Here is a 115343-nt window from a genome sequence, read left to right on the forward strand (position 1 = left end):
GCCTGTTGGTACTGATCGAGCTTGGCTTACTGCATGCCACTGAACTGGAATCTGGAGAAATTGAACTTGAACCGGCACTGCTGTTGACCTATCAAGGCAAGAATCTGTCACTGCAATCGATGAGTAAAGGGGTAAGGCTGCTCTATTACCGTTTCAGTCCCACTGGCAATGAGCTGTGTAAGCTACTGGGTAATAAACCGAATATGCAGTACTACGATCAGATGTTGGCGGTGCTTAGCCAGAAATTCACTGTCCACACCGAAGTTGCCAGCAGCTCTTTTCATCACGCCGTCTAGCCTCAAAAAAATAAAGGGCTCAAGCTGATGAGCCCTCTTCTACATTAGGCGATAATCGCTTGTACTTGCAGCGCTGTTAGGCAAATTTCCACCAGCTCATCAATGTTTTTTTCGCCAGCCGCAAGATCGATCTCAGGGTTTTGCGGCGACTCATACTCAGAGTCAATGCCCGTAAAATTACTGATTTCACCAGCGCGCGCTTTTTTATACAGCCCCTTCGGGTCGCGCTGCTCGCACACGTCCAACTTGGTATTGACAAACACTTCGATGAATTCACCTTGTGGCAGCATATCGCGCACTAATTGACGCTCAGCGCGATGCGGTGAAATGAATGCTGATAACACGATTAACCCAGCATCGGCCATCAGCTTCGCGAGTTCACCAATACGGCGAATATTTTCTCGCCGATCTTGCTCTGAGAACCCAAGGTCGCTGCACAAGCCGTGGCGTACATTATCCCCATCGAGTAAATAGGTGTGATACCCGAGTTGAGCTAAACGCTGTTCCAACGCACCAGCAATGGTTGATTTTCCCGCCCCTGACAACCCCGTAAACCACAATACTGCTGGCTGTTGTTGTTTTAAATTGGCGCGGAACGACTTATTCACCGTATGCTGATGCCAAACAACATTTTCATCTTTATTAGCCAAATTCGTACCCATTACTCAATCCTTTGCTGTCTCAAACTAGCCAATAGAGGGACGCTATAAGCGGCAATCCCTCACACCGAATCACCACAGTTAAACCTTGAGTAACTGACGAAGATCTTTGGCTTCCCAGTGTGGAAAGTGCTTGCGGATCAAGGCATTCAATTCCACTTCAAATGCAGAATGGGCGCTTTGAGCATGAGCGATGTTTTGCAAACTATCTCGAACTAAGCCCGCCCCCACCGTCACATTCGTCAGGCGATCGATGATGATAAAACCACCAGTATTTGCACTGTCTAAGTATTTATCCAGCGCGATCGACTCTGTTAGCGACCATTCACACAAGCCAATGCCATTGAGCGGCAACTCTTCACTGTGATAAGTCGATAAATTATTAATATCGTACTGGTGACGCACCGCTTGCAACTGGCCGACGATTTTCTTACCTGCAATTTTGATGTTGTATTCACGCCCGGCTTTGAGCGGTTGTTCTGTCATCCAGACCACATCGGCTAATAGATGGTTAGTTGATTCAACCTGCGCTCCTTGCAGCACAATAAGATCACCACGGCTGATGTCAATTTCATCGCTGAGCGTTAACGTCACCGCTTGGCCTGCTTGCGCTTGCGGCAAATCTCCATCGAAAGTAACAATACGTGCCACGGTGGATGTTTTTCCAGACGGAAGTGCAGTGATTGCATCTCCAACGCTGATACTGCCTGCTGCAATCGTGCCTGCAAAACCGCGAAAATCGAGATTCGGTCGGTTCACATACTGCACAGGAAAACGAAACTCACTGGCTCCTTTTTGCTGATCAACGTCCACCGTTTCAAGCAGCTCCAGCAGTGATGGGCCTTGATACCAACGCATATGTTGGCTTGCTTCGACCACGTTGTCCCCTTCCAGAGCAGAAAGCGGGATGATCTGAATATCAGTATCACCTTGCAGATGCTTTGAAAATTCCACGTAGTCTTGACGGATCTGCTCAAAACGATCTTGTGAGTAATCGACCAGATCCATCTTATTCACCGCCACCACAAAATGCTTCAAACCTAACAGATTAGCAATGAATGAGTGGCGACGCGTTTGATCCAAAATGCCTTTACGGGCATCGATCAAAATCACCGCGAGATCGCAAGTGGATGCGCCCGTCGCCATATTGCGCGTGTACTGCTCATGCCCCGGAGTATCGGCAATGATGAATTTGCGCTTTTGAGTAGAGAAATAGCGATACGCCACGTCAATGGTGATCCCTTGCTCACGTTCCGCTTGCAGGCCATCAACTAACAGAGCTAAATCGGGGCGCTCGCCCGTCGTGCCAACACGCTGGCTATCGGAATGGACGGCGGCCAGTTGATCTTCATAAATCTGTTTTGTGTCATGAAGCAAACGACCAATCAAGGTACTTTTTCCATCATCAACTGAGCCACAAGTCAGAAATCTCAGTAACGATTTGTGCTGGTGTTGCGTGAGATAAGCTTCAATACCGATCTCAGAAAGCTGAGCCTGAACTGCACTATTCATAATCTTTCCTTAGAGGCTTAGAAATAACCTTGGCGTTTTTTCAATTCCATCGATCCTGATTGATCGTGGTCGATCGCGCGGCCTTGTCGTTCACTGGAAGTGGCCACCAGCATCTCTTCAATGATGCCCGTTAGCGTATTGGCCTCTGATTCAATTGCGCCAGTAAGTGGATAACAACCTAACGTGCGAAAACGCACACTCTTGTGCTGTACTTCTTCTCCAGGTTGCAGCTTCATCCGCTCATCATCAACCATGATCAGCATCCCATCGCGTTCGACAACTGGGCGAATGTCCGATAAATACAGCGGTACGATCTCGATGTTTTCCAAATAGATGTATTGCCAAATATCCAATTCAGTCCAGTTCGACAACGGGAAAACACGAATGCTCTCACCTTTATTGATTTGGCCGTTGTAGGTTTTCCATAGCTCCGGACGCTGGTTCTTCGGATCCCACGTGTGGTTCTTGTCACGAAAAGAATAAACACGCTCTTTCGCGCGTGATTTCTCTTCATCACGACGCGCACCACCAAAAGCAGCATCAAAACCATATTGGTTCAACGCTTGTTTTAAACCTTGGGTTTTCATGATGTCGGTATGCTTTGAAGAACCATGCTCAAAAGGGCTGATCCCCATCGCGATCCCTTCTGGGTTTTTGTGTACCAAAAGCTCAAAACCATACTTGTGCGCCATACGATCACGAAATTCGATCATTTCACGAAATTTCCAATCGGTGTCCACATGCAGTAGTGGGAAGGGAATTTTCCCCGGATAAAAAGCCTTGCGCGCTAAATGCAGCATCACCGAAGAGTCTTTACCAATCGAATACATCATTACTGGGTTATCAAATTCAGCGGCCACTTCACGTAAAATATGAATACTTTCGGCTTCGAGCTGTTGTAAATGGGTTAAGCGTTGTTGATCCATCTGCATGCTTCCTTTTCGCTCGCATTGCGAGCCTTGTGCAATGAGAAATTGGTTTGAGTATTGAGTTGGAAATAACTGACTTGCCTTGCAATCAGGCGTAATTCACTTGGTTTTGCTGCGCGGGTTGTTCACCAAACCAATGCAGTTTTTCCGACAGCGCCACCACTTCGCCCACCACAATCAAGGCCGGAGCCTGTGCCTGCGCCGCCAGTTGTGATAAGTCACTGAGCTGCCCTTTGAAGACTTTTTGCGAACGCTGAGTACCGCGTTCAATAATCGCGATTGGTGTGTTGGCTTGGCGTCCATGTTCAATCAACTGCTGCTGGATATAACTCGACTTCATCAAGCCCATGTAAATGACTAAGGTTTGATTACCACGCGCCAATGTTGACCAATCCATGTCATCGTTTTCCGCTTTAAGGTGACCGGTGACAAACAGAGCGGATTGCGCATAATCACGATGAGTCAGTGGAATTCCCGCATAGGCCGTTGCGCCTGCCGCCGCTGTAATACCGGGGATCACCTGGAATTTCACCCCCGCATCAAACAGCACTTCCAACTCTTCACCACCGCGGCCAAACATAAACGGATCGCCGCCTTTAATACGCACGACTTTGTAACCTTGCTGCGCAAAATCGATCAGCAATTGATTGGTTTTTTCTTGAGGAACACTGTGGTGTCCAGCGCGCTTACCCACGCAGACTAAGATGGTATCGCTCGGCACCAGCGCCATAATTTCATCAGACACTAGGTAGTCGTACAACACCACGTCGGCTTGTTGTAGAAAGCTCAACGCTTTGAGCGTCAGCAGTTCTGGGTCACCCGGCCCTGCACCAATCAAAGCCACTTCACCGCAGGTCAATTGGCTTTTGACGTACGATGGAGCGCTACTTGCCAAAGCATCATTGTTGACCGCAACTAAGCGCGGCCCTTTGATTGGCAACTGAGAAATGGTTTCCGTCGTACTCATTGTTGTTATCCATAACTTAATTCATGGATGCATTATGGCGGGCTCTTCATATTACCTGAAATTCTAAAATTTCATTTTTTATATCAAAAGCTGATAAGGGAATGGATAATTCCGAATAAGAAGTGACTATCTCTCTGATTAAAAGCCAATCAATGATGAGATCTTGTCGACAGAATGCCGGTGAGTTAACGCGTAACATCACAAATTGATATTCATTGAAATCATCGTTTCATAAGATTTTGTTACATTAGACGAGTTATTTGTTCCCTACCCCTAACTGGAGTACACAATGAAAGTGGCAGTGAAACCTCTCTCCATCGCGATTTTGAGCGGTATGTTAGCAATGGCTGGCCCAGCAATGGCGGACACCATTAAACTGCGTATCGTCGAAACGACCGATATTCACACCAATGTGATGGATTACGATTACTACAAAGACAAGCCATCGAACCAGATTGGTTTATCTCGTGCGGCGACGTTAGTGAAGCAAGCGCGCAGCGAAGTCGAAAACAGCATTTTGGTCGATAACGGTGATTTACTCCAAGGTAGCCCAATGGGTGACTATATGGCCGCCAAAGGCATCAAAGTTGGTGAGGTTCACCCAGTTTACAAAGCGATGAATCAGCTCGGCTACGATGTAGGTAACATTGGTAACCATGAATTTAACTACGGTTTGTCCTTTTTAAAGGAGAGTATTAACGACGCCGCATTCCCGTATGTCAATGCCAACGTCTATGACCAACAAACGGGCAAACACCTCTTCAATCCCTATCTCATTAAAACGCACACGTTCAAAGATACCGATGGCAAAGAGCACCAAATTAAAGTGGGTTACATTGGTTTTGTCCCACCACAAATCATGGTGTGGGATAAGAAAAACCTGGATGGCAAAGCGTTTGCCAAAGACATCAAGCAAACAGCCGAGGAGCTGATCCCGCAGATGAAGAAAGAGGGTGCCGATGTGATCGTGGCAATCCCGCACTCTGGTGTCTCAGCTAACCCATATTCCGTTGGTGCAGAAAACTCGGTTTACTACCTCACCCAAGTAGAAGGCATTGACGCGATTGCTTTTGGTCACTCTCACGCGGTATTCCCTAGCCAAGATTTTGCCAAACTGCCAGGAGCAGATGTGACTAAAGGCACCATTAATGGCGTAACCGCTGTCATGCCGGGGCGCTGGGGTAGCCATGTTGGTGTGATGGATCTGACTTTGCAAAGCAAAGATGGCCAATGGTCAGTCGTGAATGGTCAATCCCAAGCTCGCCCAATCTTCGATAAAGCCAATAAGAAATCACTGGCAGCAGCCGATACAGGCATAGTGAAAGCCTTAGAGTCGGACCATAAAGGCACGCGAGATTTCGTGAATCAACCGATTGGCCAAGCGAATGATGTGATGTACAGCTTTTTAGCCTTGGTACAAGATGACCCAACCGTGCAAATCGTTAACCTTGCACAAAAAGATTATGTGGAACGCTTTATTCAAGGCGACCCAGATCTTGATGGTTTGCCGGTGTTATCGGCCGCAGCCCCTTTCAAAGTTGGTGGCCGTAAAGATGATCCTGCCGGTTTCACCGAAGTCGAAGCTGGCCAACTGACATTTCGTAACGCAGCAGATCTCTATCTTTACCCTAATACATTAGTCGCGCTGAAAATGACGGGTAAAGAAGTGAAGGAATGGTTGGAATGCAGCGCGGGGCAGTTTAATCAGATTGATCCGCACAGCACTCAACCACAATCCTTGATCAATTGGGCTGATTTCCGCACGTATAACTTTGATGTGATGGATGGGGTGAATTACCAAATCGATGTGACTCAACCCGCCAAATACGATGGTGATTGTAAAGTGGCGCATAAAGATGCTGAGCGCATTGTAGGCTTAACTTATCAAGGTAAACCTATCGATGTAAAACAGACCTTTATTGTCGCCACCAATAACTACCGCGCTTACAGCAATAAATTTGCAGGCACGGGCGCACAATTTGTTGCCTTTGACTCACCCGACGAAAACCGCACGGCCGTCGCCAACTACATTTCGCGCGTGAGTAAAGAAAAAGGTCAAGTTACGCCAAGTGCTGATAACAACTGGTCGTTTGCTCCGATTAAAACCAATACTGCATTAGATATTCGTTTTGAAACCTCTCCAAGTGAGAAAGCAGCACAGTTCATCAAAGAGAAAGGCCAATACCCAATGACTTTGGTGGAAAACGATGAGGTTGGTTTTGCGGTTTACAGGATTGACCTTACCCAATAACCCCCCACTCAAATCGATTGAAAGAGGCCAATGAATTAAGGCGCTTTCACCCCACAAACGCAGCCTTTCGCTGCGTTTTTTATTTCCCGCTCGACAACCTAACTCTGATCTTGATGGTTCTTGACTATCCACGCTTCATTTAAGGTTCGTTACAACCTCTGTTTAATTTTCAAACATTAGTTTGATTAAATTTAATTATAAAAAATCATCAAATATGCAATTTTTCTATTCTTTGGCAGGTCTTTGTCCTCGTAATGAGAATAAAAGCGCAATCAGCGCCTTATTCTATACTTGATCATAATTTGCTAAGGAGGAAGTGTGGGGCTTGCTATCGACATTCAAACCTTTCTAACAGCCGGAAGTCATTCACTGACTTTACTATTCATCGGCGTAATTTTGCTTTCCTATTTGTTAGAGGATGTCGCTATTGTCACCGCCGCCACACTGGCTTTACAAAATCTCATGCCACCTGGCTTGGCGTTGTTGGCTATTTTTGTCGGCATTGTTAGTGGCGATCTCGGTTTGTATTACTTAGGCCAAGTGGCACAACGCGTTCGTCCGCTCCGCTATCAAGCGCTGACCAATAAACATTTTCGAACCGTCCGTCGCAAGCTGCACCATCATACTTTTTTAAATCTGTTTATTATTCGCTTTGTCCCCGGCCTAAGAACGGTGGGCTTTACTTTGAGCGGTTTTTTTTCTATTCCGTTGGCGCTATTTCTGTGCTCCGTACTGACGGCCACAGCGCTGTGGACACTGATCGTTTTTTCAACGCTTTATTACCTAGGGAGTCAGGTTTGGCAACAGTCCTCTCCTTATCAATGGATCATTATTCCTATCGCGGTTGGGCTATTAATGCTCACCAATCGTCTTCTCAACAAATCATTTTCTAAAGGATTGTCATGAACGCCAAATTAGAAATGCCTTGCATTGCACATGGCAAAATCAACGCGGGTATGCCGCTTTTAGAGCAAGACACCAAACGCAGCATTTCTCCTTATGAATTTCTGCCCAGTTGGTTTTTCTACACTCCTGTAGTGATTCAAAGCCTGCTGCAAGGGCTGCGTTATGGCAACTGGGGCTTACCCTTAATTGCAAACCCCGGCATCAAGCTCAGCGGCATGGTTGGAGAGTCAAAACACGACATTCTTAATCTAGCCGGTGAATACGCTCAGCAGTGGATATCGCCCTTTATCACCCGAACGAAAAGCCATCAAACCGCTCAGCAGCAAACAGCACAGGCTCTGTCTGCAATGCAACAAGCATCGTTGGATTTCCCTCTTGTCGCTAAACCAGATTTAGGCTGCCGCGGCGTTGGCGTCAAACTGCTGCAAAATGAACAACAACTGAGTGACTACATCCAATCATTCCCGATTAACGCCCGTTTTTTACTGCAACAAAAAGCGCCGTATCAAGCTGAAGCTGGCGTGTTTTATGTGCGCTATCCCGGTGAGGCTCAAGGCAACATTATTTCCATCACGCTCAAGTACGCCCCGTTTGTCACTGGGGATGGCATTCACACTTTAAAGCAGTTAATTGAACGCTGCCCACGCGCGGGGCAACTCCCTCACCTCTATTTTCCTCGCCACCTTGAGAAGCTCGATTGGGTTCTTGAAGCAGGGCAGGAGTTTCAACTCGCCTTTGCGGGCAGCCATAGTCGCGGATCGATTTTCCGCAATGGTAACCGTTACATTACTCGCGCTCTCACCAACAAGCTGGATGAGATTTTTAACAATGTTGACGGGTTTCATTATGGGCGGCTCGATATCAAGTTTGCCAATATTCACCAATTGATGGCTGGAGAACAGTTCACGATTTTGGAAATCAATGGCGCAAGCAGTGAAGCCGCTCATATTTGGGATAGAGAAACACCGCTGCGTGAGATCTTCTCAACCTTACTTAGGCAGTACCGAATCTTATTCGACATTGGCGCGCAGCAGCGAAAGTTAGGCCATCAAACACCCAAAATGGCTGAACTGCTGAACGCTTGGCGCAAAGAAAAGGCCTTAACCGAACACTACCCAAGCACGGATTAACCTTATCCATAAGAACAATCATAGGGATAGAAATATGTTTGCAATCATCACAAGTTCACAACAAAGCGCATCGCAGCCTAATCATGCCCCCGTGATCCAAGGCGGCATTGAAACACTGGAACAAGCGCACCAGTTTCTCGAACAGTTAGAAGATAGGCACTACACCCACTTAGCCACGCCAATTGTCGCCAGTTCAGTGGGGCAACATTTTCGTCATTGGTTGGATCTGTTTCATGCGCTGGCTAACTCAACTAGCACTATTGATTACAACCAACGCCGCCGGGGCCACCTCGTTGAGACGTCCCGCGCTGCGGCCTTGGCCGAAATTGAGTATTTAATTCAATGGTTAACGCAGTGCTCGGCCTCACTCCAAAAATCCGTTACGGTACTTGTTGAAACCTCATTGCAGGAAACGCAAGTGTGCTCTCTCTCATCAACATGGGAGCGAGAGTTAAGCTTCGCCACTTTGCATGCACAGCACCATTTTGCGATGGCTAAAGTGGTCGCTCATTTGCTGCATGTAGAAACCGATGCCGCTTTCGGCTTAGCGCCAGCCACGGCCTCCTTCATTCGGGGGCAATAACATGTGCTCAGTTTCTTGGTTACTCGACAAACACGGCTATCATCTGTTTTTTAACCGTGATGAACAAAAAAACCGCCCATTAGCGTTGCCACCTAAACAATACACGCAAGCTGGTGTTGAAGTGTTGATGCCGATTGATCCTGCCGGTGGAGGCAGTTGGATCAGCCTTAATGAATGCGGTTTGGCTTTGTGCTTGCTCAATAATTACCAAGGTAATATCCCCCAAGGAGCCGATGCCGAACGCTTAGTGAGCCGCGGTCAATTGCTTAAGCATTTATCCAGTCAAATCAGTGTTGAGAAGGTTATCCAAGCGTTTGCACAGCTCAACCTTCAGCAATTTGCACCATTCACTTTGCTTGCTTTCGACCCTGATTTAACTGATGTACAAGGCAATGTAATGGCTCTGGCGTGGAATGGTGAACAGAGCCAAATCGCAATGACGCAATCGCCTCTATTTTCATCCAGTGTCGATTTAGAACAGGTGCAACACTACCGCTCGCAGCTCTATCAAGCTTTAATCGCCGAGGAAGATAGTGTGCAACAGCGCCTAAAGTTTCACGCCCACCACCATGTCGCCCATCCACATTGGGCACCCTGTATGCATCGTCAAGATGCGCACACCGTTAGCTTTACCTATTTACGCGTCACACAACAGCAGCAGTATATGACCTATATCTCAGGTTCACCTTGCTTACAGCTCAGTGAGACATCACTCCACCAGCAGCGTGATGAGATCGACAAAACCACACCTTGGGTCGCCAATTTATGAGGAATCAACAATGAAACGTTTACTAGGACTATTACTGCTGTTTGTCAGCAGCGTGAGCCTCGCTGAGGATGAAATTTACACCAGCTTTCTGAGCAATAAAGCGCTGAGTGGCTACGACACCGTCGCCTACTTCACCAAAGGAGAGCCAGTAAAAGGCTCCTCCGATTTTTCGACCCTTTATAAAAATGCTCAGTGGTATTTTTCTTCAAAAGAGAACCTTGAACTGTTTCTGAATAACCCTAACCAATATGCGCCGCAGTATGGCGGCTACTGCGCTTGGGCCGTCTCTGAAAAGAACGATTTTGCTCCGGGAGATCCCAATCAATGGGCGATTGTCGACGACAAGCTCTATCTCAATTACGACAAAAAGATCAAAACATTATGGGATGCCAACCAAGCGGTGCACATCCAACAGGCCGATAAAAATTGGCCCAATTTAATTAAGTAGGAGCTACACCATGACGTTTAAAGCTAGCCAACATCTTCCCTCACTCTTGATTGCGTTTGTTTTTATTCAATCGCTTGTCTTTAAATTTTCCGGCTCTTACGAAACCAACTATATTTTTGGCACCTTAGGTGCGTGGTCTGGCCTCGGTTGGTTTGCTGTGTATGGCGGGTATTTAATCGGAACGGCTGAACTGATAGCCTCTATTTTGCTGTTTAGCCGCTGGCATGGCCTTGGTGCACTGATGAGCGTCGGCATTATGAGTGGTGCGATTTTCTTTCATTTATTTACGCCTCTTGGCATTGTGATGCCAGAGTTTAACCAAGTAGGAGAAGTGGTCGGCAATGATAGCGGCCTGCTATTTGCGATGGCTTGTCTTGTTTGGTTGTGTGCGGCTTTTTTGGTGCGACGAGATCTCAAAAACGGTGATGGTTTATTGCACCAGTGGCTGAATAAAGGAGTGTAATTATGCTAGCCAGTCCTTTTCGTTTACCACGACACACTCCATTTGGCGTCGCAGAATCAATTGTTGAATGGGCCTCTGGGCTTGCAATACTGGATAAACTGTATCAGCAGCGTCCTGCCAAACCCTCTTGCTTTGAGTTTATGCGCTACACGCTAGCGGCACTCAATATCGAATATCGCCTTGCTTTGGGCAGCATCGATAACATTCCACAAACAGGCCCAGTGGTGATCGTCGCTAACCACCCGCTGGGCGCAATTGAAGGGGTGATATTAGCCGATTTAATTGGTTCAGTACGCACCGATATTAAAGTGCTGGCGAATCAATTGCTAAAGCGCCTGCCTGAAATTAGTGAACTCTTTATCGGTGTCGATGTGTTCAATAGCAAAAGTGCTCGCAGCACCAATGCGCAAGCTATTCGAGATGCGAACCTTCATTTGGCTCAAGGTGGCTTATTGATTATCTTCCCCGCTGGTGAGGTATCTACTTACCCCAAAGGATCGCAAACACTGTCGGATATCGAATGGAGTCAATCCGTCGCCAAATTTGTTAAACGCGCCCAAGCCACCACCGTCCCGATCTTTATTAATGGTAAAAATAGCACTCTGTTTTATCAAGCGGGGCGAATTCATCCACTACTGCGAACGGCATTGCTCGGCCGCGAGCTACTGAATAAGCAGGCGCACAACATTGAAATTTCCATCGGCAATCCCATCCCCTATTCCGAAATAAAAGCATTTGAACAAGAACGGGACATTGTTCATTATCTGCGTCTCAATACCTATTTAATGAGTGCAACACCTTCCGCAACGCCATCCTCACCAGAATTAGTGACATCGCCCCTTCCTATTATTGATGCGCTTATTGTAGAGAAGCTTGAGCAAGATCTCGCCGCGCTGCCAAGCGAAAGCAAGCTCTTAGAGCAAGGTGATTGGATTGTCTATTGCGCCGCAAGCGAGCAGTTGCCCCACATACTGCAAGAGATTGGTCGAATTCGTGAAGAGAGTTTTCGCGCCGTAGGTGAAGGAAGCGGCTTAGCTTGTGATCTTGATGAGTATGATCGCCATTACTACCAACTCTTTGTTTGGCACAAGAAAGACCGTCAAATTGTTGGAGCTTATCGATTGGGGTTAGTGGATGAACTGATAGCGAAGCAAGGGTTAGCAGGGCTCTATTCCCGTAGCTTATTTCAGTATGATGAAGCCTTCATCAACACACTAGATACCAGTATTGAGCTAGGCCGCTCGGTGGTTTCCTCGAAATACCAGCGCAACCTCAACTCACTGTTAATGCTGTGGAAAGGTATTGCTGCGTTTGTCGCGCGTCATCCACAATATACGCACTTGTTTGGCCCAGTAAGCATTAGCAACGATTACAGCCACACCGCGCGACAATTAATGGCCGCCACACTCTCTATTCATCATTATGATCATGAAAAGGCAACCTTGGTTTCACCTTCCACTCCACTACGGTGCAATGGGAACACATTTTGGCAAACCAACTTGCTCTCCTCTTTGGCAAGCATTTCTCTGCTGTCGAAAGTGTTAGCAAAAATGGAAAATGGCAAGGGCCTTCCTGTATTGCTGCGCCAATATTTAGGGATGAATGGCAAGCTCGTCTGTTTTAATGTCGACCCCGCGTTTAACAATGCGTTAGATGGCTTAATTGTGGTGAACTTGAAACAAGTTCCACTGCATACACTGGCAAAATACATGGGTAAAGAGCAGGCCAGCGCTTATTTGGATTCGACACCTTTCAGTTCAAAGCCCTCATAAACGCAAAAGCCAGCAAGTTGTTCGCTGGCTTTAATTCTAAATGAAGGGGCTTATTTTAGAAGGCGTGCTCTAAATTGGCGTCCTTTCATCTTACCGCTTTCCATTTTCTTCAGTGCTTTTTTCGCCACCGATTTATGGACTGCAACGTAGCTGCGCATCGGTAACATGTTAATTTTACCGACATATTGACCGTCAATACCGTCGTTACTGGTCAACGCCCCTAGAATATCTCCCGGGCGCACTTTCTGCTTTTTACCGCCATCAATCTGGATAGTGACCATATTGGCTTGATAAGGCGCGTTGTTTAGCGCACTGGCATCAGGCAATTTAGCAGGTTCGATGGGCATATCCATATATTCATCAATCATCGCCACTCGGTGCATTTCACTGTCACTGAAGAAGCTAAAGGCTAAACCTTTACTGCCCGCTCGGCCAGTACGCCCAATGCGGTGCACGTGCACTTCAGGATCACGTGATAACTCAAAGTTAAATACCGCATCTAAGTTATCGACATCAAGGCCACGTGCCGCCACATCGGTTGCAACTAAAATGGAGATACTTTTATTAGCAAACTGCACCAAAGCTTGGTCACGGTCACGCTGCTCTAAATCACCATGCAGTTCCACCACACTAAAGCCCTTGTGATGTAGATCTTCAGCAACACTTTGTACTTCTTTCTTTGTATTACAGAACACCACGGCAGATTCAGGCTGATGGTGTAAAAGCAGTAGTTCTAACGCGCGATCACGCGCCTCTGTACCCTCTACTTTATAAAAATATTGCTGAATGCTGGACGTATCATGGGTGGATTCAACTTTGACCATTTCAGGCTCACGCATAATCCGCTGCGCAATTTGTTTGATTTGATTTGGGAACGTAGCACTAAACAGCAATGTTTGACGGCTGGTTGGCGTTTCATTGATGATCGCATCCAGCGCTTCTTGGAAACCCATTTCGAGCATTCGGTCCGCTTCATCAAGCACTAACGTATTGAGTTCAGAGAGATCGATACGACCTTTGTCTAAATGGTCAAGAATACGCCCCGGAGTACCAACCAAAATATGTGCACCGTGCTCTAACGAACCAATTTGTGGACCCATTGGCATGCCGCCACACAAGGTGAGCACTTTAATATTATGAATGGCGCGGCCGAGTGTACGAATATCCGTTGCGACTTGATCAGCTAACTCCCGCGTTGGGCATAGCACCAAAGCTTGAACGCGAAAACGCTTAACGTTGAGGTTAGATAATACGCCTAAACCAAACGCTGCTGTTTTTCCTGAGCCTGTTTTTCCTTGGCCAATCACATCCTTACCCGCCAAAATGGTTGGCAAGCTTAACGCCTGAATCGGCGTCATCTTGGTGTATCCCAAAGTATCGAGGTTAGAAAGAAGTTCTGGTTGTAGATTTACCGTTGAAAAAGAGAGATTACTCAAGAGACCGTCCTTTCGTTAGACGAAAATTAAACGCCTATTATCGTTATTTAACCTCGTGTGGCTAGTGAATCTTTATTTATCATTCATCAAGTTTGTAGCTCACTCTTAACCTTTGTTAATGAATCATGCACTTAAGCTTGATAGAGTAACAACATCCATTTTTAAAGGGGCACTACGATGATTACTTGGCACTGTCTTTCATTCTCACAATTAACCACTCACCAACTTTATGCGCTACTTAAACTGCGCGTCGATGTCTTTGTGGTCGAACAAACCTGTCCTTACCCTGAATTGGATAATAAGGATATTCAGCCAGGTGTTTTTCATTTAATTGGTGAACAGGATCAGCAGATTGTTGCCTGCGCGCGCTTACTCCCTGCGGGGATTAGCTACCCAAGTGTCAGCATTGGTCGCATTGCAACCCAAAAAGAAGCGAGAGGAAATGGCCTTGGACACCAATTAATGCAGCAAGCATTAGCCGAATGCCAGAAGCTGTGGCCCAATCAAGATATTGAAATTGGTGCACAGCACTATCTTGCTAGCTTCTATCAAAGTTATGGTTTTCAACAAACGTCGGCGATGTATCTAGAAGATGATATCCCGCATATCGACATGCAGCTCAGCAAGTAAATAGCCCCCTTGATCAAAGCGTGTTATTTACTGCGGCCAAATCCGCCATCTGAGCGCCTGAAAAACATCACTGATTGATCGTTTTTCTCAAGTTGCAGGATATCGAGTTGCCCATCAGCCGCGAGTTTGAAGCGAACTAATTGGCCTTGGGTAATTTGGCTGAGCGGTTTGTCACTGCCTTCAATTTTGACTAAGGCATTAAGATCAGACATCGGTAAATCATTTGCCCGAAAAACCTGCGACAAAGTGTCCCCGTTTTTAACCGTGTACTCTCGCCAGAACTCAGATTTACGATCGGTTTGTTGAGGCGTTTTTTGTTCACTCAACCCAACCGTATTAATGCTGATTTCCACACGCTCACTACTTTTCGGTAGAGCGGCCTGCTCTGTTCGCTCAGGAAAAGGAATAATAATGAGCAAACACACTACTGGAACGATCGCTAATAAAGCGCGCTGGTGAAGCTTAGGCAGCGCCAGCCAAACTGTGCGAACACGTAAAATAGGGCCACGCCAATCGAATGCATGCCACTTCTGTTGGATAAACGCTAAATAATCAGTTTGCGGTTTCTTCTTGTGACGACGATTCATCTTAACCCGTCTCCTTTTCTGTCGAGCTACAGTATAAAAACTCAAGAGGGATCAGTATAGAGCCAAGGTGGCGATAACGTAAACGTTGACACAATCTTGAACATTTTTCTTTGGGATCTGCGATTTGTCACAACCTGAAGGTTCAATATTGGATATTTCCCATTAGCATTTCATCCCATGCTTGAAACTGATATCCTTTGGCACTTGTTTATTTACATAAAAAGAGTGACTGTTTATGTCTGAAGTAAAATTTGACACGGTAGAGCAAAAAGCAAGCTACGGTATCGGTCTACAAATGGGACAACAACTTGCGGGTAGTGGTCTAGAAGGACTTAACGTTGACGCCATCGCCGCAGGTATCGCAACCGCATTAGTAGGCGACATGCCATCAATTGAAATTGATGAAATCAATAATGCACTGCAAGAGTTGCACATGCGTGCAGAATCTCTACGCCAAGAAGCTGCCAAAGCAGCCGCCGCCGACGGTGAAGTATTCTTAACAGATAACGCACTACGCCCTGAAGTGACCGTTCTTGAATCTGGTCTACAGTACGAAATTCTTACAGAAGGTACGGGGGATATCCCGACATCTGACAAGCAAGTACGTGTTCATTACCACGGTGAATTGACTGACGGTACAGTATTTGATAGCTCTGTATCTCGCGGTCAACCAGCTGAATTCCCAGTAACAGGTGTAATCAAAGGTTGGGTAGAAGCACTACAACTGATGCCTGTGGGTTCAAAATGGAAACTCTATATTCCACAAGATCTTGCCTATGGTGAGCGTGGCGCTGGCGCTGCAATTCCTCCTTTTGCAGCTCTAGTATTTGAAGTAGAGCTACTCGATATTCTATAAATAGAATTGATAGTGAGAAGGTTGGCATTCGCTGACCTTTTTTTATTAGTATTTCTTACTTAGCATCTATCAAAAACGACACTACGCATACTTATCTGGTTAGCCCGTGTTCAAAGATAAAATCTACGCATACAAAAAAGCCGAGTATTACTACTCGGCTTTTTTAATTATACGAACTGATTACTCAGCAGCAGCTTCTACAGCTACTTCTGGGCGATCGACAAGCTCAATGTATGCCATTGGAGCTTTATCACCAGTACGGAAACCGCACTTTAGGATACGTGTGTAGCCGCCTTGGCGAGCTGCAAAACGTGGACCTAGTTCGTTAAATAGTTTTGCCACAACTTCGTTATCACGAGTGCGAGCAAATGCTAGACGACGGTTTGCAACACTGTCAGTCTTAGCTAGTGTAATCAAAGGCTCAACGACGCGACGTAGCTCTTTTGCTTTTGGCAAAGTAGTCTTGATAACTTCATGACGTACTAGAGAGCTAGCCATGTTGCTGAACATCGCTTTGCGATGACTGCTGTTGCGGTTGAGTTGACGACCACTCTTACGATGGCGCATGACCTAATCCTTCTAACTAGTATCGATTAATCTTCAGCGATAGACGCTGGCGGCCAGTTCTCTAGGCGCATACCCAAAGATAGACCACGTGATGCAAGCACGTCTTTAATCTCTGTAAGAGATTTCTTACCAAGGTTTGGCGTTTTAAGTAGCTCAACCTCAGTGCGCTGTACTAGATCACCGATGTAGTGAATCGCTTCTGCTTTCAAACAGTTAGCAGAGCGAACTGTTAGTTCAAGATCGTCTACAGGACGCAGTAGGATTGGATCGAATTCTGGCTTCTCTTCCTTCTCCTCAGGTACACGTACATCACGAAGATCTACGAACGCATCCAATTGTTCAGCAAGAATAGTTGCTGCACGACGGATTGCTTCCTCAGGTTCTAGAGTACCGTTCGTTTCCATATCGATAACGAGCTTATCTAAATCAGTACGTTGTTCTACGCGAGCGGCTTCCACAGAGTAGGCAATTTTGTCTACTGGGCTGTAAGTAGCATCTACAAGTAGACGACCGATTGGACGCTCATCTTCTTCAGTATGGATACGAGCTGAAGCTGGAACATAACCACGACCACGTTCTACTTTGATACGCATAGCGATCTCAGCGTTGTCATCCGTTAGATGACAAATCACGTGCTCAGGGTTAGTGATCTCTACATCACCATCATGGGTGATGTCACCTGCAACAACAGGGCCCGAGCCTGATTTGTTCAGCGTAATGAACACTTCATCTTTGCCTTCGGCAACGCGAACAGCCAAACCTTTTAGGTTCAGAAGGATCTCAAGGATATCTTCTTGAATGCCTTCTTTGGTGCTGTACTCGTGTAGTACGCCTTCAATCTCCACTTCAGTTACAGCACAACCTGGCATTGAAGATAGAAGAATACGGCGAAGTGCATTACCCAGAGTATGGCCGAAACCACGCTCTAACGGCTCAAGAGTTACTTTTGCGTGTGTCGTGCTAATCTGTTCGATATCAACAAGACGTGGCTTAAGAAATTCTGTTACAGAACCCTGCATTGTGTCCTCTCTTTAGTTTAACCTTACTTAGAGTAAAGCTCGACGATCAATTGTTCGTTGATGTCAGCTGACAGGTCAGAACGCTCAGGCATACGCTTGAATGTACCTTCCATTTGGCCGCCATCTACTTCAATCCAAGTTGGTTTTTCGCGTTGTTCAGCAACTTCTAGAGCTGCTTTAATGCGAGATTGCTTTTTAGCTTTCTCACGGATTGCAACAACGTCGTTAACCGCAACATTGAAAGAAGGAACGTTTACAACTTTACCGTTAACTAGGATAGCTTTGTGGCTTACTAGCTGACGTGCTTCTGCGCGAGTAGCGCCAAAGCCCATGCGGTAAACTACGTTATCAAGACGACCTTCAAGAAGCTGAAGTAGGTTTTCACCAGTATTGCCTTTAAGACGTGCAGCTTCTTTGTAGTAGTTACGGAATTGTTTTTCTAGAACGCCATAAATACGACGAACTTTTTGCTTCTCACGAAGCTGAACACCGTACTCAGATAGACGACCGCGACGAGCGCCGTGTACACCTGGTGCGTTGTCAATTTTACACTTGGTATCAATCGCACGAATGCCTGACTTAAGGAACAAGTCAGTACCTTCGCGGCGGCTAAGCTTCAGCTTAGGACCCAAATATCTTGCCATGATCTTTCTCCAATCTTCCTAGAAACGTTATACGCGGCGTTTCTTAGGTGGACGACAACCGTTATGAGGGATTGGTGTCGCATCAACAATGTTAGTGATACGGAAACCAGCAGCGTTCAGTGCGCGAACAGTTGATTCACGACCTGGACCTGGACCCTTAACCATAACCTCTAGGTTCTTAAGGCCGTATTCTTTAGCCATTTCAGCACAACGCTCAGCAGCAACCTGTGCAGCGAACGGAGTAGACTTACGAGAACCGCGGAAACCAGAACCACCAGCAGTTGCCCAAGCTAGAGCATTACCTTGACGGTCTGTGATAGTTACGATTGTGTTATTGAAAGATGCATGGATGTGCGCTACGCCATCAGCAACTTGCTTGCGTACACGCTTACGTGCGCGAGTTGGTTGTTTTGCCATTGTACTCTATACCCTTCCGACTATTTCTTGATCGGTTTACGCGGACCCTTACGGGTACGAGCGTTGGTTTTAGTACGCTGTCCACGTAGTGGTAGACTGCGACGATGACGAAGACCACGGTAACAGCCAAGGTCCATAAGACGCTTGATGTTCATGGAAACTTCACGACGAAGATCACCCTCTACAGTGTATTTAGCTACACCATCACGCAGTAGATCGATCTGCTCTTCAGTTAGTTCACTGATCTTAACACTTTCAGCAATACCCAAATCAGCTAAGATAGCTTTCGAACGGGTCTTACCGATGCCGTAGATTGCAGTTAATGCAATTACAGCATGCTTCTGATCAGGAATGTTAATGCCTGCTATACGGGCCACTATTCACTCCTAGTACTTATATAAGAAATTATCCGCAGCAAAGCCCGTCGAGGATACGCTGCGGCATACTACTTCTTTTGCACACAAAAGGTAGGCCGAGGAATATACTCGACCGACCTTTATATTTCAAGTAAAAATTTCTGCTAATTAGCCTTGGCGCTGCTTGTGCTTTGGCTCACTGCAAATCACGCGAACGACGCCGTTACGCTTGATTACTTTACAGTTACGACAGATTTTTTTAACGGAAGCACGAACTTTCATTGCTAAACTCCGTAAGTGAAATCTGAATTAACGGCCGTAGCCCTTCAGATTTGCTTTTTTCAACACAGAATCATACTGTTGGGACATCATATGAGTCTGTACCTGTGCCATAAAGTCCATAATCACAACCACTACGATAAGTAGTGATGTGCCGCCGAAGTAGAAACGTACGTTCCACGCGACCATCATGAACTCGGGAATCAGACAGATAAAGGTAATGTAGAGAGCACCTGCTAAGGTTAGTCTGGTCATTACTTTATCAATGTATCTCGCTGTCTGCTCACCTGGGCGGATGCCGGGTACGAACGCACCGGACTTCTTCAAGTTATCCGCTGTTTCACGAGGGTTAAACACCAACGCTGTGTAAAAGAAACAGAAGAAAATAATCGCTGCTGCATAAAGCATAACGTACAGAGGTTGACCAGGGCTAAGAGCCAAAGACACATCAGTTAACCAACCGAATGTGCTGCTCTCACCATTTTGACCAAACCACTGAGCTAATGTTCCTGGGAACAAAATAATACTCGATGCAAAAATTGCAGGTATTACACCCGCCATATTAATTTTCAATGGCAAGTGAGTACTTTGCGCTGCAAACACTTTACGACCTTGTTGACGCTTTGCATAGTTAACGACAATACGACGCTGACCACGCTCCATGAAAACAACGAAATAAATTACAGCAAAAGAAAGTACCGCAATTAACAACAGAAGAAGCACATGCAATTCACCTTGACGCGCTTGCTCAATCGTTTGTCCGATTGCCGAAGGCAATCCAGCAACAATACCTGCAAAAATCAAAATGGAAATACCATTTCCTATTCCACGCTCAGTAATTTGTTCACCTAACCACATTAAGAACATGGTGCCAGTTACTAAACTCACGGTAGCAATCAGGGTAAACATGGTTTGGTCGATAACAACCAGATTGTTGACCATGTTTGGTAAGCCTGTTGCGATACCAATAGCTTGGAATATTGCAAGTACAAGCGTGCCATAACGCGTATATTGGCTAATCTTACGACGCCCTGCCTCACCCTCTTTCTTGAGTTCGGCTAACGCTGGATGAACTACAGTTAGCAATTGGACAACAATTGACGCCGAAATATACGGCATGATGCCCAATGCTAAGATAGATGCACGCGAAAGAGCACCACCGGAGAACATGTTAAACATTTCAACGATGGTACCTTTTTGCTGTTCGAACAAATCGGCAAGTACAGCTGCGTCAATACCAGGAATCGGCACAAAAGAACCGGCTCGGAATACTAAAAGTGCACCAATTACGAATAATAAGCGCGACTTTAGCTCACTTAAGCCGCTCTGAGCACTACGAAAATCTTGTCCTGGTTTCTTAGCCATCTGTACCTCGTTCCTCGAGATTATTCCTCGATTTTACCGCCTGCAGCTTCGATTGCAGCTTTAGCGCCTTTAGTCACGCGAAGACCTTTCACAGTCACTGCTTTGCTAATCTCACCAGAAAGAACAACTTTAACATTTTCGATGTTCTTAGTGATTAGGTTAGCTGCTTTCAAGCTGTTTAGATCGACCACGTCACCCGTAACTTTCGCTAGCTCAGCTAGACGAATTTCAGCAGACACTAGGCTCTTACGAGAAGTGAAACCGAATTTAGGTAGACGTTGTTTTAGAGGCATTTGACCGCCTTCAAAACCTGGACGAACTGTACCGCCAGAACGTGACTTTTGACCTTTGTGACCGCGGCCACCTGTTTTACCAAGGCCAGAACCGATACCACGGCCTAGACGCTTAGGAGCGTGCTTAGAACCAGCAGCCGGTGATAGAGTATTCAAACGCATTCTGATTACTCCTCAACTTTAACCATGTAGTAAACCTTGTTGATCATACCGCGTACACACGGTGTATCTTCAAGTTCTACTGTATGGTTGATACGACGAAGGCCTAGACCACGCAAAGTAGCTTTGTGCTTTGGTAGACGACCAATTGAGCTTTTAGTTTGAGTTACTTTAATAGTTGCCATGGTGCTTACTCCGAAATCGCTTCAACAGTGAGACCACGTTTAGCTGCAACCATTTCTGGTGACTTCACATCTACTAGACCAGCAACTGTTGCACGAACAACGTTGATTGGGTTAGTAGAACCGTACGCTTTCGCAAGTACGTTATGTACACCGGCAACTTCTAGTACAGCACGCATCGCACCACCGGCGATAACACCTGTACCTTCTGCAGCTGGCTGCATGTAAACTTTAGAGCCCGAGTGACGACCTTTCACCGCGTGGTGAAGAGTGCCTTCGTTAAGAGCGATAGTAACCATGTTACGACGCGCTTTTTCCATTGCTTTTTGAATCGCTGCAGGTACTTCACGAGCTTTGCCGTATCCGAAACCTACGCGACCATTACCGTCACCAACTACAGTTAGTGCAGTAAAGCTCATGATTCGACCACCTTTAACCGTTTTAGAAACACGGTTAACTGCGATTAATTTTTCTTGCAAATCACTAGCTTGTTGTTGTTCTTTAGCCATCTTCCAACCCTACCTTAGAATTTCAGACCAGCTTCGCGAGCAGATTCTGCTAGCGCCGCTACTCGACCGTGGTATTGGAAACCAGAACGATCAAACGCAACAGCTGATACGCCTTTTTCAAGAGCGCGTTCTGCAATAGCTTTACCTACCGCTTTAGCTGCGTCTACGTTACCGGTGTTCTTAACTAGCTCACGGATCGCTTTTTCTACAGTAGAAGCTGCTGCGATAACCTCAGAGCCGTTTGATGCGATAACCTGAGCGTACACGTGACGAGGAGTACGGTGTACTACTAGGCGAGTTGCACCCAGTTCAGCAATCTTACGACGTGCGCGTGTAGCACGACGGATGCGAGATGCTTTCTTATCCATAGTGTTACCTTACTTCTTCTTAGCTTCTTTACTACGCACATTTTCATCTGCGTAACGGACGCCTTTACCTTTATAAGGTTCTGGCTCACGGTAAGAACGGATGTCAGCCGCAACTTGACCCACTACTTGCTTATCGCAACCAGTTAGGACAATTTCAGTTTGGCTAGGACATTCAGCATTGATACCCGCTGGTAGTTCATGCTCTACAGGGTGTGAGAAGCCTAAAGTAAGACTTACTGAGTTGCCTTTAATAGCAGCACGGTAACCAACACCTTTAAGAACAAGCTTCTTAGTAAAGCCTGCAGTAACACCAACAACCATGTTGTTTACTAGTGCACGAGCAGTACCTGCTTGTGCCCAAGCGTTAGCAACACCTTCACGAGGACCGAAAGTAAGGTTGTTTTCTTCCTGTGCAATAACTACGCCTTTATTCAGGACGCGAGTCAGCTCACCTTTACCACCTTTTACAGTGATTTCTTGGCCGTTTAGTTTCACCTCTACGCCAGCTGGAATAGCGACAGGTGCTTTAGCAACACGAGACATATCCTACTCCTTACGCTACGTAGCAAATGATTTCACCGCCAAGACCTGCTTTGCGAGCAGCACGGTCAGACATCAGACCCTTGGAAGTGGACACCACAGCAACACCCATACCGCCCATCACTGTTGGTAACGCGTCTTTTTTCTTATAAACGCGTAGACCAGGACGTGAAACACGTTGGATTTGCTCGATTACTGGTTTAGCTTGGAAGTACTTAAGAGTAACTTCTAGCTCAGGTTTTACTTCGCCTTCAACAGCGAAATCTGCGATATAACCTTCAGCTTTTAGCAGTGCAGCAATTGCAACTTTAAGCTTTGAAGAAGGCATTTTTACAGCAACTTTATTTGCTGCCTGACCGTTACGAATGCGGGTCAGCATATCCGAAATCGGATCTTGCATGCTCATAAGATTTACTCCAAATGATTAAGTGGCAATTACCAGCTAGCCTTACGAAGTCCAGGAATCTCGCCTTTCATGCAAGCTTCGCGAACTTTGATGCGGCTTAGACCGAACTTACGTAGGAAACCGTGTGGACGACCAGTTTGGTTGCAACGGTTGCGCTGACGTGAAGCACTTGAATCACGTGGAAGAGCTTGCAGTTTAAGAACTGCGTTCCAACGATCTTCTTCAGATGCGTTTACATCGCTGATGGTAGCTTTTAGCATCGCACGCTTTTCTGCGAACTTAGCTACTAGCTTTGCACGTTTTACTTCACGTGCTTTCATTGATTGTTTAGCCATAACAGTAACCCTTCACCTTACTTACGGAATGGGAAGTTAAAGGCAGCCAGCAGAGCACGGCCTTCCTCATCGGTACCAGCAGAAGTCGTGATAGTGATATCAAGACCGCGTACACGATCGACTTTATCGTAGTCGATTTCTGGGAAGATGATTTGCTCGCGAACGCCCATGCTGTAGTTACCGCGTCCGTCAAAAGACTTAGCGCTAACACCACGGAAGTCACGTACACGTGGAAGTGCAATAGAGATTAAACGCTCTAAAAAATCCCACATACGTTCGCCACGCAAGGTTACTTTACAACCAATTGGGTAGCCTTCACGAATTTTGAAACCTGCAACAGATTTACGAGCTTTAGTGATCAGTGGTTTTTGACCAGAGATCGTAGCCATATCAGCTGCTGCATTTTCTAATAGTTTCTTATCGTTGATAGCTTCACCAACGCCCATGTTTAGGGTGATTTTATCAATCCTAGGGACTTGCATGACGCTTGTGTAACCGAACTGTTTGGTCAGTTCAGTCACTACAGACGACTTGTAGTAATCATGCAGTTTCGCCATAGTAGAACTCCAAATTACTTCTAATTAGTTAGAAACGATTTCACCGTTAGATTTGAAGAAACGAACTTTTTTGCCGTCTTCAAAACGGAAACCGATACGGTCCGCTTTACCAGTTGCTGCGTTAAAGATTGCAACGTTAGAAGCATCAATAGCTGCTTCTTGTTCAACGATGCCACCTTGTTGACCTAGAGCCGGAACCGGCTTTTGGTGTTTCTTAACAAGGTTGATACCTTCAACGATAACTTTACCAGTTACGAGAACCTTAGTTACTTTACCTTTCTTGCCTTTATCTTTACCAGCAAGAACGATTACTTCGTCATTACGACGGATTTTAGCTGCCATGTGTGCCGCTCCTTACAGAACTTCAGGTGCTAGTGACACGATTTTCATAAATTTCGCATTGCGAAGTTCACGAGTCACTGGACCAAAGATACGTGTACCGATAGGTTGCTCTGTATTATTGTTCAACAATACGCAAGCATTACGGTCGAAGCGAATGACAGAACCGTCTGGACGACGTACGCCTTTACGGGTGCGAACTACCACCGCCTTCAGTACATCACCTTTTTTAACTTTACCGCGAGGAATTGCTTCCTTCACTGTAACTTTGATGATGTCACCGATATGTGCATAACGGCGGTGAGAGCCACCCAGAACCTTAATACACATTACCTTGCGCGCGCCTGAGTTATCAGCTGCATCAAGTGTACTTTGCATTTGGATCATTGTTAGTGCTCCGCTAAATATTAAAACTAGACCCTCTCGGGTCGGGCTGCCTCTTTAAAAGGGACGCGAATTGTACCACCCTTTCCTAAGATTGGGTAGACAAAAAATAAACGGCTCCAAAAAAACTTTGGAGCCGTTTAAAATCATAGAATAACGATGATTACATCTTCGCTTTTTCTATAACTTTAACCAATGTCCAAGACTTAGTCTTAGACAGAGGACGACACTCACGAATCTCAACGGTATCGCCTAGGCCACACTCGTTGTTTTCGTCATGTGCGTGTACTTTAGTCGTACGCTTTACGAATTTACCGTAAATTGGGTGTTTCACCATGCGCTCGATAGCAACAGTGATAGATTTATCCATCTTGTCACTAATAACACGACCTAGTTGAGTACGAATTTTGTCGCTCATTATTCGCCTGCCTTCTCAGTCAAAACAGTTTTAACGCGTGCGATATCACGGCGTACAGCTTTCAAAGTATGAGTTTGCTGTAGTTGACCAGTTGCAGCTTGCATGCGCAAGTTGAACTGTTCACGTAGCAAATTCAGTAGCTCAGCGTTAAGCTCTTCAGCGCTTTTTGCGCGTAGATCTAGTGCTTTCATCACATCACCTGTTTAATTACGAATGTAGTTTTGAATGGCAGTTTACGAGCCGCTAGGCGGAACGCTTCACGTGCCAATTCTTCAGGTACACCGTCCATTTCGTACATAACCTTACCAGGTTGGATTTGGGCTACCCAGTACTCAACGTTACCTTTACCCTTACCTTGACGAACTTCTAGTGGTTTTTCAGTGATTGGCTTATCTGGGAACACACGGATCCAGATTTTACCTTGACGCTTAACATGACGTGTCATTGCACGACGTGCCGCTTCGATCTGACGAGCAGTTAGACGACCACGTCCAACGGCTTTAAGACCAAATGTACCGAAGCTTACGTCAGTACCTTTAGCTAGACCGCGGTTGCGACCAGTATGAACCTTACGGAACTTAGTGCGTTTAGGTTGTAGCATCAGTCGACTCCTTACTTACGGCCTTTACGCTGCTTCTTAGGCTTGTCAGCCTTTGGCTCAACAGCGTTTGCAGCTGGCATACCACCAAGGATTTCACCCTTGAAGATCCAAACTTTAACGCCGATCACACCGTATTGAGTGTGAGCCGAAGAAGTTGCGTAATCAATGTCAGCACGTAGAGTGTGTAGAGGCACACGGCCTTCACGGTACCACTCAGAACGTGCAATTTCAGCGCCGCCAAGACGACCGCTTACTTCCACTTTGATACCTTTAGCGCCTAGACGCATAGCATTTTGTACCGCACGCTTCATAGCACGACGGAACATAACGCGACGCTCTAGTTGAGACGCGATGCTATCAGCCACTAATTGGCCGTCTAGCTCAGGCTTACGTACTTCAGCGATGTTAATTTGCGCTGGTACACCTGCAATTTTAGCTACAGCTGCGCGTAGCTTCTCAACGTCTTCACCTTTCTTACCGATAACAACGCCTGGGCGAGCAGTGTGGATAGTCACACGAATGCTCTTAGCAGGACGCTCGATAACGATGCGTGATAGAGACGCTTTTGAAAGTTCCTTAGTAAGGAACTGACGTACCTTGAAGTCGCCGTCTAGGTTGTCAGCGAAATCTTTGGTGTTAGCAAACCATGTAGCATTCCAAGGCTTAACGATGCCAAGACGAATACCATTAGGATGTACTTTCTGACCCATTGCTTACTCTCCTAGTCTCTTAGCGGTCTGCTACAACAACAGTGATGTGGCTTGAACGCTTCAAGATACGATCCGCACGGCCTTTTGCACGAGGCATAATACGCTTCATGACCGGGCCCTCATCTACGAAGATTTTAGCGACATTAAGATCGTCGATATCTGCACCTTCGTTGTGTTCTGCGTTAGCGATAGCTGACTCTAGAACTTTCTTAACTAATACAGCCGCTTTTTTGTTGCTGAAAGTTAGGATTTCAAGAGCCTGATCCACAGATTTACCACGGATTAGATCTGCAACTAAGCGAGCTTTCTGAGGAGAAATGCGAGCAAAGTTATGTTTAGCAATAGCTTCCATCATTTACTCCTTAGCGCTTCTTAGCTTTCTTATCCGCAGCGTGACCACGGTAAGTACGAGTTGGTGCGAATTCGCCCAGTTTGTGACCGATCATTTCATCAGTGACAAATACTGGAACGTGCTGACGACCATTATGGACAGCGATGGTCAAACCAATCATTGATGGAATGATCATTGAACGACGGGACCAAGTCTTAATAGGCTTTTTGTCTCCGCTTTCCACCGCTTTCTCTACCTTCTTCAGCAAGTGTAGGTCAATAAATGGACCTTTCTTGAGAGAACGTGGCATGGCTTATCCTCTTATATAGATTACTTATTACGACGACGTACGATGTACTTGTCGGTGCGTTTGTTGCTACGAGTCTTGAAGCCCTTAGTAGGCATACCCCAAGGAGATACTGGGTGACGACCACCAGATGTGCGGCCTTCACCACCACCGTGTGGGTGGTCAACCGGGTTCATTACTACACCACGTACAGTTGGACGTACGCCGCGCCAGCGTGAAGCACCAGCTTTACCTAGTTCACGTAGCATGTGCTCAGAGTTACCAACTTCACCGATTGTTGCACGGCCTTCAGAAAGTACTTTGCGCATTTCACCAGAACGTAGGCGGATAGTTGCATAAGTACCGTCGCGAGCGACAAGTTGAGCATATGCACCAGCCGAACGAGCTAGCTGTGCACCTTTACCAGGCTTAAGTTCAACACAGTGAATAGTAGAACCCACTGGGATGTTGCGCATTGGCAGAGTGTTACCTGCTTTAATTGGCGCATCAACACCAGACTGGATTGTATCACCAGCTTGAACACCTTTAGGTGCGATAATGTAACGACGCTCGCCGTCTGCGTACAGAACTAGAGCGATATTTGCGCTACGGTTTGGATCGTATTCTAGACGCTCAACTTTCGCTGGGATGCCATCTTTAGTACGTTTGAAGTCAACCAAACGATAGTGTTGCTTATGACCACCACCGATATGACGTACTGTGATACGACCGTTGTTGTTACGACCACCATTCTTAGAGTTTTTCTCTAGAAGAGGTGCGTATGGCTTACCCTTGTGTAGGTCAGCGTTAACAACTTTAACGACGTGACGACGACCAGGGGAAGTCGGCTTACATTTAACAATAGCCATTATTCAACTACTCCTGTTATTCCGCGCCGCCAACAAAGTCAAGATCTTGACCTTCTTTCAAAGTCACATACGCTTTTTTAACGTCGCTGCGGCGACCTTGGCGTAGACCTTGACGTTTGGTCTTACCCTTAGTGATAAGAGTATTTACAGACTTAACTTCAACTTCAAATAGCTTTTCTACAGCTGCTTTGATCTCTTTCTTAGTTGCATCTTTTGCTACTTTGAAAACGATAGTGTTCGCTTTCTCAGCAGTCATAGTTGCTTTTTCAGAGATGTGCGGTGCACGTAGAACTTTTAGTAGACGCTCTTCACTGATCATGCCAGCATCTCCTCAACTTGCTTAACTGCTTCTGCAGTCATTAGAACCTTGTCAAACGCAATTAGGCTAACTGGGTCAAGACCCGCTACGTCACGTGCGTCAACTTTATATAGGTTGCGAGCAGCTAAGAATAGATTCTCGTCTACTTCGCCAGTAACGATGAGTACATCGTTAAGCTCAAGTTCTTTAAGCTTAGCTAATAGCTCTTTAGTTTTTGGTGCTTCTACTGAGAAGTTATCAACAACGATTAAACGCTCTTGACGAACTAGTTCAGAAAGAATGCTCTTCATAGCACCGCGGTACATTTTTTTGTTTACTTTTTGGCTGTGATCTTGTGGTTTCGCAGCAAAAGTAACACCACCTGTACGCCAGATTGGGCTACGAATTGTACCAGCACGTGCACGGCCAGTACCTTTTTGACGCCATGGCTTAGCGCCACCGCCAGAAACTTCTGAACGTGTCTTTTGAGCACGAGTACCTTGACGAGCACCTGCTGCATACGCAACAACTACTTGATGTACAAGGGCTTCGTTGAACTCACGTCCGAAAGTAGTTTCGGAAACAGTTAGTGCGTTAGCACCTTTAACCATCAATTCCATTACTTACTCCTAGACGTTATGCTTTAATAGCTGGTTTGACGATCACGTTAGCGCCAGTTGCACCTGGTACTGCACCTTTAATAAGAAGCAGATTGCGCTCAGCGTCAACACGTACGATCTCTAGGTTTTGAGTCGTTACACGCTCAGCACCCATGTGACCTGCCATTTTTTTGCCTTTGAACACGCGACCTGGAGTTTGACATTGGCCAATTGAACCCGGTGCACGGTGAGACAAAGAGTTACCGTGAGTCATATCTTGGGTACGGAAATTCCAGCGCTTAACAGCACCTTGGAAACCTTTACCTTTAGATGTACCAGTAACGTCTACTTTTTTAACTTCGTTGAAAAGTTCTACATTTAGCTCAGTGCCAACTTCAAACTCTTCGCCGTTTTCTAAACGGAATTCCCAAAGACCGCGACCAGCTTCTACACCTGCTTTCGCAAAGTGACCAGCTTCTGGTTTAGTTACACGGTTGGCTTTCTTAGTACCAGTAGTTACCTGGATTGCTGCATAGCCGTCAGTCTCAAGAGTTTTCACTTGAGAAATACGGTTTGCTTCAACCTCAACAACAGTTACTGGGATAGAAACGCCTTCTTCAGTAAATACGCGGGTCATACCCACTTTACGTCCGACTAGACCAATCATTCTTCTAATCTCCCTTAACCTAGGCTGATTTGTACGTCAACGCCAGCAGCTAGATCTAGGCGCATCAGTGCATCAACAGTTTTATCTGTTGGCTCAACGATGTCGATTAGACGTTTGTGAGTACGAATTTCGTACTGATCACGAGCATCTTTGTTGACGTGTGGAGAGATAAGAACAGTGAAACGCTCTTTACGAGTAGGAAGTGGAATAGGACCACGAACCTGTGCGCCGGTACGCTTAGCTGTTTCAACGATTTCCGCTGTAGAAGCATCGATTAGTTTGTAATCGAACGCTTTTAGGCGGATACGGATACGTTGGTTCTGCATGAGACAGAGCTCCAATAATTAAAAATTACACAAACAATATCGCCACTCAAACTCGTTAAAACGAGAGAATGCCGATTGATTTATGTGAAACCGTAGTGCCAAAATTAGGCACATTGTCAGTTAATTTTCGATTAACTTTAATCTATTACTAAACGCAACAGAGCTAATTGTATTAACTGCGAACATAAGCTGAGTATACGTTACTAAACTAACAGCTAGGTCAGTTTACTCCTCACTGCTCATTGGTTCACAACTGGATTTAACCAGTGCGGTGCATTATACAGATCACCATTACACATGCAAGCGCTGTGTAGAAATTAAACTTATAAACTATCTATTTCTTCTTTCACTGAGGAAGTAATAGAAGGGATAGAAAGATGAGGTGAGCACTCACGACCCTATCCTTTTATCCCTGTTGCACAATTATACAGCTTGGCGCTGTCTCACTGCTTCAAACAGACAGATCCCAGCCGCTACTGATACGTTTAGGCTAGAAACGGTGCCCGCCATCGGTATTTTAATCAGATCATCGCAGGTTTCGCGCGTTAAACGGCGCATACCATCCCCTTCAGCGCCCATAACAATCGCAAGGGGCCCTGTCAGTTTGGCTTGGTAAATGTCATGCGTCGCCTCACCGGCAGTGCCAACAAACCATACGCCTTGTTCTTGAAGGGCGCGCATGGTACGTGCAAGATTCGTCACTCGTACTAAAGGCACAGTTTCAGCAGCGCCACAAGCGACTTTGCTGACCGTTGCCGTCATTGGTGCTGACTTATCTTTTGGTACGATCACTGCAGCGACCCCGGCAGCATCGGCGTTACGTAAGCATGCGCCGAGATTATGCGGATCGGTAACACCATCCAAAACAAGTAATAGCGGTTGTTCATGCTGTGCGATGATTGCTTCTAAATCATGCTCATTAAGCTGTTTTGCTGGTTTTACACGAGCAATGATGCCCTGATGATTCGCCCCTTGAGCCTTGTCATCCAATGTTTTACGTCCCATCTCTTGAATAGAGACACCGCAATGTTGCAGTTCATTTAACAGTGGAAGCAGGCGATCATCTTGTCGCCCTTTTAGTACAAACGCTTCTATCAATCGCGCTGGATCTTTTTCAAGTACAGCGCTGACCGCGTGAATACCATAAATACATTCGTTACTCATGATTTACCCATTGATCGTTATTTACTAGCACGCGCTTTATTTGCTTTGGCCGCGGGTTTCTTTTTGCGTGCTTTTGTTGTTTTGCTTTTTTTTCGTTCAGGTTTTGAGCCTTCACTACTTTTTTCATCTGGGCGTTTAGTCGCTTCAACTAAAGGAGTTGCCTTTCCTTTACTTGACGTCACCTTCTTGCCACGTGCTTTCTCTCGTGCATCCGTTGCACGTTTCTTCGCTGTCTTGCCTTCTCCGCGCAGCTTACGGCTAGTGCCCACGATTTCAAAGTCAATTTGACGATCATCCAAGTTGACGGATAACACTTTGACTTTAACGGCGTCACCTAAGCGATAGATGTTGCCAAAACTTTCGCCGATCAATCGTTGTCCCACTGGATCAAATTGATAGTAGTCATTCGCTAGCGTTGAAATATGGACCAATCCATCAATGTGCAACTCAGTTAACCGAACGAAGAAACCGAAACCTGTCACGTTGGCTATGACTCCATCAAGCTCTTCGCCTACATGATCTTGCATGTATTCACACTTGAGCCAATCAGATACTTCGCGCGTCGCATCATCAGCACGGCGTTCTGTCATTGAACATTGCTGACCATAGAAGTCCATGTCATCAAAATAGTAGTGATAACCACCTGTGGTTGTCCAACGGTCGGTGTGATTGCCCGATTCTTTGGCAATCAAATATTTAATTGCGCGGTGCAATAGGAGATCAGGGTAGCGACGAATAGGTGAAGTAAAGTGCGCATAGCGTTTGAGCGCTAAACCAAAGTGACCACAGTTATCCGCGTTATACACAGCCTGCTTCATGGAACGCAGTAACATGGTTTGGATCAACTCTTTGTCTTGGCGCTCACCAATCTGTTTCATTAAGTTAGCGTAATCGGTTGGCGAAGGCTCTAGCCCACCCGCTAAGTTCAAACCAAGCTCGCCTAAGAAATCCCTAAAACCGGTCAAACGCTCTTCTCCCGGTGATTCATGGATACGGTACAGAGCGGGCTCTTTCGCTTTTTCCACCAGCGATGCTGAAGCAATATTAGCGAGGATCATGCACTCTTCGATTATTTTGTGCGCATCATTACGGACAACAGGTTCAATGCTGTCGATTTTACGCTCAGCATTAAAAATAAACTTAGTTTCAATCGTTTCAAATTCGATACCGCCACGCTCATCACGCGCTGCTTTTAGCACCTTATACATCGAATAGAGTTCTTCAAGATGAGGAACCACGGCTTGATAACGTTCGCGTAGCTCTTCATCCCCTTCAAGAATGGCGTGTACTTTGTTGTAAGTTAAACGGGCATGAGAGTTCATCACGGCTTCGTAATGTTTGTAACCCGAAATTTTGCCCGTTGCAGAGACTGTCATCTCGCACACCATGCATAGACGGTCGACTTGTGGATTAAGTGAACAAAGACCGTTCGACAGTACTTCCGGTAGCATAGGAACGACTTGCGATGGGAAGTAAACTGAGTTACCACGGTTGATCGCTTCTTTATCAAGAGCCGTGTCGGGGCGCACATAATAACTTACGTCAGCAATCGCAACCCAGAGACGCCAGCCACCACCTTTTTTGGCTTCGCAATACACCGCATCATCAAAGTCACGCGCGTCTTCACCATCAATAGTCACTAAAGGTAATTGACGCAAATCCACGCGCCCTTGCTTCGCCTCTTCTGGAACTTCTTCTCTCAGGTTTTCGACTTGCTTTAATACTTCTTGCGGCCACTCATGAGGGATCTGGTGAGTGCGAATCGCTATTTGTGTCTCCATACCGGGAGCCATATTTTCCCCAAGTACTTCAACAACCCTGCCTGTCATTCCTCTTGCTCTGGCACCACGATCGGTAATTTCAATCACCACCACGTTCCCCATGCGAGCTCCGCCTTTGTGCTCATTAGGGATCAAAATGTCTTGAGTGATGCGTGAATCATCGGGCACGACATAAGAGTAGCCATTTTCGAGGAAGAAACGCCCAACAAGTTGGGTTTTACGTTCTTCCAACACTCGGACCAAACGCCCTTCTTTACGGCCTCTTTTATCCGTGCCTGTCGGTTGTACCAGCACGTAGTCGCCATGAATAATGGTACGCATTTGGTGATGAGGTAGCAAAACATCGTTATCTTTGCCAACGCTGCCATCAGGACGAACCCACCCATGACCATCTTTATGTCCGATTACGTGACCTTTGATCATTTCCAGTTTTTCTGGCAATGCATAGCATTGGCGACGAGTAAATACCAATTGGCCATCTCGCTCCATCGCACGCAAACGACGGCGTAGCCCTTCGTATTGCTCTTCACCAGATAAACCCAATGCCTCAAAAAGATCATTACGATTCATCGGTACATTGGCTTCGGTTAGAAATTCGAGGATGAATTCTCGGCTTGGAATTGGATTTTCGTAATTGCTAGATTCTCGATCCGCAAAAGGATCGTTATTGATAATTTCAGACATAGGCAGACCTGCTAAAGCAAGGAGAGATAGCCAGAGTATAACTGACTCACGGCAGAAGCTACAGCAGCGTATTGATTATTATAGGCTAATGCGTTAGACGAAAAGCGCAGAAATGACTTCGCCCAACCGTGTGGGCGAAATAAGAAAAGCAATAATGAAGGCTACCAAAACGTATCTCTGCGCTTGGCTCGCGCAACCACATTTTGTGGCATTCGCTGCTCTAACCCCTGCCGGAGCATAGAGATCCGAGAATGTATTCTTTGATCGATAGTCACCGAATTATAGAGCCAGCGATAAGCATCTTCATAATCAAGCGGGCTGCCATAATCACGCAGCAAAAGCTCAGCTAGATGGATACGAGCATTAATATTGCCCATCGCAGCGGCTTCACGCAGATAGGGAATAGCTCGCTCTTTATCCTGCTGTACTAAAGTACCACGCGAATAATAACGCCCAAGCTGCTCTAACGCAGCGGGTAAACCTTGATGAGCTGCATTTTCCATATAGTACAAGCCAAGTTCGACATCTTGATCTACACAGACCCCCCACGCTAGCATATCTCCATACAAAAACTCGTAGGAAGGCAGGCTGATGCGAGTAGCACGCGCAACAATATCTTCTACCAATTGGCAGTTGTCGGCCTTGACTTGCTCTAAATGTTTATTTTGCTCAATTAACTTGATTAGTTCAGCTTCGGTGTAAATAGGGACTGGTTCACCCACTTCCGCCACGTTGGCATGACTCAAGGATGAGGTCAGCGCTAAAAACAATGAAGCTGCTACCGTTCGTAGCTTCATACCTGCACTCTTTATGTCTATCGATAGCCTTAAAATTATAGCCTCAGTTTCATCTAGGGCTGGGCTTGATAACTTTATCGACCAGTGCGGCAAACTCTTTAGACAAAATTTGCCGTTATTCGGCCATTTATTGCCACACCAAGGACAAAATATCATCAATACAGGTATAAAAAAACCGGCTCTGAAAGCCGGTTTTAAAAACGTTTATCAATCAACCATTAAACTGAAAATGGGTGAACCTTGATAATGGTTTCGTTACGATCTGGACCTGTAGAAACGATGTCAACAGGTACACCAGTCAACTCTTCAATACGTTTGATGTAATCAAGCGCCGCTTGTGGCAGGGCATCAATTGATTTAGCACCGAAGGTATTTTCAGACCAACCAGGCATAGTTTCGTAAATAGGTGTTACCGCTTCAAAAGCGTCAGCTGCCATTGGTGATACTTGAGCAATTGAGCCATCTGGCATTTGGTAACCCGTACAGATTTTTAGCTCTTCTAGACCATCAAGTACGTCAAGTTTAGTCAAGCAGAAGCCTGTGACTGAGTTAATTTGAATGGCGCGACGCATCGCTACCGCATCAAACCAACCACAACGGCGCTTACGGCCTGTTGTAGCACCAAACTCATGGCCTTTCGTGCCTAGGTGATTACCGATTTCATCATCCAATTCGGTTGGGAATGGACCTGCACCAACGCGAGTACAGTAAGCTTTCGCGATACCTAGAATATAACCTAGATGACGAGGGCCGAAACCAGAACCTGCAGCAACACCACCAGCAGTCGTGTTAGAAGACGTTACGTATGGGTATGTACCGTGGTCAATATCAAGCATAGTACCTTGCGCACCTTCGAACATGATTTTGTCGCCACGCTTACGCGCTGCATCAAGTTCATCGGTCACGTCGATCACCATCGAAGTCAGCAAATCAGCATAGCCTTGTGCTTGCTCAAGTACGGATTCGTAGCTTACTGGTTCAGCTTTGTAGAAATGCTCAAGTTGGAAGTTATGGAACTCCATCACTTCTTTTAGCTTTTCTGCAAATGAAGCCATATCGAACAAGTCACCAACGCGTAAACCACGACGAGCCACTTTGTCTTCATAAGCAGGACCGATACCACGACCTGTCGTACCAATTGCTTTTTTACCACGAGCCGTTTCACGAGCTTGGTCAAGCGCAATGTGGTAAGGAAGAATAAGTGGGCAAGCTTCAGAAATGAAAAGACGTTCGCGGACTGGAATACCACGCTCTTCTAGAGGCTTCATTTCATTGATTAGTGCGTCAGGTGAAAGCACAACACCGTTACCGATGATGCATTTCACTTTATTGCGAAGAATGCCGGATGGAATTAAATGAAGAACGGTTTTTTCACCGTCAATGACCAAAGTGTGGCCTGCATTATGGCCGCCTTGGTAGCGAACCACGTATTTTGCATCTTCAGTTAAAAGGTCTACGATTTTACCTTTGCCTTCGTCACCCCATTGGGTGCCTAGAACGACTACGTTATTTCCCATCTTTCCAAGTCTGATTGCTAGTTAAAAAAGGATTCTAGCACCGAATCCTTTTCCTTGCAGTCCTTTTTTAAACACGAAAATGTCATAAAAATATAACTTAATAAATGATTCAGTTATTAGGCACGTAAGTTACTCATCCGAATATATTTTTACGATTAGCTCTCCTTGACGATCAACACATGCACGGTACATACCGGAACTGTTCATTGCAAAATGAATGTCGCCTTGCGCATCAATGGCGATCAATCCACCCTCACCACCGAGCGTTTTAAGTTCACCCTGAATAATGGTTTCACATGCGGTATGAACATCTTCTTTTAAATAACGCATGCGAGCGGCAACGTCACTGGCAACCATTTTACGAATGAAATATTCCCCCATGCCCGTTGTCGATACCGCCACATTACCATTTTCAGCCACCGTTCCTGCACCTATGATGGGAGAATCGCCGACGCGACCAAATTTTTTATTCGTGATGCCACCGGTACTAGTAGCAGACGCAAGGTTGCCTTGTTTATCCAATGCAACTGCGCCAACAGTGCCAAATTTCTTGTCATCTGGGAATTTTGATTCCGACAAAGCAAATTGATTGTTGCTTTTCATCGCTAGCAACTGTTCATAACGACGCTCAGTAAAAAAGTAATCTTGTTCTGTATATTGATGCCCTTGAGTAAAAGCAAACGCTTCTGCGCCCTCACCAATCAACAACACATGATCACTGTGCTTCATTACATCACGCGCGAGCTGCACCGGATTTTTAATGTGCCGAACTCCAGCGACCGCGCCTGCGTCCATCATTTTGCCATGCATGACAGAGGCGTCCATCTCCACCATCTCTTGATGCGTTAACACCGAACCTTTTCCTGCGTTAAACAACGGAGAGTCCTCAAGTATTTTCACAGCCTCAACCACCGCATCCAGTGCATCACCACCTTGTGCCAGTACTTGATGCCCCGCTCGGACAGCACTTTCTAGCGTGTTCAAAATATCGCGCTTTAATGATTCGCTCATTTGTTGACGAATGATGGTTCCAGCGCCGCCATGAATTGCTATAGCAAAAGGTTGTGACATGAGAATTCCTTAACTTAATAAATTGAGAGGCAATACACTTCTGTTCTACACATTAACTATACCCAAATAACTTGAAGTTGCAGGTAGGCGGCAAGTGAGTACTGTAATAATTAACAAGCAACAAAAAAGCGCTAATCGCATGACGATTAACGCTTTCCATTTCATTGTATCAGTCGGTTATTACTGCCTACTTTGGCACTACCAACCAAAAAATGATTAATGTGAACCGCAGCTGCCGCCACCGCAACAACCTTCTTTTTTCTCACCATGGTCATGGCCTTCACCACCACAGCAACCACCTTCATGATCATGATCGTGGTCGTGGCCATGTCCACAGCCACCAGCTTGGTGAATGTGACCATGTTGGATCTCTTCTTCAGTTGCAGCGCGAATCGCAACGACTTCTACATCAAACGTTAATGTTTGGCCAGCCAACATGTGGTTACCATCAACTACCACTTCGTCACCATCCACTTCCGTGATTTCAACTGGAATTTGGCCTTGGTCAGTATCCGCTAGAAAACGCATACCCACTTCAATTTCATCAACGCCTTGGAAAACTTCAGCAGGTACACGTTGTACAAGCTCATCGTTGTATTCACCGTACGCTTCTTCAGGAGCGATAGTTGCTGTGAACTTATCGCCCACAACTTTTCCTTCTAACTCATTTTCAAGGCCAGTGATTAGATTGTTGTGACCGTGAAGGTAATCTAGTGGTGCATCAACTGTTGATTGGTCTACGACTGCACCATCTTCCAATACTAATTGGTAGGCTAGGCTTACAACCACGTTCTTTTCAATTTTCATAACAACTCCAAGGAGGTTTGTTCCTAGGTTGTCATCTTCAAACCTAAGAAATCGATCGGTATGAGGCGTATTATGAAGATCTATTCCAGAAACTCAATTATTCTGGTTTAAAAATCCCGATCATCTCTTGCCGAGCATGTTCACTTTTTTCTACAGATTTGGGCTTTCGCTGTTCATGGTAGTCGCACTCGACACACTCAACGAGCTCTATGTTGTTTTCAACCCACCAGCGCAGAGTATCTTGTGACTGACAACTTGGGCACTTTGCACCGGCAATAAAGCGTTTTTTCTGTTTCACGTTACATCCTACAACTGAATATTGATTGGCGTTATTTTTCCCAATAATGACGAGATTGGCGATCATTATCCATTTCACGCCCAAATATTTCTTCCAGCTCTTTACGTGCCTCTTTGGCGCGCAGTGCGAGTTGTTTGTCTTGGTTATGTTGCGGTAGCAGCTCTTTGAGCATCGCATTATCGAGTTTTCTAAAATGTGCTTCGGCGCGCTTGGCTTGGTAAGGGTGCATGCCCAATTCGACCAGTACTTGTCGGCCGAGGTCCAAAGCGCCTAAGAAAGTTTCCCGCGAGTATTTATCGACCCCATGGCTGAGTAACTGATACGCCTCTACCCGGCTACGAGCGCGAGCTAAGATCTTTAACTGCGGGAAATGGTGCTGACAAAGCTCGACAATTTTCATCACTTCATCGGGCGCATCAGTACAGATGACAATCGCCTCAGCTTCTTCTGCACCCGCGGCGCGCAACAGTTCAAGTTGAGTCGCATCACCATAAAAAACGTTATAACCGTACTCTCTCAATAATTTAATTTGACTGGCATCGCTTTCTAATACGGTAATTTTAATCTTATTGGCGTACATCAAACGCCCTACAATTTGCCCAAAACGGCCAAAACCCGCAATGATAATTTGCGGCTGTTTATTGACGACATCGGAATGCATCTCATCGTCACTGCTGAGGTTCAATTTTCGCGCAAACCATTTGTCCTGAATCGTCAGTAATAAAGGTGTGGTGACCATCGACAAGCTGACCACAACGAGCAAAAAGGCCACTTGATCCGGTGATAGCACACCCTGTGCGCTTGCCGCAGTGAAAATCACGAACGCGAACTCGCCGCCTTGGCTGAGGATCGCCGCCATTTTGCTGCGTGCTTTAGAACGCGTACCCGATAAACGTGCGAGGAGATAAAGGATTCCTCCTTTCAGCACCACTAGACCTAATACAGCCGCCAACACTTGCAGCGGCGCTTGCGCCAATAAGCCCAAATTAACCGCCATTCCAACGGCAATAAAAAATAGCCCGAGCAATAACCCTTTAAACGGTTCAATCGCGATCTCAAGTTCATGGCGAAATTCACTTTCTGCCAGCAACACACCAGCAAGGAAAGTACCGAGCGCCATTGACAAGCCAAGCTGCTGCATTAACAGTGCAATCCCAATCACCAACAATAAGGCGGCAACGGTAAAAAGTTCACGCACACCACTGGTCACAATATAACGAAACAGCGGGCTCAATAGAAAATGCCCCCCGACCAGCAAAGCGGTAATGCCACCCAACATCCAAGTCACATCTAACCAGCTTCCACCGGCGTTGCCTGCCAGTAAAGGCAAAAAGGCCAACATTGGGATGACAGCGATATCTTGAAAAAGCAGTACCGCAAAACCAGACTGGCCAGCTTCACTGCGTGTTAGCCCTTGCTCTTCAATTACGCGTAATGCGATTGCTGTCGAAGAGAGCGCAAGGCCCATACCAATCACTAAACTACTCTGCCAGTTAACGCCTAATAGATAAGCAATACTGGCAATGACTAAGGTACTTACCACCACCTGCGCGCCACCCAAACCAAGGATCGGCCCACGCATCTGCCACAATTTTTTGGGGTTTAATTCCAGCCCAATCAGAAACAACAGCAGCACCACGCCAAATTCAGCAAAGTGTAATATGGCTTGCACATCACTGATTAAACCCAGCCCCCAAGGGCCTATGGCTACACCCGCTAACAAATAGCCGAGCACCGAACCCAACCCTGCACGCTGAGCAATCGGTACGGCCACCACAGCCGCGGTTAAAAACACCACGCTGCTTTGTAAAAAATCACCGCTTAACGCCATCAAGCTCTCCTTGTGTGGCCAGTGGGTGTTGCAACCAGTGTCGATAATGCTCAGCGTGTTGATAGCGCTCCATATCACTCACATTACGTGACCAGTAGAGGACTAACGGTTCCATCCAGTTCATACAACACAGAGCCGCGGTTAATTCAAATGGTTGGAGAATTTGATCCAGTGGGTATTTGTTGTAGCCCCGCTCATCAAACGCTTCTTTTTTTCCGCCCGTGGTGATGACGCTACGCCAGTATTTACCATGCAACGCCGTCTGTCCGCCGAAGGCAAACCCTTTGGCAAGCACGCGATCAAACCACTCTTTGAGTAGCGCTGGGCAGGAATACATATAAAGAGGGTGTTGAAACACAATCACATCATGCTCAAGTAGTTTTTGCTGCTCTGCGTGCACATCGATAAAAAAATCGGGATAGGTTGCATACAAGTCATGCACAGTGACGTGAGAAAGTGACGCAATATTGTGCAGCATAGTTTGATTGGCGATGGAGTTTAATGGCTCAGGATGCGCATAAATCACCAATATTTTAGGTGTAATTTGGTCAGGCATGACGGTGGTGGACATTTTTGTCTGCGCTCCCAATAGTTATCAATATGTTATTAAGCATAATAACGCAATTTGCATAATGATCGACATTTATCCTTATTGCCCCTACTATTCCACGCGATAACGTCTCGATATGAAAAATAGATTTTTATGATTACCTTCTCTGATATTCAATTACTGCGCGGCGGTAAACCGCTCCTTGAAAAGGCCTCTGCAACTATCCAGCCGGGCGATAAAGTTGGCCTAGTAGGCAAAAATGGCTGTGGCAAATCAACGCTCTTTGCCCTACTCAAAGATGAGCTATCTATTGACGCTGGCTCCTTCAGTAAACCAGCTCACTGGGAACTGGCTTGGGTTGCCCAAGAAACTCCGGCTCTTGATCGCGATGCGATTGAATATGTCATCGATGGCGATCGTGAATATCGTGAATTAGAACGACGCCTCAGCGTTGCTGAAGAGGCAGACCAAGGAACCTTGGTTGCAGAGCTGCATGGAAAGATTGAAACCATCGGCGGATACAGTATTCGCGCCCGTGCTTCTGAACTGCTTGATGGTTTGGGGTTTAGCCAAGAACAGATGGGATGGAGTTTAACGCAATTTTCGGGTGGTTGGCGGATGCGCTTAAACTTAGCGCAAGCGCTGTTGTGCCGCTCGGATTTACTGCTGCTTGATGAACCAACCAACCACTTGGATTTGGACGCCGTCATGTGGCTTGAACGTTGGTTACAAAACTATCCCGGCACCTTGATCTTGATTTCCCATGACCGCGATTTTCTTGATCCGATCGTCGGACGCATCATCCATATCGAAAATCAAACCATGAATGAATACACCGGAAACTACTCATCGTTTGAAAATCAACGAGCGCAAAAACTGATCTTGCAGCAAGCCATGTACCAGAAGCAGCAAAAGCAGATGGTGCACATGCAAAGCTACATCGACCGTTTCCGCTACAAGGCCTCCAAAGCTCGCCAAGCACAAAGTCGTATCAAAGCGTTGGAACGAATGGAAAAAGTGCTGCCAGCTCAATTTGATAACCCATTTAATTTCGAATTTCGAGAGCCTTCAGCACTGCCTAACCCAATCATGATGATGGACGAAGTCTACGCCGGGTATGGTGAACGTTTAATTTTAGAAAAAATTCGCCTCAACCTTGTACCGGGAAGCCGTATTGGATTACTCGGGCGTAACGGTGCGGGTAAATCAACATTAATTAAATTGCTCTCCGGTGAGTTAAAACCGCAAGGCGGCGATCTCACTTATTCGCAAGGTGTAAAAATTGGTTACTTTGCCCAGCATCAGTTAGAAACACTGCATCCAGAAGAGACCCCTCTGCAGCACATGATGCAAATCGCCCCAGATAAAAACGAACTTGAGCTGCGTAATTATCTGGGTAGTTTTGGTTTCCAAGGCGACAAAGCGCTAGAGAAAATCGCTCCGTTTTCCGGGGGTGAAAAGGCTCGCTTAGTGCTTGCGCTAATTGTGTGGCAAAAACCGAACTTGCTGCTGCTTGATGAACCCACCAACCACTTAGACTTGGATATGCGTCAAGCCCTAACGTTTGCCCTGCAAACCTTTGAAGGTGCGATGGTCATCGTCAGCCATGATCGCTATCTACTGCGCGCAACCACCGATGACTTGTACTTGGTGCACGATCGTCAAGTCGCGCCTTTCGATGGGGATTTGACCGACTACTACAAGTGGCTGACAGAACAACAGAAAGCGGAACGTAGAGAAGTTCAATCTCAGCAACCTGCCAAAGACAGCAGCAACAGTGCCGCAGCCAAAAAAGATCAAAAGCGCCGAGAAGCGGAATTTCGCATCCAAACCGCACCAATTCGCAAAAAACTGACACAACTCGAAGCGAAAATGGACACATTGAACGCGGCACTGGCGCAAACTGAAGAGCAATTGTCTGATACTTCGCTGTATGAAGCCGAAAACAAAGCTAAACTTACCGAAGTGATTGCGCTTCAAGCTCGCAGTAAATCGGCACTTGAAGCGATCGAAATGGAATGGATGTCGGAACAAGAGACACTCGAACAACTAGAGCAGGAATTCAGTCGCTAAGATGAGCCAAGAGCACGTACGATTATCACTGACCTTAGAACGCTTATGGCAATTCAGTTTGCAATACTACAGCGTGCGAGAAGTGAAAGAGGCGTGCTTAAGTTTACAAAATAACTTCCACGGCAACGTCAACTTATTGCTGCTACTCAAATGGCTTGATGAGCAACAAGTGACGGTTGCCGATGCTGACTGGCAAAATGTCACTCAATGTATCGGCCGTTCAGAAGCGCTGCTGCACAGTTACCGAGAGTTAAGACGACGTTTGAAAAGCATGGTGCCAGATACGCTGTACCGCGAGGCGCTGCAATTTGAGCTGCAGCTTGAAAAGCAGCAGCAAGCTGACCTCGTGGAATGTATCAACGCATTGGCATTGCAGAATAACCATGGTGAACAATTAACGCTGCGTTACTGTCGCCAGCTTGGCTGTGAGCATTTGCATCTCGCTTTTAAAACCCCGGCGCCTCATTCTCAAAAACCGTAACTACATCAATTGCTCGCTCGGTGTATACTGGTCGCAATTCATAAAAATAATACGCTATGGTTATGACTTCATTTATCGCTGCTACTGGACTAACAAATCCACACCTTCAGACTCTGCTTCCTCGTTTGTTGCGCAAACGCGCACGTTTTGAGCCGCTGTGGCAAACGCTGTTTACACCTGATGGTGATTTTTTAGACCTTGCTTGGAGTGATGATTGGCGCTCAGAGCGAGTACAAAATAAACCCCTATTTATCTTGTTTCATGGCTTAGAAGGCAGTTTTCATAGCCCGTATGCCAATGGCTTAATGTACGCCTTCGCACAGCAGGGATGGTTATCGGTCATGATGCATTTTCGCGGCTGTAGCGGCAAACCGAACCATCTGGCACGTGCTTACCATTCTGGTGAAGTTGAAGATGCACGCTTTGTGCTCGAATACATACGCAAGCAATGCCCAAATCGACCTATCGTGGCGGTGGGCATTTCTCTTGGCGGCAATATGTTGGTTAATTACTTAGCGCAATATAATCACGACCCGATCGTTAGCGCGGCAACCGTTGTCTCCGCTCCACTCGATCTGGCAGCGTGTTCCACACGCATTGAACAGGGATTTTCAAAGGTTTATCGCGCTTACTTACTGACATCATTGAAAAAAAATGCACTAAAGAAACAGCATCTTTTACATAATGAGTTAGGTATTTCTAACCATCAAATTAAACACATCAAAAAACTTTACGAATTTGACGATCTCATCACCGCACCCTTGCATGGTTTTCAAGATGCGCAGGATTACTACCAGCAGTGCTCAGGCCTTTCAAAGCTGACACAAATTCGCGTGCCGCTACAAATCATTCAAGCGCAAGATGATCCCTTTATGACGGATGCCGTGATCCCCAAATTTTCTTTACCAGAGAATATCCATTACCGCTTATTTACCCAAGGTGGCCATGTCGGTTTTCTCAGCGGTAGCGCGCTTAAGCCTAAATTTTGGCTCGAAGAAGCACTTCCAACCTATTACGAAAACCTGCGTCACGGCAACCCTATTGACCATCAATGCAACGCATGATTAATCACATATCGCTTTAAATCGATACCCTTTTCTCCATGACAGTTTAAGAGGTCGTCATGCTTATTCCTTGGCAGCACATTGCGCCTGAAACACTGGATAATTTGATTGAAACGTTTGTATTACGCGAAGGTACTGATTACGGAGAGCAGGAAGTACCATTGCAGCAAAAAATCGAGCAAATAAAGAAACAGCTCGCAACAGGGGAAGCGATCATCGTCTATTCTGAGTTGCATGAAAGTGTGGATATTCAATTGCGTAAATAATTTCAGCTCAAAACAATCTACTCTTTTCGTGCTATATTGCAGCCATCGATAACAAGTACGTTACATACAGACAGGGTTTGTCATGTCAGCAAAACATCCAATTATCGCTGTCACCGGCTCGTCCGGTGCCGGTACAACTACGACCTCAGAAGCCTTTCGCAAAATGTTCAATATGATGAACATTAAACCAGCATGGGTTGAAGGGGATAGCTTCCATCGCTTTACACGGCCAGAAATGGATGTGGAAATTCGTAAAGCGCGCGAACAAGGGAAGCACATCAGTTACTTTGGTCCACAAGCCAATGATTTTCCTGCATTGGAAGAATTTTTCCGCCAATATGGGAAATTAGGCACAGGCCAAGTTCGCCGCTATCTACACTCTTTTGACGAAGCTGTGCCCTACAATCAAATGCCCGGCACCTTTACTCCTTGGCAAGATTTACCGGAAAACTCGGATGTGATGTTTTACGAAGGTCTTCATGGCGGTGTAGTCGATGGTGATGTAAACGTCGCGCAGCATGTCGATTTTTTGATAGGCATGGTGCCAATCGTTAACCTTGAGTGGATACAAAAGTACGTGCGTGATACTCGTGATCGAGGCCATTCACGTGAAGCGGTGATGGATTCCATCGTCCGTTCGATGGATGATTACCTCAATTACATCACCCCCCAATTCTCACGAACTCACATCAACTTCCAACGGGTACCGACGGTTGATACTTCAAACCCACTTAACGCCAAGGGCATCCCTAGTTTGGATGAAAGCTTCGTCGTGATCCGCCTGCGCGGCATAAAGAATGTTGATTTCCCCTATCTGCTCGCCATGATTGATGGCTCTTTTATGTCGCGCCACAACACCATTGTGGTACCGGGTGGCAAGATGAGTTTTGCGATGGAATTGATCGTCAGACCGATCCTGCAGCAATTGATTGAAACAGGTAAAATTGGCTAAGTGATCGGACAAGTTGACGGTTACTTTTCATACCGTGATCATGTGCACAGTTTTGCGTAAAAAATCATGCCACTGACACGATTAAAATCAAGAAATCGTTTCTGAAAAAGGATACTATCCTTAACCGAAACACAAGTTAGCTTGCAGCATTTGGAAAGTGCTCTTATCCTAGTAAGCTTATTTTAGGCTTAGCTACAATATGGAAAGCGGCAAGCGTACCCTGCAGAGGAAGTGAGATATTATGGTTCTAGGTAAACCTCAAACCGATCCAACACTAGAGTGGTTTCTTTCACACTGTCATATTCATAAATACCCATCGAAAAGCACGTTGATTCATGCGGGCGAAAAAGCAGAGACGCTGTACTACATCGTCAAAGGCTCGGTAGCGGTATTGATTAAAGACGAAGAAGGTAAAGAGATGATCCTCTCTTACCTAAACCAAGGTGACTTTATCGGTGAACTTGGTCTATTCGAAGAAGACCAAGAGCGTACTGCTTGGGTTCGTGCAAAATCTCCTTGTGAAGTTGCGGAAATTTCATTTAAGAAATTCCGTCAGCTTATCCAAGTGAACCCAGACATCTTAATGCGTCTGTCTGCACAAATTTCTCGACGTCTACAAGTCACCAGTCAAAAAGTGGGTGATTTAGCCTTCCTAGACGTGACGGGTCGTATTGCACAAACGCTACTCAACCTAGCGAAACAACCTGATGCAATGACGCACCCAGATGGCATGCAAATCAAAATCACCCGTCAAGAGATCGGCCAAATTGTAGGCTGTTCTCGTGAAACTGTGGGACGTATTTTGAAGATGCTCGAAGAGCAGAATTTAATTTCTGCCCACGGTAAAACTATCGTGGTGTACGGAACTCGTTAATCTCAATCAAAATGATTGAGATTGAATGCATAAAGCCACCTTGGGGAACTCAGGTGGCTTTTTCTTTGGTGATATTTCGATACGAAAGTAAAAAGATGAGAGGCTATTGCATGTCAGTGCTTTCAAATATCTTATCTGCAGAGGCCGCCACAAAACCGCTATAGAGTTCACCGTTGGCCATTGGATAGCGTTTGGCAAATTCATAGAATCCACCGGGAATCACCTCCACCCCTTCCGTAAATTGCACCGGTACTTTATCGGCCATGGTCGACGACTGCTCAAGCAGCACATCAGGTGTACCTTTCACTTCTCCACCATTTTCATTGATGGTAAAACCCGCTTGGCGTAGATGATCATTGACCGCTTTCACTTCATTAAACGCCTGCAGTTGATTAACACTAACAGTGAAATGGTTTGCGCCATAGCCATGCGCCGCCAACCAAGCGGCGTATTCACTTTCGTTGGCAAGCTGCAAATAATCGCTGTAGCTTAGTTGCCACAAGCGACCGCCATATAAAAAGTCACTGCTGTTTAATTTATTGCTATCGACTTGATGTACCAGCTTCTCCACAATGGCTTGGAGTGCAGGTGAGCACTCTTCCACTTTCAGCTCGCTTATGAATACTTTAGGCTGGGTCAGATCAGGGTGTTCATAGTGCTTCGCTACCAGCTTCTTACTTTCAAACACATAATCACCACAGGCAACGTAGCCTAAGGCAAGAAAAGGCTTAGCCAGCGTTTCAATACCTAATGGCGCAACATTGAAGGTTCGCAACGCAATATGGTCATTAATCAAGGCTTCCTCTTCTTGAAGCAAGTGATGGACTTTGTCGGCAGAAGGGCAAAGGCGCTGAATGTAGTCATTCCATAATGATTGAAATAAAACGGTTGGCGTCATAACGCCTCCTTGTCTGTGCTCGGTTTAAACCATGCTAGTAGGCATGGGGTTTTAGATAAAGTTTACTGCTATAGCTCAACCCCGGGGCTGAGCGTGGCAGGCAGTTCTGTCGAACGGCCTTCCATTGATGCCATTGGGTATGCGCAGTAATCGGCCGCGTAATAGGCGCTTGGTCTTAAATTTCCCGACGCTCCCGGCCCCCCAAACGGTGCATCACCACTGGCTCCGGTTAATTGTCGATTACGATTTACAATGCCAGCGCGGATATGATCGACAAAGTAGTCCCATTCGGCATCATTGGTCGACACTAAGCCTGCCGATAAACCAAAGCGAGTCTCATTTGCCAGTTGTACCGCTTGCTCTAAGCTTTGGTAACGCACGACTTGTAACAATGGTCCGAAATACTCTTCATCAGGCAATTGGCTAACTGCGGTGACATCAATAATGCCCGGAGTGACAAACGCCGCCTGCAAAGGTGTCGCGGCCAGCAAGCTGACGCCACCCAAGGCGCGTAAATTGTCCTGAGCAGCAAGAATGAACTGCGCCGCCGCTTGTGATATTTGTGGCCCCATAAAAGGTGCTGGCTCAGAAAAGGGGTGATCAATACGCAATTTTTGAGTGGCACTGACCAGCTTTTCAAGCAATCGATCGCCTTCATTTCCCTCTGGAACATAAAGACGCCGCGCACAGGTACACCGCTGGCCTGCACTTAAAAATGCGGATTGAATAATGGTATACACCGCCGCATCAAGCTCGCCATACTGCTTAGAGATAACCATTGGGTTGTTGCCGCCCATTTCTAAAGCCAGCATTTTGCCCGGCTGCCCAGCAAACTGGCGATGGAGTAAATGACCGGTATTGGCGCTACCAGTAAAGAGAAGGCCATCAATGCCTTTGGCCTGAGCAAGCGCAATACCCGTTTCCTTCGCGCCCTGCACTAGGTTAAGTACACCCGCAGGTAGGCCTGCTTCTTGCCACAACTTCATCACAAACTCACCAGTCCACGGAGTCTGCTCTGAAGGTTTAAACACAACCGTATTACCCGCTAAAAGTGCAGGCACAATATGACCATTCGGCAGGTGGGCAGGAAAATTATACGGACCAAAAACCGCAAGAACACCCAATGGACGATGACGTAATACCAGTTGATTACCCGCCGCTTCGCGTGTGTTTTCACCAGTGCGATCATGATAAGCTCGAATGGATATAGCAATTTTACCCGCCACCGCCGCCGCTTCAGTACGCGTTTCCCAGAGTGGCTTTCCTGTCTCTTTGGCGATGATCTGCGCAAGCTCTTCACTGCGCTGTTTCACTTTTTCAGCGAAGGCTAATACATATTGCTCACGCTCAACAAAAGGACGTTTTTTCCATTCTATAAATGCGACTCTTGCCGCCGTTACCGCAGCTTCTACTTGCGCGGGTGTGGCGCTATCGCCCTGCCAAATCGTCTCATTGTTATAGGGACTAAGCGAAAGCATTGCCTCGCCTTGTCCAGCTAACCATTCACCTGCAATCCACTGAGTCATCTGTTAATCCTTACCTTCCAATGTACCTATTTTACTGCGCCAAAATTCGAACAAAATCACCACTATCAACCAATAGAGCTTGCGCCACTTTAGGTGAGATGATCACCGTTTCCGTTTCGCGGTTATAAGCACCTTTTGCAGCAGTAGCACGAAAGTTTTCAAACGAGCTATTGCAGATAAGATAATCTTGCGAGCTTGAATGCTCGGCCACTTCCACTTTAGCTCGCACCGAGTGACGTACGGATTCGATATTGCGCAAATCGCACTCAACCGTTGGACCTGCATCAAAAATGTCTACATAGTTACGGCAGGTGAATCCTTCACGCTCGAGTAGCGTTAACGCTGGACGGGTATTGTCATGCACTTGACCAATCACCGCCTGCGCCTCTTTGCTCAATAAGTTGACGTAAATCGGCAGTTTGGGCATCAGATCAGCAATAAACCCTTTTTTACCAATGCCGGTTAAATAATCAGCCATAGTGAAATCAATCGAGAAAAAATGCTCTTGCAGCCATTGCCAAAAGGGCGAGTTGCCTTCGGCATCAGACACACCACGCATTTCAGCAAAGATGGTTTTAGAAAAACGATGTGGGTGTTCCGCCATCATCAGAAAACGGCATTTCGACATCAAACGCCCATTCAACCCTTGACGAAAATCTGGGCGTAAAAAAAGCGTACAAATTTCACTGCATCCAGTGTAGTTATTGCCAAAAGTAAGCAACTTGACGGTATTGTTGACCTTCAGCTTAGGCGACGAATGCACGATCGTGCTGATGTGATAAGAATAGAACGGCACGTCATGGCCAATCGATGCTTCAACGCCAGTCGTCCCTGCTACCTCACCGGTTTCAGAATCAAAACCGACCATCAGGTAACCTTCATCTCCCGGCTCTGAGACGTCGGGTTTAGCGAAGCTGTATTCAGAATGAGTAATACGGTTGGTTAAGAGCTTTTCATTCACGGGTAGTGATGTAAACCCGTGACCGGATTCAATAGCGCATGTGTGTAGCGCATCGTAGTCCGACATTGCGATAGGGCGAACAACTAGCATCAATACTTCCCTCCAGATGCTTGAAGTGGCCCAAGGCATCCTACCTTGGGCTGCTAGGCTTTTTCACTACATGAGTGATGCAATAGCTTTATCTAATCTTGCTAAGCCTTCTTCTATTTCTTGTTTGGTGATCACTAATGAAGGCGTCATACGAACCACGTTCATACCCGCAACCAACACCAGTAAACCTTGCTTGCCCGCGGCTTGTAGGATATCGCGAGCGCGACCTTGCCACTGCTCATTTAATGCCGCGCCAAGCAGTAGACCTTTACCACGGATTTCACTAAAAATGTGGTACTTCTCATTAATGTTAGCCAATCCTTCACGAAAGAGCGCTTCACGCTCTTTCACGCCAGCCAAGGTTTCTGGCTGGCTAACCACATTAACTACCGCTTCTGCTACCGCGCAAGCCAGTGGGTTGCCACCATAAGTCGAACCGTGAGTGCCCACTTTAAAATGCGCGGCTAATTCGTTTGTGGTGAGCATAGCGCCAATAGGGAAGCCGCCACCGAGTGATTTCGCGGTACTTAAAATATCCGGCGTGACGCCCAATCCTTGATAAGCATAGAACTCACCAGTGCGGCCATTACCGGTTTGCACTTCATCAAAGATCAACAGGGCGTTGTGCTTATTGCACAATTCACGCACGGCTTGGACAAACTCAGCCGAAGGGGACACAATGCCACCCTCGCCTTGCAAGGGTTCCATCATTACCGCACAAGTGCGATCAGAGATGTGCGCTTGCAACGCTTCAATATCGTTATACGGTAGGTGGGTAACATCCGCAGGTTTAGGACCAAATCCATCGGAATAAGTCGCTTGCCCCCCGACCGTCACTGTAAAGAAAGTGCGGCCGTGGAAGCCTTGGTTAAAGGCGATGATTTCTGATTTTTGTTCACCATGGACATCTGCTGCCCAGCGACGCGCCAGTTTGAGCGCCGCTTCATTAGCTTCCGCGCCGGAGTTAGCAAAAAACACCTTTTCAGCAAAACTGACTTGCGTTAATTTTTTCGCCAAGCGTAAAGCAGGCTCATTAGTCATCACGTTACTGAGATGCCACAACTTATTGGCTTGCTTGGTAATCGCATCAACCATCGCCGGATGGCAATGGCCCAAACAACTCACTGCAATACCGCCAGCAAAGTCGATGTATTCATGACCCTGTTGATCCCACACTCGAGAGCCCTGCCCTTTAACTGGAATCATTTCCATCGGGTTATAACAAGGGACCATCACCTCATCAAACAGACTGCGATCTACACTATTTTCCACTGTCATTACACATTCCCTCTTGATACCGCATGCCAAGCAGATTGCGATCTTCCTATTAAACGCTTGAGTGGAAGATATTGTTTTGCTTTTTAGCTAATGCAGCATTGTATTTACAAATTATTAACCATTTCAATAGTGATTTATTCTTTTAGATCGGCAGAAGTACCGATAATCGTCACTACTTATGATTATTTATGCATTAAGTCACCTCTTTTATGAAGCACTTTTTTATAAATAATATAAATAAGCACAACAAGGCCTTGAGGCGACAAGCCACCCCTCATTCCAACAGGATGTATGGTGCATAATATTGCAAAGATAAAAAACAGCAGAAATGATGAAGAAAATGTTAAGAAAGGTGATCGCAGTCCGGTTGAGAATGGTTCAACGGCGCAAAAAATTTGCGAGCAGTTGATGGCCCTGTTCTGTTTTAATTGATTCAGGATGAAACTGCACGGCATCAATTGGCAGTGTTTTATGTTGGTAACCCATGATTTCGTCCATCGAACCATCGGCCTGTTGAGTCCAAGCGGTGAGCTCAAAACAGTCCGCAAGAGAATCGGCTTTGACCACCAGCGAGTGGTAGCGAGTAACGGTTAACGGGTTATTGAGCCCCAGAAAGAGGCCACGGTTGGTGTGTTGGATCGGTGAGGTTTTACCATGCATCACCTTTTTGGCTCGCACCACTTGCCCGCCAAACACTTGCGCAATTGCTTGATGCCCAAGGCAGACTCCTAAGATAGGTAGTTTACCCGCAAAATGTTCAATCGCGGCCAGTGAAATTCCCGCCTCATTCGGCGTGCAAGGCCCAGGGGAAATCACCAGATGCGTTGGGCTGAGCGCTTCAATGCCAGCGATATCGATTTCATCATTACGCACCACCGTCACTTGAACTCCCAGCTCACAGAAGTATTGGTACAAGTTGTAGGTAAACGAATCGTAGTTATCGATGATAAGTAGCATGTGAATTAAAACGCTCTGGGTAAAAGTCAGCGAGAGGCGCTATTGTGCAATACTGGTTTGGAAAGGCAAGAAGTTATCGATTCTGTGCTAAATACACTATTTGCACATTCGTTCATTATGTAACCAGTTCGGTTGTGATCATTATTTTACTTGCTCTCATTTGAAAGTAACCCTTCTCATTGTATGGTCGAATAAGAGAGCGGAAACAACGATAAAATAAATCTATCCCATAGTTAATGATCGATAAAAATAAAGCCAAGTAATCCGCTTACTTGGCTCTTCATGCTTATTTCCTAAAAATGTCGTTTATTTAAGCTGGGCTTTCTTGTAAATGCTCACTACTTGGTTGGTTGTTATGAGGCTGCCAAGGGGAATTTACCGAATAAGGCTGACGCACCGCTAATTCTGTTTCGGATAACACGCCATAACGAAGTACGGTGTGGTTATTCACCAGTAATATATCGCCAAGTTGTAAATCAAACACATGCTGTACTTGTGAACGTTCAAGAATAGGAGTTAAAACATTGGCTACTTGATTGATATTGTCAATTTCAGTCGACGACGATATATGCTTCGCCAATGATGGGCTCCAGCGTAAATTCATTCCCCAATCCCCCGACATAATCACAGGGTAAGTAGCCGTATCATCGTACTGCACAATGGTATTTTTCAGCCAACCACTTGCTTGACCATTAAGACACAACGCAGCCAGTGAGGCATCCAGTAAGTTAACCTTCAGCGGAGCAGATGAACAGTAAATCGCCCATTCATCAGGAGTCATGTCAGTATAAGAATAGCGACGCGATATGCTCGTTGACGGTGTTTTGAGCCCGTACCAACTGGGCTCCGCTAATGTACTACTCCGAACATATTCTTCCGGAAGCAGAGCATGATTTCCGGCAAACCACGAAGACCAAAATGAAGCTTGAGGCAACGGGCCAAAGCCTTTTAAACAGACAGCAGAGAACGCCTTTACTAATTGGCTCACTTGAGCCTGCGGTAGCGCGGTCAGTGAGCATCCATGGTGTGACTCTAACGTCAGGCCAAACTGCTCTGTTTGTAGAGTGGCTTTTACCTCACGCATCAACTGTGCCTCGTTAGCGTCTTCGATATTGAAACGCAGTAAACACCACAGCGTTCCTTGATGCATTACGGGAATAATCACGCCTTCACGTTGTTTGTGATTGGCCTGCGTATCAATAATAAATTCTCCGCGGCAAGCATCAAATAAGACACAAGTATGCCAAGGTGTCTTAAACGATCGCTCATCAAAAAGAAACAGCGAATATTTTTTGCCTTGCATTGGGTGTTCATGAATGCTGAGACGAATAGCGTGGCTCAAATGAGTATTGAGGAAATTATCGAGTGCACGTCCTTGCACCATCATTCCCTTAGCCATAAGGGCTAGACGCTCACGTCGTTTCTTATAACTCAGCGGAGCAAGCGCATATTTCTGATCTTGATGCATGAATTTTTTCAAGCCCAGATAGGTATGATGCATTGCATTATCATGCTGTTTAAGACGTGCAAAATCACGCTCATATTCCGCATCACCAAAGCGCTGCTTTAATCCATTGAAATATTGATATTCATTTAAGTCATCAAACGCAGAGAAGTGCTCAAAGTTGATAATTTTTAGACAATCACTGGCGTTCATATTTCCCACCATATTCCGTAATTCATCAGAATAAGTGTAGTGATGTTCTAAATCGACATTAATATAATCAGAAAATGTATGATAATCAGAAAAAATGTAAAACATCACTCCTGGAGAATATACAGATTGAATATCACGAATGGCATTAACAAATTTTTGTAAAACTCGATATTCACCCAAGTCAGGCTTATAACCTAATACCTTATCTAGGTTATTCGTTTTACATGGAAAGGCGGGTAGTAATAATGTAATGACTTTGTTTTCAATGACACACTGAGCTATCTGCGTTTTTAACTTCTGATACCCAGTAAAAGTGGCGTCTGTTTGTGCTAATAATTGGTCTAATAAAATAAAAGCAATATTATCCACACATTGCTGCTGTTGATGATCAAGCATAGTGTTTCCTTATTAAAAGCGAAGACCATTGACGGAATGATGCAGAACCCTCGGCCTTCACTCTCGGTTAAAAAGTTTATAGGCCAGCTAACAGTTCAGCCGCGTGCGCAAGCGACGCGAAAGCCGCAATATAACCATCAGGGCGGATCAGTAAAGCCTGCCCCTGGTAGAATGAACTCTCACTCCAATACTGCCCAGGCTTCGCTTGATCGTACAGATGAAGGCAACGCACAAACGGAGGAATTTCGGATGGTAACTCCGCATCGCCAGTCAACAGAAGCGTAAAGGAGCGGTAATCTAGCCATTGATAAAAGCGGCAACTCTGCTGATCGCTATGCATCTCAAAGTCATACACTCGAGAACCGTTTAAGCCACCATTGCCATACCCAATGCCCATACCTGTGATGTTACCAGCTCGCTGTTCAACGATTTGTACATAGTCCTCCGCATGGGTTCCTCGTTCTGAGTATTTAGTTGCACGCACCAATGCACCAGAGCTTTCAATCACGCTGCGAGCCACTGGTTGGCGCTCAGCCTGATAACTGTCCAGCAGCGTAGGTGATGCCTGACCACGCAACACCATATTGAGCTTCCAGATCAAATTGAACGCGTCAGCAACTCCGGTATTGAGCCCTTGGCCGCCATTGACCGAATGTATATGGCAGGCATCTCCTGCTAGAAAGACCCGTTGCTGGTGGTCATACCGTTCTGCAACAGACTCCTTAACCGAGAAATAAGAAAACCACTCAACCTGCTTAAACGTCAGTGAATGCGGCGACATTGCTCGGTTAATGCGCTCGATAACCTCTTGCTGAGTAAACTCTTCGGTGTCCATACGGATATAAAAACGATCCAAATCACCTTCACGTGGAATCCAGGCAACATCTGACGTCTCAGCCTGAAATACGATGATTTCTGGCACTTTCGGAAAATCTGACTCAATAACACCATCAATCACCGCCCAGATAATTTCTGGTCTCTCGATTTCAAATGGAATCGAAAAATGCTGACGTACAAAAGAGCGCCCACCGTCTGCACCAATCACGTAACGTGAACGAACTCGCTCGCCACTGCTCAGTTCCGTCACGCAGCCTTGCTCATCAACAGTGATATCGACCACTGATAAACCACGGCGCACGGCCGCGTTCTGCGCTTTGACTGCGCTATCTAACGCTTTTTCAATATGTGCTTGTCCCAACATCAAAAAGTGAGGATAGAAGCAGCCTTGCAGCGCTGTCCACCAATGAGACTGGCGTGACAAAAATTGACCATCAGCCCATACCGAACTGGTATTACAGGGTTTGCCTTGTACGTAAAGTGGCTCAAATAAGTCAACTATATCAAGTAACTGCAGAGTTCTAGCATTAAGCGCATCGGCCCGTCCGACCACCAGTGGTCCATTAGATTTATCAATAATTTGTGAGTTCAGACCGCAGCGCTGCGCTAAATAGTGGCACATAAGCCCAACAGGGCCTGCCCCAACGATCATAATATCAGTATGGTAATCACTCATCGGTAAGACTCCAAACTTGGGTTATCAAACGGTGGATCGCTTAGCACCTGAACTCGACGGATATGACGTGGGGTATGCGATAAAAAGCTTTCTCGACCATGCAGTAAGTTAAAGTTATCCGTAATGACCACATCATCATTTTGCCACTCGTGAGCATAAAAATGACGAGGGTCATACAGTGCGTCACGTAAGCTACGGTGGAACTCAGCTATTTGCTCACTATCAATACCACTAAAGGTCACATTTGGTGGGTTTAGCAGATCGCCACGTTCAGCGAAATGTGGTTCGGCGTAACGAATGACCTCGTGTGAGAGATAGGGATGTTGAGCAATAATCGGGGAAATGGTGTGACTGCAATAGAACTCCATCTCTCGCTGGTAGTGCCCCGTGACTTTTCGCCACAATGAGCGCTGCTGTTCGGTTGCGTTCTGTAGCACCTTAGTAGTATGAGTGAAGGTCGTCCGGCCGCCTTGTGCTGGCAATGGCGCTTGAACACATTGAAATATCTGATATTCAGGTACTTGAGGGCGGAACATGCCATCCCAATGCAGCGGCATATAGCTACTATCAAAAATATGGTCCTTTGGCTGATCTTTTTGAATTAAATCTAACACTTTGCCAAATGGCCAAATACTGATCTCTCCCCATTGCTCGCAATATTCCGCAAATTGCTCGGCCTGTTCAAAGGCTTTAAATCCACGTATCAATACCAACTGATGCTCAATAAATAGTTTACGCAGTAGTGCTGTTGGTACTTCGCTAATGGGAATTTTTAATCCATTTGCTTCTATTTTTACTCCAAAAGGATGGAGCTTCGTGACCTGATAATTCATCACCCGTTCCTTTAAATTAATTTTTAATAAAACGTTAGAAATAAAACAACATTGCATCCATCATTTTCGAAAATTCGGTTGGATAATATTAAAAATATTTACACAATATTGATATTTATAAGATTGACATTGCTAATTTAATTATTAATCCCAGTTTATTTAGGAATAGATATCTCAATAGTGCCATCATTCAGAAGAAATTTATTATTTGCCCGTATTTAAAGGAAACCAAAATGGTTTATATCTCTCTAATTAGAGCTGTCATTATTTGATGAATGACAAAGGTTGACTAGATAACAAAACAAGAACGAAAGGTTACCAATAAGGGAACAATTATGTTGAGTGAGTTAAAACGTATTGCCATTTTTAATAAAGTGGTTGAATACGGTTCGTTTACCTCGGCTGGTGAATCGTTAGGCATAGCAAAATCGAAAGTGAGCGAGCAAGTTAGCTTGCTAGAATCACATCTTAACGTACGTTTACTGCATCGCTCTACCCGTAAAGTTAGCCTAACGACTGAAGGGCACGCATTTTATCAACATACCAATGGCCTCTTACCGCTGGCAGAAGACGCGCTACGGGCCGTCCAGCATTTTTCTACCGATGTGGCAGGCGTGATTAGGATCGGTACAACCATTGATGTCGGCAGCTATATTTTAAGTCCGCTGATTTCAACATTTTCTGAGAGTTACCCCAATGTGCTGTTTGATATTCAACTCGAAGATGGTTTACAAGATCCAGTAGCCACACAATTAGATGTGCTGATCAGAATGGGTGAACTGACATCTTGCTCAATGGTTGGCCGCGAATTGATGCCTTTTAAAATGGGGATATACGCCAGTAAAAAATACTTAGCTAGTGCACCTTTATTAAAGAAACTACGAGATTTAGAGCAGCACCCATGGGTTGCGTTAACTTTATTGAATCTTCCTCAAGATAAAGTCACGCTAATCAATCCAAAGGGAGTGAGATGCGACATCAAAACCCGCCCTAAACATATCTGCAATGCGCCGCTTGGTGCGATGTCAATGGTACAACAAGGCATGGGGATCGGCTTGATTGCCAATTTTCTCGCTGACGAAATCAATGATCCTAACCTCGTCAGGCTTTTTCCAGATTATTATCTATCAGATAACACCATGAACATTCTTTACCCGAGCCGTCACCACCTTGCGCCACGAGTAAGGCTATTTATTGATTATTTAATTGAAAAAATCCGAGCGTGAGCAAAACAAAAACGCCCCGTCAGTTAACGGGGCGCACTTTAAGCCTTAACGACGACGTCGCCACATACCAAAGCCGAGTAATGAGAAGAGTGCTCCTAGGCCGAATGAACCGCCATAGATGTTCAGTTCTAACACGGCAGGATCATGATCAGATGCGCGGAAATGATCTTGATATTTAGGTAAATCACCTTTGAATTCACTGTTGTAATCAAACAGTGTCGATTCACCGCCGTTGATATGCCAATCGGTCGCATCCACCACTTTGCCTTTCAAACTTTTGCTGACCAGCAAATGATCCAGTGCGCCAACTTCATCATTAAATGAGTAACTCCAGCTCTCTGGGTGTTTTATGGCCACAGCGTTAAGGTACCCATAATTGTGAGTAATCAACGCGCCATCATCACCAAATTGAGGAGTACCTGCAATGTAAGTATTACGTGCCGCACGAATGGTTTTGCCATACTTCTCTGGGCTGTAGTCCGTCAATACGAGCATCGGGTCTTCCATACCGTAAGAGTTCATATCACCCAAAATGACTTTATGCCCTTTTGTTTTTTGTAACGCTTCACCTAAAGCAACTGCAGCTGCGACACGGAATTGTTCACATGCACCTTGAAAATCAAGATCTTTGCCGCCTTGCCCACCTTGTTCAACTGGTGCAGCATCTTCCCAACATGCCGAACCCTTGGATTTTAGATGGTTAACCGCGACGGTAATTTTCTCATTGCCACCTTTAACTTTGAAGGTCGGTGCAAGCGTGTCACGCTGGTAATTTTTACCATCTTCAATCACTTTGCCTTTGTCATCCAACACTTCAGGTGCTTGTTGGCTTGGCATTGGAATTACACGATTTTCTGTCAACTTCACCACTTTTTCACGATAAATCACTCCTGTGGTGATCACATCCGTGCCAATAGAATCAAGTTCATCGGTCACACCATCATTATTTGAGTCAATCGCGACAAAACGGTAATGCTTTTTCTTATCCGAGATCTGGCTGTTGATCTGATTGACCAATTGCGCAATCGCCGACCCTGCACCGAAACCGTTATTCTCAATTTCCATCAAACCGACAATATCGGCATCCAAACGTACAATCGCATTAACGATCTTCGCTTGCTGCAATTCAAATTCTGCAAGGTTATTAGCACCACGATTATCACCATGCTGATTTGCATCACCGCCAAACGGCGAGTTGAAATAGTTAAGCACGTTGAATGTGGCAATGCGCAGATCGCCTTCATCAATATCCGGTTTCTCGCTGCGAGGATCATTGCGTACGAAATTCTCTTGGCTGAGCGAATTGGTCACAATCAGACGATATTCGTTGTAACCGAATGAGAGCACACCTTCTAAACCTATGATGCTGTCATCAATGCGGATGTAATCTTCCGTCGAACCATTTTGATCAATATCACTGCGACCAAACTCTGGGTAGTACGGAATTTGGCCATCGGCGGCTTTCGCATCTGATTCAATAAACAAGCGGCGCTGCGCGTTTTCGATGCTCTGCTGTTTGGCTTGCTCAGAGCCCGCAGCGAATAGCTGGTTCGGCTGCATGTTAATACGACCTTGCGCTAACACCATGTTATTGCGACGAGAAGCATAGTCATAACCAAAGGTGCGCGTCACACGCATATCCAGCTCTGGTGTGGTTTTTACCAACATGCCTTCATAACGCTCTAATGTGTGCTCAAAGTTCTCATCGGTGGGCAAAATCTCTATCGCGGTCGCTTGTGGAGCCTCTTGCTCACCTTGCTTTAGCCATTGGTTGTTTTCGACTTTAAGCTGTGTGAGGTTGTAATATTCCTGTACTTTACCTTTCACACAAACCACATCTCCCGGTTTTAAACTTGAGCTTGATTGATCGGTAAAAACAAACAAACCTTCAGAGGTATTTAAGTTGTAATCATCTTCCAACGCTTGCAGATAAAAACCCTTAGTTAACCCTGTGGTAACGGCACTCACGACACCTTTGACAAAATATTCTTGGTCGGTGATGTAAGGGTAGCCACTAATAAAAGGAGAGGTTTGCCCTTCGCCTTGGATCGCTTGAATAGAAGTAAAGGCGGGCTCAGATCCCTCTTGAGTACAGGTAAATTCAGCCGGTGGCTCAACGGCATCGAGTGCGCCTAACCCTTCAATATTATCCTTGCCTAACGCGCTCCACTGCGCAGCTTGATAAGCCGCTGAGGGCGTGAGGCTATCGCTATTACGCACTAAAGTGGTGTCCTTGCCCCAGTTAATGCCGCCCATCACTCCCAACACATCATGTACGCTACCATCACTGTTTAGCAGCGCCACCGGATCATCACCGTTAAAATTAATCACCGAGCCATCATTTTCATCACTCACCGCTTGGATAGCACTATTGGCGCTGGCATGAGAAATCACTAACACATCGTTCGCGGCAATTACTCGCCCAGTCAGGGGCAACTGTGTATCCCAGTTCCCACTGCCATTGCTTGATTTCGCTAAAATGAAATTGTCTAAACTGACGGATGCATTGCTAGTGTTAGCAATTTCGATGGCCTTATTGAAGCTGCTGCCTTCTACATACTGAGAAATAATAATCTCAGCTTGAGCTGATACAGCCAATGTGGAGCTTATCGCCGCAGCGAGTAATGTTCGGCCAAAGGGTTTAATTCGTGTCGATTCCATTGTTCACCTCTTTCCCTGCTCTGTAACCGAAGTGGTAAGCAAGGTGTTGTAAATCACGTTTATAAAGGGGATTGATTCCATTTGCGCGTACAGTGTTGTGTTTTTAAATGAAAGATAAAAACATTCACCATTCATATCGAGATCAACATCGCATAGCTAGAGCAAATACTTGAACTAAGCGCAAACTTTCAACAAAGAAGGTAAAGGGGGTTTTCGACAGTGATATTGCAGTGAGGTGAACAGTCTTATTTTTCTAAAAAGAAAAGCAAACAAGGTGCTCCGTACACGACAAACACCTTAGTTTGATTATTGTGGCTGGCTAAAAGAGAGGTAGCGATCAAAGACCGCCTGCGCGCGACCAGTTTGCTGCGCATCGAGAAAATAGTCATTAAGCTGATTTAACAGCGGCATCGAATTTTCTAAGCTACGGCGAACTTGCACGTGGTACGGCTTGTTTCTAGCAAGAAAATGATGAACGATTGGCCGATCAATTTTATATAGACCCAACTGAATTCCACCATAAATGGGTTCAATTTCACTCACAAACCAATCACACCGCTCTTTTTGCAGCATATTCAGCGCTTGCTGTACGGAATTTAAATAGAGAGAGGGTTCTCTAGACAGCGCAAAATTCTCATAATTAAAGCCATTAACTCCGCATAATACGCCATCAACGGATGGGTCTTTTAAATCTTCATGGTTGTCTGGCAGCGTAAAATAACCGAGTTGGATCGTATAAAGCGGGACCGAAAAATAGCTGTACTCAGCCCTTTCTGCGCGATAACTTGCATCCCATGTCAAATCGCAGCGACCGCGCTCTTGCGTCAGTTCATGTTGGACTCGCGCCCAAGGCATAAAATAAAACTGGTAATCGATGTTGTGAGATTTTAATGCGTCCAACACCAGCGTTGTAGCTGAGCCAGTCAAGGAATCGGCTTTTTCTTGATACGAGCTCCCCTGCCAATAGGTGAACGGGGGCCAAACATTCACATCACCAACACAAATACGAACTGGCTCTGCGGCGGCGGCACTACAGATGAACATCAATCCTAATAACAGCAGTCGTCTCATGTTCAAAACTCATCATCATGGTTATGATTTAAAGTGTAGACCTAAGCCTACAATACAAAGAGAAAGATCAAATTTTATTAAGCAGAAGTAAAAAATAAAGCTAGGAAAACCTAGCTTTATTTAATGCGAAAAGAGTTAGATTGTCGCAGGAAAAACTAAGGACGCTCGACAAACCCTACCGCTTTAAATGCTTTTTTCAAAGTGATCGCAGCGCGGGCCGAGGCTTTTTCTGCACCCGCTTTCATTACTGAATCAAGATACGCGCGATCTTCTCGAATGCGCGCGTATTCAGCTTGAACAGGCTCCAGCATGGCAACCAGCGCTTCGCCAACATCTTTCTTGAAAGGGCCGTACATCTCAACACCTTGATATTGCGCTTCAATCTCAGCAAAGCTTTTGCCTGTCGCCGCAGAGTACAAACTCATCAAGTTGGAGATGCCCGCTTTGTTTTCGGTATCAAAAGCGATACGCGGTGGCGTTTCAGTATCTGTCTGAGCCTTATTAACCTTCTTGATAATCGACTTTGGATCTTCCAGCAAAGTGATGACATTCTTACGGTTATCATCTGACTTAGACATCTTTTTCGTCGCATCTTGCAGGCTCATTACTCGCGCGTTCACTTGAGGAATGTAAGGCTCTGGAATGGTGAAGATCGGCTTTTCAGGACTATAGATGTTGTTAAAACGAGTCGCGATATCTCGCGCAAGTTCTAAGTGCTGCTTTTGGTCACTGCCCACGGGTACTTGGTGCGCGCCATAAAGTAGAATATCGGCCGCCATCAACACAGGATAACCGAATAAGCCCGCATTCACATCGTTCGCATAACGTGCTGATTTGTCTTTGAACTGAGTCATGCGGCTCAATTCACCCATCTGCGTGTAGCAGTTGAGAAGCCAACCCAATTGAGCATGCTCTGGTACGTGTGACTGAACAAATAGCGTGCTCTTTTTAGGGTCAACACCAACTGCAAGACAGATTGACAATGCATCTAACGTGGCTTCATGCAGTGCTTTCGGATCTTGACGAACCGTGATCGCATGCAGGTCAACCACGCAGTATTGACAATCATAGTCATCTTGCATCTGTTGCCATTGACGTAGAGCACCCAAATAGTTACCGATACTTAGTTCACCTGACGGTTGAACACCACTCAATACAATGGGTTTGCTCATAGGGATGATTTCCTTGCTACTTAAAATGAGATAAGACTGAAAATGTCTGTGAAAAAAAACCGCGCTTATTCGCTAAGTGATACTTGATTTAGCGATAACGCGGTTTATGCAGTGTACTCATTGACGAGTATTTTACTAGCGCATTGTGTGAACTTTTATGCTGAAACTCGCAACACATCAAGCAATTGGTCGATACAGTCCGCCACGTAATCAGGGTTGGAAGCTGAAATGGGCTCACCGTGATTGTAGCCATAAGTCAAACCAAACGAATAACAACCCGCATTTTTAGCCGCTAAAATATCGTTTTTCGAATCCCCAACCATCAACATTTCCTTGGCCGTTAGTTGATGTTTATCCAATAGCCAGTTAAGCGCCATTGGATCAGGTTTTTTGATCGGGAAGGTATCACCACCAATCACATCACTAAAAAAGTGCTCAATACCATGTTGTACCAATACGTCAGGTACAAACTTAGACGGTTTATTGGTCACCAAAGCTAATGTGAATCCAGCACTGTGTAGCTGCGCTAAGGTTTCTTTCACTTGGGGATATAAATGGCTCAGTTTATGGCCCGTTTGGGCATAAAATTCATCAAAACGCTCACGAGCGGTGGCTTTGATCTCATCGCTAAGATCAGGGTTGATGGTTAAACTTTGGCTAAGTGAGCGAGCGATCAGCACATCTGCACCATTGCCGACGTAATCACGCACTTGCATTTCTGATACTGATGAATAGCCTAACGATTGTACCGCTTGGTCGGCGGCTACAGCTAAATCTGGCACGCTGTCGAGCAAGGTACCATCGAGATCAAAGGCGATTAATTTAATTGAGCTTAAAGACATCTTAACTTCCGAATAATAGACAAGGGGCACAAAGCCCCTTGTTGCGTTATAAGTATGTTGCGTAGTGATTATTGAGGTGTAGTCAGTATTATGACTTAGCGCGCCACTTTGGCTAATTCTGCGCGCATCTCATCAATCACCGTTTGGTAATTAGGTTGACCAAAAATAGCCGAGCCTGCGACAAACATATCTGCGCCCGCTTGTGCAATTTCACGAATGTTATCGACTTTGACTCCACCATCAATTTCAAGGCGGATATGACGACCCGATTGCTCAATCAATTGACGCACCGCGCGCAGTTTATCCAACGTATGCGGAATAAAAGATTGGCCACCAAAACCAGGGTTAACCGACATCAGTAAAATGAGGTCCACTTTATCCATAATAAATTCGAGATGCGCAAGTGGCGTAGCTGGGTTGAGCACTACACCCGCTTGGCATCCGTGCTCTTTGATCAATTGCAATGTGCGATCAACGTGATCAGAAGCTTCCACATGAAAAGTGATCATCGAAGCCCCTGCTTTGGCAAAATCAGGAATGATACGATCAACTGGTTTCACCATCAGGTGAACATCAATCGGTGCCGTAACACCATAGTCACGCAGCGCCTTACAAATCGGAGCACCAAAGGTCAAGTTGGGAACGTAGTGGTTATCCATTACATCAAAATGGACAACGTCTGCCCCAGCGGCAAGCACTTTCTCAACATCTTCGCCAAGACGAGCAAAATCTGCTGAGAGTATAGATGGGGCAATTAGGAAATCTTTCATACCTGACCTCTTAGGCTAGTGGGCGCAAATGCGTGATGAGCAAAATTCGCCCGCAATTCTACCTAAGCTGGCCAAGATATCCTAGCGCGACACCCGATTTAACTGCGAAATGTTAACCTTCGCATTCCGCTGTATTGAACAGTGCCAACAACTCATCTACTTTGTTGCGCCCTGCTCCATTACGGCTAATGGTGCGCTTAACCTTGACCACGTTAAGTTCTGCACCATGATATAAACGGCGCGTTAACTTAGTGTCATGATTGGAAATCAGTACCGGTATGCCACGATCATTGGCGGCTTTTTCGGCAACATCGGCCAATGAGGCTTGATCATCCAATGAAAAGCCATTACCAGAATAAGAAGTAAAATTGGCGGTGGTAGAGAGTGGCGCGTATGGCGGATCGCAATAGACAACACAGCCCTTGCGAGCACGACGAAACGTCTCTTCGTATCCTTCGCAAATAAAGGTCGCTTTCTTGGCTTTCTCGGCAAAAAACTCCAATTCTGCTTGCGGGAAATAAGGCTTTTTGTAAGAACCAAAAGGCACATTGAAACCGCCTTTTTTGTTATAGCGACATAACCCATTAAAACCAAAACGGTTCATGTATAAAAACGCCAACGAACGATACAGTACGTCATCGGTTTTATTGAACTCTTTGCGAATATCGAGATACGCTTCTTTACGGTTGTTATCGGCCGTGAACCAACGCTTAGATTCGGTGATGTACAGTTCAGGTTGATCTTTGATCAGGTTGTACAAGTTGATGAGATCAGGATTGATATCGGCCAACAAATACTGTTCAAAATCAGTATTGAGGAACACAGAGCCAGCACCAACAAAGGGTTCAACCAATTTACGCGCTGGCGGCAGGTGACGTTGAATCTCTTCGACTAGGCCATACTTACCACCAGCCCATTTAAGAAAGGCACGCTGCTTCTTCATTTACTGCTCTATCTTTCAACCACGAAATAAGGCTGCGGAATGTAACATATTTTTGCGTCAAGCTCAGCGTTATTTCGCACGATCAATCTCTCGCTGTACTTGGCTGAGCGATTTGGCCCAAGGGCCTTGCAATTGCAACGCTTTCGGTAAGGTTTCAACGGCATCACGCGCAAACTGGATGGTTGGATAATTACCATAGGTGATGATGTACCACTCCACATCATTGCGTGCTGTCGGATAAATACGCACCTTTTCTTGCAGCGCGTAGGTGTTAATAAAGTTTTGTGCTTCAGCAAGCGAACTGACTGCCGCTAATTGCAAAGTATAACTGCGTGGCGAGAAGGCTTTGAGTTCTTCTCTCGCAAAGGAGAAGGTGATTTTCGTTGGCGCAGCAGCAGTGGCAGTCTCACTTACTGGCACAGTTTGCGCCGTGCGGTTTTGTGCATCAGCAAGTGCATTATTAATCACTGACGTATCGGCTTTGGTCGAATTGCCTTCCAAAAGAGCATCCACAACATCAGACTCAATCACCACTCGTTGCTGATCGCTGTCAATTATGCCCACGCTCTCTGAATTCTCCATCACATCGGGTGGTAACGAACTGGAATCATCTTCAGCATCTAAATAACTCGGGTCACTTTTCGCAAGCTCCTTCCCATTATTGGTGGCGTCAGTTGCTGAATCATCGTTAAGCGTATTGACTGTTGGTGCAGCAGCATCCCCTAGCGTCGGAATCACCGTCTGCTCGAGTGTGCCTGTAATTTGCGACGCTTGCTCATCGGGTGAGGGCTGGGTGAATAGCCACCAGTAACCACCACCGATGATGAGCAGAAGCAGTAAAACCAAGGCAGCGATCTGCACAGGAGAACCGATAATCGAACGGATGATGATCCTTTTTTCCATTTTCTGCTCTCCTAATGCCATGATTTCCCCAGGCACGCGTTTCACCTTTTTGTAAGCGTTGCGTACGCGGCGCTCCATCTCATCGGGTACATAACGCATGACCAGATTTTCAAAAAAGCGATCCGCTTCTTCATTGCTTAGGGCTTCAATCTCAAGCTCTACGGGTTTATGCTCTTGTCCGTAGCTTAAACGAGTCAGCAAAGCATCAAGACTATTGGCTTGTACAAATAATACGACATTGATGGTCCACAATGGATTGGCTTGTGCTTCTAACACCAGCATCCATAGCTCAGACACTAAGGTTTCAGAGAGTAGATGAGCGTCATCGACAACAATCACCACATCACAACCGCCACCATCAAGCAGGCGAGCTAAGCTGTCAGAAAGTGTATCGTGAGGATTAAATAACGGGCCTGAAACGATTTGGGTAAGAATGGTCGCTCGACGCTGCTGGTCATCTTGATTGGGATGACACAGCAACAGCGATTGGTTTTTATCTTCGGCCCACGCTTCTAAATAACGCTGCGCTAACCAAGATTTACCAAAACCTAATCCACCACCAACGGTAATGACATTTGAGCCAAAATTGGTCAATAATTGCAAACGCTCAAGTAGCTCGACTTGCGAATCTAATTCCAATATACGTAATTCATTCGCCAAACTCATTAGGCCGTCCTACTGACAGACAACTGTCAAATTAGTATCAATGAAGATTTACAGGGTGCGGCAGAAGTCAATCGCTTGTTCAATGACCGCTTCGGGTACACCTTTCACTACTTGTGATGTACCAATACTGGTTGGTAGCACCAAACGTAGTTCGCCTGAAAGCACTTTTTTATCACGCATCATGTGTTGCATAAAGTCAGAAAACGACATGCTTTCGGGCGTATGAATCGGTAAATTTGCTCTTTTGAGTATAGAAACAATCCGCTCAACTTGCTGATCGTTAATTAAACCTTGTAACTGCGCCGTTTTAGCGGCCATCACAGTTCCGGCAGAAACCGCTTCACCGTGTAGCCAATTACCATACCCGAGCTGCGCTTCAATCGCATGACCAAATGTATGACCTAGGTTCAACAACGCGCGAATTCCCGACTCTTTTTCATCTTGAGCGACCACATCGGCTTTAATTTGACAGCAGCGAGCGATGGCATAACTTAGCGCTTGCTCATCTAAGGCGTAGAGTTTATCGAGATTCTCTTCCAACCAGACAAAGAAATCATGATCGTAAATGATGCCATATTTGATCACTTCCGCCATACCAGCGGCAAATTCTCGCGCAGGTAAAGTCGCCAAACATTCAGTATCAATGATGACGGCTTTCGGCTGATAAAATGCACCAATCATGTTTTTACCTAAAGCATGATTGACCGCGGTTTTACCGCCAACGGAGGAGTCCACTTGCGAAAGCAGCGTGGTCGGTATTTGGATAAAATCGACTCCGCGCTGATAACAGGCTGCGGCGAATCCAACTAAATCACCAATCACGCCACCACCTAAAGCGATGATCACCACATCACGGCTGTAATTACCTTCCAGCAGGTAACTCATCACCGTGTTAAATGTATCTAAAGTTTTGTACTGCTCGCCATCTGGCAGTTCAAGCAAGGAGACGTTACAAGCATGCGGTGCAAGAAGGGCGAAGATTTTATCCGCGTACAAAGGCGCGACCGTCACATTACTGATGACAACGACTTTTTGTTTGGCCGATAAGAAAGAAAGGAGGGCCGGATCATTAAATAATCCGGCGCCAATTGAGATTGGGTAGCTACGCTCATCTAAACTGACCGTAATCCGTTCCATGGTTTGCACTCCAAAATAAAGAACTTAGGAATGTTCTTCTAGCATTTTTACGATCTCGTTGGCTACCACTTTTGCACCTTGATCGTCAGTACGAACCGTAAAGTCAGCGATCTCAGCGTAAAGATCGTTACGTTCATCAGCCAAGCATTCTAAGACTTCACGTGGATTGTCTGTTTGAAGCAATGGCCGTTTTTTGTCACGGTTCGTGCGTGCAAGTTGTTTTTCAATCGTCGTTTCAAGGTAGACCACAATACCACGAGCAGATAAACGATTACGGTTTTCTTTACTCTTAACAGAACCACCGCCTGTTGCGAGTACAATACCTTGTTTCTCGGTTAGGTCATTAATTACAGCTTCCTCACGTTTACGGAAGCCCTCTTCACCTTCGACGTCAAATACCCATGCGATATCTGCGCCTGTACGCTCTTCAATGACTGTATCTGAGTCTAAAAACTCCATATGCAGTTGTTGAGCAAGATGTCTACCAATTGTACTTTTGCCGGCGCCCATTGGGCCAACAAGGAAAATATTGCGTTTCTCAGCCATGTTTAGCAGTAATTTACAACGTTAATTCAATGACATCGCCACAAGATTAGCCAGTATAATACTGACCGTTAAGACGCTCGTGGCACCTATTCCTCACAGATGATTCGTGATAAGACCCGAAATTATCTAGATATGGTGCCACTAATGCAACTTTATTTTTTAACCAATCGCAATATCAGCCGTAAGTTATTGAATGACGACTTTCGGTGTCACGAAAATCAGCAGCTCACTTTTGCCCACTTGCTCATAGGAACGGCGGAACAATGCACCAAGTAATGGCAAATCACCAAGTAATGGCACCTTATCTACCGTATTGTTGACGCTATGTTGGAATATTCCACCAAGGACCACGGTTTCTCCATTATTGACCAATACTTGAGTGCCAATACGCTGAGTATTAATTGCAACCGCTTCTCCCGTCCCTGTTTTTACAATATCCCCAGGCCGGTCTTGAGTGACACTGAGATCTAACACTAAACGATTATCCGGCGTTATCTGCGGCGTTACTTTTAAACTCAGCACCGCTTTTTTGAAGGCGACTGTCGTTGCCCCGCTGGAAGAAGACTCCAGATAAGGGATCTCCGTACCCTGCTCGATATAAGCGGGTTTCTTGTTGGTCGTAATCAAACGAGGGCTGGAAATGATCTCCGCTTTCGACTCACGTTGCAGCGCTGAAAGCTCTAAATCCAACAACATATCCGACCCCAACTTAGCCACTTGGAAGGCAATACTTGAGGCGTTAGCAGAGGTCGCCGCTAAGTTTACGTTAAGGAAGTCATCAACGGGCAATGTGCTTTCCCCCAATTTGCCCACTTGGAATAAATTACTTTCAATACTTCCGCCTGCGGTGTTGTTGCCATTGGTCGAAGTAAAGCCCCAGCGTACGCCAAGTTCATCCAAATTACCTTCGTTGACCGTAACAATGCGCGCTTCAATCTGTACCTGTTTGACCGGGATATCGAGCGATTCAACAATTTGGCGTATCACCACAATATTCTCAGCCAATTCACGGATCAGCAGTGAGTTGGTTCGCTCGTCGATACTGATGGAACCTCGCTCAGACAACATGCTGACCGCCCCTTCACCGCCAATCATCTGCGCAATATCAGACGCCTTAGCAAAATTAATTTTGATAATTTCAGAACGTAGATCGCCCAACTCTTCAGCCAAACGTGCCTTTTCAAGCTGCTGCTTTTCACGTAAATCCAACTCTTCTTTAGGTGCAACTAAAATCACATTGCCGTCAACACGCTTATCTAATCCCTTGACTTGCAAAATGATATCGAGCACTTGCTGCCAAGGCACGCCATCAAGCCGTAGCGTCAGGTTACCAGTGACCGAATCTGAGACGACTAGGTTAAACGCGTTATAATCTGCGATAAGCTGCAAAACATTTCGCACAGGAATATCTTGAAAGTTAATCGAGATAAGCTTGCCCTCTTTCTCAAGAATGCTCTTCGGCTTAGGTTTTTCTTGTTCTTTCAGTTTGCCAATTACCACCTCAAGGTATTTCCCTTTTAAGCTGTAATCATACTTAAACTCGCCATGAATGGTCGCCAGTAACTGTGTACTTGGCTCTTTGCGCAATACCTCGATACTCTCAACAACGGTTGCAAAATCTTTGACGTCTAAGACATACAGTTTCTCATTGGAGACATCCGTCTTAAGCAGTTCAATTTGTAAACCGTCAGCCACTTTCTGCACATTAACTACCGTCGAAGGTGATGCGAGTTCAACAATCAATACAGCGTCTTTGTTTTTATTGACTCGAAAATCAATGCCTTTAAGCTCGTTGGTCTGCGCCGTTTCTGCCGCCACACTTAGCCCTGCCACACTCAATAATAAGCCAAATAAGAGGCTCCGAAATACCATAGTCATTTGTGTCTGTAGTCCTTTAATCATAGTGATTTCTCTAAATTCAAATTCTATTTCAGAGCCAATTTGACGTTACGTTGATTCCAACAACCTAAGCCGTCTGGCAAGGTTTCATTGATCAGCAGGTAATTGGAATTAACTCGAGTAACTTTGCCGTGATTCAAACCTAAATATTGTCCCGCTTTCACGTTGACGACCTTGCCTTGGGGCGTTTGCACTAATGCCGATACCGCGCCCCCGCTACTCATCACGCCTTTTAATCGCAGTTGATTAAGCGGATAGCGCTCTAGCTGGCCATTTTTACTGCGAGCCGGAGGTTGCCAGCAGTCTGCCTTCACTACAGGCTGATTTTGTACAATCGCTTCTTTAGGCAGCACAAAAGGTTCGCGGGATTCATGTTGCGCATAATGAGCAACTTCAAATTGAATAATGGGTTTTAATTTGGAGACTTCTTTGCGTGCTTGCCCCTCGACCTGCTCCACATAAACCTTCAATGAATCTTGATTCGCCTTACAACCAACCAATACGCTGGTACTAAACAGCACCATCAGCAGCAGATTATTGTTTTTCATCGTCCACCTCTTGCTTGAATTGATAGGTATAAGCGCGCACCCTAAAATGTAATGTACTGCTTTCCTGGCTAACCCGTTGCCAATCAACATCATCGAAATTAATAATGCGGGGCAATTTCGCGATCGCCTCGGAGAAATCACCAATGTCGTGGTAATTCCCAGTTAATTCGATATTGAGCGGCAAACGATACAGAAACTCTTTATTCTGTTTTTCTCCCCAATCAATACGTGTAAAGGTTAACGCGTTATCTAGCCCTAGTTCATTGACCGACGCCAGCATGCTTGCGAGCTCTTTTTGCACGGGTAATTGGCGTAATAAAAAATCATAACGTTCAGTTAATTCATCCAGTTGAGCTTGCAACTGGGGTAAGGTGGCGGCTTTGCTGGCCTTAATCCGTAAGGTCGATTTCAGCACCTCTTCTTGCTGTTTTAAGTTCTGCAATTGCTCATTTTGAGGCATAAGATAGAACCACGCGCCAACGCCTTGAATAATCAGCATCAACACCAAAATAACCAGCAGTTGAGGCAGCAACGGCCATTCAGCCATTTCATCCATATCAAGATCTTGAAAACTAGTCATGGACAGCTCCTGTAGGCCGAATCTTGGTTAGCACAGAGCCCTGTGGTGTCGGGGAATAAAACATAAATGACACTTTAAACGTCTGAAACTCCTTACCAAATCGCTTATTACCGTGCACGATAGAGTGCATGTTGACATCGGAAAGTAAGGCTGATTTTTCAAAATTATCGAGCATGGTCGCAAGACGCGCAGTGCTGTCACTGATGCCCGTAATTTCAATTTCTTCACCATTCATTTTGATCTTATCGACGTAGACTCCTTCAGGCATAAGCTGTGGCATCAGGTTCATCAACTCGGTGGTTTTATTGCGTTGGCTTTGCAATGACTCAACAACCGATAAGCGAGTTAATAGTGCCTTGTGTTCTTGTTCCGTCATTTTTAATGCATTGATCTGTTTATCAAGCTGCTGAATGTATTGATTCAAATAGGCCAGACGAGACTCTTGCTGCTGCGCTTGCCCAGAAAAATACAAACCGATACCCCATTGAATACCAACAGCGCTCATCACACCTAAGACGACCAAGCCCATAAAACGACGCTTATGCGCCGCTCTTTGTTCCTCTCGCCAAGGCAGTAAGTTAATGCTATGCAACATGAGAAGACTCCAACCACTCGATACCACGCAGTGCAAGGCCAGCCGCGGTGCTAAAACTCTGCCCAGACTGCTTACCTCGCTGGCGTTTCGCTAACTTATTGTTAAACAGAAGGAAGGGATCGAGAATCTCGCACTCAAGCTTGAGACGCCGCGAAATCTCTTGCGCCAACATCGGAGTATCTGCGCCACCACCTGAGAGCCAAATGCCTGCTAAACTGCCCGCGCCATTGACGGAGGTGAAAAGCTGCAACTGACGTTGAAGTCGCTCGATCAACTCATGCACAAAGCGCTCGTTTTTATCGGCTAATTCGGCATTGGTGCCCGACATCGCGCTATCTTGGGACAACCACTGACAACCGAGAGGGATCTCTTTATGAAAAGGGGCTTTATCAGTAAAATCAATACAGAGCGCCGTTTGGGTATGGCCCACATCCATGAGCATCCAATCGCTGCGATGTTGTGCCCTGCTCGCCAACTGCCAGATGTTTAACAAACTGTGTATTTGCACATCAACCGCGATCGGTAAAAAGCCCGCTTTTTGCGCCGCTAACGCACGGCTTTCCACGACGTCTTTACGAGTGGCGTAAACTTGATAACTTACGGTGCTACTGCGACTCACGCTTTTTTCCATCACTTTGACGAAATCGAGACTCAGTTCTTCTATCGGGAACGGTGACTGATGAGAAAATGCCTGATAAATAGCAAACTCTTTTTCACGCGCCTGCAGGTCACTATCTATCTGTAATACCTTACTTATTACCGCATTGTCCGGTACCGATATGGCGACTTTGTGACTAAATAGTGGTAAACCCTTTCTTAGTTCTTTGAGTTTCTTTACAATTTTCTGATAATCCAGCGTGTGGTTATCGGAGAATATGTCCTCAGTAATAAATAATTCTTTATAACCGACGAGTGCATATGAATCACCCGCTAGCTTTAACACCACCGCTTTAATACTATGGTGGCCAATATCTATACCCGTAACCATTGATTTACCCATACGGCTTAGCTCCAGTAACGCTGCTTAGGCTTAGCTCGATTTGCTTATTTTGAGGTTAAATAAGCCACAATTTATTTTTAGAGCTAAATTTTTAGCCTAGAGTACAAGGGTTTGCATAAGGGCAGCCTTAACTAAACAGGGATTATCCGGTGAAGTTCATAAAGCGATTGTTATTACTTTCATTGATTTGCATTATTCTTGGAGTCACTACGATATTTGGCTTCTATTTTTACGTGAAGCCAGACCTCCCCGATGTAGCGACTTTACGTGATGTACAATTGCAGACACCGATGCAGGTCTATAGTCAAGATGGCAAGCTCATCGCCCAATTTGGAGAAAAGCGCCGAGTTCCGTTGCGTATTGAAGAGATCCCGCCTGAACTTATCGAAGCGATTATCGCCACCGAAGATAGCCGCTTCTACGAGCACTATGGTTTTGACCCAATTGGCATCACTCGTGCTGCGGTCGCTGTGATCGCCTCAGGTAGCGCTAAACAAGGTGCAAGTACCATTACTCAGCAGCTTGCTCGTAACTTCTATCTCTCTAATGAGAAGAAGATCATGCGAAAAATCAAAGAGATTTTTATCGCTATTCATATCGAGCAATTGCTGACGAAAAAAGAAATCCTAGAGCTTTATCTCAATAAAATTTATCTCGGTTACCGATCGTATGGAATTGGAGCGGCAGCCCAAGTTTATTTTGGAAAAGAAGTCAAAGATTTAACACTGAGTGAAATTGCCCTGATTGCAGGACTTCCCAAAGCACCTTCAACCATGAACCCTATCTATTCTCTAGATCGCGCGACTAACCGCCGTAACGTGGTGCTACAGAGAATGCTTGATGAGAAATACATAACCCCAGCGCAATATGCGCAAGCCCGCTCTGAGCCCTTAATGTCGAAATACCACGGTGCTGAAATTGAACTTAATGCACCTTATGTGGCAGAAATCGCCCGTTCATGGATGGTGGAGCGCTATGGTGAAGAGTCGGCTTATACCTCTGGCATGATTGTCACCACAACAGTAGATTCCAAACAGCAGCAAGCCGCGAGTAAAGCTGCAATCAATAACCTACTCGCCTATGATGAGCGTCATGGCTATCGCGGTGCTGAAAAAGTAGTTTGGAAAGAAGGCCAAACGCCATTGAATGAACAGCAACTGGCCGAGCACTTAAATAATGAACCGACTTATGGAGATTTATTACCAGCCGTCGTTACCCACGTAAGCAGCCAATCGGCTACGGTTTGGGTTAAGAACCAAGGATTGCAGACCATTGAATGGCAAGGCATGAACTGGGCTCGCCGTTTCTTAACTGATTCTCGACAAGGACTGGTTCCGAGTACAGCGACGGAAATCATCGCCGCTGGTGAACAAATTTGGGTACGTAATCGTGCTGAATACAGTGATGACCATACCACCGATGAAGCACCACAGTGGTACTTAAGCCAAGTACCCAATGCCAACACTGCCTTTGTTGCCATGAACCCAGAAAATGGTGCGGTACTGGCGCTGGTTGGCGGCTTTAACTTTGTGCACAATAAATTTAACCGTGCGACTCAATCGGTGCGCCAAGTCGGCTCAAGTATTAAACCCTTTATCTACTCTGCCGCCATCGATAAAGGCATGACCTTAGCGACGCTCATTAATGATGCGCCGATTAACCAGTGGGACCAAAGCCAAGGTACAGCATGGCGTCCTAAAAACTCACCACCGACTTATATTGGCCCAACTCGTCTTCGCGTTGGCTTGGCTCAATCCAAAAACGTGATGGCAGTGAGAGTGCTACGCGCTGTTGGGCTGGATGAAACACGTGAGTATCTCACTCGCTTTGGTTTTGATATTGACCAAGTACCACGCTCAGAAACCATTGCCTTAGGTGCGGGAAGCTTAACGCCGGTTAAGATGGCGCAAGGCTATTCCGTGTTTGCCAATGGCGGCTATTATGTTGAACCCTATTACATCAGCAAAGTTGAAGATCCCTTTGGCAAACTTGAGTATCAAGCCACACCAAAAGTCGTTTGCCGACAGCAATGCACCCCAGACACAAATGAGTTCGATGAACAAGATGTTGCATCGCACTATGCTCCACAAGTAATTTCCGAACAAAACGCATTTCTTGTCCGAGAGATGATGTACAGCAATATTTGGGGTGGCGGAAATTGGCGTGAAGGAACGGGTTGGAATGGTACAGGCTGGCGTGCACAAAAGCTGGGGCGTCGTGATATTGGTGGTAAAACAGGAACGACCAATGACTCCAAAGATGCGTGGTACAACGGCTATGCTCCGGGCATGGTCGCTATTGCTTGGGTCGGATTTGATGATCATAACCGCAACTTAGGTAGGACAACCGAAAACAGCAATGTAGATGACGATGGTGTATCCGGTGCAGAAGCGGGAGCAAAAACGGCACAACCTGCTTGGATTGATTTTATGCGTCAAGTACTGGTCGATGTGCCAGCGCAAGACAAACCCATTCCCGCCAATATTGTGCGGGTAAGAATCGATATCGATACCGGCTTGTTAACCAATAAGTTTGATTCAAGCTCGATGTTTGAATACTTCATTCAAGGCACAGAGCCAACCGAGTATGTCGCAGAGAGTGTCTCTGACAACATCTACTCTTCACCTACAGGTGAAGAGCTATTCTAAAGCTCAGTAAAAAGAGGCTAAATTTAGCCTCTTTTTTTATTTCTCATTTAGCTTTGTTTTGATTGCATGAGCCAACTGCTCAAAACGCTGCCTCAATGGCGATCCCGGCCGATAAGCTAATACTAAGCGGCGTGAAGGCTGCGGGTTGACCGCTTTAAGGTAACAAACGCCATCCTTCTCTTTGACATCTGGTAAAGAGAGTTCAGGTAACAGGGTAATTCCCCCACCCGCTGCGACCATATTACGCAGCGTCTCTAAGCTGGTCGCTTTAAAACGTTCGTCATCTTTTGCGCCTGCCGCAAAACAGAAGCCTAAGGCTTGATCGCGTAAGCAATGACCGTCACCTAAAGCCAATACCGTTCGCCCTTTCAAATCCAACATACTTACTTCACTTTTTGCAGCCCATTCATGCCCACTAGGCACGGCAATACTCAATGCTTCGTCATACAGATCAATCTCTTTAAAGTGAGCCGTTTCCGCAACGGAGGCCAACACTAAACAATCGAGTTTTCCATCTTCTAACTGGCGCACAAGCTGTTGGGTTTGCGCTTCGTGTAAATAGAGCTCCAGTTCAGGAAATTGCTCTTTTAAAAAAGGCACAATACGCGGCAAAAGGTAGGGGCCTAAAGTGGGAATGAATCCAATATGGATAGGACCACTCATCGAGCCACCCTGGCCGCTAGCCATATCTCTGAAGGTTTTGATTTCACTTAAAATACGCTTGGCCTGATCGACCAATTGCAGGCCCGAATCGGTGAACAATACTCGGCGACTGCTGCGCTCTAATAATACTGTTCCCAGCTCATCCTCCAGTTTGCGGATCTGGCCACTGAGTGTTGGCTGGCTCACAAAACAAGCTTCTGCTGCTTTACGAAAATGTTTATGTTCAGCTAATGATACTAAGTACTCAAAATCACGAATGTTCATCTTCAATCTCAATAGAATCCACCTATCAAAACCATAGCATCAAACGATTGGAGCTATCAAAGGTTTTCTTCCATAATGGCTTCAACAAATGAGGGCATCGGCTCTTAAAATCATAACCTAACTTAGAAAATCACAAGGAAAATAGAATGTTAGTATCTAAAGAAGGCCAAGCGGTACCACAAGTCACTTTCCCTACTCGTCAAGGTGATGCTTGGGTTAATCTCACAACAGATCAATTATTCAAAGGTAAAACCGTTATCGTATTTAGCTTGCCAGGTGCCTTCACCCCAACCTGTTCATCAAGCCACTTGCCGCGTTACAACGAACTGTACCCGGTGTTTAAAGAGCATGGCGTTGATGACATCCTATGTGTTTCGGTGAACGATACCTTTGTGATGAATGCTTGGAAAGCAGACCAAGAAGCAGAGAATATTACTTTCATTCCTGATGGCAATGGCGAATTTACTGACGGCATGGGTATGTTAGTTGATAAAAGCCAAATCGGTTTTGGCAAACGTTCATGGCGTTACAGCATGTTAGTCAAAGATGGCATCATCGAAAAAATGTTTATCGAAGCTGATGAACCGGGTGACCCGTTCAAAGTATCAGATGCTGACACCATGCTGAAATACATTGCACCTAACTATAAAACACAAGAATCGGTTACCGTATTTACTAAACCAGGTTGCCCATTCTGCACTAAAGCAAAACAACTCTTGATTGACCACGGTCTTCAATATGAAGAAGTGGTATTGGGTAAAGATGCAACCACAGTGAGCTTACGAGCTATCACAGGCCGTACCACCGTTCCGCAAGTTTTCGTTGGTGGTAAACACATCGGCGGCAGCGAAGAGCTAGAAGCTTACCTGGGCTAATCACGCATGCCCTAGGAAAATCTTCCTAGGGCATCCTCCTCATTTAGACTCAATGACAGCATTATTAAATGTTGCCATCGACTATCCACATTCCAAATTTAGAGAAAGCGATGATGAAACAGTTAAACGTTGATGTAGCCATTATTGGTGGTGGGACCGCAGGACTCGGCGCTTATCGTGCAGCAAAAGCACATACGAATAGTGTCGTCATGATCGAAGGTGGCCCATACGGAACCACATGCGCTCGCGTCGGCTGCATGCCATCTAAGTTACTGATTGCGGCCGCTGAAAGCGTCCATCACATCCACAAAGCTCCTGCTTTTGGGGTTCATCCTCAAGGTGAAATTGTCATTAATGGACGTGAAGTGATGGCGCGGGTAAAACGTGAACGTGACCGCTTTGTCGGATTTGTGCTTGAAGGCGTTGAGGAGATCCCCGCTGAAGACAAAATCTCAGGCTACGCCCAATTTATCGACAACCACACCCTACAGGTCGACAACCATAGACGAATCAGCGCCAAGCGGATCGTGATTGCTACCGGTTCTCGCCCAGCCTACCCCGCGGTATGGCATGAACTTGGCGATCGCTTAATCATTAATGATGACCTATTTGAGTGGGACGACTTACCCGAATCTGTTGCCGTATTTGGCCCGGGAGTTATTGGCTTAGAACTAGGTCAAGCCTTACATCGCTTAGGGGTAAAAGTGAAGCTGTTCGGCATTGGTGGACAAGTTGGCCCATTAACCGACCCTGATGTAATGACTTACGCTGATAAAACGTTTAAGGAAGAATTCTATTTAGACGCTGACGTTAAAGTGGAAAGCATGAAACGCATTGCTTCTCCAACAGGCCAAAACGACAAAGTTGAAATCCAATTCATCAACCGTGAAGGGCAGCTCGAGACATTTGTCGTTGACTATGTGTTGGCGGCAACCGGTCGTCGCCCGAACGTAGATAAATTGGCAATTGAAAATACCGATGTAGCCCTTGATGCGCGTGGCGTACCAGCGGCCGATCACTATACGCTGCAAACCTCTGTAGACAGTATTTTCATTGCTGGTGATGCCAGTAATCAACTGCCACTGCTTCATGAAGCAGCCGATCAAGGTCGTATTGCAGGGGATAACGCTGGCCGCTACCCAGATATTCGTGCCGGGCTTCGTCGTTCCTCTATCTCAGCGGTTTTTTCAGACCCACAAATTGCGATGGTCGGTGAATCCTACAAACAGCTAACCACTCGTTTGGGAAATTGTGGCTGTTTTGCTATCGGCACTGTGTCGTTTGAAAATCAAGGCCGTTCACGCGTCATGCTGCGCAATAAAGGGTTATTGCATGTGTATGGCGAACAAGGAACAGGACGATTTTTAGGCGCTGAAATGATGGGGCCGAATGCGGAGCACTTGGCTCATTTGCTGGCGTGGGCACATCAAAATCAGATGACGATTTCACAGATGTTGGATATGCCTTTTTATCACCCCGTAATTGAAGAAGGCGTGCGCACCGCGCTGCGTGATCTAAACGCTAAACTGCATTTAGGTCCTGAGATGATAAAGCATTGCATGGACTGCGGTCCGGGCTGTTAATTTTCAACATCCATTCATGCGGTCGCCCTTGTGCGGCCGTTTTTTATACGCTTTAGTTTCAGCCGCGCCTTAGACTCACACCTTCGCGCACGTTATACTGCCGTTATTTTCTCTTTCAATGAACGCGTTTATGCCTTGCAATAACTGCCAATCTTCGTGGTTTTGGAAAAAAATCGGCCGCTGCCAACGTTGTATGGATCAGCTCACTGTTTTGTCTGTTGGGTGCTGGCTTGTGTGGTGGTGGTTATGCAGGGAGAACCCTAAAACCATTGAATCGATCAGCTTGCTAATAGCGGGCTTTGCCTTTAACGGTTTGCTGTTTTTACATCTGTGGATGAAGTTTGTGGTACTCCCTTGGCGTAAGCGGCAAGGGCGCGACAAATAAAAAGCTAAAGAGCACAAAAGAAAAAGCCCCAGAACCAATAGTAGGTTTGGGGCCTTCTTAGATTCTTCTAAGAAAAAGCAGTGGTACAGTTATAGACCACGCTTTTCTTAAATTGTTCCGTGATCATTCGATCTTTTTGAGATCTTTTTCCAAGGCCTCATTAACGGCAATGATCGCGTTTGTAATCAACGTATTAAGCGACGCTGACTCGCTTGATGATCTGCTCAACCAAATTGATCTCAAGCGCCACTTCATCACAAGCGTGCTGCCGTGGGCATTGTTCACAATCTTTGAGCACTTTCTCTGGCAGTAAGCTTTTTGAGGTTGGAATAAAATCATGCTTCATGAAAAACTCTGGCGTTCGAGTCAGAACAAACACTTTCTTAATCGCCATTTGCCGCGCTTTATTCACCAAATACGAGACGATCGCTTTTCCTTGTCCTTGACCTTGCCAACCTGCTTCTACACCAAGCGAACGAATTTCAGCCAACCCAGAGTCATAGACATATAACGAGGCGCATCCCGTCACTTCACCATGGTGTTCCGCCACGGCAAACGAACCAATATCGCGCACCAACTCATTGCGTGAACGAGGCAGATTTTCTCCCATATTCGCCCAATAAGTGACCATACTTTCTAGCGTTTCAATATCCGTCAAACGGGCAGGACGAACTTTCACCGCAGTGGTGTCACGTTTGTCTAAACGCGCTTTGGCTTGATCAACCGCATAGGCCACTTGTTTTGGCGAAACGCCACCTAAAGCGCTGCGTTTTTCTAAGCAAGATTCAATGGTGAGGATCGCATAAACATCATCTTCAATGACCGACGAAAACTCTTTAAGCTCGGCAAGGGTCAGTTCTTCAAGCGCACACCCTTTCGCGATCGCACCAACCACCGCTACGCCCACAATATGGTGCGCTTCACGGAAAGGGATCCCTTTGGCGACTAAATAATCAGCTAATTCGGTAGCATTGGCATAGCCTTGTTTGGCCGCTTCTAAAGTCCGTTCAGTTTTAATTTTGATGCCATCAAAGCAAAGCGCAGCCATTTCCATGCAGTCGTTCCAAGTATCCAGCGCGTCAAACAGCCCTTCTTTGTCTTCTTGCATATCTTTGTTATAAGCCAATGGTAAGGCTTTGACCGTCATCATCATGCCCGCAAGCGAGCCATAAACACGGCCAGTTTTGCCACGGATCAGCTCTAATGCATCAGGGTTTTTCTTTTGCGGCATCAAGGATGAACCCGAAGTCACGGTGTCAGCCAGTTCGATAAAACCAGACTCACCCGAGTTGTAGAAGATCATATCTTCCGCCAAGCGCGATAAATGCAGCATCGAGATCGACGCCACCGACATCAATTCCATCACGTGATCTCGGTCGGATACTGAATCGAGCGAGTTACGCGTGGCACGGCGAAACCCTAAATGATGAGCAAGCTGTTCACGATCAATCGGATAGGCCGTACCTGCCAGCGCGCCGGAGCCAAGCGGACAAGTATCAAGGCGCTTAATCGCATCATTTAAACGAGAATAATCACGCTCAAACATTTCAACATAGGCCAAACACCAATGCGCAAAGGTCACTGGTTGCGCACGTTGCAGGTGGGTATAACCGGGCAAAACCGTCGCTTGGTGCTGCTGAGCAACCGACACTAGTTTCGTTTGCAGGCGATCTAACCCCAACAGTAATTGCTGACCTTGCTGGCGGCACCACAATTTTAAATCGGTCGCGACTTGGTCATTACGAGAGCGCCCAGTGTGCAGCTTTTTGCCTAAATCACCCACTTTGCTGATCAACTGCTGCTCAACCCAAGAATGAATATCTTCTGCATCAGAGCGTAAGATCTGCTCAGGATCTTCCATCACTTCCAGTTTGAGTTCGTTGAGCGCAAGTTCTAGTTTTTGCTGCTCCTCTTCGCCCAAAACATTCACTGACACCAACGCCTTTGACCATGCTATAGAGCCCACAATGTCTTGTTCAGCCAATCGGTAATCAAAGCGAAGTGAATCGTTGAACTCTTTGAACCTCGTGTCTGCTGCTTGGGTAAATCTACCGCCCCATAATGCCATTGCGTATCTCCTGCTCTTAGGTCGCGACTGAGCGTGACCACATCAAATTGCTCAATCATTTTTATAATAAAGATCGCTACTAGAGCGATCTTTTATTGTTATTTTTGTGTCTCTACCTTGGGTGTTAACCTAGGCTTTATTCTTCTTCGCTTCGTTCAACGCTCTGATCCGGCTTGCCAACGAATAGAGACGAATGAAGCCGCCTGCGTGGCTTTGGTCATACACAACATCTTCACCAAAGGTCGCAAACTCTTCCGAGTACAAGCTGTTTTCAGAACGTTTTTGCGTCACTGTCGCTTGCCCTTTGTAAAGCTTCACAACCACTTCACCATTAACATCCTGTGCCAGCTCATCGGCTGCGGCCATGATGGATTTACGCAGCGGAGTGAACCAACGGCCATCGTATACAAGATGCGACGCTTTGACACCCAGTTCTTCACGAAATTCGAATGAGGCTTTATCGAGCACTAACTGCTCAACAGCACGCAACGCTTCCATCATGATGGTGCCTCCTGGGGTTTCATAACAACCACGAGACTTCATACCAACCAAACGGTTTTCGACGATGTCGATACGACCAACGCCGTGTTTAGAGCCTTTCTCATTAAGGTAAACGAGTGCGTTGTAAGGCGTCATCAGTTCACCATCGACGCCAACGACTTCGCCTTTCGCGACCTGCAGTGTGACAAACTCTGGTTCATTTGGCGCTTGCTCTGGATCCACAGTCCATACCCAGCAATCCTCATTAGGGGCGTTCCAAGTACTCTCAAGCACGCCACCTTCGGTCGAAATGTGCCACGCGTTCGCATCACGCGAGTAAATTTTCGTCAATGAAGCGGCGCAAGGAATGTTACGCTCAGCAAGGAAATCAAGACACTCTTCACGACTCACGATGTCCCACTCACGCCAAGGGGCAATCACATGTAAATCAGGTGCTAGGGCTGCAAACGCACCTTCAAAACGCACTTGGTCATTACCTTTCCCCGTACAGCCGTGACACAGCGCATCGGCACCCACTTTACGCGCTACTTCAACTTGCGCTTTGGCAATGATTGGGCGAGCCATTGACGTCCCAAGCAGGTATTTACCTTCGTAATAAGCACCTGTTTTTAGTGTTGGGTAGATGTATTCAGCGACCATCTCTTCTTTAAGATCGACCACATAACACTCTGACGCGCCAGACGCTTTCGCTTTCTCTTCAATGCCGACCAATTCTTCTTCACCTTGGCCGACATCGGCAACAAAGGCAACCACTTCACAATCGTAGTTTTCTTTTAACCACGGAATGATTACCGAGGTATCTAGACCGCCAGAGTATGCGACAACGACTTTATTGACTTGAACCTTGCTCATCTTACTTTCTCCATTTCCCGGCGCTGCGCTTGGCGGTCAGTGCTCTGGGTGATTAATTACTTACAGCTGTTATCAACAACTGATTAAATGCGTTTATTGAGGTAAAAATTGGGTCCCGATACTTTCGCCCGCAAACAATTTGCTGAGCTTATCTGGATAACGCCATGTCGCCACTTCAATCGGGCGACCTAAATCATTTGCCGCTTCCAGCGCCGCTTTCACTTTGACAATCATGCCATCCGTGATCACTTTGCCTTTAATGAGCGCACTGGCCTGCTGCTCATTGAGGCTCGACAACAAATGGCCTTTGCCATCCAGCACACCGCTCACATCGGAAAGCAGAACGAGCTCTGCGTCCAATGCGCCAGCCACTGCAACGGCTGCTTGATCGGCGTTGACATTCATCATTTGGCCATCAGCGGTCAGGCCAATCGAGCTGATAATAGGCAAACCACCAGCGGCTAAAATCGCTTGCACGATTTGTGAATCACCAGGAGAAGCCTTGCCCACTGCGCCGAGTTCTGGATCCAACTCTTCGACTTTGCATAGCCCGCCATCAGCGAGCGATAAACCAACCGCATTTAAGCCATCTTTAATCGCTTGCCCTTGCAGCATTTTGTTGGCTGTCCCAGCCAGCGCGCCTGCAATCAGCGGAATTTGGTCATAAGGCGTGACACGCAAACCTTCTTTCTTCACGGTTTTTAGTTGTAATTTCGCCATCAGGTCATCGACGAGATAACCGCCCCCGTGCACGATGACAATTCGTCGCTGAGCTTGGGCTTGATACAGTGCGATTGCGCCAAACAGTTTGCTTAGCGTTTCAGAACAAGACAGCGCCGCGCCGCCTAACTTAATCACTAATGGATTTTGCTTTGTATCCGTCATATTTAACCCTTACGCTTGGTGCGTTACACCAAAGCCGTTAGCTCAGAAAAACCGTAATGAATATTTAAACACTGCATCGCTTGGCTCGATGCCCCCTTTAATAAATTATCGATCGCGGACACGACGATAATATGCTCACCTTGCACTCGCCAACCGAGGTCACAAAATGGCGTAAATTCAACATCTTTGATGCTCGGCAAGGTTGATTTGAGCCGAACCGCTGGTTTGTTAGCGTACGCCTTCTCAAAAGCATGACTGACTTGTTGCCCTGAAACACCTGATGCAAGCTTCATTGTCACGGTGGCCAAAATACCGCGTTTGAAATTCCCTAAGTGAGGCGTAAAAATCACATCACATCCTAAATGGGCGACGATTTCAGGTTGGTGGCGATGAGTAAACACGCCGTATGGCTGTAAGCTCACTTCACAAAAACTGTTGGTTAATGTCGCTTTTCTGCCCGCGCCGGTGACACCGCTGGTGGCATTAATCACTGGCCATTGAGTTGTATCTAACAAACCCGCTTCAACCAAAGGCTTTATCGCCAGTTGCGATGCGGTTGGATAGCAACCCGCAACGGCGATCAATTGGCTCTGCTTAATTGCCTCACAATTCCATTCCGCCAGTCCATAAACCGCGTTTTCTAACCATTTAGGGTGTTGATGTTTAAAACCATAGTAATTTTGGTAAAAATCATCACCTTTGACGCGAAAAGCACCAGAAAGGTCGAAAACTTGACAATTTTGCGCAAGAAAAATAGGCGCGAGATCATGGCTCACCTCATGAGCCGTAGCTAAAAACACCACATCACATTGGCTTGCAACGCTCACCGGATCCATTAATGGTTGTACCTGCATGTCGACAATACCGGAGAGTTTGCCATGCAGCTCAGCCATTGGTTTTCCAGCATCTAGGCTATTGGCGGAAACGTATAAACCTGATAGCGTGAGTTGTGGGTGTTTTTGCACCATATACGCCAACTCAGCGCCGGTATAACCGCTAGCTCCGATAATTGTGGTTTTCAACATCTCGTGACATCCAATTTCAAGGTAAAAAAGACAATCTAAAAATGACTATAAATTTCAAAAAAGACACTTAACTCGGTTTTTTATTCACACAAAGTGATTTAATATGTGTTTTACCTTCTCGCAATTACTCTGTCAATACTAGGAGCAAAGATAATATGCAATTACCCAGTTTTCTTGAGGTTTACCAAGGTCTGATTTCAACCTCTTCCATCAGCTCCACAGATGCTCGTTGGGACGAAGGTAACCAGAATGTGATTGATAAATTGGCAAGCTGGTTTTCCAGCTTAGGGTTTGTAGTCGACACCATTGAAGTCGCGCCGGGAAAATACAATTTAGTGGCGAAGAAAGGTTGCGGCGAAGGTGGCCTACTGCTCGCGGGGCACAGTGATACCGTTCCATTTGACGAAGGACGTTGGAATTTTGAACCACACGCGTTAACGCAAGCCAATGATCGTTTCTATGGCTTAGGCACGGCAGACATGAAAGGCTTTTTTGCTTTTATCTACGAAGCGGTGAAAAAAGTCGATTGGAGTAAACAGAGTAAACCGCTGTATGTGTTGGCGACCTGTGATGAAGAAACCACCATGCTCGGCGCACGTCATTTCACTGAACATGCACCATTTCAACCGGATTACTGCATTATTGGTGAGCCGACTAGCCTTGTGCCCATCCGCGGCCATAAAGGCCACGTAGCCAACGCTATTCGAGTGACAGGAAAATCGGGCCACTCTTCTGATCCTGCTCTGGGCGTAAATGCCATCGAAATCATGCATGAAGTGCTGTTCGCGTTAATGCAACTGCGCGACAAATTGATCAAAGAGTACCATCACCCAGGCTTTGCCATTCCTCACCCGACTTTGAACCTCGGTCATATCCACGGTGGCGATAGTCCAAACCGCATTTGTGGCTGCTGCGAATTGCATTACGATGTGCGCCCGCTGCCCGGCATGAGTCTAGATGGGCTCGATAACTTGCTGCGCAGTGCACTGAATGAAGTCAGTGCAAAATGGCCCGGCCGCATTGAGATTACCGCGCTGCATGATGCGATTCCGGGTTATGAATGTCAGCATGATCACCCCTTTATTGGCAACATTGAAGAGATTTGCAATACCGCTTCACAAACCGTGAATTACTGTACTGAAGCACCGTTCTTACAACAATTATGCCCAACACTGGTACTCGGCCCAGGTTCGATCGATCAAGCGCATCAACCGGATGAATTCCTAGCGTTTGAATTTATTGATCCAACCATCTCGATTTTGTCCAAAGCAATGTATAAATACTGCTTCTAGCCTACCAAGCTTACTCAAGCGATAAATGCCTGACAGCGTTTCTACGGTCGGGCATTTTTGTAATAAAATTTCAGTAATTTACGCCAATTATTCACCAAATGATCACGTTCAATAACATTCAGCAATAATCGTAAAAATAGTCGGCTTTATTTGACTCTACAGGGATCTTTTCGCTAGATTGTGTACTTAGCAAGGAACAATGGATGTAATTTTTTTACAAGGCAGGATGACAATGAACGAAAAATACGCTGCGCTCAAAAGTAACGTGAGCATGCTTGGCCGTTTGCTGGGCAACACCATTCAGGACGCCCATGGTGACGTTATCTTAGAGAAAGTGGAAACCATCCGAAAACTTTCAAAATCAGCCCGTAATGGCAATCAAGCCGACCGAGACAGCTTGGTTGAAGAGATCAAAAACCTTCCCAACGAACAGCTCACCCCAGTAGCGCGGGCATTCAACCAATTTCTTAACTTAACCAACATGGCCGAGCAGTACCACACCATTTCACGTCACTGTGAAGAACATGTGTGTGAGCCTGATGCGATTAATTTACTGTTTACTAAACTGAATCAAAATAAAATCAGTAAATTGGATGCTGCTCAAGCGGTACGCGATCTCAATATCGAGTTAGTGCTAACGGCTCACCCAACCGAAATTACACGCCGCACGATGATCAACAAGCTGGTGAAAATTAACGAGTGTCTCTCCAAGCTTGAACTCAGTGATCTTTCATTTAAAGAGCGCCAAAAAACCGAACGCCGTTTAGAACAGTTGATCGCGCAAAGCTGGCATTCAGATGTGATTCGTAAGCAGCGCCCTACGCCACTGGATGAAGCAAAATGGGGCTTTGCGGTGGTGGAAAATTCTCTATGGCAAGCCGTGCCTGATTTTCTTCGTGAATTTGATGAGCACCTCACCAACTACTTAGGTGAAGGGCTACCAATTGATGCACGCCCTGTGCATTTTTCTTCGTGGATGGGCGGCGACCGTGATGGTAACCCCTTTGTGACTCATAAAATCACCCGTGAAGTAATGCTGCTTTCTCGCTGGAAAGCGGCCGATCTCTACCTAGGTGATATCAATGAGCTGGTCAGCGAATTGTCGATGACCAAATGCAGTGACGCGCTACGCGATTTGGCTGGCATAGATGAACACGAACCTTATCGCGCTATTCTCAAACGCCTGCGTGAACTACTCAGCGAAACACTGGAAGTGTTGGATGCCAAGATCAATGGCCAACAACTGGCACGCAAAGCACCACTGCAAAATATCGCACAGTTGTGGGAACCGCTTTATGCCTGCTACCAATCTTTACATCAATGCGGCATGGGCGTCATTGCCGATGGCTCGCTGCTTGATACTCTGCGCCGGATTAAAGCGTTTGGTGTGCATCTTGTACGTTTGGATATTCGCCAAGAGAGCACTCGTCACTCTGATGTGATCTCCGAGCTCACCCGTTATTTAGGCATTGGTGATTATGACCAGTGGAGCGAGCAAGACAAAATTGCATTTCTCACCAATGAGTTGAGCTCAAAACGTCCTTTGTTACCTCGTGACTGGCAGCCTTCAGAAGCGGTACAAGAGGTGATCGACACCTGTAAAATCGTTGCTTCTCAGCCTCGCGAAGCCTTTGGTGCTTATGTGATTTCGATGGCTCGTACCGCATCAGATGTACTTGCCGTACATCTATTGTTGCAAGAGTGTGGCTGTCCTTATCGCATGGACGTTTGTCCACTGTTCGAAACTTTGGATGATTTAAACAACGCAGAAACGGTGATCCGCCAACTAATGGGCATTGATCTCTATCGTGGCTTTATTCAAAACCACCAGATGGTGATGATTGGTTACTCTGATTCCGCTAAAGATGCAGGTGTAATGTCCGCCGGTTGGGCGCAATACAGCGCAATGGAAGCTTTGGTTAATGTCAGTGAAGAGGCCGGAATTGAACTGACACTATTCCATGGACGTGGCGGCACCATTGGTCGCGGGGGCGCTCCAGCACATGCGGCACTGCTTTCACAACCACCCAAAAGCTTAAAAGGTGGCTTGCGTGTGACGGAGCAAGGCGAAATGATCCGCTTTAAACTTGGTCTACCAGAAGTAGCGGTCAATAGTTTTACGATGTACGCCAGCGCCATTTTAGAAGCGAACCTGCTGCCACCACCAGAGCCAAAACAAGATTGGCGCGACTTAATGGAGGTATTGTCTGAAGTCTCTTGCGAAGCGTATCGCCATATTGTTCGCGGCGAGCCGGACTTTGTCCCGTACTTCCGCCAAGCAACGCCAGAGCTAGAGCTGGGTAAATTACCGCTCGGTTCACGTCCGGCTAAACGCAACCCTAATGGTGGAGTCGAAAGCTTACGTGCAATCCCGTGGATCTTCTCTTGGAGCCAAAACCGCCTCGTGCTACCAGCCTGGCTAGGTGCGGGAGAAGCAATTCAGTTTTCTATCGATAAAGGACACCAAGCACTGCTGGAAGAGATGTGCCGTGAATGGCCATTTTTCTCAACGCGTTTGGGCATGCTAGAGATGGTTTACTCCAAGTGCAACATTGAAATCTCACGCTATTACGATGAACGCCTAGTCGATGAATCGTTACGCCCGCTCGGTGAGCGTTTGCGTTCTCAATTACAGAAAGACATCAAAGCGGTGTTAAATGTAGAAAACAATGAGAACTTGATGCAAAGCGATCCTTGGGGTCAAGAGTCAATCCGTTTGCGCAATATCTATGTTGAGCCATTAAATATGCTGCAAGCAGAGCTGTTGTACCGCACCCGCCAAACCGAAACCGCACCAGCAGAGTTAGAAGAAGCCTTAATGGTGACTATCGCGGGTATTGCAGCAGGAATGCGTAACACAGGCTAAGTAACAGCATTTTATTTCACAAACTAGCTAAAAGGCCGCCTCTGTGCGGCTTTTTATTTTAAATCACAAAAATTATTGAGCATATTATCAGTTTTTTAAGCTAAACTAACAAAGTATTCTACTTTATGCTTATTATTTAGATATACTACTGCTCCTCTGCGGTAGCATACAAACATAACAAATCGCAGGTCGATATGCGTCACGCATATAATCCTAGGTGATAAACGGCTTTTTAAGGTGACACAACCCACTCCGTCAATAGAACGGTGGGTGTTGCTTAAACTCATTCATGATTGATGCCATCAGAAGCACAACACGAGTTTGAGCAAGTTGTTTTTGAGTTTATTAACCATTTGGATTAAAGACATGTCATTACCACACGTTATCCTCACTGTTTTGAGCACTCGCGATGCCACAGGGTACGACATCACAAAAGAGTTCTCTTCGAGCATTGGCTATTTTTGGAAAGCCAGCCACCAACAAGTTTACCGCGAACTGAATAAAATGGGTCAACAAGGCCTAGTCACTTGTGTATTAGAACCGCAAGATGGCAAGCCAGATCGTAAAGTTTACTCCATCACCGATGCAGGTCGCAGCGCTTTAGGTGAATGGTTTGACCAACCTACAGCTCACCCAACCGTACGTGATGAATTTAGCGCTAAATTGATCGCTTGCGCGGTACAACCAGCAACACCTTACCGAATTCAACTGGGTGAATTAGTTGAAGAATCGAAAAAACTGGTTGCTCACTACAAAGAGATTGAGTCTGCGTACTATGCAACACCAGCTACTCTCGATAAGCTACAGCGCCTTGAACGTCTAACACTACGCCGCAACCTACTGGTTCGCCAAGCGTGGGTTGATTGGGCTGAAGAAGTGCTTGCTGAACTCGATGCAATGGCTTAATGCCAACCATAAAAAAGGGTGATGCTCTGTGAGCATCACCCTTTTTGTTTTCCGCGACCAAATCAAATACCATCACCGGCAATGAAACTTTGAGAGCGACCATTAAATTGTTGGTCCATATCTAACGAAGGCTTATCGGTTTGCGGACGACCGACAATTTTGGCTGGCACTCCAGCGACGGTAGTGTGCGGAGGCACCGCTTGCAATACCACCGAACAAGAACCAATTTTCGCCCCTTCGCCCACTTCAATATTACCGAGAATTTTGGCACCCGCGCCAATCATCACGCCTTCACGAATTTTCGGGTGGCGATCGCCGCACTCTTTACCCGTTCCACCTAGCGTTACATCTTGTAAAATAGAGACATCATTCTCCACCACTGCGGTTTCACCGATCACAATGCCCGTAGCATGGTCAAGCATGATACCGCGGCCAATACGTGCAGCAGGATGGATGTCCACTTGGCAAGCTACCGAGATTTGGTTTTGAAAATAGGTAGCCAACGCCACTCGACCTTGCTTCCATAACCAATTCGCGACGCGATAGCCTTGTAAGGCATGGTAGCCCTTGAGATAAAGTAGAGGCATTGAAAACATAGATACCGCGGGGTCGCGATTGACAGTCGCGCAGATGTCACACGCCGCCGCTTCCATAATGCTGGGGTCTGCGGCAAATGCCTCTTCGACCACTTCACGCACCGCCATCGCTGGCATTGAGGCCGTATTCAGCTTATTGGCAAGAATGTAGCTCAAGGCCGAGCTTAAACTATCATGCTTAATAATAGTGGCATGATAAAAACTAGCCAGCATCGGTTCTTGCTCTGACTGCTCGCGCGCCTCTTTGACTATGGCTTGCCACACTTTGAGTTTTTCGCAATGTTTCATCGTTGGTTGATCACCCTTCCTCATCCAATCTCTAGAGCGTCAATGTAGATTGCTAATAGGCTTTGTGCCTAATCATGAGCAATGAATTAGCGTTCTGCTTTTTTATCACGAGCCAGCAAATCTTGTGCTGCAACACGCGCATCTTTTCCTTGATACAGCACTTGATAGATTTGATCAACTATTGGCATTTCAACCTCCATGCGCGCCGCTAATAACCACACCTCTTTGGTGTTGCGATAACCTTCAACCACTTGGCCAATTTCTTGCTGCGCCGTATCCACGTCTTTCCCTTGTCCCAACGCCAAACCAAAGCGACGGTTACGTGATTGGTTATCGGTGCAAGTGAGCACTAAGTCACCCAATCCAGCCATCCCCATAAAGGTTTCAGGCTGAGCACCTAACGCTGCACCCAAACGGCACATTTCGGCCAGACCGCGCGTAATCAATGCAGTACGCGCATTCGCACCAAAGCCAATCCCATCGGACATGCCAGCGCCAATCGCAATCACGTTTTTCACCGCACCACCTAGCTGCATGCCAATAAAATCACTATTGGCGTAAACGCGGAAAGTTTTGCTGCAGTGAATTTTGCCTTGCAGATCTTCGACAAACTGCGCGTCAGGCGAGGCAACAGAAATTGCGGTAGGCATTCCCATCGCCAGCTCTTTAGCAAAAGTCGGCCCAGATAACACTGCCAATGAATAGCGCTCGCCAATGGTGTCATAGGCCACATCCATCAGTAACCGGCCCGTTTCAGGTTCAAGCCCTTTGGTTGCCCAACAAATACGGGAATCATCACGTAAGTGAGGCTTTAAACTCTTCATAACAAGGCCAAATACGTGGCTCGGAACTACAACCAACAAATCGCGGCTCGCTTGTACCGCTTTTTTCAAATCGGTTTCCACAATCAGCGAATCGGGAAAATCAATACCGGGTAAAAATTCTTGGTTAGCACGATCAGCGTCAAGACGAGCCATATGCTTAGCATCGTGTCCCCAAAGGACAACATTAGCACCGTTACGTGCTAAAGAAATCGCCAGAGATGTGCCGTAAGAACCCGCACCAACTACTGTCATGGTGATCGCTTTACCGTAAATACTGTTAGGATCTGTCATTGTTTCGTCCATTGCTATTCGTGTTGTCATGTTATACCTAAATTCCTTCCGATACAGCTTTCAATACGGAGTAGCAAGGAACGGAGGTATTGGCATTCGAAATAAACAAAAAATGCACAACGCACCATCATTATCTGGGATGCTTTGTGCATTTTTTATCATCAAAGTCTGACGTGGAACGCCAACGTTAATGATCTCACGTCATTAACGATTAAGCTTCTGCTTGCTCGCCTTGAGTCGCTTGTTGTTGTAGGTAGTTCATAAACAATGCATCAAAGTTCACTGGTGCAAGGTTAAGTTGTGGGAATGTCCCTTTAACAACTAAGCTAGAAATCGTTTCACGTGCATATGGGAACAGAATGTTCGGGCAGAATGCACCTAAACAATGAGCAAGTTGACCCGCTTCCATTTTTTCAGCAGTAAAAATACCACCTTGTTGCACTTCGCATAAGAACGCGATTTCTTCCGCGTTTTTCACTGTCACCGTTAGGCGTAATACGACTTCATACACACCTTCACCCAGATCACGACTTTGAGTGTCAAGATCCAACTTCACATCTGGATTCCACTCTTTTTGGAACATAACAGGTGAGTTTGGCGCTTCAAAAGAGACATCTTTTAGAAAGATACGTTGAATTGCGAAATTTTGTTGTGCTGTTTGTTGTGCGGCTTCAGCCATGATTAAATCCTTAAATACTTACAAATTCAGTGTTGCTTTTAGACTAACCGAGCTGATTTCGAATGACTAGATGAGCTCACGATTACGTGGAAAACATCACAACTCTTAGCATCAAATGCTGGCTTTTCAGCCAGCACACTCAGTTCAAGATAACCGCGATCAGTGAATTATTTATTGCCACGAACCAATGGCAAGTTCGCTTCATTCCAAGCTACAAGACCATTTTTCAGTAAATTCACATTCTCAAACCCAGCTTTAGCAAGCAGGTTGGCACTCTCTTGCGCGGTTTGACCCGTTTTACATACCACAATGATTGGGTCAGACTTGTGTTTTTCAAGGCTAGCCAAGTTACCGGATTTAATATCTGACGGTAAAATGTGAACCGCATCGGTAATATGGCCTTTTTTAAATTCATCTTTCGTGCGGATATCGACAACAACACCGTTTTCACGATTCATTAAAAGCGTCGTTTGTGAAGCGGTGATCTCTTTATAGGCTGCCGTGGTTGATTTCACGATGCTCATGATTAAGGCGACGAGAATACCTACCCATGCCAAAGATAGAATCATATTGTGTTGGAAAAATTCGATGTACTCTTGCATATTCTGTGCTCTTGCAATGTGGGCTTAAAATCAGACAAGGAGTATAACGAGGTTGTCAGCCAGACGCGAGGGCTTACATTGCATAATAAGAAACTGTTGCCGTTTTTCAGCGCGCTCATCGCACTACAAGCGCGCAATCCACATCAGCTTAAAAGCTTAAGCTATCGGAAAAGGAAAAGCCGTCACGTTATCAATATGATCTTGGCCTAACGCCAGCATAATCAAGCGATCAATACCAAGCGCTACTCCTGAACATTCAGGTAAGCCAGCCTCTAACGCTGCTATCAAGTGGTAGTCAATCGGCTGTTCAGCCAGCCCCATCGTTTTACGCTTTTGGTTATCCGCTTCAAAACGAGCCAGTTGCTCTTGTGGGTTGTCTAGCTCATGAAAACCATTCGCAAGTTCAATCCCTTTGAAATAGACCTCAAAGCGATCCGCAACACGATGATCTTGCGGGTTAATCTTAGCTAGTGCCGCTTGTGATGCAGGAAAATCGTAAACAAAAACGGGAACCTGTTGACCAATTTCCGCCTCAACACCGACACTAAATAGCAGTTGCAGTAAGGTATCTCTATCCTCTTCTGGCTCAGCAATGTCACTTAGACCTAATCGGCTCGCAGCCGCTTTTAACTCGTTCATTGAGCCTTCTAACGGACAAACCCCAAGTACCTGTAAAAATGCTTGTTGGTAGCTCATCTTCTGCGCCGCTCCACACTGCAAAATAAGTTGCAGCAATTGATCCATCTCATCCATTAAATCATGGTGAGTAAAACCAACCCGATACCACTCTAACATCGTAAATTCTGGGTTGTGATAGCGGCCATTTTCCTCGTTGCGAAACGCTTTATTGATCTGATAAATCGAACCACTCCCCGCCGCCAAAAGTCGTTTCATATGAAACTCTGGGCTTGTCATTAAATAAAGTTGACGGCCATCAGCATACCCTGGGCCAACAAATTGGGTTTGGAAGGTTTGCAAATGAATGTCGGTTACCGTGGCATGGCTCATGGCTGGTGTATCGACTTCCAATACATCTCGTAGTTCAAAGAAATGGCGGATCTGCTTGAGTAACTGAGCACGCTGTTTGAGTTGTGATATTGATGCGGTTGGCATCCAGTTTTTTCTATTCATGTTCTGGCACACATAAGTTTGGATGATATGAATTTTACTGACTTAAAGCGCAATTCCAAATTCTAACGTGATTATTATCACACAAAGAAAAATAAGTATGCTCGCGCTTGCACTTCCGAAGCAAAAACCTAACAGAATCAATTTTTTCCTTACACAGCTCTTCTACACTACCCGTACCACTTAAGGCTTACGAACCTTTAACTATAACAAGCGGATTTTCCGCATCACACACCGGAGGATAACTGTGCAAATTATCACCACAGATATCGCAGTCATCGGCGCAGGCGGCGCTGGTCTTCGCACTGCAATTGCAGCCGCTGAAGCAAACCCTGATTTAGAAGTTGCTCTGATTTCTAAAGTTTATCCTATGCGATCTCATACGGTTGCAGCGGAAGGAGGCTCAGCAGCAGTTATCAAGGAAGAAGATAGCCTTGACAACCACTTCAACGATACCGTTGGTGGTGGAGATTGGCTATGTGAACAGGATGTTGTTGAATATTTTGTGGCCAACTCGACCCGCGAGATGGTGCAAATGGAACAGTGGGGTTGCCCATGGAGCCGTAAAGAAAATGGCGAAGTCAACGTACGCCGTTTTGGTGGCATGAAAGTCGAGCGTACTTGGTTTGCGGCTGACAAAACAGGCTTCCACATGCTTCACACCCTCTTCCAAACTTCAATGAAGTACCCACAAATCAATCGATTTGATGAGTATTTCGTGGTGGATCTACTTGTTGAAGATGGCGAAGTTCAAGGGCTTATCGCGATTCATATGTCCGAAGGTGAGCTAGTAACCATCAAAGCAAAATCTGTGGTATTAGCCACTGGTGGCGCCGGCCGTGTGTACCACTGCAACACCAACGGCGGCATTGTCACCGGCGATGGTATGGCGATGGCTTATCGTCATGGCGTCCCTCTACGCGATATGGAGTTCGTGCAATACCACCCAACTGGCCTACCTGGCACGGGTATTTTGATGACGGAAGGCTGCCGCGGTGAAGGTGGTATCATCGTCAATAAAAATGGCTATCGTTATCTGCAAGATTACGGTATGGGCCCAGAAACTCCGGTGGGTCAGCCTAAAAACAAATACATGGAACTCGGTCCTCGCGACAAAGTTTCTCAAGCTTTCTGGCATGAACAACAGAAAGGCAACACCATCAAACATCCGCTTGGTGATGTGGTGCTGCTTGATCTTCGCCACCTCGGTGAAGAGTACTTACAAGAGCGTTTGCCGTTCATCTGTGAACTAGCGAAAGCTTACGTCAACGTTGATCCAGCAAAAGAGCCGATCCCAATTCGTCCAACCGTACACTACACCATGGGTGGTATCGAAACGGATGGACAATGTGAAACGCGCATCAAAGGTCTGTTTGCTGTCGGCGAATGTGCCTCGGTTGGCTTGCATGGTGCAAACCGTTTGGGTTCTAACTCATTAGCTGAATTTGTGGTTTTTGGCCGCGTTGCGGGTGAAAGTGCAGTGAAACGCGCAGCGGAATTCAAAGGTTGGAACGATGAGTCTATCGCCAAACAAGTCAAAGCCGTAGAAGAGCGTATTGCAGCGTTAATGAACCAAGAAGGTGATGAAAACTGGGCCACCATTCGCACTGAGATGGGTCACACCATGGAAGCGGGTTGTGGTATCTACCGCCAAGAAGATTTAATGCAAGCGACGATTGATAAAATCACCGAGCTAAAAGCACGCTACAAGAACATTAGCATTAAAGATAAAGGCAAAGTGTTCAACACCGACCTTCTGTACGCTATCGAAGTCGGTTATGGCCTTGAAGTGGCTGAAGCTATGGTTCACTCAGCTATCTTGCGTAAAGAATCTCGCGGTGCGCATCAGCGTTTAGACGAAGGTTGTACTGAGCGTGATGATGTGAACTACCTCAAGCACTCTTTAGCTTTCTATCAACCTGATGCTGCTCCAAGTATCGACTACAGCGCAGTTAAGATCACGAAATCTCAGCCGAAAGCTCGTCTCTATGGTGAAGCGGCAGAACAGGCTGCCGCTGCGGAAAAAGCGGCAGAAGAGAAAAGCGCAGAGGAGCAAAAATAATGTCAGCAAATCGCATTCAAAAAGTAGACATTTTGCGCTACGACCCAGAAAAAGATGCTAAGCCACGCCTGCAAGCGTTTGAAGTTCCCTTTGATGACACCATGTCAGTGCTCGACGCGATTGGCTACATCAAAGATAACCTCGATAAGGATCTCTCTTATCGCTGGTCTTGCCGTATGGCGATCTGCGGTTCGTGTGGTGTGATGGTTAATGGCGTACCTAAATTGGCTTGTAAAAGCTTCCTGCGCGATTACCCTAATGGCGTGAAAATTGAACCTTTAGCCAACTTCCCAATTGAAAAAGATTTGATCGTGGATATGACTTCGTTTATCGAGCGTCTTGAAGCCATTAAACCCTACATCATTGGCAACGATCGCAAACCTGAAGATGGCACCAACTTACAAACGCCAGAGCAAATGGCCAAATACAAACAATTTGCTGGTTGTATTAACTGCGGTCTTTGCTACGCGGCCTGCCCTCAGTTTGGTTTGAACCCTGAGTTTATTGGCCCCGCAGCATTAACCCTTGCTCACCGCTACAACTTAGATAGCCGTGACCATGGTAAAGCCGAGCGTATGAAGCTTATCAATGGTGATAACGGTGCTTGGGGTTGTACCTTTGTTGGTTACTGCTCTGAAGTGTGTCCAAAACACGTTGACCCAGCGGCAGCCGTCAACCAAGGCAAAGTTGAATCTTCAATGGACTTCGTGATTGCCATGCTAAAACCTGACGGTTCACCAAAGAAAGTGGAGGGATAAGGATGAGTAACCGTAAACCTTACGTTCGTGAAATGACACGTACTTGGTGGAAAGATCACCCATTCTACCGCTTCTACATGTTGCGTGAAGCCACGGTACTGCCACTGATATTATTTACCTTATTCCTTACCTTTGGCTTGGGCTGCTTGGTTAAAGGCCCTGAAGCATGGGAAGGCTGGCTAAGCTTTATGGCAAACCCAATTGTGGTCGCAATCAATATTGTCGCGTTGGCGGGGAGTTTGCTGCATGCACAAACCTTCTTTAGCATGATGCCGCAAGTGATGCCAATCCGCTTGAAGGGTAAGCTAATCGACAAGAAAATCATCGTATTAACTCAGTGGGCAGCGGTTGCGTTTATCTCACTGATTGTTCTCATCGTGGTGTAGGAGCTTATAGTCATGAACAACAATTATAAGGTAAATCGCACGCCAAAACGTTCTGATGAACCTATCTGGTGGGGGCTGTTTGGTGCTGGTGGAACATGGTTTGCGATGATTACCCCGATCACCATTCTCGTGTTGGGTATTTTAGCACCATTAGGCATTATCGATGCTGAAGCAATGAGTTATGAACGCGTTTCGAGTTTTGCGACTAGCATCATCGGCGCACTGTTTATCATTGGCACATTAGCCTTACCGATGTGGCATGCCATGCACCGTGTCCACCACGGTATGCATGACCTAAAATTCCACACCGGTTTAGTGGGTAAAATCGCTTGTTATGCGTTTGCTGGGCTGATTTCCGCGCTCGCTGTCGTTTTTATCTTTATGATTTAAAGATGGAAAAGTGATGACATCAAAGAGCTGCCTCGGCAGCTCTTTTTTACTACGGCACTCACTCAGCTTTGGAGCAATAAAAAAGGCCGCTTACCGAGCGACCTTCTTACTTACTTTGAGGTGATTATTTGACTCGACCTACGTATTCACCAGAGCGGGTATCCACTTTGATCACTTCACCGATAGAGATGAACAGTGGCACACGTACCACAGCACCTGTGACCAACGTAGCGGGTTTACCACCCGTACCTTGCGTATCACCTTTCAAGCCAGGATCAGTTTCAGCCACTTCAAGTTCAACAAAGTTTGGTGGCGTTACCGCAATTGGGTTGCCGTTCCAAAGCGTCAACATGCAAGTGTTGTTTTCCACTAGCCATTTTGCGCTTTCACCCACCGCTTTATTATCCGCCGCAATTTGCTCGAATGTTTCATTATTCATAAAGTGGTAGAATTCGCCGTCGTTATAGAGATAATCAAGATCGATATCCATTACGTCAGCCGTTTCTACTGAATCACCTGACTTAAATGTTTTTTCCAACACTTTGCCAGAAAGAAGTTTACGGATTTTGACACGGTTGAAGGCTTGGCCTTTACCTGGTTTCACATATTCATTTTCGAGAATGACACAAGGCTCATTATCAAGCATAATTTTGAGACCGCCTTTAAATTCATTCGTGCTAACAGTAGCCATTTTTTCCTCTTACCATTCTTCGAGTTAAATTCAATGCCGCATATAATAACCCGAAAACTTGATTCTGTTGAGCAAAACTGGCTTCAACAATTAACGAATGCGATCTCAAACCCTGCCGAGCTTCTCCAGCAGTTAGAGATTGATCCTGCCCTTTGGCAAAACGGGTTTGCCGCACGCAAACTCTTCGCACTACGAGTGCCACAAAGTTTTGTTGATCGCATGGAAAAAGGAAACCCTTACGATCCCCTGTTGCGTCAAGTTTTACCACTCAATGAAGAGTTTGAATGGCATGATGGGTACTCAAATGATCCGCTTGATGAGCAAAACAATGCCATTCCGGGATTGCTGCATAAATACCGCAACCGAGTGCTAATGATAGTCAAAGGTGGTTGTGCGATTAACTGCCGTTATTGCTTTCGTCGTCATTTCCCCTACCAAGAGAATAAAGGCTCAAAGCAGGTGTGGCAGCAAAGCGTCGACTATATTGCCGCGCATCCCGAGCTCAATGAGGTCATTTTATCGGGCGGTGATCCGCTAATGGCGAAAGATGAAGAACTGCGTTGGCTCATCGATGCAATCAGCAGCCTGCCTCATATTAAACGATTGCGTATTCACTCGCGCTTACCCGTGGTGATCCCCGCTCGAATCACCGATGCATTGTGTGATCTGCTGCGTGAAACTCGCTTACAAGTCATTTTGGTGACGCACATTAACCATGCCAATGAAATCAATCTAGAATTCAAACAGCAGATGAGTCGTCTGCGCGCCATCAATGTTACCTTACTCAACCAAGGTGTATTGTTAAAAGGTGTCAATGATAGCGTTGACGCGCAAGTCGCGCTCAGCGAAACGTTATTTGATGCAGGAATTTTGCCTTACTACTTGCATGTGCTGGATAAAGTGCAAGGCGCAGCGCACTTTTTTGTTAGTGATCAAAAAGCAAAAGAAATAATGGCAGGTGTCATTGAGCGAGTCTCGGGCTATCTTGTTGCTAAGCTAACTCGAGAAATCGGTGGCAGAGCCAGTAAAACGCCACTCGATCTGCATCTTGAGTAATTACAGAACTTCAAAGAGCGGTTCGGTGTCAATCAACGAACTCTTACCTTCATACTTTTGGGAAAACCATCATGCAATCTCTCGGACAATTTCTTGATCTTAGTCCATTCAGTTGGTCTGCATTATTGTGCTGTGCTATCAATGGGTTACTGATTGGCGTTGAACGCCAAACCCGCGGTAAACCTGTGGGTATTCGCACGTCAATATTAATTATCTCAGGGACTTATCTCTTTCTAGCGATGGCCGTATCACTGTCCCCTAACACCTTAGATCAAGCTCGCGTGCTTGGACAAATTATTACTGGGGTTGGTTTTTTAGGCGCAGGCGTGATGATGACTCAAGATGGGAAAATCCATGGCGTCACCTCGGCCGCTGTTATTTGGGTACTGGCATCACTGGGATTGATGATCGGTCTTGGTTACTTACAGCAATCCATCATTATCACGGTATTAGCATTGTGTGTGTTGTATGGCGTGGATAAGGTGGAAAATAGCTTTCAAAGTTTGCGCCGTGGTGTTCATCAACGCTTTCGTCGTCGTACATAAGGTGAAAAAAGTATCCACCGGCATAGCCGGTGGTTTTTCATATGCGCCTGTAAGGCTTTCATACTGGCAGCGCCCTAGCAGGCGCGTAGTGATCTGACATTTGCATATGACTATTTCCTGCGGCCCGTAAACGGGCTACCTGAGTACGGGAGCGATAATTGCTCTCCCATTTTATCCTGCTCTAGTTGGTGCTTTATGTAACTTTGTATCTTCTCGGTATTTTTTCCTACCGTATCTACATAATACCCTCGACACCAAAATTCTCGATTCCTGTACTTGAACTTCAAATCTCCAAATCGCTCATATAGCATCAGGCTACTTTTTCCTTTCAAATACCCCATAAATGATGAAACACTCATCTTCGGTGGGATTTCTAAAAGCATATGAATATGATCTACGCAGCACTCCGCTTCAATAATATTCACACTTTTCCATTCACATAGTTTTCTAAGTATCTCGCCTACTGCCCTTCGTTTCTCACCATAGAACACCTGCCTTCGGTACTTAGGTGCAAAAACTACATGATATTTACAATTCCATCGCGTGTGCGCTAAGCTCTTTTCGTCCCCCATTGGGACCCCCTTTCAATTCTTAATTAACTCTTGCAGTTGCCAGACCACAAGACGTTTTTATCAAATTGAAAGGGGTTATATAACTGACTTATAGCTGTAAGCTTTACGGAACCCCCAGCCTAGCTGGGGGTTTTCTCGATACAAAAAAAGAGCAGCTTAATGCTGCTCTTTCGATTTCAATTCATCGGCTATTTAGCAAAGTTGATGATAGGAAAACACTTAAAGAAACCGTTATCCGCACAGTTAATTAGACCAACCTGAACACCTTCAATTTTTGTGGTTTTGTTGAACAAACCCACTTGCACTTTCGATGTATCAGAGAAGTTTGCTGCACCAACATCAACCATGGTATTACCTTCAGAGTAGTTCACTAGACTGACGTTAGCACCTTGTACATTGTTGGTCAGATTCACTACACCCACGTTAGCACCCACGGTTTGCCCTGTATTCCAGTTTAACAAACCGAGTGAAGCACCGGTCATCTCTTGATTGACTTTCGATGCCCCTAAAAGACCTAAATTTACACCCGTCGTAGAGTCAGTTTCAGATAATCCAACAACGGCGAGATCTAAGCCTTTAACTTCATTCACTTTACCGTAAAGAGCCGCAACACGAACACCTGATACCGCATTTTCATCCGGCGCATTGAAGTTATTGATGGAAGAAAACATAACTGGAGTGCCAGCCATCGCAACAGAAGAAGATAACGCAGCCACTACGGCTAGTGCTGAAAGTACTTTTTTCATAAAGATCTCCATTGACCAATGAAACCGTTAATATTGGGTTTGTTCACGCTATTTCACTCACATCATCACCAAATTGTGATCAGTGAAGAGACGAAGTCTAGAAGAGTCGGATCACTCAAACGTCAGGATTGAGCTAATTATGCGAAAAAAAACCGGAGGCAAGCTCCGGTTTCTTATTGAGAGAGGATGATTACATCATCCCTCCCATACCGCCCATGCCGCCCATATCAGGCATTGCCGCTTCTTTCTTCGGTAGCTCAGTCACCATAGCTTCTGTGGTGATCATGAGGCCCGCGACTGAAGCTGCGAACTGTAGCGCACTACGAGTCACTTTGGTTGGATCCAAAATACCCATGTCGATCATATCGCCATATTCACCCGTCGCAGCGTTGTAACCATAGTTACCTTCACCAGCGCGAACATTGTTAGCTACAACAGAATCCTCTTCGCCCGCGTTTTTCACGATTTGACGAATGGGTGCTTCCATCGCACGTAGTGCAACACGAATACCTACGTTTTGCTCTTCGTTGTCACCTTCAAGGCCCGCAACTTTAGCAGCCGCACGGATCAGTGCAACACCACCACCCGCAACCACGCCTTCTTCAACGGCTGCGCGAGTTGCATGCAGTGCATCTTCTACACGATCTTTCTTCTCTTTCATTTCAACTTCAGTGGTTGCACCGACTTTGATCACTGCAACGCCACCTGCCAGTTTGGCCACGCGTTCTTGTAGTTTTTCTTTGTCGTAATCTGAAGTTGCGTCTTCAATTTGTTGACGAATTTGTGCAACGCGACCTTTAATGGCTTGCTCTTCACCTGCACCATCAATGATGGTGGTGTTTTCTTTAGTGATAGAGATGCGCTTCGCTTGGCCTAGATCTTCCAAGGTCACTTTTTCAAGCTCAAGACCGATCTCTTCAGAAATCACAGTACCGCCCGTTAGGGTAGCAATGTCTTGTAGCATCGCTTTACGGCGATCACCAAAACCAGGTGCTTTCACGGCAGCAACTTTTACAATACCACGCATATTGTTCACAACTAGCGTCGCCAATGCTTCACCTTCAACATCTTCCGCCACAATCAGTAGTGGACGAGAAGCTTTTGCTACCGCTTCAAGTGCAGGAAGCAGTTCGCGAATGTTAGAAATTTTCTTATCAACCAATAGGATGAATGGGCTATCTAGATCAACACTGCCCGCTTCTTGGTTATTAATGAAGTAAGGAGATAGGTAACCACGATCAAACTGCATACCTTCCACTACATCGAGTTCATCTTGCAGTGCTTGGCCTTCTTCAACAGTGATAACGCCATCTCGGCCCACTTTTTCCATCGCTTCAGCAATGATGTTACCCACGCTTGAATCCGAGTTTGCAGAAATAGTACCCACTTGCGCAATCGCTTTAGTGTCTGAACAAGGTACTGAAAGCTCTTTCAACGCTTCAACCGCCGCCACGACAGCTTTGTCGATGCCACGCTTAAGATCCATTGGGTTCATACCCGCTGCTACAGCTTTCAAGCCTTCAGTGATGATCGCTTGCGCTAATACCGTTGCGGTTGTCGTTCCGTCACCCGCTGCATCGTTAGCTTGAGAAGCAACTTCTTTCACCATTTGTGCACCCATGTTCTGGAATTTGTCTTCCAGTTCAATTTCACGCGCAACAGTGACACCATCTTTGGTGATAATAGGTGAACCAAACGATTTATCTATCACAACGTTACGGCCTTTAGGGCCAAGGGTGACTTTTACTGCATCGGCTAGAATATTAACGCCTTCTAGCATTTTAATACGTGCATCGTTACCAAATTTAACGTCTTTAGCAGCCATCTTTAATTTCCTTTTCTAAATTCTGTTTTAATCAATCGTTTTTGAATCAGAGCAAAAATTACTCAATGCTTACTCGACAATCGCCATGATGTCGTTTTCAGACATAATGAGCACTTCTTTGCCGTCGATCTTTTCCGTTTTAGTACCGTAGCTTTCTGCAAAAATAACCGTATCACCTACTTTGACATCCAGCGGTTGTACCGAACCATTTTCAAGGATTCGGCCTTTGCCTACTGCTAAGATGACGCCACGAGTCGATTTCTCTGCAGCGGAACCTGTTAGAACAATGCCACCAGCAGATTTAGATTCAACTTCTTGGCGTTCAACGATAACTCGGTCGTGTAATGGACGAATGTTCATCGGTCGTCTCTCCTGATTAGATTTTCCGTTAGGTTTATGAAAAGGCTGATTACTCAGCTCGTGAGTGATATGTGGGGGAGCAAGCAAGGGATCCCAAGGGGGGAAAGCGAAAATTTTGTGATCTATTTAACGAATTGATAGCGAATCTTGGTTCTGTGCTGACAAAAGTTACTAGCGGCTCATCCTGTATAGTCAATAATTTGCTTTATTAAGCTGCTTCTTCATAATAGATAAGGCAAACAGAGGAATGCGATGAAAACCATTGACCGAATACTTCAAACCATCAAACGCGATGGAGCGGTAACCGCTAAACGACTGGCCGACGACCTAGGAATTACCACCATGGGGGCTCGCCAGCACCTACAAAGTTTGGAAGATGATGGCATTGTGGCGTTTCATGATGTCAAAGTAAAAGTCGGACGCCCTACTCGACACTGGTCTTTGACACAACAAGGCCACGACCAATTTGCTGATCGGCATGGCGAGTTGATCATCCAAGTGATTGATGCTGTTGAGCACCTTTTTGGTAAAGAAGGGCTAGCCAAAGTAGCGGCAGAGCGTGAAGCTCACACATTAGCACAGTATCAACACGCATTAATTGATTGCCACAGTTTAGAAGAAAAACTAGCTAAGCTAGTGACGCTTCGTGAGCAAGAAGGCTATATGGCAGAGCTCATACCATCAACGAACGGTTACACTTTAATTGAGAACCATTGCCCTATCTGTAAAGCTGCGGCACGCTGCCCTAACCTGTGCCAATCTGAACTTAATATTTTCCAAACGTTGATCGGTGAGCAGTATGTAGTTGAACGGAGCGAACACATCATTATGGGTGAGCGTCGCTGCCGTTATCAAATCACACCACGCTAAGATCGTCTCATTAGTAAGAAATGGCGATTTCGTTCCAACTCCTACCTTATTGATCGGTTATGCTTTCATTGTGTTGATAAAATAATCAACAGAGAAATAGTGTAAAGGAGAAAGATATGGAGCCCCCTCAAAAACAGGCCTTACCTTCTTTTGATGAGTTGGTTGAACTTGCCAAACATAATCCAGATGCCTTTACGCAACTGAAAAAAGATATCTGTGAAGAGATGATCCTCTCCTCTTCCAACAACATGCAAGACAGGTTATGGGCTCAGCAAAGTCACATTGACTTGGTGGTGAGCCAATGCAAAAACCCTGTCCATGCTAATGTTATGCTGATGCGTGAGCTCGGCGAACAGATGATGAAATTTAGAAATGCCTTAGATGGCGAATCGGCGCGCACTCAACCGAGCGCGACCATCATTCCATTTGTGCCGCGCCACAGCGACTGGCGTTAACCTCGCTATTTGAAGCTTTTTAAAACAACAGGAGGCATTGGCCTCCTGTTGTTTCATCAATTTTTTTCTATCAAGTTTACTCTGGTTCAGGTCCGTAGCGATTGCGGCTTTGCGTTCCCTTCATAAAACCACATTCGACTAAAATCCATGAGCCACAAACCAGTGCGACCAGCGATACCAATGACTCTGTCATACTGGCTTGAGTGGCGATCTCGGCACTCGCAAAAGGCATACTCATACGGCCTATCACCAAAGGGACATTAAGCAATAACCACCAAGCAGACTTATCTCTGTCATGCCAACGTTTTACCGTGATGGCCAAATCAGGCAGTAACACCACTAGCAAAAACAGCGGCAAGATCAGGTGCGTATAGGCAGGAAACATTTGGTTTGCAGCGAGTGCGAAGCCCATAATGGACGCGTAATAACAGAGATTCCACATCCAAAATACTTTGCGCCCGATGCGTCCTTGAAATGAAAATAGCAGTTCTTTAATTGACATCTTGTTACCTAAAATGGTTAATTTACAACCTTTTGGAAGCAATCTTTATCCATATCACGCACATTCACGGTCAGACTCCTGACTTGACTAGCTTGCTGTTGCAATACCGCCATTAATTGACGTGACAACTCTCTTTTTTGTTCAGGTGTCCGCCCTGACAGCAAATCAAAGCTGAGGTGAATAAAATCAACACTGTCGCCCTCTTCACCAATGCACCAATGGTGGCAGCGTAGCGCCCGTGATTTTACTGAGTCAGCGTCAAATAATCCGCAGCGAAGTGCGACTTGGTGAAGATCTTCCAATAACCCTTGAACATTCACACGTTCATCCACAGAGTTCGAGTATTCCATAACAAGGTTGGGCATACGAATTCCTTTTCTTCATTCATGATCAAATTTCAACACTGGTGAGCCTTATTGGTATCACTAGCTTTTCTTTTAACAGCCACTAATAGCAATTAATCTCGTAAAATCCGAGCCATTATCGGCTATTCTGTCTATCTGATCACTGATAAGGGGTGTCACGCATTGCTTAAGATCCCATAAAGTCATGACTCGAATCATGATCTGACCGATTTTATCTGTTATATTCTTTCGCAATCACGTTTATTTTTGACATTCATTCATTTTAACTTTGATAGATAATGGAGATATTCCTATGCGTCATCCTGTAGTTATGGGTAACTGGAAACTAAACGGCAGCAAAGAGATGGTTGTTGAGCTGCTAAATGGTCTGAATGCAGAGCTTGAAGGCGTAACGGGTGTTGACGTAGCCGTTGCTCCACCAGCACTTTTTATTGACCTAGCAGAGCGCACTCTGACCGATGCGGGTAGCGCGATCATTCTGGGTGCCCAAAACAGCGACGTACACAACAGTGGCGCATTCACTGGCGATATGTCTCCAGCAATGCTGAAAGAATTCGGTGCAACACACATCATCATTGGTCACTCAGAGCGTCGTGAATACCACAACGAATCCGATGAATTTGTGGCGCAAAAATTTGCATTCCTAAAAGAAAATGGCCTAACACCAGTACTTTGTATCGGTGAATCTGAAGCACAAAACGAAGCTGGCGAAACAGTAGCCGTATGTGCACGTCAACTTGACGCTGTGATCAACACTCAAGGTGTTGAAGCGCTAGAAGGTGCGATCATCGCTTACGAACCAATCTGGGCGATCGGCACAGGTAAAGCAGCAACAGCAGATGATGCTCAACGTATTCACGCCGCCATTCGCGCGCACATTGCTGCAAAATCAGAAGCAGTCGCGAAGAATGTCGTTATCCAATACGGCGGTTCTGTCAAACCTGAAAATGCAGCAGCTTACTTCGCACAACCAGACATTGATGGTGCTCTAGTTGGCGGCGCAGCACTTGATGCGAAAAGCTTTGCAGCTATCGCAAAAGCAGCAGCTGAAGCGAAAAAAGCGTAATTATTCACACTAATTATCGTTAAGAAGGTCAGCATTTGCTGGCCTTTTTTGTTTCTTCACTCGCGTCACACTTCCCATCCTAGCAGCTATAGTCGCGATCGCCAGAATCAAGTATCCTAACGTTTTGCTTAACCTACGTTGCCAGTAATGCACGATAAACACGGCCTATTAACCGCCCCAATTCCAAATGTGCTCACTCAAATGACGATCCCAATGATTTTTGGTTTGATCGCGATTTTGATGTTTAACTTGGTCGACACCTTTTTTATCTCACTGTTGGGCACCGAATCTCTTGCCGCCATCAGTTTTACCTTTCCCGTCACCTTTGCGGTCAACTGCATCACCATGGGAATTGGTATTGGACTTTCGACGAGTATTGGCCGCTTACTCGGTCAAGGTGACGCTAAGAATGCGGCGCGTTTTTCTAGTCATGGCGTGTTGCTGGCTGTGGTGCTGGTGACATTCGCTTCAATTCTGGGGTTACTGACCATTAAGCCACTTTTCCTACTGCTTGGTGCCACTGACGATTTAATCCCTTTGATTGAGCAATACATGCAGGTTTGGTATTTGACCATTCCTTTGCTCGTTATTCCCATGGCTGGTAACAGCGCAATTCGAGCAACGGGTGATACCAAAACACCGGCTAAAATTATGATGCTCGCAGGTTGTATTAACGGTCTGCTCGATCCGCTGCTGATTTTTGGTTATGGCCCTTTCCCTGAATTAGGAATCCAAGGTGCTGCTATTGCCAGTGCATTCAGTTGGTTAGGCGCACTGTGTGGATCGCTATATGTCTTAATCAAAAGAGAAAAATTATTGGCATGGCCGTATTTTCCTACTTTATGGCATGATTGGCAGCAGATCTTAAAAGTGGGCACACCAGCGGCACTCTCCAATGCAATGAATCCACTCTCTGGCGCGCTATTAATGATGATGCTGGCCAGTCATGGCACGACTGCAGTAGCCGCTTACGGCGCAGCGCAGCGTATTGAGTCGATACTCATTTTGGTCTTGATGTCACTAACCTCAGCACTGACTCCCTTTATGGCACAAAACATCGGCGCAAAAAATATTGAGCGTAGCTTTGCTGGCCTGTTCCTCAGCATGCGTTTTTCTATCGTATTTCAATTGATGATTTTTGCAATGATGGTACCGCTGAGCATCCCTTTGTCAGCCCTATTTTCTCAAGAGCCCTCGGTGCGCGATCTATTGTGGCACTATTTGCTGGTGGTGCCACTGAGCTATGGCTTTCAAGGCATTGTGATGATGCTTGTCTCTGGATTGAATGCATTGCATCAACCTATGCGCGCCTTTCAGTGGAGCGTGATGCGGCTGTTTGTGTTCACTCTTCCTGCCGCGTGGTTAGGTTCGTATCTCTATGATGTCGAAGGGCTGTTTATCGGGATTGCCGCAGGCAATACCTTAGGTGGGCTGCTGGGTTATTACTACGCCCTGCGTCTAAAACGAACTTACCTGTTTCGCTAATGCTACCATTTATCTGGTTGAGCACGTCATGGTGAACTAAATATAAAAAAGCCAGCATTCATGCTGGCTTTATCACTTAGAAGCATCGCCTTTCAGCGCGAGAAACTACTCTTCAATCTCGTCAAGGTCATCATCTAAGTCCATATCCACATTTAAAGGCTCAGGAGATAAAATAATACCCGTATTATCAGCGTACAAATAATCTTCAGGTAGGAAAGTGACGCCACCAAAGTTGACAGGCACATCCACTTCACCGATGCCTTGATTGGATGCTCCAACAGGAATAGAGGCGAGCGCTTGAATGCCGATGCTCATCTCTTCGAGTTCATCCACTTCGCGGACACAACCGTAAACAACGATACCTTCCCACTCATTTTCTTCAGCAAGAGCGGCCAATTCTGCATCAATCAGCGCACGGCGCAGTGAACCACCACCATCAATTAACAGCACCCGTCCTAGCCCATCTTGCTCTAATACTTCACGGATTAAGCCATTATCTTCAAAACATTTAATCGTCGTAAGCTGGCCAGCAAAGGATGCGCTTCCACCAAAGTTACTAAACATTGGCTCCACCACATCGACTTGGTCGAGATAAATATCACATAACGCAGAGGTGTTGTATTCCATAATGGTTCTTCTCTTGCCGAAAATTATCTTCACCGAGTATATAGGGTCATTAAGTCATTGCAATGACAAGCGACAATTAACTCGTCAGAGTTTGAGCTATAACAATTCCAACAAACAACAAGTTGGTGATCAGTGAACATTTAACGATAGCGGGCATCATAGGTGCTATCTGCGCAGGTTGATCACTCACCCACACCGCTTTACTGTGTTTTACCACTACCACAATGCTCAACAAAAAGGGCAAACTGATCCACGTTGGGCTGCTTTGCATCACTAAATACCAAGCAAAAGCGATCACCGCACCCGCCAATAGCATAAAATGATATTGCTTGGCACGCGTTTGCCCAAGACGTACGGCAACGGTTTTTTTACCGCAAACTGCATCATTTTCAATATCACGCATATTGTTGACATTGAGCACAGCAACCGCCAATAAGCCACAGCCTAACGCGGGTAAGAACAGGCTCGGTTCCACATGGCCGGTATGCAAGAAATAGGTTCCAGACACCCCAAGTAAACCAAAGAAAATGAACACGGATAAATCACCTAAGCCGACATAGCCGTAGGGTTTGTTACCGACCGTGTAAGCAATCGCGGCCACAATAGCGAGCACGCCCAGCCCGACAAAAGCCAGAATACTTTGCACACTATCCAGTGCATAAAAAATCAACACCAAACCCGAGATAACCGTCAATGTGATGTTAATCAGCATCGCTTGCTTCATATCATCGAGCGTCACCGCACCGGATTGAATCGCTCTGATTGGCCCTAAGCGTGCCTCATTATCCGTACCCTTGACCGCATCACCATAATCATTTGCAAGGTTGGATAAGATTTGTAATAAAGTTGCGGTAAGCAGAGCAAGCAGCGCTACTGGCAACGAAAAATGGCCCGATGAGAAAGCTAACGCGCTGCCCGTTAAAATAGAAACTAGCGCGAGAGGGAGCGTTTTAGGCCTGGCCGCATCAAGCCAGATATGGAGCGAATTCTTCATGCAAGGTCACTGCCGTTCAAAAAAGGGGTCAGTATATACTGTTCTGCTGGCGAGTATAACACGGCAATAAAAAGCCCGTCACTTTGGACGGGCTACAAACAGTGTACTGACCATTCGACCCGCTAAAGAATAAAGCGGCTCAAATCTTCATTCTCGACTAACTCACCTAGGCGCTGCTTGACGTAGGCGGCATCGATAATCATTGAGGAGCCCGGTTTTTCTGTTGCATCAAATGAGATTTCATCCATCAAACGCTCCATCACGGTATGCAGGCGACGTGCGCCGATATTTTCCGTGGTTTCATTCACTTTCCACGCGGCTTCCGCAATTTGAGTGATGCCATCTTCAGTGAATTCAATGTGCACCTCTTCCGTCTTCATCAGCGCAATATACTGCTCGGTCAGAGAGGCTTTCGGCTCAGTCAAAATACGTTTAAAGTCATGGCTCGATAATGCTTCAAGTTCGACGCGAATCGGCAAGCGGCCTTGCAACTCGGGGATTAAATCAGAGGGCTTCGCCACTTGGAATGCACCCGACGTAATAAAGAGGATATGATCAGTTTTAACCATGCCGTGCTTAGTCGAGACGGTACTGCCCTCAATCAAAGGTAGCAAATCACGTTGCACCCCTTCACGCGACACATCTGGACCTGAGCTTTCGCCGCGTTTACAGATTTTGTCAATCTCATCGATGAAGACAATACCGTTATTTTCAACATTAAAAATAGCTTGATCTTTCAGCTCTTCCTGATTGACCAACTTTGCCGCTTCTTCCTCAGTCAAAGCTTTGAAGGCCTCTTTGATTTTGAGTTTGCGTTTTTTCTTGGTATCCCCTGCAAGGTTCTGAAACAAACCTTGCAGCTGATTGGTCATCTCTTCCATGCCCGGAGGTGCCATAATTTCAACCCCCATTTGAGGGACAGCGACATTGATTTCAATCTCTTTGTCGTCGAGCTTTCCTTCACGCAACTTTTTACGGAAGATTTGGCGAGTGTTCGAGCTCTCTTCGCCCTTTTCATTCTCTCCCCAAGCATCACGAGCTGGCGGCAATAAAGCATCTAAAATACGCTCTTCTGCTTGCTCTTGCGCGCGAAATTGCACTTTTTCCATCGCTTGCTGGTGAGTCATTTTTACCGCGACATCGGTTAAATCGCGAATAATAGTTTCCACTTCTTTACCAACATAACCCACTTCGGTAAATTTGGTCGCTTCCACTTTAATGAATGGTGCGTTGGCAAGCTTGGCGAGACGACGAGCAATTTCTGTTTTTCCCACCCCAGTTGGACCAATCATCAAAATGTTTTTCGGCGTTACTTCGGCGCGCAAACTCTCTTCGAGCTGCATGCGACGCCAGCGGTTACGCAGCGCAATCGCTACCGAACGTTTGGCTTTATCTTGACCAATAATATGGCGATTTAATTCGTGAACAATTTCACGTGGAGTCATTTCAGACATCAGATTTTCCTTAATTCTTTACCCTAACACTGTCTTTATTTTTCGGTGGTCACTGTTTGTTGCAGTAGCAATTCCGCCGGTATTTCTAGTTCTTCGATAGTGTGGAAATGGTTGGTAAACACGCAAATGTCGCCCGCAATTTTTAGTGCTTTTTCAGCGATTTCACGTGCATCTAAATCGGTATTTTCTAATAATGCGGTCGCCGCAGCTTGGGCAAAATTACCACCCGAACCGATAGCAATCAGGTCGTTTTCTGGTTGAACGACGTCACCATTACCCGTAATAATGAGCGATGCAGTTTCATCAGCCACCGCTAAAATCGCTTCTAGCTTACGCAGTGCTCGGTCACTACGCCAATCTTTTGCCAGCTCAACCGCGGCCTTAGTAAGATGACCTTGATGCATTTGCAGCTTACTTTCAAAGCGCTCAAACAAGGTAAACGCATCGGCTGTGCCACCTGCAAACCCTGCCAAGACTTGATTATTGTACAGACGGCGAACCTTGCGCGCGTTGCCTTTCATTACTGTATTACCGAGCGATACTTGTCCGTCACCGGCGATGACAACTTTATTATTACGACGTACAGAGACGATGGTAGTCACGACAGGACCTCTTATTTGTTTTCACGATGGAGTTAGCAAATATATGAGGATGGTTGGGGAAGATTTCAAGTCACAAAAAACACTCACCGCGAATCGATTGGATGCGGTGAGTGATCGCTCTTATTGTGGTTCAGTCCAAATGGCGCACGGCTCAATTTTAGCGCGTTGTAATTTATGCTCGTCACGCTGCGCATCACGCTTATATTTGTATGGCCCTAATACCACGCGATACCAACTGCTGCCTTCCGTTTTTCGGATTTCACTTTTTAAACCCTGAAACGCGATATCAAGTTTACGGCTTTCAGCCTGTGCCGAAGTTTTGTACGCCCCACACTGCATGATATAAGGGATTTCAGACACTTTTTGTTCTTTGGCTACTACTTCTACTTCACGTTTCGGCAAGCTATCCACGTAATCCCATTTTTCCTCTGGGGGCGGTGGGATCACTTTCTCTGGCTTAGGTTTTGCAACTGGTTTTGTAGGAACCACAACCGCTTGAGGCGGCTCAGGATCACGGCTGAGTAAGAACAGCCCATAACCAAAACCGGAAACGAGCAACAGTGCCAATAAGCCACTACGCCAAGGTTTACGACGTGGAGTTGTTTTTTTCGGGGTCGGCTTTTTCGGACTACGACCGCGCCTTACATAATCTTTATTAGCCACAGAGAATTCAAAAGTTGATGGTTTGTGCCAATGTTAATGCAGTTTCCAACGACTTAATAGTGTTGAAAGAGTTGCAGCGCATCAAAAGTGCGCTGCATGTGGTTAGCTCAAGCGAGGAGGTGCTGCGCTTTCTCGAATCACTAACTTGGTTTCTAATAGTCGAGAACCTGCGCCAACCTCTTGACCGCGAAGAAGATCGAGCATCATGAGCATCGCTTGACGCCCTATCTCATAGCGCGGCTGTGAGATGGTCGTTAACGGTGGATCGCAGTAGAGCGCAAATTGAATATCATCAAATCCCACCACTGAAATATCTTGTGGAACGCGCAAGCCCAATTTTTTGGCTTCCTTAATGACACCGATAGCCATACTGTCATTATGACTAAAAATGGCTGTGGGTGGCTCAGATAACGCCAATAATTGGCGCAGTGCTTTAGCCCCAGCTTCAAAAGTAAAATCACCATAAGTGCAATAATTAGGGTTCATGGTAATTCCTGCACGGCGTAAGGCTTGTTGATAACCTTGATGGCGGAACTTACACAGCGTGGCCTCTGCTGGCCCCGATATTTGCGCGATGCGTTTGTGCCCGAGCTGCGTCAAATAGTTCACCGCTTCAAACGCTGAAGTAAGGTTATCAATATGTACCGTCGGCAACTCAAGTTCTGGCGCAAATTCACATGCCATGACCATAGGTGGCAGGTTTTTTTGCTCCGGCTTACTAACATCAAACGGCAAATCAGTTCCCAGCAACAACATGCCATCGGCCTGCTTAGTAAATACGAGGTTAACTAACGAACTTTCTCGCTTTTTCTGCTGACCACTATCACCCAACAGTACTAAATAACCATGTTCCATCGCCGCATCTTCGATACCACGAATGATCTCTGTGAAGTAAGGGTCACAAATATCAGGCACGATAGCGACAATGGTTTTAGATTCATTACGGCGTAAGTTACGAGCGAGAGAATTTGGTGAGTAACCAGCTTCCAAAACAGCATCTTCGACACGCTTTCGCGTTGAAGATGATACTTTTTCAGGGTTCATCAACGCCCTAGATACTGTGGCGGTTGATACACCTGCAAGCTGGGCAACATCCTTCATTGTCGCCATAGAAATTAACCTCTTTAAAAGTTGTTACTGGGCTGAAATCACCCGTTGTTATGTTTATAAAATCCGGTTGTAAAATCTGGTTATCCATTTTGAACGCTGAGCTGTTATTCACAGCGGATATATGAGTGATAGTCTATTCATTTCCACCCAGAAAGTTACGGTCAGATTAACAAATTTTACATAATAAGCGTGAAGCCACTCACATTAGAGAGGATTAAATAGGCTGACAAAAATAACAGTAACCTTTTTAGCATTCGATTGCTTCAATATGTTACATCTCATTTCATCGAAAACGCTACTGAGGTTTAACTGAGATCTTGCGGTTCAATATCTAACGACCAGCGAATTTTCTTGGCTAATGGTAACAGTCCAATCGCAGGCTTAGCACTCATCAATAGTTTTTGCATTTTGGAGCGATGTTGAGTTTGCAGTAATAACTGCCAGCGATATTTGCCCGCTCTTTTCGCCAATGGGGCTGGAGTTGGCCCTAAGACTAAGCACGAATCATCAAATAACGGATGCGCTTCTAACGTATGCCTAATTTGGCGTAAAAACTCTTCCACCATCGAAGCTTGATTGGATTCCGCTTTAAACAGTGTGAGATAGGTGTAAGGTGGCAACATCGCTATTTTCCGCTCTTCTAACGCGGTTTCTGCAAAATGACGATAATCCTTTTGCAACAGTGCTTGCAGCAAACTGTGTTCCGGGTGATGCGTTTGTAAAATCACTTCGCCGGGTTTACTAGCGCGTCCTGCTCGACCTGCCACTTGAGTAAATAGCTGCGCCAAGCGTTCGGCGGCGCGAAAATCACTGCTGTATAGCGAACCATCCACATCCAATAACGCTACTAAAGTTACATCGGGAAAATGGTGCCCTTTAGCGAGCATCTGCGTGCCAATTAAAATCTGATACTCACCTTGTCGAATCGATGATAACGCACTTTCTAAACTGCCTTTACGACGCGTACTATCGCGATCAATACGCACCGTTTTATATTCGGGGAAAAGCTGCGCCAGTTGCGCTTCAAGTTGCTCGGTACCTACCCCAACCGTGACCAACTGAGTGGAACCACAACCTTGACACTGATGAACCACCGGACGTTGCGAGCCGCAATGGTGACAACGCATGTCACTGCTGTATTGGTGAAAGGTATAGTACGCATCGCAACGTTTGCACTCGGCAATCCAACCGCATTCATGGCACATCAGCGCGGGCGAGAAGCCGCGCCGATTGAGAAACAGCATCACTTGGTTACCTGCACTGAGGTGTTTTCTCATCTCAGCAATCAGCGGCGCTGATAACCCACTCTCTAAAAACAGGCCTTTCACATCCAACACTTTGTTTTTAGTGGGAACCGCTACGCCCGCACGCTGAGTTAAGCTTAAGTGATGATATTTGCCGCTCAATGCATTATGCAACGTTTCTAATGCTGGAGTGGCAGAACCAAGCACAATCGGGATCTGCTCAAGGTTTGCACGCATTACCGCAACATCTCTTGCATGGTAGCGTAGGCTATCTTGCTGTTTATACGAAGCGTCGTGCTCTTCATCAACAATGATGATACCTAGGTCTGCAAAAGGCGTTAGCAGCGCTGAGCGAGTACCAATAATAATGCCCGCGATATTATCACGCGCCGCTAACC

124 protein-coding genes (2 of these 124 cut by a window edge) are annotated in these 115343 nt (G+C 46.0%); 35 read left to right on the plus strand and 89 right to left on the minus strand.

What is annotated here, in order from left to right:
- Positions 1-296: the 3' portion of a TIGR03899 family protein gene (locus DD616_RS05465; RefSeq protein ID WP_013855945.1), read on the plus strand. The gene continues 604 nt to the left of window position 1, outside the view; the window shows 296 of its 900 coding nt (coding positions 605-900); the start codon falls outside the window, past its left edge; the stop codon is at positions 294-296.
- A gap of 44 nt (positions 297-340) precedes the next feature.
- On the opposite strand, the gene cysC is transcribed toward DD616_RS05465, so the two are convergent.
- The 4 genes from cysC to cobA all read right to left on the minus strand — a co-directional run bounded on the left by cysC (position 341) and on the right by cobA (position 4363).
- Positions 341-958 (minus strand): adenylyl-sulfate kinase, encoded by a 618-nt coding sequence (cysC, locus tag DD616_RS05470; protein WP_208872043.1) that lies wholly within the window; start codon positions 956-958, stop codon positions 341-343.
- A 78-nt stretch (positions 959-1036) separates the two neighbouring features.
- Positions 1037-2467: a sulfate adenylyltransferase subunit CysN gene (gene cysN, locus DD616_RS05475; protein ID WP_208872044.1), complete on the minus strand. Its 1431-nt coding sequence runs from the start codon at positions 2465-2467 to the stop codon at positions 1037-1039.
- Between the two features lie 17 nt (positions 2468-2484).
- Positions 2485-3393, minus strand: coding sequence for a sulfate adenylyltransferase subunit CysD (gene cysD, locus DD616_RS05480; RefSeq protein WP_026029179.1), 909 nt, complete (start codon positions 3391-3393; stop codon positions 2485-2487).
- Positions 3394-3484: 91 nt separating this feature from the next.
- Positions 3485-4363, minus strand: coding sequence for a uroporphyrinogen-III C-methyltransferase (cobA, locus tag DD616_RS05485; protein ID WP_019282540.1), 879 nt, complete (start codon positions 4361-4363; stop codon positions 3485-3487).
- Between the two features lie 289 nt (positions 4364-4652).
- Here cobA and cpdB point away from each other — a divergent pair, with 289 nt between their 5' ends.
- The 8 genes from cpdB to DD616_RS05525 all read left to right on the plus strand — a co-directional run bounded on the left by cpdB (position 4653) and on the right by DD616_RS05525 (position 12685).
- Positions 4653-6614 (plus strand): 2',3'-cyclic-nucleotide 2'-phosphodiesterase, encoded by a 1962-nt coding sequence (cpdB, locus tag DD616_RS05490; RefSeq protein WP_208872045.1) that lies wholly within the window; start codon positions 4653-4655, stop codon positions 6612-6614.
- Between the two features lie 318 nt (positions 6615-6932).
- Positions 6933-7520 carry a DedA family protein gene (locus DD616_RS05495; RefSeq protein WP_017046984.1) on the plus strand — a complete coding sequence of 196 codons (588 nt, stop codon included), beginning with the start codon at positions 6933-6935 and terminating at the stop codon, positions 7518-7520.
- A complete protein-coding gene (locus DD616_RS05500) occupies positions 7517-8650 on the plus strand; it encodes a hypothetical protein (protein ID WP_017042863.1) in 1134 nt (377 codons plus the stop codon). The genes DD616_RS05495 and DD616_RS05500 overlap by 4 nt, the downstream gene beginning before the upstream one ends.
- A gap of 34 nt (positions 8651-8684) precedes the next feature.
- On the plus strand, positions 8685-9233 hold the full coding sequence (locus DD616_RS05505) for a hypothetical protein (RefSeq protein ID WP_017046985.1): 549 nt from the start codon (positions 8685-8687) through the stop codon (positions 9231-9233).
- Between the two features lies 1 nt (position 9234).
- The gene (locus tag DD616_RS05510) at positions 9235-10002 is read left to right on the plus strand and encodes an NRDE family protein (protein ID WP_208872046.1); all 768 of its coding nucleotides are present in this window, start codon (positions 9235-9237) and stop codon (positions 10000-10002) included.
- Positions 10003-10012: 10 nt separating this feature from the next.
- Positions 10013-10450, plus strand: coding sequence for a YHS domain-containing (seleno)protein (locus tag DD616_RS05515; RefSeq protein WP_094124067.1), 438 nt, complete (start codon positions 10013-10015; stop codon positions 10448-10450).
- A gap of 10 nt (positions 10451-10460) precedes the next feature.
- Positions 10461-10913 carry a hypothetical protein gene (locus DD616_RS05520; RefSeq protein WP_013855934.1) on the plus strand — a complete coding sequence of 151 codons (453 nt, stop codon included), beginning with the start codon at positions 10461-10463 and terminating at the stop codon, positions 10911-10913.
- Positions 10914-10915: 2 nt separating this feature from the next.
- Positions 10916-12685: a bifunctional lysophospholipid acyltransferase family protein/GNAT family N-acetyltransferase gene (locus tag DD616_RS05525; protein WP_208872047.1), complete on the plus strand. Its 1770-nt coding sequence runs from the start codon at positions 10916-10918 to the stop codon at positions 12683-12685.
- 50 nt (positions 12686-12735) lie between these two features.
- Here the strand turns inward: DD616_RS05525 and dbpA are convergent, their stop codons facing one another.
- Complete coding sequence (dbpA, locus tag DD616_RS05530; RefSeq protein ID WP_017042859.1) at positions 12736-14121, minus strand: ATP-dependent RNA helicase DbpA; 1386 nt, start codon at positions 14119-14121, stop codon at positions 12736-12738.
- Positions 14122-14298: 177 nt separating this feature from the next.
- Here dbpA and DD616_RS05535 point away from each other — a divergent pair, with 177 nt between their 5' ends.
- A complete protein-coding gene (locus DD616_RS05535; RefSeq protein WP_013855931.1) occupies positions 14299-14751 on the plus strand; it encodes a GNAT family N-acetyltransferase in 453 nt (150 codons plus the stop codon).
- 23 nt (positions 14752-14774) lie between these two features.
- Here the strand turns inward: DD616_RS05535 and DD616_RS05540 are convergent, their stop codons facing one another.
- A complete protein-coding gene (locus tag DD616_RS05540) occupies positions 14775-15338 on the minus strand; it encodes a LysM-like peptidoglycan-binding domain-containing protein (RefSeq protein ID WP_157724320.1) in 564 nt (187 codons plus the stop codon).
- 235 nt (positions 15339-15573) lie between these two features.
- On the opposite strand from DD616_RS05540, the gene bamJ reads away from it, so the two are divergent.
- Entirely contained in the window at positions 15574-16194 is a 621-nt protein-coding gene (gene bamJ, locus DD616_RS05545; RefSeq protein WP_010318783.1) for a BamJ family beta-barrel-assembly machinery protein, read from the plus strand.
- Between the two features lie 180 nt (positions 16195-16374).
- Here bamJ and rplQ read toward each other — a convergent pair whose 3' ends face one another.
- The 37 genes from rplQ to kefG all read right to left on the minus strand — a co-directional run bounded on the left by rplQ (position 16375) and on the right by kefG (position 40539).
- Positions 16375-16761, minus strand: coding sequence for a 50S ribosomal protein L17 (gene rplQ, locus DD616_RS05550; RefSeq protein WP_017042856.1), 387 nt, complete (start codon positions 16759-16761; stop codon positions 16375-16377).
- Between the two features lie 26 nt (positions 16762-16787).
- The gene (locus DD616_RS05555) at positions 16788-17780 is read right to left on the minus strand and encodes a DNA-directed RNA polymerase subunit alpha (protein ID WP_010318781.1); all 993 of its coding nucleotides are present in this window, start codon (positions 17778-17780) and stop codon (positions 16788-16790) included.
- Between the two features lie 23 nt (positions 17781-17803).
- Complete coding sequence (gene rpsD / locus DD616_RS05560; protein WP_013855928.1) at positions 17804-18424, minus strand: 30S ribosomal protein S4; 621 nt, start codon at positions 18422-18424, stop codon at positions 17804-17806.
- Positions 18425-18451: 27 nt separating this feature from the next.
- Positions 18452-18841, minus strand: coding sequence for a 30S ribosomal protein S11 (rpsK, locus tag DD616_RS05565; protein WP_001118870.1), 390 nt, complete (start codon positions 18839-18841; stop codon positions 18452-18454).
- Between the two features lie 20 nt (positions 18842-18861).
- Positions 18862-19218 (minus strand): 30S ribosomal protein S13, encoded by a 357-nt coding sequence (rpsM, locus tag DD616_RS05570; protein ID WP_010318779.1) that lies wholly within the window; start codon positions 19216-19218, stop codon positions 18862-18864.
- A 147-nt stretch (positions 19219-19365) separates the two neighbouring features.
- A complete protein-coding gene (gene rpmJ, locus DD616_RS05575) occupies positions 19366-19479 on the minus strand; it encodes a 50S ribosomal protein L36 (protein WP_000868186.1) in 114 nt (37 codons plus the stop codon).
- Positions 19480-19506: 27 nt separating this feature from the next.
- Positions 19507-20841, minus strand: coding sequence for a preprotein translocase subunit SecY (gene secY, locus DD616_RS05580; RefSeq protein WP_017046739.1), 1335 nt, complete (start codon positions 20839-20841; stop codon positions 19507-19509).
- A 20-nt stretch (positions 20842-20861) separates the two neighbouring features.
- Positions 20862-21296, minus strand: coding sequence for a 50S ribosomal protein L15 (gene rplO / locus DD616_RS05585; RefSeq protein ID WP_010318777.1), 435 nt, complete (start codon positions 21294-21296; stop codon positions 20862-20864).
- A gap of 5 nt (positions 21297-21301) precedes the next feature.
- Positions 21302-21478, minus strand: coding sequence for a 50S ribosomal protein L30 (gene rpmD / locus DD616_RS05590; protein WP_004398455.1), 177 nt, complete (start codon positions 21476-21478; stop codon positions 21302-21304).
- A 5-nt stretch (positions 21479-21483) separates the two neighbouring features.
- A complete protein-coding gene (rpsE, locus tag DD616_RS05595) occupies positions 21484-21984 on the minus strand; it encodes a 30S ribosomal protein S5 (protein ID WP_010318775.1) in 501 nt (166 codons plus the stop codon).
- A 14-nt stretch (positions 21985-21998) separates the two neighbouring features.
- Complete coding sequence (gene rplR / locus DD616_RS05600; RefSeq protein WP_013855926.1) at positions 21999-22352, minus strand: 50S ribosomal protein L18; 354 nt, start codon at positions 22350-22352, stop codon at positions 21999-22001.
- 9 nt (positions 22353-22361) lie between these two features.
- A complete protein-coding gene (gene rplF / locus DD616_RS05605) occupies positions 22362-22895 on the minus strand; it encodes a 50S ribosomal protein L6 (protein WP_010318773.1) in 534 nt (177 codons plus the stop codon).
- A 10-nt stretch (positions 22896-22905) separates the two neighbouring features.
- A complete protein-coding gene (rpsH, locus tag DD616_RS05610) occupies positions 22906-23298 on the minus strand; it encodes a 30S ribosomal protein S8 (RefSeq protein WP_010318772.1) in 393 nt (130 codons plus the stop codon).
- A gap of 29 nt (positions 23299-23327) precedes the next feature.
- A complete protein-coding gene (gene rpsN, locus DD616_RS05615) occupies positions 23328-23633 on the minus strand; it encodes a 30S ribosomal protein S14 (protein ID WP_010318771.1) in 306 nt (101 codons plus the stop codon).
- A 17-nt stretch (positions 23634-23650) separates the two neighbouring features.
- Positions 23651-24190 carry a 50S ribosomal protein L5 gene (gene rplE, locus DD616_RS05620; protein WP_010318770.1) on the minus strand — a complete coding sequence of 180 codons (540 nt, stop codon included), beginning with the start codon at positions 24188-24190 and terminating at the stop codon, positions 23651-23653.
- Between the two features lie 24 nt (positions 24191-24214).
- Positions 24215-24532 carry a 50S ribosomal protein L24 gene (rplX, locus tag DD616_RS05625; protein ID WP_010318769.1) on the minus strand — a complete coding sequence of 106 codons (318 nt, stop codon included), beginning with the start codon at positions 24530-24532 and terminating at the stop codon, positions 24215-24217.
- A 12-nt stretch (positions 24533-24544) separates the two neighbouring features.
- Positions 24545-24916 (minus strand): 50S ribosomal protein L14, encoded by a 372-nt coding sequence (gene rplN, locus DD616_RS05630; RefSeq protein WP_010318768.1) that lies wholly within the window; start codon positions 24914-24916, stop codon positions 24545-24547.
- 160 nt (positions 24917-25076) lie between these two features.
- Positions 25077-25331 carry a 30S ribosomal protein S17 gene (gene rpsQ, locus DD616_RS05635; protein ID WP_013855925.1) on the minus strand — a complete coding sequence of 85 codons (255 nt, stop codon included), beginning with the start codon at positions 25329-25331 and terminating at the stop codon, positions 25077-25079.
- Positions 25331-25522 (minus strand): 50S ribosomal protein L29, encoded by a 192-nt coding sequence (gene rpmC, locus DD616_RS05640; RefSeq protein ID WP_010318766.1) that lies wholly within the window; start codon positions 25520-25522, stop codon positions 25331-25333. Before rpmC ends, rpsQ begins: the two co-directional genes overlap by 1 nt.
- The gene (gene rplP, locus DD616_RS05645; protein WP_010318765.1) at positions 25522-25932 is read right to left on the minus strand and encodes a 50S ribosomal protein L16; all 411 of its coding nucleotides are present in this window, start codon (positions 25930-25932) and stop codon (positions 25522-25524) included. The genes rpmC and rplP overlap by 1 nt, the downstream gene beginning before the upstream one ends.
- Before the next feature lie 11 nt (positions 25933-25943).
- Positions 25944-26642: a 30S ribosomal protein S3 gene (gene rpsC, locus DD616_RS05650; protein WP_010318764.1), complete on the minus strand. Its 699-nt coding sequence runs from the start codon at positions 26640-26642 to the stop codon at positions 25944-25946.
- Between the two features lie 19 nt (positions 26643-26661).
- Positions 26662-26994 (minus strand): 50S ribosomal protein L22, encoded by a 333-nt coding sequence (gene rplV / locus DD616_RS05655; RefSeq protein ID WP_026027327.1) that lies wholly within the window; start codon positions 26992-26994, stop codon positions 26662-26664.
- Between the two features lie 10 nt (positions 26995-27004).
- Positions 27005-27283: a 30S ribosomal protein S19 gene (gene rpsS / locus DD616_RS05660; protein ID WP_010318762.1), complete on the minus strand. Its 279-nt coding sequence runs from the start codon at positions 27281-27283 to the stop codon at positions 27005-27007.
- Between the two features lie 20 nt (positions 27284-27303).
- Positions 27304-28128: a 50S ribosomal protein L2 gene (gene rplB, locus DD616_RS05665; RefSeq protein WP_013855922.1), complete on the minus strand. Its 825-nt coding sequence runs from the start codon at positions 28126-28128 to the stop codon at positions 27304-27306.
- Positions 28129-28144: 16 nt separating this feature from the next.
- Positions 28145-28447: a 50S ribosomal protein L23 gene (gene rplW, locus DD616_RS05670; RefSeq protein ID WP_010318760.1), complete on the minus strand. Its 303-nt coding sequence runs from the start codon at positions 28445-28447 to the stop codon at positions 28145-28147.
- A complete protein-coding gene (gene rplD / locus DD616_RS05675) occupies positions 28444-29046 on the minus strand; it encodes a 50S ribosomal protein L4 (protein ID WP_010318759.1) in 603 nt (200 codons plus the stop codon). The genes rplW and rplD overlap by 4 nt, the downstream gene beginning before the upstream one ends.
- A 16-nt stretch (positions 29047-29062) precedes the next feature.
- Positions 29063-29692: a 50S ribosomal protein L3 gene (gene rplC, locus DD616_RS05680; RefSeq protein ID WP_013855921.1), complete on the minus strand. Its 630-nt coding sequence runs from the start codon at positions 29690-29692 to the stop codon at positions 29063-29065.
- 14 nt (positions 29693-29706) lie between these two features.
- Positions 29707-30018: a 30S ribosomal protein S10 gene (rpsJ, locus tag DD616_RS05685; RefSeq protein ID WP_001181007.1), complete on the minus strand. Its 312-nt coding sequence runs from the start codon at positions 30016-30018 to the stop codon at positions 29707-29709.
- A gap of 423 nt (positions 30019-30441) precedes the next feature.
- Entirely contained in the window at positions 30442-31182 is a 741-nt protein-coding gene (gene rlmB / locus DD616_RS05690) for a 23S rRNA (guanosine(2251)-2'-O)-methyltransferase RlmB (RefSeq protein ID WP_208872048.1), read from the minus strand.
- 17 nt (positions 31183-31199) lie between these two features.
- The gene (gene rnr, locus DD616_RS05695; protein WP_013855918.1) at positions 31200-33647 is read right to left on the minus strand and encodes a ribonuclease R; all 2448 of its coding nucleotides are present in this window, start codon (positions 33645-33647) and stop codon (positions 31200-31202) included.
- Positions 33648-33808: 161 nt separating this feature from the next.
- Positions 33809-34444: a flagellar protein MotX gene (gene motX, locus DD616_RS05700; protein WP_013855917.1), complete on the minus strand. Its 636-nt coding sequence runs from the start codon at positions 34442-34444 to the stop codon at positions 33809-33811.
- 218 nt (positions 34445-34662) lie between these two features.
- The gene (locus DD616_RS05705; protein WP_013855915.1) at positions 34663-35961 is read right to left on the minus strand and encodes an adenylosuccinate synthase; all 1299 of its coding nucleotides are present in this window, start codon (positions 35959-35961) and stop codon (positions 34663-34665) included.
- A 129-nt stretch (positions 35962-36090) separates the two neighbouring features.
- On the minus strand, positions 36091-37032 hold the full coding sequence (locus tag DD616_RS05710; protein ID WP_013855914.1) for an isoaspartyl peptidase/L-asparaginase family protein: 942 nt from the start codon (positions 37030-37032) through the stop codon (positions 36091-36093).
- A gap of 216 nt (positions 37033-37248) precedes the next feature.
- A complete protein-coding gene (gene slyD / locus DD616_RS05715; RefSeq protein ID WP_088732892.1) occupies positions 37249-37839 on the minus strand; it encodes a peptidylprolyl isomerase in 591 nt (196 codons plus the stop codon).
- Positions 37840-37936: 97 nt separating this feature from the next.
- On the minus strand, positions 37937-38137 hold the full coding sequence (locus tag DD616_RS05720) for a YheV family putative zinc ribbon protein (protein ID WP_010318749.1): 201 nt from the start codon (positions 38135-38137) through the stop codon (positions 37937-37939).
- A gap of 31 nt (positions 38138-38168) precedes the next feature.
- Positions 38169-39968, minus strand: a complete 1800-nt coding sequence (kefB, locus tag DD616_RS05725) for a glutathione-regulated potassium-efflux system protein KefB (RefSeq protein ID WP_017046742.1) — start codon at positions 39966-39968, stop codon at positions 38169-38171.
- Positions 39952-40539 carry a glutathione-regulated potassium-efflux system ancillary protein KefG gene (kefG, locus tag DD616_RS05730; protein WP_174223808.1) on the minus strand — a complete coding sequence of 196 codons (588 nt, stop codon included), beginning with the start codon at positions 40537-40539 and terminating at the stop codon, positions 39952-39954. The genes kefB and kefG overlap by 17 nt, the downstream gene beginning before the upstream one ends.
- A 132-nt stretch (positions 40540-40671) precedes the next feature.
- Here kefG and DD616_RS05735 point away from each other — a divergent pair, with 132 nt between their 5' ends.
- The 6 genes from DD616_RS05735 (at position 40672) to crp (ending at position 46228) form a co-directional block, all read left to right on the plus strand.
- Positions 40672-42591: an ABC transporter ATP-binding protein gene (locus DD616_RS05735; protein WP_081245136.1), complete on the plus strand. Its 1920-nt coding sequence runs from the start codon at positions 40672-40674 to the stop codon at positions 42589-42591.
- A gap of 1 nt (position 42592) precedes the next feature.
- Complete coding sequence (locus DD616_RS05740) at positions 42593-43072, plus strand: TIGR02444 family protein (protein WP_010318745.1); 480 nt, start codon at positions 42593-42595, stop codon at positions 43070-43072.
- Positions 43073-43128: 56 nt separating this feature from the next.
- Entirely contained in the window at positions 43129-44136 is a 1008-nt protein-coding gene (locus DD616_RS05745) for a hydrolase (RefSeq protein ID WP_013855907.1), read from the plus strand.
- 59 nt (positions 44137-44195) lie between these two features.
- Positions 44196-44402 carry a YheU family protein gene (locus DD616_RS05750; protein WP_010318743.1) on the plus strand — a complete coding sequence of 69 codons (207 nt, stop codon included), beginning with the start codon at positions 44196-44198 and terminating at the stop codon, positions 44400-44402.
- A gap of 82 nt (positions 44403-44484) precedes the next feature.
- Entirely contained in the window at positions 44485-45354 is an 870-nt protein-coding gene (locus tag DD616_RS05755) for a phosphoribulokinase (RefSeq protein WP_010318742.1), read from the plus strand.
- A 241-nt stretch (positions 45355-45595) separates the two neighbouring features.
- Positions 45596-46228: a cAMP-activated global transcriptional regulator CRP gene (crp, locus tag DD616_RS05760; protein WP_010318741.1), complete on the plus strand. Its 633-nt coding sequence runs from the start codon at positions 45596-45598 to the stop codon at positions 46226-46228.
- Positions 46229-46331: 103 nt separating this feature from the next.
- On the opposite strand, the gene DD616_RS05765 is transcribed toward crp, so the two are convergent.
- The 8 genes from DD616_RS05765 to DD616_RS05800 form a co-directional block, all read right to left on the minus strand.
- Entirely contained in the window at positions 46332-47126 is a 795-nt protein-coding gene (locus DD616_RS05765) for a DUF1338 domain-containing protein (RefSeq protein ID WP_208872049.1), read from the minus strand.
- 68 nt (positions 47127-47194) lie between these two features.
- Positions 47195-48652 carry a succinylglutamate-semialdehyde dehydrogenase gene (gene astD / locus DD616_RS05770; protein WP_208872050.1) on the minus strand — a complete coding sequence of 486 codons (1458 nt, stop codon included), beginning with the start codon at positions 48650-48652 and terminating at the stop codon, positions 47195-47197.
- A gap of 31 nt (positions 48653-48683) precedes the next feature.
- Positions 48684-49703: an arginine N-succinyltransferase gene (gene astA / locus DD616_RS05775; RefSeq protein ID WP_026028416.1), complete on the minus strand. Its 1020-nt coding sequence runs from the start codon at positions 49701-49703 to the stop codon at positions 48684-48686.
- 66 nt (positions 49704-49769) lie between these two features.
- Positions 49770-50981, minus strand: a complete 1212-nt coding sequence (locus tag DD616_RS05780; RefSeq protein WP_026027324.1) for an aspartate aminotransferase family protein — start codon at positions 50979-50981, stop codon at positions 49770-49772.
- Between the two features lie 378 nt (positions 50982-51359).
- On the minus strand, positions 51360-51938 hold the full coding sequence (locus DD616_RS05785; RefSeq protein ID WP_010318736.1) for an aminodeoxychorismate/anthranilate synthase component II: 579 nt from the start codon (positions 51936-51938) through the stop codon (positions 51360-51362).
- Positions 51939-52248: 310 nt separating this feature from the next.
- Positions 52249-53991, minus strand: a complete 1743-nt coding sequence (locus DD616_RS05790) for an L-tyrosine/L-tryptophan isonitrile synthase family protein (RefSeq protein ID WP_208872051.1) — start codon at positions 53989-53991, stop codon at positions 52249-52251.
- A 76-nt stretch (positions 53992-54067) separates the two neighbouring features.
- Positions 54068-55504 (minus strand): FAD-binding protein, encoded by a 1437-nt coding sequence (locus DD616_RS05795; RefSeq protein WP_208872052.1) that lies wholly within the window; start codon positions 55502-55504, stop codon positions 54068-54070.
- Complete coding sequence (locus DD616_RS05800) at positions 55501-56337, minus strand: TauD/TfdA dioxygenase family protein (protein ID WP_208872053.1); 837 nt, start codon at positions 56335-56337, stop codon at positions 55501-55503. Before DD616_RS05800 ends, DD616_RS05795 begins: the two co-directional genes overlap by 4 nt.
- A gap of 335 nt (positions 56338-56672) precedes the next feature.
- Between DD616_RS05800 and DD616_RS05805 the strand changes: the two genes are divergently transcribed.
- Positions 56673-57563 (plus strand): LysR family transcriptional regulator, encoded by an 891-nt coding sequence (locus DD616_RS05805; protein ID WP_208872054.1) that lies wholly within the window; start codon positions 56673-56675, stop codon positions 57561-57563.
- Positions 57564-57608: 45 nt separating this feature from the next.
- Here the strand turns inward: DD616_RS05805 and DD616_RS05810 are convergent, their stop codons facing one another.
- The 14 genes from DD616_RS05810 to pilM form a co-directional block, all read right to left on the minus strand.
- A complete protein-coding gene (locus DD616_RS05810) occupies positions 57609-60224 on the minus strand; it encodes an ExeM/NucH family extracellular endonuclease (RefSeq protein ID WP_208872055.1) in 2616 nt (871 codons plus the stop codon).
- A 306-nt stretch (positions 60225-60530) separates the two neighbouring features.
- Positions 60531-61295, minus strand: coding sequence for a substrate-binding periplasmic protein (locus tag DD616_RS05815; RefSeq protein ID WP_088718007.1), 765 nt, complete (start codon positions 61293-61295; stop codon positions 60531-60533).
- A gap of 155 nt (positions 61296-61450) precedes the next feature.
- Positions 61451-62467, minus strand: coding sequence for a tryptophan--tRNA ligase (trpS, locus tag DD616_RS05820; protein WP_013855895.1), 1017 nt, complete (start codon positions 62465-62467; stop codon positions 61451-61453).
- A 155-nt stretch (positions 62468-62622) separates the two neighbouring features.
- Complete coding sequence (locus DD616_RS05825) at positions 62623-63309, minus strand: phosphoglycolate phosphatase (RefSeq protein ID WP_026027427.1); 687 nt, start codon at positions 63307-63309, stop codon at positions 62623-62625.
- Between the two features lie 95 nt (positions 63310-63404).
- Positions 63405-64079 (minus strand): ribulose-phosphate 3-epimerase, encoded by a 675-nt coding sequence (gene rpe / locus DD616_RS05830; RefSeq protein WP_013855893.1) that lies wholly within the window; start codon positions 64077-64079, stop codon positions 63405-63407.
- A 112-nt stretch (positions 64080-64191) separates the two neighbouring features.
- Entirely contained in the window at positions 64192-65022 is an 831-nt protein-coding gene (locus DD616_RS05835; protein WP_013855892.1) for a Dam family site-specific DNA-(adenine-N6)-methyltransferase, read from the minus strand.
- Positions 65023-65091: 69 nt separating this feature from the next.
- A complete protein-coding gene (locus DD616_RS05840) occupies positions 65092-66591 on the minus strand; it encodes an SPOR domain-containing protein (protein WP_208872056.1) in 1500 nt (499 codons plus the stop codon).
- Between the two features lie 48 nt (positions 66592-66639).
- Positions 66640-67728 carry a 3-dehydroquinate synthase gene (gene aroB, locus DD616_RS05845; RefSeq protein WP_026027426.1) on the minus strand — a complete coding sequence of 363 codons (1089 nt, stop codon included), beginning with the start codon at positions 67726-67728 and terminating at the stop codon, positions 66640-66642.
- Between the two features lie 24 nt (positions 67729-67752).
- Positions 67753-68274, minus strand: coding sequence for a shikimate kinase AroK (gene aroK / locus DD616_RS05850; protein ID WP_010317691.1), 522 nt, complete (start codon positions 68272-68274; stop codon positions 67753-67755).
- Between the two features lie 186 nt (positions 68275-68460).
- The gene (locus DD616_RS05855) at positions 68461-70146 is read right to left on the minus strand and encodes a type IV pilus secretin PilQ (RefSeq protein WP_370685857.1); all 1686 of its coding nucleotides are present in this window, start codon (positions 70144-70146) and stop codon (positions 68461-68463) included.
- Positions 70147-70199: 53 nt separating this feature from the next.
- Positions 70200-70721 carry a pilus assembly protein PilP gene (locus tag DD616_RS05860; protein WP_013855888.1) on the minus strand — a complete coding sequence of 174 codons (522 nt, stop codon included), beginning with the start codon at positions 70719-70721 and terminating at the stop codon, positions 70200-70202.
- Positions 70708-71301 carry a type IV pilus inner membrane component PilO gene (locus DD616_RS05865; protein WP_013855887.1) on the minus strand — a complete coding sequence of 198 codons (594 nt, stop codon included), beginning with the start codon at positions 71299-71301 and terminating at the stop codon, positions 70708-70710. Before DD616_RS05865 ends, DD616_RS05860 begins: the two co-directional genes overlap by 14 nt.
- On the minus strand, positions 71294-71896 hold the full coding sequence (locus DD616_RS05870) for a PilN domain-containing protein (RefSeq protein WP_208872057.1): 603 nt from the start codon (positions 71894-71896) through the stop codon (positions 71294-71296). Before DD616_RS05870 ends, DD616_RS05865 begins: the two co-directional genes overlap by 8 nt.
- A complete protein-coding gene (gene pilM, locus DD616_RS05875; protein ID WP_208872058.1) occupies positions 71886-72896 on the minus strand; it encodes a type IV pilus assembly protein PilM in 1011 nt (336 codons plus the stop codon). The genes DD616_RS05870 and pilM overlap by 11 nt, the downstream gene beginning before the upstream one ends.
- 149 nt (positions 72897-73045) lie before the next feature.
- Between pilM and DD616_RS05880 the strand changes: the two genes are divergently transcribed.
- Positions 73046-75544 carry a penicillin-binding protein 1A gene (locus tag DD616_RS05880; RefSeq protein WP_208872059.1) on the plus strand — a complete coding sequence of 833 codons (2499 nt, stop codon included), beginning with the start codon at positions 73046-73048 and terminating at the stop codon, positions 75542-75544.
- A 36-nt stretch (positions 75545-75580) separates the two neighbouring features.
- Here DD616_RS05880 and oxyR read toward each other — a convergent pair whose 3' ends face one another.
- Positions 75581-76471 (minus strand): DNA-binding transcriptional regulator OxyR, encoded by an 891-nt coding sequence (gene oxyR / locus DD616_RS05885; RefSeq protein WP_026027425.1) that lies wholly within the window; start codon positions 76469-76471, stop codon positions 75581-75583.
- Between the two features lie 146 nt (positions 76472-76617).
- Between oxyR and DD616_RS05890 the strand changes: the two genes are divergently transcribed.
- The 3 genes from DD616_RS05890 to DD616_RS05900 all read left to right on the plus strand — a co-directional run bounded on the left by DD616_RS05890 (position 76618) and on the right by DD616_RS05900 (position 79314).
- Positions 76618-77346 carry a redoxin family protein gene (locus DD616_RS05890; protein ID WP_013855882.1) on the plus strand — a complete coding sequence of 243 codons (729 nt, stop codon included), beginning with the start codon at positions 76618-76620 and terminating at the stop codon, positions 77344-77346.
- Between the two features lie 113 nt (positions 77347-77459).
- A complete protein-coding gene (locus DD616_RS05895; protein WP_208872308.1) occupies positions 77460-78929 on the plus strand; it encodes a dihydrolipoyl dehydrogenase in 1470 nt (489 codons plus the stop codon).
- 130 nt (positions 78930-79059) lie between these two features.
- Positions 79060-79314 carry a DUF3624 domain-containing protein gene (locus tag DD616_RS05900; RefSeq protein ID WP_013855880.1) on the plus strand — a complete coding sequence of 85 codons (255 nt, stop codon included), beginning with the start codon at positions 79060-79062 and terminating at the stop codon, positions 79312-79314.
- A 193-nt stretch (positions 79315-79507) separates the two neighbouring features.
- Here DD616_RS05900 and argH read toward each other — a convergent pair whose 3' ends face one another.
- The 4 genes from argH to argC all read right to left on the minus strand — a co-directional run bounded on the left by argH (position 79508) and on the right by argC (position 84645).
- Complete coding sequence (gene argH, locus DD616_RS05905; RefSeq protein WP_094165240.1) at positions 79508-81382, minus strand: argininosuccinate lyase; 1875 nt, start codon at positions 81380-81382, stop codon at positions 79508-79510.
- Positions 81383-81511: 129 nt separating this feature from the next.
- Positions 81512-82735 carry an argininosuccinate synthase gene (locus tag DD616_RS05910; protein ID WP_017043213.1) on the minus strand — a complete coding sequence of 408 codons (1224 nt, stop codon included), beginning with the start codon at positions 82733-82735 and terminating at the stop codon, positions 81512-81514.
- Between the two features lie 93 nt (positions 82736-82828).
- Positions 82829-83620 carry an acetylglutamate kinase gene (argB, locus tag DD616_RS05915; RefSeq protein WP_017046764.1) on the minus strand — a complete coding sequence of 264 codons (792 nt, stop codon included), beginning with the start codon at positions 83618-83620 and terminating at the stop codon, positions 82829-82831.
- 23 nt (positions 83621-83643) lie between these two features.
- On the minus strand, positions 83644-84645 hold the full coding sequence (gene argC / locus DD616_RS05920; RefSeq protein WP_208872060.1) for an N-acetyl-gamma-glutamyl-phosphate reductase: 1002 nt from the start codon (positions 84643-84645) through the stop codon (positions 83644-83646).
- 155 nt (positions 84646-84800) lie between these two features.
- Here argC and argE point away from each other — a divergent pair, with 155 nt between their 5' ends.
- From argE to DD616_RS05935, 3 genes are all read left to right on the plus strand, one after another.
- A complete protein-coding gene (argE, locus tag DD616_RS05925) occupies positions 84801-85937 on the plus strand; it encodes an acetylornithine deacetylase (protein WP_094147416.1) in 1137 nt (378 codons plus the stop codon).
- 232 nt (positions 85938-86169) lie between these two features.
- Positions 86170-88803 carry a phosphoenolpyruvate carboxylase gene (ppc, locus tag DD616_RS05930; RefSeq protein ID WP_026027891.1) on the plus strand — a complete coding sequence of 878 codons (2634 nt, stop codon included), beginning with the start codon at positions 86170-86172 and terminating at the stop codon, positions 88801-88803.
- A gap of 366 nt (positions 88804-89169) precedes the next feature.
- Positions 89170-89709: a PadR family transcriptional regulator gene (locus DD616_RS05935; RefSeq protein WP_010317655.1), complete on the plus strand. Its 540-nt coding sequence runs from the start codon at positions 89170-89172 to the stop codon at positions 89707-89709.
- Between the two features lie 62 nt (positions 89710-89771).
- Here DD616_RS05935 and cysE read toward each other — a convergent pair whose 3' ends face one another.
- The 5 genes from cysE to epmA form a co-directional block, all read right to left on the minus strand.
- The gene (cysE, locus tag DD616_RS05940; protein WP_010317654.1) at positions 89772-90593 is read right to left on the minus strand and encodes a serine O-acetyltransferase; all 822 of its coding nucleotides are present in this window, start codon (positions 90591-90593) and stop codon (positions 89772-89774) included.
- A gap of 86 nt (positions 90594-90679) precedes the next feature.
- Positions 90680-91738, minus strand: a complete 1059-nt coding sequence (gene gpsA / locus DD616_RS05945; protein WP_013855871.1) for an NAD(P)H-dependent glycerol-3-phosphate dehydrogenase — start codon at positions 91736-91738, stop codon at positions 90680-90682.
- A 181-nt stretch (positions 91739-91919) separates the two neighbouring features.
- Positions 91920-92387 (minus strand): protein-export chaperone SecB, encoded by a 468-nt coding sequence (secB, locus tag DD616_RS05950; protein WP_013855870.1) that lies wholly within the window; start codon positions 92385-92387, stop codon positions 91920-91922.
- Positions 92388-92554: 167 nt separating this feature from the next.
- Complete coding sequence (locus tag DD616_RS05955; RefSeq protein WP_010317649.1) at positions 92555-92989, minus strand: rhodanese-like domain-containing protein; 435 nt, start codon at positions 92987-92989, stop codon at positions 92555-92557.
- Positions 92990-93145: 156 nt separating this feature from the next.
- Complete coding sequence (gene epmA / locus DD616_RS05960; protein ID WP_208872061.1) at positions 93146-94120, minus strand: elongation factor P--(R)-beta-lysine ligase; 975 nt, start codon at positions 94118-94120, stop codon at positions 93146-93148.
- A 244-nt stretch (positions 94121-94364) separates the two neighbouring features.
- On the opposite strand from epmA, the gene frdA reads away from it, so the two are divergent.
- Genes frdA through frdD form a run of 4 tightly spaced genes read left to right on the plus strand, consistent with a single transcriptional unit; the run spans position 94365 to position 97713 of the window.
- Positions 94365-96179 carry a fumarate reductase (quinol) flavoprotein subunit gene (frdA, locus tag DD616_RS05965; protein ID WP_013855868.1) on the plus strand — a complete coding sequence of 605 codons (1815 nt, stop codon included), beginning with the start codon at positions 94365-94367 and terminating at the stop codon, positions 96177-96179.
- Positions 96179-96937, plus strand: coding sequence for a succinate dehydrogenase/fumarate reductase iron-sulfur subunit (locus DD616_RS05970; RefSeq protein WP_017046770.1), 759 nt, complete (start codon positions 96179-96181; stop codon positions 96935-96937). The genes frdA and DD616_RS05970 overlap by 1 nt, the downstream gene beginning before the upstream one ends.
- Positions 96938-96939: 2 nt before the next feature.
- Entirely contained in the window at positions 96940-97323 is a 384-nt protein-coding gene (gene frdC / locus DD616_RS05975; protein WP_013855866.1) for a fumarate reductase subunit FrdC, read from the plus strand.
- A 12-nt stretch (positions 97324-97335) separates the two neighbouring features.
- Positions 97336-97713: a fumarate reductase subunit FrdD gene (gene frdD, locus DD616_RS05980; protein ID WP_010317640.1), complete on the plus strand. Its 378-nt coding sequence runs from the start codon at positions 97336-97338 to the stop codon at positions 97711-97713.
- A gap of 124 nt (positions 97714-97837) precedes the next feature.
- Here frdD and efp read toward each other — a convergent pair whose 3' ends face one another.
- Positions 97838-98404 carry an elongation factor P gene (gene efp / locus DD616_RS05985; protein WP_017043203.1) on the minus strand — a complete coding sequence of 189 codons (567 nt, stop codon included), beginning with the start codon at positions 98402-98404 and terminating at the stop codon, positions 97838-97840.
- 33 nt (positions 98405-98437) lie between these two features.
- On the opposite strand from efp, the gene epmB reads away from it, so the two are divergent.
- Complete coding sequence (gene epmB / locus DD616_RS05990) at positions 98438-99460, plus strand: EF-P beta-lysylation protein EpmB (protein ID WP_208872062.1); 1023 nt, start codon at positions 98438-98440, stop codon at positions 99458-99460.
- Between the two features lie 71 nt (positions 99461-99531).
- Positions 99532-100005 (plus strand): MgtC/SapB family protein, encoded by a 474-nt coding sequence (locus DD616_RS05995; RefSeq protein WP_013855863.1) that lies wholly within the window; start codon positions 99532-99534, stop codon positions 100003-100005.
- 110 nt (positions 100006-100115) lie between these two features.
- On the opposite strand, the gene tnpA is transcribed toward DD616_RS05995, so the two are convergent.
- From tnpA to DD616_RS06015, 4 genes are all read right to left on the minus strand, one after another.
- Entirely contained in the window at positions 100116-100577 is a 462-nt protein-coding gene (tnpA, locus tag DD616_RS06000; protein ID WP_208872063.1) for an IS200/IS605 family transposase, read from the minus strand.
- Between the two features lie 188 nt (positions 100578-100765).
- Complete coding sequence (locus DD616_RS06005) at positions 100766-101323, minus strand: VC2662 family protein (RefSeq protein WP_026027420.1); 558 nt, start codon at positions 101321-101323, stop codon at positions 100766-100768.
- A 190-nt stretch (positions 101324-101513) separates the two neighbouring features.
- Positions 101514-103148 (minus strand): chaperonin GroEL, encoded by a 1635-nt coding sequence (gene groL / locus DD616_RS06010; RefSeq protein ID WP_013855861.1) that lies wholly within the window; start codon positions 103146-103148, stop codon positions 101514-101516.
- A 69-nt stretch (positions 103149-103217) separates the two neighbouring features.
- Positions 103218-103508, minus strand: coding sequence for a co-chaperone GroES (locus tag DD616_RS06015; protein WP_010317634.1), 291 nt, complete (start codon positions 103506-103508; stop codon positions 103218-103220).
- A gap of 252 nt (positions 103509-103760) precedes the next feature.
- On the opposite strand from DD616_RS06015, the gene DD616_RS06020 reads away from it, so the two are divergent.
- Both DD616_RS06020 and DD616_RS06025 read left to right on the plus strand, forming a co-directional pair.
- Entirely contained in the window at positions 103761-104378 is a 618-nt protein-coding gene (locus DD616_RS06020; protein WP_013855859.1) for a helix-turn-helix transcriptional regulator, read from the plus strand.
- Positions 104379-104494: 116 nt separating this feature from the next.
- Positions 104495-104833 carry a DUF3135 domain-containing protein gene (locus tag DD616_RS06025; RefSeq protein WP_013855858.1) on the plus strand — a complete coding sequence of 113 codons (339 nt, stop codon included), beginning with the start codon at positions 104495-104497 and terminating at the stop codon, positions 104831-104833.
- Positions 104834-104909: 76 nt separating this feature from the next.
- Here DD616_RS06025 and DD616_RS06030 read toward each other — a convergent pair whose 3' ends face one another.
- Both DD616_RS06030 and DD616_RS06035 read right to left on the minus strand, forming a co-directional pair.
- Positions 104910-105335, minus strand: coding sequence for a DUF805 domain-containing protein (locus DD616_RS06030; RefSeq protein ID WP_029190043.1), 426 nt, complete (start codon positions 105333-105335; stop codon positions 104910-104912).
- A 17-nt stretch (positions 105336-105352) separates the two neighbouring features.
- Complete coding sequence (locus DD616_RS06035; protein ID WP_017043199.1) at positions 105353-105700, minus strand: 5-carboxymethyl-2-hydroxymuconate Delta-isomerase; 348 nt, start codon at positions 105698-105700, stop codon at positions 105353-105355.
- A gap of 292 nt (positions 105701-105992) precedes the next feature.
- On the opposite strand from DD616_RS06035, the gene tpiA reads away from it, so the two are divergent.
- Together tpiA and DD616_RS06045 are read left to right on the plus strand one after the other, a co-directional pair.
- Positions 105993-106766 carry a triose-phosphate isomerase gene (gene tpiA, locus DD616_RS06040; RefSeq protein ID WP_026027419.1) on the plus strand — a complete coding sequence of 258 codons (774 nt, stop codon included), beginning with the start codon at positions 105993-105995 and terminating at the stop codon, positions 106764-106766.
- 147 nt (positions 106767-106913) lie between these two features.
- On the plus strand, positions 106914-108251 hold the full coding sequence (locus DD616_RS06045; RefSeq protein ID WP_208872064.1) for an MATE family efflux transporter: 1338 nt from the start codon (positions 106914-106916) through the stop codon (positions 108249-108251).
- A 105-nt stretch (positions 108252-108356) separates the two neighbouring features.
- On the opposite strand, the gene rraA is transcribed toward DD616_RS06045, so the two are convergent.
- The 7 genes from rraA to priA form a co-directional block, all read right to left on the minus strand.
- Positions 108357-108878, minus strand: coding sequence for a ribonuclease E activity regulator RraA (rraA, locus tag DD616_RS06050; RefSeq protein ID WP_026027418.1), 522 nt, complete (start codon positions 108876-108878; stop codon positions 108357-108359).
- 76 nt (positions 108879-108954) lie between these two features.
- Positions 108955-109872 (minus strand): 1,4-dihydroxy-2-naphthoate polyprenyltransferase, encoded by a 918-nt coding sequence (locus DD616_RS06055; RefSeq protein WP_017043197.1) that lies wholly within the window; start codon positions 109870-109872, stop codon positions 108955-108957.
- Between the two features lie 122 nt (positions 109873-109994).
- Complete coding sequence (gene hslU / locus DD616_RS06060; RefSeq protein ID WP_013855851.1) at positions 109995-111326, minus strand: ATP-dependent protease ATPase subunit HslU; 1332 nt, start codon at positions 111324-111326, stop codon at positions 109995-109997.
- Positions 111327-111361: 35 nt separating this feature from the next.
- The gene (gene hslV, locus DD616_RS06065) at positions 111362-111928 is read right to left on the minus strand and encodes an ATP-dependent protease subunit HslV (protein WP_010317615.1); all 567 of its coding nucleotides are present in this window, start codon (positions 111926-111928) and stop codon (positions 111362-111364) included.
- A 120-nt stretch (positions 111929-112048) separates the two neighbouring features.
- Positions 112049-112591, minus strand: a complete 543-nt coding sequence (locus DD616_RS06070; RefSeq protein ID WP_017043196.1) for an SPOR domain-containing protein — start codon at positions 112589-112591, stop codon at positions 112049-112051.
- Between the two features lie 102 nt (positions 112592-112693).
- On the minus strand, positions 112694-113701 hold the full coding sequence (cytR, locus tag DD616_RS06075) for a DNA-binding transcriptional regulator CytR (RefSeq protein ID WP_017043195.1): 1008 nt from the start codon (positions 113699-113701) through the stop codon (positions 112694-112696).
- A gap of 305 nt (positions 113702-114006) precedes the next feature.
- Positions 114007-115343: the 3' portion of a primosomal protein N' gene (gene priA, locus DD616_RS06080; protein ID WP_208872065.1), read on the minus strand. 865 nt of this gene lie beyond the right edge of the window; the window shows 1337 of its 2202 coding nt (coding positions 866-2202); its start codon lies beyond the right edge, outside the window; it ends in the stop codon at positions 114007-114009.

Origin of the sequence: Vibrio anguillarum (assembly GCF_003390515.1) — a bacterium.
Classification (GTDB): Bacteria; Pseudomonadota; Gammaproteobacteria; order Enterobacterales; family Vibrionaceae; genus Vibrio; species Vibrio anguillarum.

What these genes read in the sequence shown, in the direction of transcription:
- gpsA (WP_013855871.1), bottom strand. Translation starts at nt 91,738, where the DNA reads ATGACAACACGAATAGCAATGGACGAAACAATGACAGATCCTAACAGT.
- DD616_RS05505 (WP_017046985.1), top strand. Translation starts at nt 8,685, where the DNA reads ATGTTTGCAATCATCACAAGTTCACAACAAAGCGCATCGCAGCCTAAT.
- rpsK (WP_001118870.1), bottom strand. Translation starts at nt 18,841, where the DNA reads ATGGCAAAACAACCAACTCGCGCACGTAAGCGTGTACGCAAGCAAGTT.
- DD616_RS05870 (WP_208872057.1), bottom strand. Translation starts at nt 71,896, where the DNA reads ATGTTGCATAGCATTAACTTACTGCCTTGGCGAGAGGAACAAAGAGCG.
- DD616_RS05955 (WP_010317649.1), bottom strand. Translation starts at nt 92,989, where the DNA reads ATGCAAGAGTACATCGAATTTTTCCAACACAATATGATTCTATCTTTG.
- rpmJ (WP_000868186.1), bottom strand. Translation starts at nt 19,479, where the DNA reads ATGAAAGTTCGTGCTTCCGTTAAAAAAATCTGTCGTAACTGTAAAGTA.
- secY (WP_017046739.1), bottom strand. Translation starts at nt 20,841, where the DNA reads ATGGCTAAGAAACCAGGACAAGATTTTCGTAGTGCTCAGAGCGGCTTA.
- cysD (WP_026029179.1), bottom strand. Translation starts at nt 3,393, where the DNA reads ATGGATCAACAACGCTTAACCCATTTACAACAGCTCGAAGCCGAAAGT.
- ppc (WP_026027891.1), top strand. Translation starts at nt 86,170, where the DNA reads ATGAACGAAAAATACGCTGCGCTCAAAAGTAACGTGAGCATGCTTGGC.
- DD616_RS05855 (WP_370685857.1), bottom strand. Translation starts at nt 70,146, where the DNA reads ATGGTATTTCGGAGCCTCTTATTTGGCTTATTATTGAGTGTGGCAGGG.
- rplP (WP_010318765.1), bottom strand. Translation starts at nt 25,932, where the DNA reads ATGCTACAACCTAAACGCACTAAGTTCCGTAAGGTTCATACTGGTCGC.
- DD616_RS05840 (WP_208872056.1), bottom strand. Translation starts at nt 66,591, where the DNA reads ATGAGTTTGGCGAATGAATTACGTATATTGGAATTAGATTCGCAAGTC.
- rpsC (WP_010318764.1), bottom strand. Translation starts at nt 26,642, where the DNA reads ATGGGTCAGAAAGTACATCCTAATGGTATTCGTCTTGGCATCGTTAAG.
- motX (WP_013855917.1), bottom strand. Translation starts at nt 34,444, where the DNA reads ATGAAGCTACGAACGGTAGCAGCTTCATTGTTTTTAGCGCTGACCTCA.
- rpmC (WP_010318766.1), bottom strand. Translation starts at nt 25,522, where the DNA reads ATGAAAGCACTAGATCTACGCGCAAAAAGCGCTGAAGAGCTTAACGCT.
- DD616_RS05815 (WP_088718007.1), bottom strand. Translation starts at nt 61,295, where the DNA reads ATGAGACGACTGCTGTTATTAGGATTGATGTTCATCTGTAGTGCCGCC.
- rlmB (WP_208872048.1), bottom strand. Translation starts at nt 31,182, where the DNA reads ATGAGTAACGAATGTATTTATGGTATTCACGCGGTCAGCGCTGTACTT.
- DD616_RS06045 (WP_208872064.1), top strand. Translation starts at nt 106,914, where the DNA reads ATGCACGATAAACACGGCCTATTAACCGCCCCAATTCCAAATGTGCTC.
- DD616_RS05900 (WP_013855880.1), top strand. Translation starts at nt 79,060, where the DNA reads ATGCCTTGCAATAACTGCCAATCTTCGTGGTTTTGGAAAAAAATCGGC.
- cysC (WP_208872043.1), bottom strand. Translation starts at nt 958, where the DNA reads ATGGGTACGAATTTGGCTAATAAAGATGAAAATGTTGTTTGGCATCAG.
- DD616_RS05525 (WP_208872047.1), top strand. Translation starts at nt 10,916, where the DNA reads ATGCTAGCCAGTCCTTTTCGTTTACCACGACACACTCCATTTGGCGTC.
- argH (WP_094165240.1), bottom strand. Translation starts at nt 81,382, where the DNA reads ATGGCATTATGGGGCGGTAGATTTACCCAAGCAGCAGACACGAGGTTC.
- DD616_RS05810 (WP_208872055.1), bottom strand. Translation starts at nt 60,224, where the DNA reads ATGGAATCGACACGAATTAAACCCTTTGGCCGAACATTACTCGCTGCG.
- efp (WP_017043203.1), bottom strand. Translation starts at nt 98,404, where the DNA reads ATGGCTACTGTTAGCACGAATGAATTTAAAGGCGGTCTCAAAATTATG.
- rplR (WP_013855926.1), bottom strand. Translation starts at nt 22,352, where the DNA reads ATGGATAAGAAAGCATCTCGCATCCGTCGTGCTACACGCGCACGTCGT.
- rplF (WP_010318773.1), bottom strand. Translation starts at nt 22,895, where the DNA reads ATGTCTCGTGTTGCTAAAGCACCTGTCGCTATTCCAGCTGGCGTAGAG.
- argE (WP_094147416.1), top strand. Translation starts at nt 84,801, where the DNA reads ATGCAATTACCCAGTTTTCTTGAGGTTTACCAAGGTCTGATTTCAACC.
- astD (WP_208872050.1), bottom strand. Translation starts at nt 48,652, where the DNA reads ATGACTCAGTGGATTGCAGGTGAATGGTTAGCTGGACAAGGCGAGGCA.
- rplC (WP_013855921.1), bottom strand. Translation starts at nt 29,692, where the DNA reads ATGATTGGTCTAGTCGGACGTAAAGTGGGTATGACCCGCGTATTTACT.
- DD616_RS05825 (WP_026027427.1), bottom strand. Translation starts at nt 63,309, where the DNA reads ATGTCTTTAAGCTCAATTAAATTAATCGCCTTTGATCTCGATGGTACC.
- DD616_RS06030 (WP_029190043.1), bottom strand. Translation starts at nt 105,335, where the DNA reads ATGTCAATTAAAGAACTGCTATTTTCATTTCAAGGACGCATCGGGCGC.
- oxyR (WP_026027425.1), bottom strand. Translation starts at nt 76,471, where the DNA reads ATGAACATTCGTGATTTTGAGTACTTAGTATCATTAGCTGAACATAAA.
- pilM (WP_208872058.1), bottom strand. Translation starts at nt 72,896, where the DNA reads ATGGGTAAATCAATGGTTACGGGTATAGATATTGGCCACCATAGTATT.
- cpdB (WP_208872045.1), top strand. Translation starts at nt 4,653, where the DNA reads ATGAAAGTGGCAGTGAAACCTCTCTCCATCGCGATTTTGAGCGGTATG.
- tnpA (WP_208872063.1), bottom strand. Translation starts at nt 100,577, where the DNA reads ATGGGGGACGAAAAGAGCTTAGCGCACACGCGATGGAATTGTAAATAT.
- rpmD (WP_004398455.1), bottom strand. Translation starts at nt 21,478, where the DNA reads ATGGCAACTATTAAAGTAACTCAAACTAAAAGCTCAATTGGTCGTCTA.
- trpS (WP_013855895.1), bottom strand. Translation starts at nt 62,467, where the DNA reads ATGAGCAAACCCATTGTATTGAGTGGTGTTCAACCGTCAGGTGAACTA.
- DD616_RS05710 (WP_013855914.1), bottom strand. Translation starts at nt 37,032, where the DNA reads ATGTCACAACCTTTTGCTATAGCAATTCATGGCGGCGCTGGAACCATC.
- DD616_RS05890 (WP_013855882.1), top strand. Translation starts at nt 76,618, where the DNA reads ATGTTAGTATCTAAAGAAGGCCAAGCGGTACCACAAGTCACTTTCCCT.
- cytR (WP_017043195.1), bottom strand. Translation starts at nt 113,701, where the DNA reads ATGGCGACAATGAAGGATGTTGCCCAGCTTGCAGGTGTATCAACCGCC.
- bamJ (WP_010318783.1), top strand. Translation starts at nt 15,574, where the DNA reads ATGTCTGAAGTAAAATTTGACACGGTAGAGCAAAAAGCAAGCTACGGT.
- DD616_RS05520 (WP_013855934.1), top strand. Translation starts at nt 10,461, where the DNA reads ATGACGTTTAAAGCTAGCCAACATCTTCCCTCACTCTTGATTGCGTTT.
- rpsS (WP_010318762.1), bottom strand. Translation starts at nt 27,283, where the DNA reads ATGCCACGTTCTCTCAAGAAAGGTCCATTTATTGACCTACACTTGCTG.
- crp (WP_010318741.1), top strand. Translation starts at nt 45,596, where the DNA reads ATGGTTCTAGGTAAACCTCAAACCGATCCAACACTAGAGTGGTTTCTT.
- DD616_RS05835 (WP_013855892.1), bottom strand. Translation starts at nt 65,022, where the DNA reads ATGAAGAAGCAGCGTGCCTTTCTTAAATGGGCTGGTGGTAAGTATGGC.
- rraA (WP_026027418.1), bottom strand. Translation starts at nt 108,878, where the DNA reads ATGGAATACAACACCTCTGCGTTATGTGATATTTATCTCGACCAAGTC.
- DD616_RS05865 (WP_013855887.1), bottom strand. Translation starts at nt 71,301, where the DNA reads ATGACTAGTTTTCAAGATCTTGATATGGATGAAATGGCTGAATGGCCG.
- rpe (WP_013855893.1), bottom strand. Translation starts at nt 64,079, where the DNA reads ATGAAAGATTTCCTAATTGCCCCATCTATACTCTCAGCAGATTTTGCT.
- rplW (WP_010318760.1), bottom strand. Translation starts at nt 28,447, where the DNA reads ATGATCAGTGAAGAGCGTCTACTAAAAGTTCTACGTGCACCGCACATC.
- cysE (WP_010317654.1), bottom strand. Translation starts at nt 90,593, where the DNA reads ATGAAACATTGCGAAAAACTCAAAGTGTGGCAAGCCATAGTCAAAGAG.
- DD616_RS05750 (WP_010318743.1), top strand. Translation starts at nt 44,196, where the DNA reads ATGCTTATTCCTTGGCAGCACATTGCGCCTGAAACACTGGATAATTTG.
- cobA (WP_019282540.1), bottom strand. Translation starts at nt 4,363, where the DNA reads ATGAGTACGACGGAAACCATTTCTCAGTTGCCAATCAAAGGGCCGCGC.
- DD616_RS05515 (WP_094124067.1), top strand. Translation starts at nt 10,013, where the DNA reads ATGAAACGTTTACTAGGACTATTACTGCTGTTTGTCAGCAGCGTGAGC.
- DD616_RS06020 (WP_013855859.1), top strand. Translation starts at nt 103,761, where the DNA reads ATGAAAACCATTGACCGAATACTTCAAACCATCAAACGCGATGGAGCG.
- DD616_RS05970 (WP_017046770.1), top strand. Translation starts at nt 96,179, where the DNA reads ATGTCAGCAAATCGCATTCAAAAAGTAGACATTTTGCGCTACGACCCA.
- aroB (WP_026027426.1), bottom strand. Translation starts at nt 67,728, where the DNA reads ATGGAACGGATTACGGTCAGTTTAGATGAGCGTAGCTACCCAATCTCA.
- rpsH (WP_010318772.1), bottom strand. Translation starts at nt 23,298, where the DNA reads ATGAGCATGCAAGATCCGATTTCGGATATGCTGACCCGCATTCGTAAC.
- kefB (WP_017046742.1), bottom strand. Translation starts at nt 39,968, where the DNA reads ATGGCGTTAAGCGGTGATTTTTTACAAAGCAGCGTGGTGTTTTTAACC.
- DD616_RS05510 (WP_208872046.1), top strand. Translation starts at nt 9,235, where the DNA reads ATGTGCTCAGTTTCTTGGTTACTCGACAAACACGGCTATCATCTGTTT.
- frdC (WP_013855866.1), top strand. Translation starts at nt 96,940, where the DNA reads ATGAGTAACCGTAAACCTTACGTTCGTGAAATGACACGTACTTGGTGG.
- DD616_RS05500 (WP_017042863.1), top strand. Translation starts at nt 7,517, where the DNA reads ATGAACGCCAAATTAGAAATGCCTTGCATTGCACATGGCAAAATCAAC.
- DD616_RS06055 (WP_017043197.1), bottom strand. Translation starts at nt 109,872, where the DNA reads ATGAAGAATTCGCTCCATATCTGGCTTGATGCGGCCAGGCCTAAAACG.
- DD616_RS05910 (WP_017043213.1), bottom strand. Translation starts at nt 82,735, where the DNA reads ATGAGCAAGGTTCAAGTCAATAAAGTCGTTGTCGCATACTCTGGCGGT.
- rpsE (WP_010318775.1), bottom strand. Translation starts at nt 21,984, where the DNA reads ATGGCTAAAGAACAACAACAAGCTAGTGATTTGCAAGAAAAATTAATC.
- slyD (WP_088732892.1), bottom strand. Translation starts at nt 37,839, where the DNA reads ATGAAAATTGAAAAGAACGTGGTTGTAAGCCTAGCCTACCAATTAGTA.
- DD616_RS05780 (WP_026027324.1), bottom strand. Translation starts at nt 50,981, where the DNA reads ATGACAGTGGAAAATAGTGTAGATCGCAGTCTGTTTGATGAGGTGATG.
- DD616_RS05785 (WP_010318736.1), bottom strand. Translation starts at nt 51,938, where the DNA reads ATGCTACTTATCATCGATAACTACGATTCGTTTACCTACAACTTGTAC.
- DD616_RS06025 (WP_013855858.1), top strand. Translation starts at nt 104,495, where the DNA reads ATGGAGCCCCCTCAAAAACAGGCCTTACCTTCTTTTGATGAGTTGGTT.
- DD616_RS05790 (WP_208872051.1), bottom strand. Translation starts at nt 53,991, where the DNA reads ATGCTTGATCATCAACAGCAGCAATGTGTGGATAATATTGCTTTTATT.
- rpsN (WP_010318771.1), bottom strand. Translation starts at nt 23,633, where the DNA reads ATGGCTAAACAATCAATGAAAGCACGTGAAGTAAAACGTGCAAAGCTA.
- tpiA (WP_026027419.1), top strand. Translation starts at nt 105,993, where the DNA reads ATGCGTCATCCTGTAGTTATGGGTAACTGGAAACTAAACGGCAGCAAA.
- rplE (WP_010318770.1), bottom strand. Translation starts at nt 24,190, where the DNA reads ATGGCGAAACTGCATGATTACTACAAGTCGTCTGTAGTGACTGAACTG.
- DD616_RS05800 (WP_208872053.1), bottom strand. Translation starts at nt 56,337, where the DNA reads ATGAATTATCAGGTCACGAAGCTCCATCCTTTTGGAGTAAAAATAGAA.
- argC (WP_208872060.1), bottom strand. Translation starts at nt 84,645, where the DNA reads ATGTTGAAAACCACAATTATCGGAGCTAGCGGTTATACCGGCGCTGAG.
- rnr (WP_013855918.1), bottom strand. Translation starts at nt 33,647, where the DNA reads ATGTCTGAAATTATCAATAACGATCCTTTTGCGGATCGAGAATCTAGC.
- DD616_RS05745 (WP_013855907.1), top strand. Translation starts at nt 43,129, where the DNA reads ATGGTTATGACTTCATTTATCGCTGCTACTGGACTAACAAATCCACAC.
- DD616_RS06035 (WP_017043199.1), bottom strand. Translation starts at nt 105,700, where the DNA reads ATGCCCAACCTTGTTATGGAATACTCGAACTCTGTGGATGAACGTGTG.
- DD616_RS05735 (WP_081245136.1), top strand. Translation starts at nt 40,672, where the DNA reads ATGATTACCTTCTCTGATATTCAATTACTGCGCGGCGGTAAACCGCTC.
- argB (WP_017046764.1), bottom strand. Translation starts at nt 83,620, where the DNA reads ATGACGGATACAAAGCAAAATCCATTAGTGATTAAGTTAGGCGGCGCG.
- rplX (WP_010318769.1), bottom strand. Translation starts at nt 24,532, where the DNA reads ATGGCAGCTAAAATCCGTCGTAATGACGAAGTAATCGTTCTTGCTGGT.
- rplN (WP_010318768.1), bottom strand. Translation starts at nt 24,916, where the DNA reads ATGATCCAAATGCAAAGTACACTTGATGCAGCTGATAACTCAGGCGCG.
- DD616_RS05535 (WP_013855931.1), top strand. Translation starts at nt 14,299, where the DNA reads ATGATTACTTGGCACTGTCTTTCATTCTCACAATTAACCACTCACCAA.
- DD616_RS05765 (WP_208872049.1), bottom strand. Translation starts at nt 47,126, where the DNA reads ATGACGCCAACCGTTTTATTTCAATCATTATGGAATGACTACATTCAG.
- DD616_RS05555 (WP_010318781.1), bottom strand. Translation starts at nt 17,780, where the DNA reads ATGCAGGGTTCTGTAACAGAATTTCTTAAGCCACGTCTTGTTGATATC.
- epmA (WP_208872061.1), bottom strand. Translation starts at nt 94,120, where the DNA reads ATGAATAGAAAAAACTGGATGCCAACCGCATCAATATCACAACTCAAA.
- rplO (WP_010318777.1), bottom strand. Translation starts at nt 21,296, where the DNA reads ATGCGTTTGAATACTCTATCACCGGCTGCTGGTTCTAAGCACGCTCCT.
- DD616_RS06015 (WP_010317634.1), bottom strand. Translation starts at nt 103,508, where the DNA reads ATGAACATTCGTCCATTACACGACCGAGTTATCGTTGAACGCCAAGAA.
- astA (WP_026028416.1), bottom strand. Translation starts at nt 49,703, where the DNA reads ATGCTAGTTGTTCGCCCTATCGCAATGTCGGACTACGATGCGCTACAC.
- secB (WP_013855870.1), bottom strand. Translation starts at nt 92,387, where the DNA reads ATGGCTGAAGCCGCACAACAAACAGCACAACAAAATTTCGCAATTCAA.
- DD616_RS05995 (WP_013855863.1), top strand. Translation starts at nt 99,532, where the DNA reads ATGCAATCTCTCGGACAATTTCTTGATCTTAGTCCATTCAGTTGGTCT.
- DD616_RS05795 (WP_208872052.1), bottom strand. Translation starts at nt 55,504, where the DNA reads ATGAGTGATTACCATACTGATATTATGATCGTTGGGGCAGGCCCTGTT.
- kefG (WP_174223808.1), bottom strand. Translation starts at nt 40,539, where the DNA reads ATGTCCACCACCGTCATGCCTGACCAAATTACACCTAAAATATTGGTG.
- DD616_RS05540 (WP_157724320.1), bottom strand. Translation starts at nt 15,338, where the DNA reads ATGAATCGTCGTCACAAGAAGAAACCGCAAACTGATTATTTAGCGTTT.
- DD616_RS05805 (WP_208872054.1), top strand. Translation starts at nt 56,673, where the DNA reads ATGTTGAGTGAGTTAAAACGTATTGCCATTTTTAATAAAGTGGTTGAA.
- groL (WP_013855861.1), bottom strand. Translation starts at nt 103,148, where the DNA reads ATGGCTGCTAAAGACGTTAAATTTGGTAACGATGCACGTATTAAAATG.
- frdD (WP_010317640.1), top strand. Translation starts at nt 97,336, where the DNA reads ATGAACAACAATTATAAGGTAAATCGCACGCCAAAACGTTCTGATGAA.
- rpsJ (WP_001181007.1), bottom strand. Translation starts at nt 30,018, where the DNA reads ATGCAGAACCAACGTATCCGTATCCGCCTAAAAGCGTTCGATTACAAA.
- DD616_RS05755 (WP_010318742.1), top strand. Translation starts at nt 44,485, where the DNA reads ATGTCAGCAAAACATCCAATTATCGCTGTCACCGGCTCGTCCGGTGCC.
- rplQ (WP_017042856.1), bottom strand. Translation starts at nt 16,761, where the DNA reads ATGCGCCATCGTAAGAGTGGTCGTCAACTCAACCGCAACAGCAGTCAT.
- DD616_RS05705 (WP_013855915.1), bottom strand. Translation starts at nt 35,961, where the DNA reads ATGGGAAATAACGTAGTCGTTCTAGGCACCCAATGGGGTGACGAAGGC.
- DD616_RS05895 (WP_208872308.1), top strand. Translation starts at nt 77,460, where the DNA reads ATGAAACAGTTAAACGTTGATGTAGCCATTATTGGTGGTGGGACCGCA.
- rplB (WP_013855922.1), bottom strand. Translation starts at nt 28,128, where the DNA reads ATGGCTATTGTTAAATGTAAGCCGACTTCCCCTGGTCGTCGTCACGTC.
- rpsD (WP_013855928.1), bottom strand. Translation starts at nt 18,424, where the DNA reads ATGGCAAGATATTTGGGTCCTAAGCTGAAGCTTAGCCGCCGCGAAGGT.
- rplD (WP_010318759.1), bottom strand. Translation starts at nt 29,046, where the DNA reads ATGGAATTGATGGTTAAAGGTGCTAACGCACTAACTGTTTCCGAAACT.
- DD616_RS05935 (WP_010317655.1), top strand. Translation starts at nt 89,170, where the DNA reads ATGTCATTACCACACGTTATCCTCACTGTTTTGAGCACTCGCGATGCC.
- rplV (WP_026027327.1), bottom strand. Translation starts at nt 26,994, where the DNA reads ATGGAAGCTATTGCTAAACATAACTTTGCTCGCATTTCTCCTCAGAAA.
- DD616_RS06005 (WP_026027420.1), bottom strand. Translation starts at nt 101,323, where the DNA reads ATGAAAAAAGTACTTTCAGCACTAGCCGTAGTGGCTGCGTTATCTTCT.
- DD616_RS05740 (WP_010318745.1), top strand. Translation starts at nt 42,593, where the DNA reads ATGAGCCAAGAGCACGTACGATTATCACTGACCTTAGAACGCTTATGG.
- hslU (WP_013855851.1), bottom strand. Translation starts at nt 111,326, where the DNA reads ATGTCTGAAATGACTCCACGTGAAATTGTTCACGAATTAAATCGCCAT.
- DD616_RS05860 (WP_013855888.1), bottom strand. Translation starts at nt 70,721, where the DNA reads ATGAAAAACAATAATCTGCTGCTGATGGTGCTGTTTAGTACCAGCGTA.
- rpsQ (WP_013855925.1), bottom strand. Translation starts at nt 25,331, where the DNA reads ATGAGCGACAAAATTCGTACTCAACTAGGTCGTGTTATTAGTGACAAG.
- epmB (WP_208872062.1), top strand. Translation starts at nt 98,438, where the DNA reads ATGCCGCATATAATAACCCGAAAACTTGATTCTGTTGAGCAAAACTGG.
- cysN (WP_208872044.1), bottom strand. Translation starts at nt 2,467, where the DNA reads ATGAATAGTGCAGTTCAGGCTCAGCTTTCTGAGATCGGTATTGAAGCT.
- aroK (WP_010317691.1), bottom strand. Translation starts at nt 68,274, where the DNA reads ATGGCTGAGAAACGCAATATTTTCCTTGTTGGCCCAATGGGCGCCGGC.